The following is a 110,644-nucleotide window of genomic DNA, read 5'->3' as shown; positions in this document are numbered from 1 at the left end:
CGCGCCGTACACCGTCACCGGCGCGACGACGACCGTCGCGTCCTCCTTCAGGCCCGTGTTCGAGAGCACCACGTCGTCGAGCAGGATCGTGCCGGTCGGGGTGCCGGCGGGGGCGAGACCCGCCACGACCGCCGTGCGACGCGCTCCCACCAGCGCGATCGCGTCCCATTCCCGCAGGCCCAGCGCGGCCAGCGCCTCGGGGTGCAGACGCACGACACCGCGCCGCGAGTCGGCGGCGGAGGTATTGAGCCGGACGGTGAGTGAGAGTTGTGGGGTCGTCACCCCGCCGAGCCTAGAACGTGACTAGCGTCCTCGCGGGTCGTGCATGTCATCGCCCTCGCGGGTCGCATGTCATCGCCCTCGCGGGCGGCGCAGCCCGAGTCGCGCCTGAGATCTCGCCGACGTGGCGACACGCCGGGCCGCGACACGACGCGGACGCTGCGCGCGGTTGCGGGCACGCAGTGCGCGTCGCTCCGAGGGCTTGATGTCCCAGGTCTCGGGCCGGGCCGCGACCCAGCGCCGCGAACGCACCGCGAAGGGGATGTGCGCGAGGTAGACCGCGACCAGCACGAGCATGAGGATGAACGGATAGGTGACCAGCGCGGCCGCCGCCACCGCGACCAGCACGAGCAGCACCACGGCGAGTCGCGCGGGCACGGACGCCGACTTCATCGCGAAGGTCGGGATGCGGCTGATCGCGAGCCCGGCCGTCCCGAGGATCCACACCGCGACCAGCCCGTAGGCGGTCCACCAGCCGTCGCCCCACTGGATGTGGGCGGCGACGGGTGCGAGCGCGATGAGGGCGGCCGCCGGTGCGGGCACACCGACGAAGTACTCGCGTGCGTAGGCGGGGACGCTGTCGTCCTCGAGCAGGGTGTTGAAGCGCGCGAGCCGCAGCACGAGGCTCACTGCATAGAGCAGGGCGACGATCCAACCGAAGGGGCTGCCGTCGAGCAACGTCACATAGAGCACGAGCGCCGGGGCGACACCGAACGCGACGGCGTCCGACAGCGAGTCGAGTTCGGCGCCGATCTTGCTGGTCGCGTCGAGCATGCGGGCGATGCGGCCGTCGAGCGAGTCGAGGACGGCCGCGGCGCCGATCATGCCGAGCGCGGTGCCGAGTTGTCCGTCGAGCGCGAACTTCACCGCCGACAGTCCGGCGGAGAACGCCAGGATCGTGATGACGCTCGGCAGCAGACGGACGACGTTGGGCCGATTGCGGGACCGCCCGGTCGCGACCGCACGCGAACCCTGCGTGTGCGGACTCACGACACCGTGGGCAGCTGAGCGAGGACGGTCTCGGCACCGATGGTGCGCTGACCGCGTTCGACCAGCAGGGTGCTCCCGACCGGCAGGTAGGTGTCGACCCGGGATCCGAAGCGGATCAGGCCGTAGGTGTCGCCGATCGGCAGGGTGTCGCCGATCTGCGCGTCGTTGACGATGCGCCGTGCCAGCAGCCCGGCGATCTGGACGACGGCGACCTCGGCGCCGTCGCGCGTCTCGATGAGCATGCTGGTGCGTTCGTTGACCTCGCTCGCGTCGGCGAGATCGGCGGAGAGGAACTTGCCCGGGGTGTGGACCACCGAGCGGACGGTGCCGCCGACGGGGCTGCGTTGCACGTGCACGTCGAGGACGGACAGGAAGATGCTGACCCGGGGGCGCTCCTCGCTGCCGAGCCCGAGTTCGGCGGGCGGCACGGCATGGTCGACGAGAGCGATCTCACCGTCGGCGGGAGCGACGACCACCCCGGCGCGGTTCGGCGGCACGCGGTGCGGGTGCCGGAAGAAGGTGGCGCACGCCAGTGCCGATGCGAGACCGGCGCGGCGCAGCCAGGGCTTGCGGCGGCCGAGGGTCGCCACGGCCAGTGGAGCTGCGACGAAGGGGATGCCGCCCGGATGCATGGGCGGCACGACATGCCTGACCAGGTCGACCATGTGGGCTACCCCGCTGGTGGGGGGTGTTCCGGCGGGCGTCGGCTTACGTGCCACGGGCTCCTCTTATCGCTGGCGATCGGTGATCCGGGACCGCAGTGGACCCGCCCGTCGCGCGGGCGGGTCCTGTCGGTCCGCAGGCACTCCAGCGTACGTGAGCGGAGGAGGGAAGGTCAGACCCGCGCGCCCGCCTCGATCTCGTTCTTGAGACGGGCGAGAGTCGCGTTCATCCCCATCGTCAGTTCGTCGTCGAACGCCTCGGTGCCGCCGAGAACATACTTGACCAGGGTCTGCGAGACCTTGCTGGTCCCGGTGGGTGCCTCGCGCCGCTGGGTGACCCGCGTGCCGGTGGCGGTGGGTTCGAGGGTGAACGGCCAGATGGAGCGGTTCTCGTTGATCCGGAAGCTCAGGCGACGGCCGGGTTCGAAGTCGATCACCTTCGACGTCGTGGGCCACACCAGCAGGCCCTTCTTGTTGATGTTGATCGTGGTGGTGCCGGCCGACACCGGTCCGCCGCGCACGATCATCCGACGGCACTGCGGGCTCCACTCGCCCATCCGCTTCAGATCGGACACCACGCGCCACACCTCCTCGGGGGAGGCGGTGATCTCGATCGTGGCCTCGAGGGTCTTCGACACGCGTACTCCTGTGCTCGGGGGACCGGGTCTTCTCGGGCGACCGGGTCCCGTGTATCTGATACCTGAGGTAACAGGATCGTCGTCGATCCTAACGGACGCTGTGAGTGCGGTCACGTCCCGGTCGGGTCCGCTCCCGTCAGCCGCATGAACGCCCCGAGTTCGATCAGACCGTCCGGGGTCGACGGGAGGTGATCGGTCAGGGCGCCGGACCGCACGATCACCGCCGACCACTTGCCGCGTGAGAGGGCCACGTTCGACCGGTTGCGGGACAACAAGAACGACATGCCCCGCGGCACGTCCTCGACGGCGGAGGCGGTCATCGACACGAACACCATCGCCGCCTGGCGGCCCTGGAACTTGTCGACGGTGCCCACCTGGACCCGGTGCAGACCTGTGGCGGCGAGATCCTGTCGTAGGCGGGTGACCTGAGCGTTGTACGGCGCGACCACCAGGACGTCCTTCTCGCCGAGAGGGCGGGGCGGGGAGCCGGCGTCGTCCGTCCACGCCGAACCGAGCACGGCCGCGATGGCGCGCACGATCTCGGCGCTCTCCTCGGGCGAGCAGGTCGCGTTGCCCTCGTGTGCGACCTCCACGAGCCGGACGCCGGGCGGGACGCCGTCGAGCGCGCGGCGCGTGGTGATCTCGGACTTCGACCGCAGTCGTCCCTCGTAGGACAGCTCGGACACCCGCGCGCACAGATCCGGATGCATCCGCCAGGTCACCGGAAGGAAGTAGCCGCGATCGGCGGGCAACGCACCGTGTCCTTCGGCGAGCCACCCGAGGGCGGACTCGTCGACCGGCTCGGGGTGGGTGCCCTGCGAGACCTGCGGCAGTTGGCGGGGATCGCCGAGCAGCAGCAGATTCGACGCCGCCGTGGCCACGGCGATGGTGTTGGCGAGGCAGAACTGACCGGCCTCGTCGACCACCAACAGGTCGAGGCTGCCGGGCTTGATGCAGTTCGGATTCGTGAAGTCCCAGGCCGTTCCGCCCACCACATAGCCGGTGGTGGACGTACCGATATGGGCCGCAAGGGACTTCGCGTCCGGGAAGGCGGTCCACGTCGGTTCGCGGCTCTGGCATTTCGCCTTGGCGACCCGTTCCGGCGACACTCCCGCGGCGACGATGCCGGCCAGCATGTTCTCGACCACCGAATGCGACTGCGCGACCACGCCGACGCGCCGGCCGTGCTCGTTCACGAGCGCCGCCACCACCCGAGCCCCGGTGTACGTCTTCCCGGTGCCGGGTGGGCCCTGCACCGCCAGGTACGAATTCTCCAGGGCGAGAACGGCCGTGACGATCGTGCCGACCGCGTCGTCGCCGAGCGGTGGCAGCGCGGCGCCGGAGCGCAGGCGGGGAGGGATGCGGCGCAGCACGTCCACCGCCGCGGTCGACGGCAGAGCCGGCAGCTCGTCGCACATCGCCTCGGCGGCGGAGGCGATGGCCGCTTCGATGTTCTTCGACGAAATCGGCGCGCCGGGTGTGACGGCGATCGGCAGCACGGAGTACTCCTCGTCCGTCCGCAGCGGCTCGTCAACGACGAGCACGTCGGGATGGTCCGTCCCCGTGGTGCGTTCGACGACCACGCCGCGCGACCACGCGCGCGTCCCGGCGCCGCCGTCGGGCAGTCCGTCCGGTCCCGGCGCGTCGTACAACAGGAAGGCGTCCTGCCCGGCGCGCAATGTGCTGCCCGGCTCGAACTCGCCCGCGAGGTGCAGCCGGCGCCGGAGGAGTCGCTGGCGGGCCGTGGCCTTGTGCCAGTCGGTCTCGAGCGTGCACGTCGCCGCGACCAGCGTGTCGCGGGCGTCCGCCCACTCCTCCGGAACCGTGGACAGACGGTCGAAGTGCCCCCACCAGAATGGTTTCCGCTCGCGCCGGTGATAGCCCATGGCCGCGGCCACGAGTGCGGCCGCCTGCTGTTCCGGGGTGCGGTCGCCCGCCAGTGCGCCGCCGACGTATTCGAGGAGTTTCGTCTCCACGGGGTGCGCTTCTGCGTCGGGAGCGGCCTCGTCGTGGGTCGTCTCGGTGGGGGAGATGCCGTGGTCGCGGGCGTGGGTGAGCAGCCAGTCGCGCAGACGCAGGGTGGAGATGCAGTCGGCCTCGTTGTAGGAGGCGATCGATGCGAGTTCGCGTTCCGCCTCCTCGAGGTGCCCGGCGTCGCGCAGTGCGCAGTAGTCGGCGTACGCGACGATCGAGGCGCCCGCGTCGACGACATCGCCGTCGCGCGCCTCGTCGACGTCGGTGTAGAGCGGTTCGAGCTTCTTCAGTCCGTACGCCCGGGCGCCCACCCGGATCGAGTTGCGCACCACGGGATACAGGTCGACGAGCACACCTTCGCGCAGCAGGTCGTCGACGATCTCCTCGCCGACGCCGTAGCGGCCGGCCAACCGCAGCAACGCTGTCTTCTCGTACGGGGCGTAGTGGTAGATGTGCATCCTCGGGTGGCGACGTCGCCGGTCGGTGACGTAGTCGAGGAAGTCCAGCAGCGCCTGTCGCTCCTGCTCGCGGTCGTGTGCCCAGAAGGGACGGAAGACCGGTGCGTCGGCAGGTCCCTCCACCACGCCGAACAGGTACTCGAGTCCCCACTCGGAACTGCCGCCCTCGGACCACAGCGGGTCGCCTTCGAAGTCGAAGAAGATGTCGCTCTCGTCGGGCGCGGGCAGGATGCCTAGCGGGGTGGCGTCGTAGACCTCCGCGTAGGGACTGCCCCGCCTCTCCTCCTCGAGCTGCGCCCGTGCCTGCGCGCGCAGGGTCTCGAAGGTGCGGCGGGCCATCCCGTCGACAGGTGCCGCGCATGCGGCGAGGTCGTCGATGGTCGACACGCCCGCTTCGATCAGCCGCAACCGCTGAGTGCTGCGCATCCCCGCGACCAGCAGCAGGTCGCGGTGACGTTCGAGTTCCGGGGTGCAGTCGTCGCAGCGACCACAGGCGGTGTGCCCACCCGCTCCCCACCGCACCGGCTCGGGGGCAGCGCGGTGCGACGTGAGAAGGGTTTCGAGGCAGGCGCGTCGGTGCCGGTAGACCGGCATGATCTCCGCGAGCGGGTAGGACGCGATCGAGCCGTCGCCGAGGACGAGATGCGCTTGCGAGGACACCGTCGTCCCGGTGCGCGCGAGTGCGTCCGCGTAGGCGGCGAGCTGCAGCAGGGCCTCGACCTTCGCGTGCCGGGAGAGTTTGCTGTCGTAGACGGCGTAGCCGTCGTCCTCGAGGACGACGAAGTCGGAGAAGCCGATCATGCCGAGCGGATCGGGGGCGGTGTCGAAGAAAGCGCCCTGGTAGACGACGGGCGCGCCGGCCCGGACGGCGTCGAGGGTGGCCTGCGCCGCCTCGGCGAGTGCGTGCGCGGTGTACTCGGACCGGGCGATCTCGACGACCTTCTCCGCGCCCACCTGCGCGCGGAACCGGTCGAGGACACGCTGCTCGTGGCGGCCGCCGAGTGCGACGACGCGGTCGAGCATCGCGTCGGGTTCGGTGTCGGGACGCGGAAGGCGACCGAGCGCCGAGTCGAGGCTGCGGAGCAGTGCGAACTCGCACGAGGCGGCGCGGGTGAGATCTCCGGCGCCGAAGACCAGCCTGTCGTCGAGAAGAAACATCGGCAGCTCCGTCTCCGGCGTGCGGGATGCCCGGGATGGGCACGGCTGGTCCCGACTATCGCAGACCGGTCGGACCCATCGGACTGTTGTGTTCGCACTCGCCGGATGAGAACATCTTTCTCAGGAAAGAGAATAAAATTCTTGACGAGGATTCGTGCAGGTAGGAGGCCTGATGAGTGGAAACGGCACGTTGCGCACGCGCGGCGCCGGGATTTCGATGACGAAGGAGGAGATCGATCTCTTCCTCTCCGCCGAGCGGACGTGCCGCGTCGCCACGATCGGCGGTGACGGAAGCCCGCACGTCGCTCCGTTGTGGTTCGTCTGGGACGGCGCCTTCCTGTGGCTCAACTCCGTCGTCCGCAGCCGCCGGTGGACCGACCTGCAGAAGGATCCGCGCATCGCGGTCGTCGTCGACGGTGGGGAGCAGTTCACGGATCTGCGTGGCGTCGAGGTGCGCGGAACCGCGGTGAGTGTCGGCGACGTGCCGCGCGGTTCCCGCCCCGAGATCGTCACGCGCACCGTCGAGGACGAACTGCTGCGCGGCGTCGAACTGTCCTTCGCCCGCAAGTACGCCGGTCGCGACGAGTTCACGACGGACGGCCGTCACGCGTGGCTGCGGGTCACTCCGCACAGCGTGCGCAGCTGGGACTTCGGAAAGATCCGCCGGTCGCGCTGATCTCACCGGACCGCCGTCCTCACCGAACCAACGACCTCGACGAACGGAGCCTCCTCCATGAACATCGCCTCGGCGCGCCACGCGCTCGTCACCGGAGGTGCGAGCGGCATCGGCCGCGGTATCGCCGACGCCCTGGCCCACCGCGGAGTGGCCGTGACGATCGCGGACATCGACGATGCGGCAATAGAATCCACGCTCGCCGACCGGACGGGAGTCTTCCGCCTCCTCCGCGGGGCGGTCCTCGACGTGCGCGACCGGGAGGGCTGGCGCAGCGTGAAACAGGAGGCGGAGGACGCCTTCGGTCCGGTCGACATCCTCGTCAACAATGCCGGGATCGGGTTCAACGGAACCGATTTCGCCGACCTCGATCCTCAGGTCTTCGACACGGTCATCGACATCGACGTCACCGGGGTGTTCAACGGCGTCTCGACCTTCGCGGGTGACCTGCGGGCACGCGGACGCGGGCACATCGTCAACACCGCCTCGGTCATGGGACTGACCGCGGGTGTGCCGGGCCGCGGTGTGTACAGCGCAGCGAAGGCCGCCGTCGTCGCGATGTCCGAAGCGCTACGCGCCGAACTCGCCCCGCACGGTGTCGGGGTCTCGGTTCTGTGCCCGGGGCTCGTGCGTTCGGGACTCGACGACAGCACCGCCAGGCTCGGCGGCGAGGTCCGGCGCGTGGACCACATCAAGGGCGGGAACGCCGGTATGGCACCGGAGACGGCGGGGGAGATCGTCGTCCGCGGCATCGCGATCGACGCCCCCTACATCCTCACGCACCCCCATTATCTCGGGAACATCAGCACCAGGTACGACTCGATCGCCCGCAGTGCGGATTCAGTCCACGCCGGTGCATGACGGCACGCCGGTGGATGACGGCCGCGCGGCGCATGTGTTCGCGGTGCAGTCGCCGGGCGTTGCGGATGTGGTCGTCGGCCCTGCGGCGGTCCGGACCGCCCTCGAGTCCGAGTGCGGTGCGTCCCACCAGGACGAGACCCCAGGGAACGATGACCCAGATCGGCCAGAAGTAGATCAGCGAAGCTGTTCCGAGCGAGACCAGTGCCCACACCACCAGATTGATCGACCCGACGGCAGCCCACGCTCCCCACTCGATGCGCTGGTGGAGCGGCAGGCGCAGACGTGAGAGCGGGTTCTGGGCCGGCGGGGGCGGGGTGGGAGCGGGTGCCGACGGCAGGTCGGCGAGGACGGCGCCGGCGTCGTCCTGCGTCACGGCGCGGTAGACCCGGGCCACACGCTCGTCGAACTCGGCGATCGTCAACCGTCCGGCGGTGAGGTGGCGCCCCAGCTCGTCGACGATCGTTTCGCGCTCTGCATCGGAGATGCGCAGCGGGGGTGTCGCAGTGCTGGGGCCGGTAGTGGATGTGTGTTCCATGGTGCCCTCCGGGATCTTCCACAATGGAATGTCACCTGATTCCAGGGTGGATATGCCACAGTGGAATGTCAAGTCTTTTCCGTACCCGAATCGAGAAAGGAACCGGCAATGACCGGACGACCGCTCAACGCCACCGCCGCGTCACTGCTCGGATTTCTCCACGAAGGCCCCAAAACGGGCTGGGACCTGGTGTCCACCGCACAGACGCGCATCGGCAAGTTCTGGTCGCTGACGACGAGCCAGGTCTACCGGGAACTGGCGGCGATGGAACGGCAGGGACTGATCGAGGCAGGGGAGAAGGGCCCGCGCGACCGCAAGCCCTACCTGCTGACCGAGTCCGGACGCACGGCCTTCGCCGAATGGATCGACCGCGAACCGGGCGACGAGAACATCCGCCATCCGCTGCTGCTGACCGTCGCCTTCGGCGATCACCTCCCGCCCGAGCGCCTCGCCTCGATGCTCGCCGACCATCGCCGCAGACACGAGGAGCAGCTCGCCGCCTACGAACAGCAGGCGGCGGCCGACATCCTTCCGCCGCACGCCGCGGCGACCCTCGACTTCGGCATCCTCTACGAACGGGCCGTCCTCGAATGGTTCGACCGCGTGCGCGACCGTTTCGAATCCGGGTCGGTCAGCGCAGCGGATCGAACGACCTGAGCAACGGATCCGGCTCGCCGGTCATCGACCCGGCGAGCAGCCGTCCGGTGAGGGGACCGAGCGCCACACCCCACATCCCGTGCCCGCCGGCGACGTACACCCGCTCCGAACGGGTGCGGCCGATCAGCGGGAGCCCGTCCGCCGTGCACGGCCGCGAGCCCACCCACTCCTCGCTGCGCCCGTCCCAGTCGACCTCGCGCAACAGTGGACGGGTCGCGTCGACGATCGCCCGGATGCGTCGCGGGTCGAGCGGGGCGTCGGGGCTGCGGAACTCCATCATTCCCGCGACCCGGAAACGGTCCTGGAGTGGTGTGCACGCCACCCGCTGGGCCGGGAAGTAGACCGGGTTCTTCGGCAGGCTCGGCGGCCGCACGCTGAAGCTGTAGCCACGACCGGCCTGGACCTGCGTGCGCACACCGAACGGCCGGGCGAGCGACCCGAGCCACGCTCCGTTCGCAAGCACCACCGCATCCGCCGACCGCGAGTCCCCACCGGCCACGACGACATCCACCCCGCGACCGGTGTCGCGCACCTCCTCGACGTCGACGTCGGTGACGATCTCCGCACCCCGGGCGCGGACCGCGTGCGCCAGCGAGGCGACGAACCGCGGCGGATCGATGAACCGCTGCCCCCGGATCCGGAGACCCACCCGCACCGAGTCCCCGAGCAGCGGTTCGAGCGAATGCAGCGTGTCGGTGTCGAGCAGGTCGAAGTCGATCTCGCTGCCGGCGGCACGCGCGTGCTCGAACTCCTCGACCAGCAGCCGACGGTCGTCGTCCGAGGTGAACGCCGCGAGGAACGGATCGGCGACCCGCGTCGGCTCGGTGACGATCGTGTCGCCCGACCCGCGGGCGAGATCGTCGTAGGCATCGAGGGCGAGACGGTTGGCGCGCGCGAAGACCTCCATCGACGACGTCCACCGCCGCCTCGTGCAGTGCCGGGCGAAGTCGGCGAGGAAGCGCAGCAACCGCACATCCGTCGTGGGCGGCACGTACACCGGCGAGGACGGCCGGAACATCGAGCGCAAGCCGTAACGCAGCACCCCCGGCTCGGGTAGCGGTAGGGTCAGTGCCGGCGCGAGCCAACCGGCGTTGCCCCACGAGGCGTCGCCCGCCACGCCGACCCGATCGAGCACCGTGACCTCGATGCCTCGATCCTGCAGAAACCACGCGGTGGACAGACCCACGATGCCCGCACCGACGACCACCGTCCGACGAACCGTCATCGCAACCTCCTGTGAACGACGAAGCCTGCACCTCCATCATGGACCCGGAAGCGCGAACGGGCCGGACTCGCGGACGGCTTACTATTTCCGGGGAAGTTCTGCTTGTGGAAAGGGAACCCGGAATGAGTACGAACGTCGAACAGCGTGAATTCCAGGCCGAGACGCGGCAGTTGCTGGATCTGATGATCCACTCGATCTACTCGAACAAGGACACCTTCCTGCGCGAGTTGATCTCCAACGCGTCGGACGCCCTGGACAAACTCCGGCTGGAGTCGTTCCGAAACAAGGATCTCGACGTCGACACCTCCGACCTGCACGTCGAGCTCGAGGTGGACAAGGACGCGCGCACCCTGACCGTGCGCGACAACGGCATCGGCATGAACCGCGACGAGGTCGTCGACCTCATCGGCACCCTCGCGAAGTCCGGCACGGGCGAACTCCGCCAGAAGCTGCGCGAGGCCAAGGACGCCGCCGCTTCCGAGGAGTTGATCGGCCAGTTCGGTATCGGTTTCTACTCGTCGTTCATGGTCGCCGACAAGGTCACGCTGGTCACCCGCAAGGCCGGGGAGACGACCGGTACGCGCTGGGAGTCCAGCGGCGAATCCACCTACACGATCGCCGAGGTCGACGACGCGCCCCAGGGCACCTCGGTGATCCTGCATCTCAAGCCGGAGGACGCCGAGGACCACCTGTTCGACTACACCTCGCAGTGGAAGCTCGAGGAGATCGTCAAGAAGTACTCGGATTTCATCGCGTGGCCGATCCGCATGGAGGTCTCGCGCACCACGAAGTCGGAGGACGGCACCGACGAGGTGACCTTCGAGACCAAGACCCTCAACTCGCAGAAGGCATTGTGGGCGCGCTCGAAGGACGAGGTCTCCGAGGACGAGTACAAGGACTTCTACAAGCACATCGCCCATGCCTGGGACGAGCCGCTCGAGATCATCCCGCTCAAGGCCGAGGGCACCTTCGAATACCAGGCGCTGCTGTTCATCCCGGAGCACGCGCCCTTCGATCTGTTCGCCCGCGAACGGCGCACCGGCGTGCAGCTGTACGTCAAGCGCGTGTTCATCATGGACGACTGTGAGGATCTCGTCCCCGAGTACCTGCGTTTCGTCAAGGGCGTGGTCGACGCACAGGACCTGTCGCTCAACGTCTCTCGTGAGATCCTGCAGCAGGACCGGCAGATCCGGGCCATCCGCCGCCGCTTGACGAAGAAGGTCCTTGCGACCGTCAAGGACATGGCCGCGAAGGAACCCGAGAAGTACACGAAGTTCTGGCGCGAGTTCGGCCGGGTCGTCAAGGAGGGTCTGATCTCCGACACCGACAACCGCGACACGCTGCTGGCGATCTCGTCGTTCGACTCGACGGCGAGCGAGGAGGAGCAGACCACGCTCGCCGGCTACGTCGAGCGCATGAAGGACGGCCAGGACGCGATCTACTACCTCACCGGCGAGTCGCGGCAGCTGCTCGAGAGCTCCCCGCACATGGAGGCGTTCCGCGACAAGGGCATCGAGGTGCTGCTCCTGACCGATCCCGTTGACGAGATGTGGGTGACCTCCGTTCCGGAGTTCGAGGGCAAGCGCTTCCAGTCGATCGCCAAGGGCGACGTCGACCTCGGTACCGAGGACGAGAAGAAGGCTGCCGAAGCCGAACGCGAGGAGAAGGAGAAGGAGTTCGGCGACCTGCTGTCGTGGATGAAGGAGACCCTCGACGAGCAGGTCAAGGACGTGCGGCTCTCGTCGCGTCTGACGTCCTCCCCGGCGTGCATCGTCGGCGACACCTTCAGCATGTCGCCCGCACTCGAGCGGATGTACAAGGCGTCCGGTCAGCCGGTGCCGCGGGTCAAGCGGATCCTCGAACTCAACCCCGGTCACCCGCTCGTATCGGGTCTGCGCACGGCCCGGGAACAGCGTCCGGACGACGCCTCGCTCGCCGACGTCGCCGAGCTGCTCCACGGCATGGCGCTGATCGCCGAAGGCGGCGAGGTGGAGGATCCGGCGCGGTTCACCCGCCTGCTCGCCGAGCGTCTCGCCGGAAGCGTGTGAGCCGAGCCTGTCGCCGTAGGCACGCACGCGGATAGGCTCGATGCATGACGCGTGTGGACGGGGTGTTGTTCGATATCGAGGGCGTGCTCGTCACCGAGTGGCAGCCCGTCCCGGGCGCGGCGGACGTCCTGGCACGACTGCGTGCCGACGGCGTCCGCCGCGCCTTCCTCACCAACACCACCTCCCGGACGTGCGCCGAGATCGCGCAGCGGCTCACCGATCTCGGGATGGAGGTGTCGCCGGACGAGATCGTCACCGCGGTGTCCCTCACCGTCGACCACGTCCGGCAGACCTATCCGGGCCTGCGTTGCTGGGTCCTCAACGAGGGCGACATCGCAGCGGATCTCGACGGTCTCGTGCTGGACGAGGACAATCCGGAAGTGGTGCTCCTCGGCGGCGCGGGGGATGCCTTCACGCACCGGGCGATGAGTCGCGTCGCCGAGCTGATGCTCGAGGACGTCCCGGTGGTCGCGATGCACCGGGCGCTCGCCTGGCAGGCCGCCGACGGGTTGCGCATCGACACCGGCGTCTACCTGGCCGGACTCGAGGAGCTCACCGGTCGGTCTGTGGTGGCGGTGGGAAAGCCGTCGCTGCGCGGCTTCCTCGTCGCCTCGGAGCGGATGGGTGTCGAACCGGACCGGATGGTGGTCGTCGGCGACGACATCGCGGGCGAGGTCGTCCCGGGACAACGCCTCGGTATGACGGGAATCCTGGTGCGGACCGGCAAGTTTCGGCAATCCGTCCTGGACCTGGCGGTCGATCGTCCCGACCACGTCATCGACTCCGTCGCCGATCTCCCCGGGCTCCTCGACAGTCTGTGACACATGGTATCGCGTGAGACGCATGTGATCGGTACCCTACCGCCGGGGCGCTGGCCCCCCGTTCGCGCGGGGCGCTCGTTCCCCGGTTCGCGCAGACGCCGCCTTTCGCGAAGAGGCACTCCAGTGCAGAGGAGCCCGTTCTTGTCCATTCGTTCCTTCCGATCCGTTCTCACCGCGCGCCGTTCGTTCCGGGCCGGTGTACTCGTCGCCGTCGGTGTGGCCTCGGCCGCGCTGTTCGGTGGGGGTACCGCCGCAGCGGCGCCGGTTACCTGTGTGTCGCCTCCTTCTGCCAACGACATCCTGGTGTCCGATACCGCCAGCTGCGGCGCCACCGCCGAGGACGCCTTCGCTCGCGCGTATGCGGCCGACAGCGGCACCGCGGTGTCGGTCGCCGAGTCGGCCGGCGCCGCCGAAGCCCACGCGACGGGCTTCGGCACGGCGCTCAGTGCGGCCCGTGACGGCGGCCGTTCGTTCGCCTACGCGCTCGGCGGCGGACTGAGCCACTCGTGGGCGCAGGGCCCGGCGACGACCCTGTCGGTGGCCGGCTACGGGTCGGGCGCCACGGCCGACACCACCGGCGTCACGTGTGTCGGTGCCCAGTCGTTCGCGGTCAACACCGCGACGGGGCAGTGGTGCGCCGTGGGGGTCGGTTCGACGCCGCGCTGAGCGAGCGCCGCACCGATGATCCGGACGACCGTGTAGTCGGTCTTTCGCGGATTTCGTGACGGGGGTGGCGGGTGCCGGTAATCTTGCACTCGCCACCCCCGAGTGCTAAGAATGCACTTAGCACTCGCAACACGTGAGTGCCAGGTCGGTAGGGTGAGACCGGGTTTTCGACACCCCTGGTCGTCCGTCGCGGGCACTGCTTCCGGCCGAAGGCGTACATGGAGCGATCCGACGAGCGATCGCTCCGGTGTCACCCCCATACCCGGAGGATCACTTCGCAATGGCCAAGATCATCGCGTTCGACGAAGAGGCCCGTCGCGGCCTCGAGCGTGGCCTCAACAGCCTCGCCGACGCAGTCAAGGTGACGTTGGGCCCCAAGGGTCGCAACGTCGTTCTCGAGAAGAAGTGGGGCGCCCCCACGATCACCAACGATGGTGTGTCCATCGCCAAGGAGATCGAGCTCGAGGATCCGTACGAGAAGATCGGCGCCGAGCTGGTCAAGGAAGTTGCCAAGAAGACCGACGACGTCGCGGGTGACGGCACCACCACCGCTACCGTGCTCGCCCAGGCGCTCGTCCGCGAGGGTCTGCGCAACGTTGCTGCGGGCGCCAACCCCCTCGGCCTGAAGCGCGGCATCGAGAAGGCCGTCGAGGCCGTCACCGCCAAGCTGCTCGACACCGCCAAGGAGGTCGAGACCAAGGAGCAGATCGCCGCCACCGCAGGCATCTCTGCCGGCGACCCCGCAATCGGTGAGCTCATCGCCGAGGCCATCGACAAGGTGGGCAAGGAAGGCGTCATCACCGTCGAGGAGTCCAACACCTTCGGCCTCCAGCTCGAGCTGACCGAGGGCATGCGCTTCGACAAGGGCTACATCTCCCTCTACTTCGCCACCGACGCAGAGCGTCAGGAGGCCGTGCTCGAGGATCCCTACATCCTGCTCGTCAGCTCCAAGATCTCCACGGTCAAGGACCTGCTGCCGCTGCTCGAGAAGGTCATCCAGTCGGGCAAGCCGCTGCTGATCATCGCCGAGGACGTCGAGGGTGAGGCTCTGTCCACCCTGGTCCTCAACAAGATCCGCGGCACCTTCAAGTCGGTCGCCGTCAAGGCTCCGGGCTTCGGTGACCGCCGCAAAGCCCAGCTCGCCGACATCGCCATCCTCACCGGTGGCGAGGTCGTCAGCGAAGAGGTCGGCCTCTCCCTCGAGACCGCCGGCATCGAGCTGCTCGGCCAGGCCCGCAAGGTCGTCGTCACCAAGGACGAGACCACCATCGTCGAGGGCGCGGGCGATCCCGACGCCATCGCCGGTCGCGTCAACCAGATCCGCGCCGAGATCGAGGCGTCGGATTCGGACTACGACCGTGAGAAGCTGCAGGAGCGCCTCGCGAAGCTGGCCGGCGGCGTCGCCGTCATCAAGGCCGGTGCCGCGACCGAGGTCGAGCTCAAGGAGCGCAAGCACCGCATCGAGGACGCCGTCCGCAACGCGAAGGCTGCCGTCGAGGAGGGCATCGTCGCCGGTGGTGGCGTGGCCCTGCTGCAGGCCGCTCCGGTTCTCGACGACCTCAAGCTCGAGGGCGACGAGGCCACGGGTGCCAACATCGTCAAGGTTGCCCTCGAGGCGCCGCTGAAGCAGATCGCCTTCAACGCCGGTCTCGAGCCCGGCGTCGTCGCCGAGAAGGTCCGCAACCTCGAGGCCGGCCACGGCCTCAACGCTGCGACCGGCGACTACGAGGACCTGCTCGAAGCGGGCATCAACGACCCGGTCAAGGTCACCCGCTCGGCGCTGCAGAACGCTGCGTCCATCGCGGCCCTGTTCCTGACGACCGAGGCCGTCGTCGCCGACAAGCCGGAGAAGGCCGCCGCTCCTGTGGGCGACCCGACCGGCGGCATGGGCGGCATGGACTTCTGATCCACCGCCACGGGCGGAACGGACTTCCGATCCGCCCCTGAGCCACACGAGGCCCGATCCCACTCCGGTGGGGTCGGGCCTCGTGCTGTTCCCCGATGATTCCGACCTCCGGTACGGAACGATCACATATTCGTTACGAAACGGACCTTGCGGACGATGAATGTCACGAAAGTGTCACTTCATCCGGTTCCGGAGGTTCGTACCGATCCGCAACCGGTCCGAGGTGCGCAGACAGACGGATCGACGAGGGGATGGAAGAATATGCGGTCGTCCTGGTTACGGCGGGTACTGCTCACGGTGGCGGTGGGAATGTCGATGGTCCTCGCGGTTCCCGGAGGCGTTCTTGCGCAGCCGGCAGAGGCGGACGACCAGCGACCGGTGGGGCAGCTGACCTCCGTCGAGCGCGAGAGCGACCGCACCGTCATCGCGAACGTCTACTCGCCGTCGATGGACAAGGTGATCCCCCTCCGGGTCCGGACGCCCGCCGACACGAGCGAACCGCGCCCCGCCCTCTACCTGCTCAACGGCTCCGGCGGCGGGCAGGGAATCGCCACCTGGGAGAAGCAGACCGACGTCGAGAACTTCTTCTCGGACAAGAACATCAACGTCGTCACGCCGCTCCTCGGCGGCTACAGCTACTACACCGATTGGCGCAACGACGATCCCGCGCTCGGCCGCAACATGTGGACGACCTTCCTGACGCACGAACTCCCGCCGGTCATCGACGCGGAGTTCGGGACGTCGGGACGCAACGCGATTGCGGGTCTGTCGATGTCGGGTACGTCGGTGCTCGGCCTCGCCACGGCTGCGCCCGAGTTGTACGAGGCGGTCGGGGCGTACAGCGGATGCGCCGAGACGAGCACGCCGCTGGGGCAGTCCTACGTGCAGGCCGTCGTACGCGTCAAGGGTGGCGACCCCGAGAACATGTGGGGCCCGGTCGGTGATCCGGCCTGGATCGAGAACGATCCCTATCTCCAGGCCGAGAAGCTCCGCGGTATCGACCTGTACATCTCGTCGGGTTCGGGTCTGCCCGGGCAGTACGAGCGGCTCGGGTCGCGGTCGGTGAACAACGACCCGATCGGGCTCGTCGGTCAGGTGGTCGTGGGCGGCAGCATCGAGGCGGCGGTCCACCATTGCACGCAGCGGATGGCACAGCGGCTGGAGGAACTGGACATTCCCGCCCAGATCGATCTGCGGTCGGCCGGTACGCACTCCTGGGACTACTGGGAGGACGATCTGCGCAACTCGTGGCCGCTTCTGTCGCAGGCGGTCGGACTGTAGCGGTCCCGAACCCACCGGAAATGCCCGATTCGATTGCGGTCGAATCGGGCATCTTCTTTCGGTCGGCATTTCTTCGCCGGATCGGTCGATTCGCCGTAAACGGTCACCGAACAGGATGAATCGGGTCGAACGGAAATATCGAATTCAAACGAAAATAAATGGGTACGGACGTTCCGTTTTCTTTCCTTGACGCCGTGAACTGGTCATTTGTGAGCTCGTACAGCCTTCGCCGCGAGTGTGAATGTCATCACATCCGATTTGCGTATTCTCGGGTCGCGCGGGCGCGTCGAATGTGTTGAGAATTGATGCGAGCCCGACGGAATTCCGATCGGAATTCCGGGTAGGCGAAAAGCAATCGGACGAGACCCGTTCGGTATGTGATCGGACGAAGGAGATTCACATGGACGTCATCGAACTCATCGGCTCCGCCCTCGAACTGCTCGGCGGCACCGAACTGCTCGGCACCCTGCTCGAGACCGGCAGTGCCGTTCTCGGCCTCGGCCAGTAGTTCTTGCTGAGCTGAACATGCTGTGTCGCTGCCTCGCAGCGGAATACGACACCCCCGGCGGATCTCCGCCGGGGGTGTCGTCGTCTCGGCCGACCCCGTGACCCGGATCAGTTCTCGGGGATCAGCATCCACAGGGCGAGGTAGAGCAACACGGCGGTACCGCCCGTGACGAAGGCTGCGAGGACTGCGCCTGCACGCACGAGGTTGAGGTCGATGTTGAAGTACTCGGCCAGTCCGGCGCACACACCACCGAGCATGCGCTGGGACGAGGAGCGGGTGAAGGGACGGGGAGCCTGGTTCTCGAAGTTCATGCATTCATCCTGTCGCCGTGACGGTCCCGGCACATCCGGGAACGGCCCGGATCTTCACCCTGATCTTCGTCTCGGGGTCGGCCGGAGGAGCCGACCCGGATAACGCTGAAATCATGCTGAGGGCAATGCTCGGCGGCGGGGGCGCGAGGAGGCAGACTCGACCGTCGGTACTGCCGATCGGAAGGAGATCTCCCACCATGACCGACGTCGTCCTGGACGAACAGCTCGCCGCACTGCGCCGCAGGTACGGCACCCGGGCCGCCGAGCAGGTGGCCGGCCGCGGTGGTTCCGGCGCGTGGAACGACGTCATCGCTCTCCAGCTGGCGCATCGCTCCGTGCGGAAGTTCCTTACCGAGGCCGTCTCCGAGGACGATCTGCGCGCGATCGTGGCCGCGGCCTCCTCCGCCGCGAGCTCGAGCAACCTGCAGTTGTGGAGCGTCGTGGCCGTCACCGACCGAGACCGGCTCGCCCGGATCGCGACTCTCGCCGGCAACCAGCCGGCGGTGCGTGACGCTCCACTGCTGCTCGTGTGGGTGGCCGACCTCGCCCGCGCGGCGCGGGTTGCCGAGCAGCACGACAAGGACCTCGTCAATGTCGACTACGTGGAGTCCGCCCTGCTCGGGGTGGTCGACGCCGCGCTCGCCGCACAGAATGCGGTGCTCGCCGCGGAATCGCTCGGTCTCGGCATCGTCTACATCGGGGCCATCCGCAACCATCCGCGTGATCTGGCCGCAGAACTGGCTCTGCCCGACCACAGTTTCGCTGTGGTCGGGCTGGTGGTGGGCCGTCCCGATCCCGAGGTGGAGTCGGAGGTCAAGCCGCGGTTGGGTCAGGATGTGGTGCTGCATCGTGAGCAGTACTCGACCGAGGAGCGGGATGCCGGCCTCGCCGCGTACGAGGAGGAGATCTCCGGCTTCTACCGCGATCAGGGTCTGGCGGAGAGCTGGGTCGAACGTGTACTCGGGCGCTTCGCGTCGCCCGGCGCGCTCGGGAGCAGGAAACGGATGCGAGAAGCTCTGCGGGAGCGCGGTTTCGGTCTGGACTGACCACAGGGAGGCGTCAGCGGCACACGACCGTCAGGCCGACCCCACGCCACACCTGACGTTCGACACGATCGAACTCGTTGTCGTCGCTGTCGTATTCATAATCGACCTCGGTCCGGTATCCCCGGTCGCGCTGAGCGGTCACGGTGCAGTCGCCGCCGACGGAACCGGACCGGTTGACGATCGAGTACGGCACACCCTCCGCGGCGAGCACGGCGACCGCGGCCTGCTCGCTCATGCCCACCACACCGGGCGCGGGTTGTGCTGCGGCAGTGCCTGTTCCGAGAAGTACCGCGGCGGTGCCGAACGACAGGACGGCGGCGGTCGCGAGACGGGAGCGGGTGGCAAGAGTACGCATGGGTTCCTCCGAAAGGGTGCTGGACCGGACATTTCGATCGTCCGCCGCGACCCGGCCCGAGCACATCCGGGCACGACCCCCATCCCGACCCTGAATTCCGGACTCGGGGTGGCAGGGACACTGGGGAAACCGGCACCCGCCGCGTCCGGATCGGCCTAGTCTGGGCCGGTGGAGACCGTACCGATCCAGCTTCCCGGGGGCACTACGGCCCCGGTGCGCCTCTTCGCGGGACCCGACCACGAGCACGAGACACGCCGCGACGCCTCCCGCGCCGTCGTGGTGATCGTGCCGGGGCTCGGCATCCCGGCCGGTTACTACGAGCCGTTCGCGCAGGCGATCACCGAGCACGGATTCGACGCGGCGATCTGTGAACTGGCCGGCCAGGGCGACAGCCGTCCGAGGCCCGGACCCGACAACACCTACGGCTACCACGAGATCGTCGCGACGCATTTCCCCGCTGTCTTCGAGGTAGTGCGAGAGCGCTTCCCCGACTCGACGCCGTACCTGCTCGGCCACTCCATGGGCGGCCAACTCGGGGTGCTCTACGCCGCGCGCATCCGCGGCCGGCTCGGCGGACTGATCCTCGTCGCTTCGGGCACGCCCTATTACCGCCACCACGCGGGCATCCGCGGACCGGGACTGTGGCTCGGGTCGACGGCGATGTCGCTGACTGCCGCGGTGGCCGGTTTCTGGCCCGGCGACCGCATCGACGTCGCCGGTTTCGGCCGGCAGTCGCGCGTGCTGATCTCCGACTGGGCGCGACTGGCCCGCACCGGCCGATTCGAACCGGCCGGTGCGGACATCGACTACGAGGAGCGAGTCGGGCGTCTCACGCTGCCCCTCCTGTCGATCACGATCGAAGACGACGACCTCACCCCGGTCGCGTCGGCGCAGCACCTGCTCGAGAAGCTGCCCTCCGCCGACGTCGCCCGGTGGCACAACCCGCGGGCACTGGGCCACAACGGATGGATCCGCGACAACGACGACACCGTAGCGAAGATCGTGGCCTGGCTACGCGACCGCTGATCCCGCGCGGGCGGCCGCGGCGAGCCGGACGTGGGCGTTGGGGGAGCCGTATCCGGTGTAGCCGCCGCGCCGTTCGAGGAGTTCGACCTGGAAACCCCCCTGCACCGGGAGCGTGTAGGCATGCAGGAATTCGCCGCCGTCGTCGTTGCGGTCGTAGAGCAGCCCGTTGTCCAGCAGAACGGCGAGCAGGTCGGGGTCGAGCACGAACCGCGCATCGAGATCGGCGTAGTAGTTCGCGGGTGGTCGAAGGAACTCCACCCCACGCGCACGCGCGTGCTGTACCGAGTCGACGACGTCGGCCGTGGCGAAGGCCAGCTGGGTCACGCCGTGCGGCTGGGGCGCAGCACCGGTCTCGGAGACGTTCAGCGCGACCCGCAGGTCACCCTTCTCCGCGCGCAGTGCGCGGATGCGCAGGCGGCCCTGCGGCTGGATGTACTCCTCGGGGTCCTCCGGCCGCAGTCCGAACAGGGTGCGGAAGAACGACAGCTCCTGGTTCAGATCGTCCGCCGCGACCGTCACGTCGACGTGGTCGAGACCGAGCCATCCCTCGTCGGCCGGGGAAGTGGCTGCGGCGTCGTCGGACACGAAAGTGCCCGGGGCGTCGTCGGTGACGAAGTCGTTGTGCCAGTCGTCGGTCTGTCCAGGCTCGGCACTGACGAAGACGTGCAGTCCGGAGGGGGAGGTGATGCCCGGCAGACCTGCTTCGCCCTCCCCGCGGGTGCGGTCGACCGCGGGCCACAGCAGGCTCGCGGCACGTTCGGCCACCGCGGCGACGTCGGGGGCGACGAGACCCAGCGCGGTCGCGGCGGGGCCCGGCGCGGGCTCTTCGTTGAGAACGACGTTCGCGCCGCCGTTGCGCCACCACACGACGGGCTTGCTGCGGTGCCGGCCGGCGATGTGGAATCCGAGTCCGGTGAGCAGCGCCGGGTAGTCGGTGCGGTCGGGGTCGGCGAGTTCGACGAACGCTGCGTCGGTCCGCGCCGGAAGCGGCGGTGCGACCGTCACCTTCTCGCGTGCGGGGCCGGTGACCCGCGTACCGAGCCGGTCCTCGAGGAACAGCAGCGACCGCATCGCGTCGCGCGCGGTCACATGCGGATCCGCTTCGCGCACCACGTCGCTGAAGACCTCGAGCGAGAGTGGACCGTCGTAGCCGGCGTTGAGCACGGCGGCGACCACGCCGGAGACGTCGAGCATGCCCTGTCCCGGGAAGCACCGGAAGTGGCGGCTCCATTCGAGGACGTTCATGTCGAGCACCGGGGCGTCGGCGACCTGCAGGAAGCCGATGCGTTCACCGGGGACGCCGGCCAGGGCGCGTCCGTCGTCGCCGCGCGCGAGCATGTGGAAGGTGTCCACGGCCAGCGTCACGGCCGGGTGGCCGGCGCGTTCGACGAGGTTCCACGCCTGCCCGACCCGGTTGACGTGACGTCCCCAGGCGAGGGCCTCGTAGGCGAAGGTGACCCCGTGCGAGGCGGCGAGATCGCCGACGGCGCGCAGCTGTTCGGCGGACAGCTCCGGATCGTCGATCGCGGTCGGCAGCGCGTTCGAGCACGCCAGGAAAGTCGTCGCGCCGAGCTCGTTCATCACCTCGAGCTTGCGGCGGACGCGGTGCAGGACGTCGGGGAACCGCCGCGGGTCGACGCCCTCGATGTCGCGGATCGGCTGGAACAGGTCGATCGACAGACCGAGATCGGCGCAGCGCCGGGCCACCTCGGCCGGTGACAGCGGCGACGCGATGAGGTCGTTGTCGAAGATCTCGATCCCGTCGAATCCTGCAGCGGCGATCGCGTCGAGTTTGTCGGCGAGAACACCGGAGAGCGAGACGGTGGCGATTCCGCGGCGCATCAGCTGGTCAGCTCTTCGAAGTGTCGGACCATTCGTTCGGCGTCGGGTTCGACGCCCGTGAAGTACTCGAAGGCACCCACGGCCTGGAAGACGGCCATGCCCCCACCGGTCACCACGCGGCATCCGCGGGAGCGGGCGAGGTGGATCAGTTCGGTCTCGAGCGGGAAGTACACGACGTCGGAGACCCACAGGTCCTCGCGGACGAGCTCGGCGGGGACGGGGAGCCCGGGGTGGCCGGTCATGCCCGTGGGGGTCGCGTTGACCAGACCCTGTGCCGAGGCCAGAGCGCCGGCGAGATCGGTGGTCGCGCGGACCCGGTCGTCGCCGAACCGCTTGGCCAGGCGGGTCGCGCAGGCCTGCGCCTTCTCGACGTCGACGTCGACGATGGACACGTGCGCGGAGCCCTGTTCGAGCAGCGCGTATCCGACGGCCGAACCGGCACCGCCGGCCCCGAGCAGCACGGCGCGGTCGGAGACGGCCTCGGGCAATCGGCGGCGGAACGCGCGTCCCCAGCCGGACCAGTCGGTGTTGCGGCCGAGCGCGCGACCGTCTCGGAACACCACGGTGTTGACCGCGCCGAGATCGTGGGCGTCGTCGGACAACTCGTCGAGCAGGGGGATGACGACCTGCTTGAAGGGGTGCGTGATGTTGAGCCCGTCGAAACCGAAACGCTGTGCCCAGTCGAGCATCTCGGCCAGGTTCTCGGCGCCGTAACCGAGACGCTCGGCGTCGACGAGGCGGTAGGTCAGGTTCAGTCCCGAGGCGAAGCCCTCCCGTTCCTGCATGGCCGGGGTGAGCGAACCGCCGATCCCGGCGCCGAACAGGCCCAGCAGGAAGGACGTACGTGCGGGCGCTGCGGTGGTCATCGGGAACTTTCCTTCTTCTCGGTATCGAGTGCGAGTGCGGCCAGGTGACGGACGGCGAAGTCGTATCCGTCGGGGCCGCATCCGGCGATCACGGCCTTCGCGACGAGAGCGACGAACGAGCGGTGCCGGAACTCCTCGCGGGCGTGGACGTTGGTCAGGTGCACTTCCACGATCGGTGCCGCGACGGTCACCAGCGCGTCGTGCAGTGCGACCGAGGTGTGCGTGTAGGCCGCGGCGTTGACGACGAAACCGGCCGCCGATTCGCGGAGTTCGTGGACGGCGTCGATGAGTGCGCCCTCGTGGTTGCTCTGCCGGAAGTCGATGTCGAAGCCCAGATCGTCGGCGGTGCGACGGCACGACTTCTCGATGTCCGCCAGCGTCGCGGTGCCGTAGAGATGGGGTTCGCGCGCGCCGAGCATGTTGAGATTGGGCCCGTTGAGGACGGCGATCGTCGGACGAGCACTCACGATGCGGCTCCGGCGGGGACCGGCGCGGTGTTCCGGTCGTGGGGGCGCAGGCCGATCTCACGGGTGGGGACCTTGTGGGTTCCGGACGGTCCGGTGGCCACCGCGATCAGCGAGATGGCGACGGCGCCGACGCAGAACAGGGCCACGCGGTACCAGTTGTCGGCGTTGCCGTCCATGAGCGACCCGGCGATGGCCGGGGTGAAGCCGGCGAGCGCGAAGCCGAACTGGGTGCCGATCGCCATGCCCGACAGGCGGACGCTGGTGGGGAAGTACTCGGCGTAGGTGGCGGGCCACACCGCGTTCGGCATGCTGTAGACCACGCCGGCGAGCAGGATTCCGGTGACGAGCACGAGCGGCACGTCGCCCCGGGAGATCGACCACAGGAAGGCCGTCACCATGACGGCGCTGCCGATCAGGCCGGTGACGAAGACCGGCTTGCGGCCGATGCGGTCGGACAGCAGGGCCCACATGGGGATGGTGCCCACGGCGATGATGTTGGCGACGATCGCCAGCCACAGCATCGTGGTGTCGCTGATGCCGATGCCGTACTCGTCGGCGGTGGCGAAGTTGAGGGCGAACACCTGGAAGGCCGTGTTGACCATGGCGATGAAGGCCGCGAAGAAGACGCGCAGGACGCCGGTCCAGTGGTGGCGGAAGAGCACGGCCAGCGGTGCCTTGGGGGCCTCGTCGTGCGCCTTCTCGGCGTGGAACTCGGGGGTCTCGTCGAGGCTGCGGCGGATGAGGAAGCCGATCAGCACGATCACGGCGCTGATCCAGAACGGCACGCGCCAGCCCCACGACTGCAGCTGCTCCTCGGAGAGCAGGGCGATCACCGGCAGGAACATCAGCGGTGCGAGCACCTGCCCGCCCTGTGTGCCGCTCAGCGTCCAGCTGGTGAAGAAGCCGCGCTTGTCGTCGGGGGCGTGTTCGAACGACATCGAGTTCGCGCCGGCCTGTTCACCCGCGGCCGACAGGCCCTGGAGGAGTCTCAAGGTGACCAGCAGGATCGGCGCGAGCATGCCGACCTGTCCGTAGGTCGGCAGGCAGCCGATGAGGAAGGTCGAGACACCCATGAGCAGCAGCGTGCCCACAAGGATCAGCTTGCGGCCGAAACGGTCGCCGATGTGCCCCATCAGGATGGACCCGAAGGGGCGGGCGACGTAGGCGACGCCGAAGGTCGCGAGCGACGCGACGGTCGCGACCGCCTGGTTGCCCTCCGGGAAGAAGATCTTCGGGAAGACGAGCGCGGCGGCGGTGCCGTAGATCGCCAGGTCGTAGTACTCCAGTGCGCTGCCGCTCCACGCGGCGAAGGCCGCCTTGCGGGGCGTGCGCTGCACCGTGGTGTTTTCAGTCATCGGATGCCTCGGGGGGTGGGTCTTCAGTATCGGATACAGGGACGGTAGGGGTGTGGCGCAGCCCACGGCAATCGTTTGCCATTTTTTGCCATACTGTCCGTATGTCGGCCTCTCCGCGTTCACGGAAACGCGCCACCATCACCGATGTGGCCCGCGAGGCAGGGGTCGCGGCGTCGACGGTCTCGCGCACGTTCACCAACCCCGGTCGCGTCAACGCCGTCACCCGCGAGCACATCCTCGAGGTCGCCGACCGACTCGGCTACGCACCCAACCCGGCCGCCCGAGCCCTCGAATCGGGACGTACCAACACCCTGGCGCTGCTCGTCCCCGACATCACGAACCCCTTCTTCTCGGGCGTGATCAAAGGGGCCGAACGCGCCGCCGTCGCCTCCGGCCGGACCCTCGTCCTCGCCGACACCCAGGAGAGCGCCACCACCGAAGCACACATCATCCGGCGGCTGGGGCCGGCCGTCGACGGCTTCGTCCTGGCGGCCGCGCGCATGCCCGACGACGAACTGCGGCGCGTCGCCGAATTCGACGCCGTCGCCCTGGTGAACCGCGCGATCCGCGGGATCTCCTGCGTCGTCGCCGATTACGAGACGGGCACGCGGCAGATCGTCGACCACCTCGCGTCGCTCGGGCACCGCTCGTTGCTGTTCCTCGGCGGTCCGCCCGAGTCGTGGTCGGGAGCGCGGCGCTGGGCCGGTCTGCAGGCCGCGGCGCAGGCCCACGGCATCGTGGTGCGTCGCTTCGGCCCCTACTCACCGACGCTCGGTGGCGGTGCCGCCGCGGCCGACGCCGCCGTGGCGGCCGGTGCCACCGCGGTGGTGTGCCACAACGACATGCTCGCCATCGGGGTGCTGCGCCGGATGCGGGAACGCGGGGTGTCCGTCCCGGAGCACGTGAGCGTGGTCGGATTCGACAACATCTTCGGCTCCGACCTGTGCCAGCCGTCGCTCACCACGCTCGCCGAACGCACCGAGGACGCCGGGGCGCGCGCCATCGAGATGCTCGCCCGGCAGGCCTACGAGCGGGTCGCGGTGGCCGACGAACTCGTGCTCCCGACGCAGCTCGTCGTCCGCGAGTCCACCGGACCGGCGAGATGAGGGAGGTTGTGTGCGTCTTTCTCGACGAAAACGCACGCAGTCTCCCCGAAGTTCACCGGTTCGCGAGCTTGTCGGCCAGGAAGGTGAACGTCAGCGCGGACTTGAACGCCGCCTGGGCGTTGTCCGCCGCGCCGCCGTGGCCGCCCTCGATGTTCTCGTAGTACCGGACTTCGTGACCCTGCTCCTCGAGCCGCGCCACCATCTTCCGTGCATGGCCGGGATGCACCCGGTCGTCGCGCGTCGACGTGGTGACGAGGATCGGCGGATAGTCGGCATCCGGGTCGGTGTTCTGGTACGGCGAGTACTTCGACAGGAACTCCCACTCCGCGGGGTTGTCGGGGTCGCCGTACTCGGCCATCCACGACGCACCGGCGAGCAGCAGGTGGTAGCGCTTCATGTCGAGCAGCGGCACCTGGCACACGATCGCCCCGAACAGTTCGGGATAGCGAGTGAGCATCACGCCCATGAGCAGACCGCCGTTGCTGCCGCCCTGAGTGCCGAGCTGCTCGGCCGTCGTGATCCCACGCGCGACGAGATCCTTCGCGACCGCGGCGAAGTCCTCGAAGACCTTGTGCCGGTTCTCCTTCAACGCCTGCGTGTGCCAGGTGGGTCCGTACTCGCCGCCACCGCGGATGTTCGCGATGACGTAGGTGTAGCCCTTCTCGAGCCACGCCCGCCCGACGCCGCCGCTGTAGGCCGGCACCATCGAATTCTCGAACCCGCCGTACCCGTACAGCAGTGTGAGCGAAGGGGTTCCGGTGTTGCTGCCGACCACGAAATAGGGCACCTGCGTGCCGTCGTCGGACGTCGCGAAGAACTGCTCGACGGTGATGCCCTCGGCGTCGAAGAACGACGGAGCCTGCTTGATCGCCTCCACCGGGCCGCCGACCGTCCCCGACAGCAGCGTCGCGGGGATCGTGAAACCGCTGGAGTTGAGGAAGAAGTCGTCGCTGTTGAGCGGATCGACGTCGATGATCGAGGTCGACGTGGCATCGGGGATGCCGGGCAGCTCCTCGTCCGACCAGCCGTCCTCACCCGGCGTGAGTACCCGCACGCGGGTCTGCACGTCCTGCAACGTGACGACGAGCAGGTGGTTCTGCGTCCACGCGTACTGCTCGAGCGAGGTGTGCTCGTCGGGGCTGAAGAGCACCGTCACCTCACGCGAGCCGGCGAGGAAGGCCGGATAGTTCGCGGCGAGCAGCGTGCCGGCGGGATGGCCGAGCCATTCGGAGCGGGTGCGCACGAGCAGGTGGTCGCGGTACACGCTGACCCGCGCGTCGTCGGGAACATCCAGTTCGACGAGTTCGCCGTCCGCGGTGAGTTCGAAACGCTGCGCCCGGTAGAAGTCGATCGCGCGGTCGACGAAGCTGCGCTCGTAACCGGGAGTGTTGTCGTACCAGGCGGAGACGGCGACATCGGTGCGCTCACCTTCGAAGACCGTCTCGGCCTCCTCGATCGGGGTGCCGCGCCGCCACTTCTTCGCGAGTCGCGGGTAACCCGAGTCGGTGAGCGATCCGTCGCCGAAATCGCTTCCCACGTAGACGGTGTCGGCGTCGATCCACCCGATGTCCGTCTTCGCCTCGGGCAGTTCGAAACTGTCCGGGCCCGAGACGAATCGCCGCTCGACGAGATCGAACTCGCGGATCACACTCGCGTCGGCACCACCGCGCGACAGGCTGATGAGCGCGCGGGTCTGATCGGGCCGCAGCACCTGGGCACCCGACCACACCCAGTTCTCGCCCTCTTCCTCGGCGACGGCGTCGAGGTCGACGAGGACGTCCCATTCGGGTTCGTCGCGCAGGTACTGCTCCATCGTCGTGCGACGCCACAGGCCGCGTACGTGCTCGGCGTCCCGCCAGTAGTTGTAGAGGTACTCGCCCCGCCGACGCGCATAGGGGATGCGGGCGTCGGTGTCGAGGATCTCGCGGATGCGGGATTCGAGGTCGGTGAAGCTTTCGGTGCGGGTGTACTCCTCGACCGTTCGGTCGTTCCGGGCACGCACCCAGTCGAGTTGTTCCTCGCCGGTGACGTCCTCGAGCCACAGGTACGGATCGGTCGTGTCGTCGCTCATGATCCATTCATACCCGCCCCGCACGTACCGGGGGCGGCAGGCAGACTGTGACCTCGTGCAGATGCATCCGTCGGACGCGCGCCGGGAATGGCTCGGCGACCGCATCCCGGGCGACCTGTTCGCCCTCTACTGTTTCGACGCCCCCGTGGCTCCCGTCGCCGATGTGCTCGACGAGTTGCGGTCGCGGGCGGCGGGGATGGGGGAGCTGCAGGTGCGGATGATCGAGGTTCCCGCGGGTCTCGACTATCCCTACTGGGCCGCGCACACCCCGACCGAGGACCCGTTCGTCGTCCACGGATCCGGCAGCTACGAGCAAATGCTCGACACGCTGTCCGGGCTCGTCGCGGGCCGCGTCGACGTCACCGTCTCGCCGTGGCGACTGCACGTCTTCCCACAGGTCACGGGAGCTCCGCGCGGGGACGGTCCTGCGCTCGTCGTCGTTCTGCAGATGTCGCACGCCTTCGCCGACGGGGTGCGCACCTCCGTGCTCGCCCGCGACCTGCTGGCGGGCACCGCGACACCAACGACGCCGCCGCGTGCCCCCTCGCCGGCCGGGATGCTCACACGTGCCGCACTGCGACTGCCGTTCTCGATCCCGCGGGTCATCGCCGACGGGCGACGGGCGGTGGAGGCGCAGCGGCGACTCTCCGATTCGTCGGTGCCGCAGCCCACTCCGGGCCGACCTCTGGTCGCCGTGAACACCGCGCCCGGACCGCGCCGGACGGTCCGCACCCTCGTGTTCGACGCAGCGGACCTGCGTCGCGTCGGCACGGTCACGATCGGCGCGCTCACGGCGATCGGCGCTGCCCTGTCGGAGTTCCTCGGCGTCGACGAACTGTCGGCAGAGGTGCCGGTCGCGGTGGCGCCGGGCACGGCCCGCAACAGCTACCGCAATGTCGGCGCCGACCTGCACTGCGCGATCCGCGACCCGCACGAGCGTGCCGCGGCGATCGCCGCCGACCTGGCGTTGCAGCGGATCCGCGCGCGGCACCCCGCCATGGCGATCCGGGCCCGCACCGACGACCACGTCCCCGCGCCGCTGCTGCGGTTCGGCACCGACCACCTCGACCTGTCCGTCGTCCCACCCACCGTCACCGGCAACACCGTCGTGTCGAGCGTCGACCGCGGGCCGGCAGACCTGGAACTCGGTGGCGGACGGGTGCGGTTCACCTCCGGCTTTCCCGGCCTGTCGCCGGTGCAGGCGCTCACCCACGGTGTACACGGGATCGGCGACACCGTGACCCTGTCGGTGACGACCTCCCCGGACGTCCTCGACGCGGCAGGTCTCGCTCGGTACGTCGCCCTGCTGCACGCGGCGGTCGCCTCGCTGTAACGTGCCCCGAATCCAACGATGGAGGGGCACATGGCGGTATATGCGGTGACGGGTGCCGCGTCGGGAATGGGCCGGGCGAGCGCGGAGCGGTTGCGGGCCGCCGGGCACACGGTGATCGGCATCGACCTGAAGGACACCGAGGTCACGGCGGACCTGTCCACTCCGGAGGGCCGTTCCCACGCCGTCCGGGCGACGCTCGAGCTGGCAGGCAGCCGTCTCGACGGTGCCGTGCTCGCCGCGGGCCTGGGCCCTACCCCGGGCAAGGAGAAGATCATCGCGCAGGTCAACGTGTGCGGCGTGATCGACCTGCTCGTCGGTTGGAGACCGGCTCTGGCCGCGTCCGCGAACAGCAAGGTCGTGGTCTTCGGATCCAATTCGACGACCACGACTCCCGGCGTGCCGAACTCGGCGGTGAAGGCCTTCCTCGCCGGCGATATGGACAAGGGCGTCGCGCGCACCACGCGCATCCCGCAGGTGGGTCCGCCGTTCACCTACGCGGCGTCGAAGATCGCCGTGACCCGATGGGCGCGACGCGCCGCGGTCGGCCCCGAGTGGGCGGGTGCCGGCATCCGCCTCAACATCCTTGCGCCCGGAGCGATCTCCACCCCGCTGCTCGACGCGCAACTCGAGAGCCCCCTCAAGAAGGCGGTGGAGAGCTTTCCCGTTCCGCTCGGGGGCTTCGGGAAACCCGACGAGATCGCGCAGTGGGTCGAATTCATGCTGTCCCCGGCGGCGGACTTCATGACGGGCAGCGTCGTGGTGGTCGACGGTGGCACCGAGGCGTACTTCCGTCCCGACGACTGGCCGGTTCGGGTCCCGTTCCGGTCGATCCCGCACTACCTGCTCGGCATGCGGAGGTTCGGGCGCCGGAAGTGACGTGAGGGTCCGCGCGGCGCGGGCCCTCACCGGTCCGTCACATCAGGCGAAGTAGTCGCCGAATCCGTAGATCGCGTCGAACGCGCTGGTGGGCAACACGTCCACCGCGTTGACACGGTACGACGGGTACGAGTCCTGCATCAGGTCGCGCACGAACCGCAGGACGTGGATCGCGTCGACGGCATCGACGGTGATCGTGAGCTGGACGCGACCGTTGTCGCTGCGCCCCACCGCCCCGTGGTGCGGGACGATCGGTTCGATGAGGCCGACGGTCTCGTCGTCGGTCAGACGATCGAGGTCGGCGTCGATTTCGATCATTGCGTTGTATTCCATGTGGGTTCTCCCGTGTCGAACACCCGAGCGGCCTCGCGCCGCGCGGGTTGATCTCGACGGGGAACACGCACGGCGACATCATGCCCGAACCGGATGACACACGCCATCATTCGATCGGCGGACGGTCGGGCCGGTCGAACACGGCGCGCTCGCGACGTCGCTGCCGGCGGGAGAAGACCGCGACCATCAGTCGCACCGGAAGGGGCAGTTCGCGGCGGACCCGCTCGGTCTCCTCCTCGGTCATCACGGCGAAGAAGCGGGTGAGGTCGAAGTCGGCCCGGCCACCGCGCTGGGCGTCCTTCTCGAACCGCTGCCACGCGTCGGCGGAGACATGCCCGGTGATGAGCGGGAAGACCGACCGTTCCTCGTCCGCGATGTGCTCGTGGAGGTGCTCGCTCAGCGGACTTGGAACCCACTTGGTGCCGAGAGGACGCCGAGATCGTCGCGCACCGAGTGGTCACCGAGAATGTCTCCGCACGCCCGGTCCATGATCATCACTCCGACACGCGTGAGGGCTCTGCGGCCGCGGTCAACGGGTCGGCGCGATGCCGAACAGGAGCGCGTCGATGCCGGCGCGGAACGCGCGGTCGTTCGCATCGGTACCGTTGCCGCCGTCGGGGTCGGCGACGCCGCCCGCGGGCCCGCCGGCGGACGCGCCGGTCATCAGGGCGGTGAGATGCGGGTAGTCGCCGTGCTCGAGCATCCTGGCGATGTGCGCGGCTCCGCCGCCGGCCGTCCCCGCCGACATCCCGGCGGCCTCCTGCGCGGCGAAGTTGGTGATCCACCCCGACAGCAGGGCGACGCCGGTCATCGTCGCGGTCGGATCGAGTCCGGCAGGGGCGAGCGCGCCGACGAGGTGGTCGAGATACCGCATCGAGTTCGGGCCGAGCGTCGATGCCGTGACCTGGCTCAGCCAGGGATGCCGGCGGTGGATCGCGCGGGACTGTTCGGCGACGTCGAGTACGTCGGCGCGCACGTCACCGGTCAGCGGAGCGAAGCGGTATCCGGCGCCGGCCCGGTCGACCATGAGGTCCACGAGATCGGTCTTGCCCGAGACGTAGCGGTAGAGCGACGCGGGGGCGGTGCCGAGGGCGTCGGCGAGCCTGCGCATGGACAGGGCGCGGATGCCGTCCTCGTCGGCGATCCGCACGCACGCGTCCGCGAGCTGGTGGAGCGTGTAGGCCGGTCGCGGACCGGGACGTCCGGTGTCGGACCGCAGCCAGATCGAGTCGGAGACCGTCATGCAGGACAGCATGCCTCCTCGAACGGGTTGCGAACGATGTTCGCAGATGCGTACCCTCGAACTGCGAACGTTGTTCCCAGTCGAGAGGCGGATCGTGACCGAGATGGCACTCGAGGCGGAAGGCCTCACCCGGGCGTTCGGTGATCGCACCGTCGTCGACGACGTCCACCTGCGTGTCCCTCCGGGGCGCGTCCATGCGCTCCTCGGTCCGAACGGATCGGGGAAGACCACCACCGTGCGGATGCTCGCCACCCTGCTGCGGCCCACGGTCGGTCGAGCCCGCGTACGCGGCTTCGACGTGGTGCGCGATGCGGCTCGGGTGAAGCGCTGCATAGGCTTCGTCGGCCAGTACCACGCGGTGGATCTGCGACTGACCGGTGTCGAGAACCTGACGATCGTCGCTTGCCTGCACGGTCTGGGCGGCCGCGCCGCCCACACCCGCGCGGTCGAACTGCTCGACCGCTTCGGTCTGGCCGAGGCTGCGAACCGGCAGGCGAGCACCTACTCCGGCGGCATGCGCCGGCGATTGGATCTGCTCGCCGGGATGCTCGTGCGACCCGACGTGCTCTTCCTCGACGAACCGACCACCGGTCTCGACCCGAGCAGTCGTAACGAGATCTACGGGATGGTCGGCGAACTGGTCGCCGAGGGCACCGCGGTCCTGCTCACCACGCAGTATCTCGACGAGGCCGACCGGCTCGCCGACGACATCACGATCCTCGACGCCGGCCGGACGATCGCGACCGGCACTCCCGCCGAGATCAAGGAAGCGGTCGGCTCCGGACTCGACCTCGTCCTGCCCGGTGCCACCCACGTCGACGAGGCCGTCGCCGTCATCGGCGCATTCGGCCTGCGCCACACCGGCGTCCGGACGCCGGGGGAGAACGACTCGGTCCGGCTGTCGTTCACGACCGAGGTCCACTCGGTGCCGCTGCTGCCGGTGCTGCGCGCCCTCGACGAGGCAGGTGTCCCCGTCGACGACATCGGCCGACGCCGCGTGGGTCTCGACGAGGCGTTCCTGATCCTGACCGGACGTGAGCGAATCGAGGAGTCCGCATGACCACCATCCACGAGTCCGGCCACGGCAGTTCTGCCCTCACCGGCACCCGGACGTTGCTGCACCGCGTCCTGCTGACCTACCGGCACTCGCCGGCCCTGCTGTTCGTCACCCTCGCCGCACCGCTGGGGATGATGCTGCTCTTCGGATTCGTCTTCGCCGGCGCCCTGTCCGGCGGCGAGGGCGCCGCCTACCGTGCATACCTGATGCCGGGCGTGCTCGTCCTCGTGGCGGCCATGGGCCTCGCGACCACCGCCGCCACCGCCAACGCCGACATGCGCAGCGGACTGTCGGATCGCTTCCGGACCCTGCCCACCTCCCCGGTGGCCGCGCCCGCCGGCCTCGTCTTCGCCGAGACCCTGACGTGTGCGGTCACGCTGGCGCCGATGGTCGGCATCGGATATCTCGTCGGCTGGCGGATCGAAGCGAGCGCCGGGGAGATCGCCCTCGCCGCGCTGGTGCTGCTGTTGTTCCGATTCGCGCTCTCATGGGTAGGTGTGTGGCTCGGCGTCTCGATCCGTGACGAACAGGTCCTGCAGCAGTGCGCACCCATGATCTTCGGCACGATCATGTTCTCGAACATCTTCGTGCCCACCGACACGATGCCCGTGGTGGTCCGGCAGATCGCGGAGTGGAATCCCGTCAGTGCCGTCGTGGGTGCACTGCGCGAGCTGCTCTCGGCGTCCGCGCCGGTACCCGCGGATGCGGCGTGGCCGCTGCACCATCCGGTGTGGTCGGCGTTCGGTTGGTGCGTCGTGCTGCTCGCCGTGACGGTCCCGCTCGCGGTGCGCCGATACACGGCCGATCACCGGATCCGGTAGCTACCGGCCGGTAACCGGACCATCGGCAGACACCGGAACCGGGCGGGACTACCCTGTATATCCGTGACCTCACACTATGACGTCGTTGTCCTCGGAGCCGGTCCCGGTGGGTACGTCGCTGCTATCCGCGCGGCACAGCTGGGACTGAGCACCGCCATCATCGAGCAGAAGTACTGGGGTGGTGTCTGCCTGAACGTCGGCTGCATCCCCTCGAAGGCACTCCTCCGCAACGCCGAGCTGGCACATCTCTTCAACAAAGAGGCCAAGACCTTCGGCATCTCGGGAGACGTGTCCTTCGACTTCGGTGCCGCCTACGACCGCAGCCGCAAGGTCGCGGACGGGCGCACCAAGGGCGTGCACTTCCTCATGAAGAAGAACAAGATCACCGAATACGACGGTAAGGGCTCGTTCGTCGACGCCAAGACCATCGAGGTGGCCCTCACCAAGGGCGGCACCGAACAGGTGACCTTCGACAACGTCATCATCGCCACCGGCTCCGTCACCAAGCTGCTGCCGGGCACCGAGCTCAGCGACAACGTCGTCACCTACGAGGAGCAGATCCTCACCCGCGACCTTCCCGAGTCCATCGTCATCGTCGGTGCCGGTGCCATCGGCATGGAGTTCGGCTACGTCCTGAAGAACTACGGGGTCGACGTCACCATCGTCGAGTTCCTCGACCGCGCACTGCCCAACGAGGACGCCGACGTCTCCAAGGAGATCGCCAAGGCGTACAAGAAGCTCGGCATCACCATCAAGACCGGTGCCGCCGTGCAGAAGATCTCGGACGACGGTTCGAAGGTGACCGTCGAGATCAAGGACAACAAGTCCGGCAACGTCGAGACCGTCACGGTCGACAAGGTGCTGCAGTCGGTCGGCTTCGCGCCGCGCGTCGAGGGCTACGGTCTCGAGAACACCGGCGTCGAGCTCACCGACCGCGGTGCCATCGCGATCGACGAGCGCATGCGCACCAACGTCAAGGGCATCTACGCCATCGGCGACGTCACCGCGAAGCTTCAGCTCGCGCACGTCGCGGAGGCGCAGGCCGTGGTTGCGGCCGAGACCATCGGCGGTGCCGAGACCCTCGAGCTCGGCGACTACCGCATGATGCCGCGCGCGACCTTCTGCCAGCCGCAGGTCGCCTCCTTCGGTCTCACCGAGGAGCAGGCGAAGGCCGAGGGCTACGACGTGAAGGTCGCGACCTTCCCGTTCACCGCCAACGGCAAGGCGCACGGTCTGGGCGATCCCAACGGCTTCGTCAAGCTCATCGCCGACAAGACCCACGGTGAGCTCATCGGCGGTCACCTCATCGGCCCCGACGTCTCGGAGCTGCTGCCCGAGCTGACCCTGGCCCAGAAGTGGGACCTCACGGTCAACGAGCTCGCGCGCAACGTCCACACGCACCCGACGCTCAGCGAGGCGCTGCAGGAGGCCATCCACGGTCTCGCAGGACACATGATCAACTTCTGAGGATGCGGGGCCGACCCGAGGCCCCGCGTTCACCCTTCTTCCGTGTGGGCGGATCCCCGCTCGGATGTACCGGCTCAGCCCGTGACGACTCGACCGTCGTCGCGGGCTGACGTCGTTCCGCCCTTCTCCGGGCGCAGCACCAGCTGCACGAGACAGTTGCCGTCCTGCGGGTCGGGCCGGACGTCGACGGCGTAGCGGCTGCGCAGCAGGTCGGCGTGGTCGTCGAGGACGCGCTGGATCAATCCGCGTTGGATGCCGCGCACCACTTCGGGATTCGCGCGGGCGATCTCCGCGAGCGGGCACGTGCACAACGTGAGGCTGTGGGTGCCGAAGGCGTTCGTCGCACTCTGCGTCTCGAAACCCAACTGCTGCAGGGCGTCGATGACGAGCGTGCCGGCGTCGACGGTCGGCGCGGGTGCGAGGGTGAGCATGCTCGCCCAGTCCGAGCCCACCTCGAACGCCTTGTCCTCGCGCTCGCTCGGGGTACCCCCGATCCGCGCGGCGAGCAGCGCGACGAGATCGGTATAGGACGGTTCCTTCACCGCGACGTAACCGAGGCGCGGACGCCCGACCCGCTCGGCCGGAAGCTGCTGTGTACGGACGAGACCTTCCTCCTCGAGGCCCGCGAGATGGAAGCGGACGGTCGTGACGTGCAGGTCGAGCGTGGCGGCGAGATGATGGGCGTCGACCGGGCCCGAGGACTCCCGCAACAGTCCGAGAATCCGCTCGCGTTGCTTCACCCGCCGTGCCAAGTCTGCTCTCCTGTCGCGCCCGCGGTGACTCTCAGGTGAGGGTCACCTTATTAAAAGGAGGAAAATCCTCTATAGTCGGCGCCATGGAGGTGACAACCGACTCACCGTCCACGTTACGACCGGTCCGGAGAGCCTCGGAACCGTGGCCATCCTTGCCCTCGCAAGAAGGAGCGCAGAACATGGCGGACAAGCACGCATCGGAAGACGCTCTGCCCCTAGCGGGTAGGGACACCGCCCACCTGCCGGGACACTGGCTGCTCGCCCGCCTGGGCAAGCGTGTGCTGCGGCCCGGCGGCAAGGAACTGACGGCACGCGTGCTCGCCGACGCGCGGTTGCGCGGCGCGGACGTCGTCGAGTTCGCGCCCGGTCTCGGCCGGACGGCGCAGGAGATCCTCGCGTACTCGCCCGGTAGCTACACCGGCGTCGAATCCGACGAGACGGCAGTCGAACTGACGCGCAAGGCCATCGCCGGTGGCGGCAGGGTGGTCAGCGGCGAGGCCTCGAAGACCGGACTCGACGACGAGGTCGCCGATGTCGTGGTCGGCGAGGCGATGCTCACCATGCAGACCGACAGGCACAAGGCGGAGATCGTGCAGGAGGCACGGCGGGTGCTCCGGGCGGCCGGCCGGTACGCCATCCACGAACTCGCGATCGAACCCGACGAGGTCGACGACGAGGTCAAGACCGAGATCCGCAAGTCGCTCGCGCGCTCGATCAAGGTCAACGCCCGCCCGCTCACCGTGGCCGAATGGCGGAGCCTGTTCGAGGAGAACGGATTCGAGGTCGAGAAGATCGGTTTCGCCCCCATGGCCTTGCTCGAACCCAAGCGCATCCTCGCCGACGAGGGCGTGCCCGGCACGTTGAAGTTCGTCCGCAACGTCCTTCGCGACTCCGACGCCCGCGGCCGGGTGCTCCAGATGCGGTCGACGTTCACGAAGTACAAGGAGCATCTGGTCGCGATCGAGATCGTCGCCACGAAGAAGGAAGCGTGATGAGTACACAGCAGGTCGAGGGCAGGCTCACCCGTATCGAGGGGCTTGCGGAGCTCAACGCGGGCGAGGGGAGCGGGCCGCGCATCGAGAAGCTCGCGGCGGTCACCGGCGCCACCGTGGTGCGGCTTTCCTTCACGGCCGGGCAGACGATGGACGACCACAAGGCCGGCGCTCCGATCCTCGTGCAGGCCGTCACCGGCGACATCTCGTTCAGCACCGCCGACGAGACCGTGTCGCTCGTACCGGGTACCGCCGTCCACGTCGACGCCGGCATCGTGCACCGTCTCGTCGCGAACGCCGATTCCGTGGTGCAGCTGACGATCCTGCGCTGAGTTGTCACCGATCCCACATCGGCGACGAATGTGCACGTGAGGTGTGCGCGCCCGCGTAGTGTTGCGCCATGGCGGAACGCGGCGCTCGCCCACACGTGCACCCGGTTCGGAGATGGTTGCTGCGCACGGTGCGGCACCTGTTCACACCTCTGCGGCCCGACGACTATCTCGAGATGATCAACCCGCTCTGGACGACCCGCGAACTGCGCGGCCGTGTGGAGCGGGTCGTCCCCGAGGGCGGCGACGCCGCATCGGTGCTCATCCGCCCGGCCTACGAGTGGCGCGGGCACGAGCCGGGCCAGTACGTGCGGCTCGGGGTGATCATCGACGGGGTCTACCACTGGCGGGCGTACTCGCTCACCTCCGATCCCGATCCGGTCGACGGGCTCATCAGCGTCACACCCAAGCTCGTCGAGAACGGCGTGGTCTCGCCGTATCTGGTCCGCAAACTCGAGCCCGGCGACATCGTCCGGCTCGGCGAGGTCGAGGGCGTGTTCACCCTGCCCGACCCGCTGCCCCCGAAGATGCTGTTCATCAGCGCGGGCAGCGGGATCACGCCGATCATGAGCATGCTGCGCAGCCTCGACCACCGCGACCGCATCGACGACGTCGTCGTCGTGCATTCCGCCCACACCGAGGACGAGGTGATCTTCGGCTCGACCCTGCGCGACCTCGACGAGCGGCATCCCGGAATGTGTCTCGAGCTGTGGCTCAGCGGCGACCGCGGCCGCATCACCCCCGACGACCTCGACGATCTGTGCCCCGACTGGCGCGAACGCGACGCTTTCTGCTCGGGCCCGCGCGACCTGCTCGACGCCCTCGAAGAACACTGGGACGAACACGGTGATCCCGAAAGATTCCACCTCGAACGTTTCCAGCCGATCATCGGTGGGAATGCCGGGAGCGGCGAGGGCGGCACCATCCACTTCCTCGACAGCGAGAAAGAGGTGGAGTGCGACGGGGGAACACCCATCCTGGTCGCAGGCGAGAACGCCGGCCTGAAGTTGCCGTACGGCTGCCGTATCGGCATCTGCCACACGTGCGTCGGAACGCTGAAATCCGGGCAACTCCGGGACCTGCGGACCGACGAGGTGAGCGAGCCCACCGGGGCTACGGTGCGTACCTGCATCCACACCGCGGAGGGTGACATCGAAATAGAACTGTGAAGCAACCGGCTTCGAAGCAGGGGGCGTCGTGACGAGAAGCATCGACAGGACCGGCACCGGAACGCGGGAACCGCAGAGTCCGCTCGCGCATCTGAGCGACGACGATCTCGAGCAGATCGCCAAGGAATTCGACGCCATCCACGACGAGGTGTACTCGAGTCTCGGCGACAAGGACCGGCAGTACATCAAGAACGTCATCGCCGCGCAGCGGCAGCTGGTCGTGGCGGGGCGGGTACTGCTCTTCGCGTCGTCGTACAAGCCCGCATGGGTGGCCGGGACGGCCTGTCTCGGAGTGGCGAAGATCCTCGAGAACATGGAGATCGGCCACAACGTCATGCACGGCCAGTGGGACTGGATGAACGATCCGGACATCCACTCGTCGGTGTGGGACTGGGACACCGCCTCCACCGCGGAGGCGTGGAAGCACTCGCACAACTACATCCACCACACGTTCACGAACATCCGCGGTCTCGACAAGGATCTCGGCTACGAGATCATGCGGATCGACCCGCACCAGAAGTGGCACCCCGTCTATCTGGCGCAACCGCTCTACAACGCGCTGCTCACCGTGCTCTTCGAATGGGGTGTGGCGCTGCACGACCTCGACCTCGAGGCGTTGTGGGCCGGCGAGAAGTCGACCGGTCAGGTGATCGAGGAGCTGAAGGGCATCTTCGGCAAGGCCCGCGCGCAGTTCGTCAAGGACTACGTCGGCTGGCCGCTGGTGAGCGCCGCGCTGTTCGGTCTCGCGCAGGTCGCGCTGCAGGGCCGATTGCCCCAGCCGAAGACCTCGCGTCTGGGCCGGCGGCTGCGATCGATGAGCAAGGGGCCGATGGGTAGGGGCAGGTCCGGAAAGTTCCGCACCGCAGCCCATCTTGCCGACCGGTATCTGCCCGGCGTCGAGAAGACCTTCCTCGCGACGGTTCTCGCCGACATCACGGCAAACATCATCCGCAACGTGTGGGCGCACGCCATCATCTTCTGCGGGCACTTCCCCGACCAGACCTACACCTTCTCGAAGAAGGAGGTCGAGAACGAGTCGCGCGGAGGATGGTACGTGCGACAGCTCATCGGCGCCGCGAACATCGAAGGCACCCCGCTGTTCCACATCCTCAGCGGCAATCTCGGCTACCAAGTGGAGCACCACCTGTTCCCCGACATGCCGAGCACCCGTTACGCGGAGGTCGCGCCGAAGGTCAAGGACATCTGCGAGCGCTACGAACTGCCCTACAACTCGGGCAGACTGGGCAAGCAATGGTTCATGGTGCACCGCACCATCGCCCGGCTCGCGTTCCCGGGCGGCAAGCCCCGTCCGAAGCCCGGACCGTATCGTCGTTCGCAGGACCCCACCGGCGGTCCCGTTCCCAGCGAGGCCGCACGGTTCCGCGACCGTCTGCCCGCCGACCATCCCGACGCCGGACCGGAACACGAGGGCGGCGGTGTGAAGGTCGATCCGCCACCCCGCTGATCACGTCGTCCGGTGCGCAGTTCTCGTCGACGATGCGCGAGATCGCCGACGAGAACTGCACTCCGGAGCCGGGGGTCAGGACGCCCGGTAGGCCTTCCAACCGCCGAATTCGGTGATGTCCACCGCGTCGGCGGCTGCGTCCTGCGTGCACCCGAAACCGACGACCCACCGTCCGTCCGCCAGTTCGACGCTCGTCAACGTCATCGGGGCGGGCAGCGCGGCGAGGAAGCGCCCCAGACCGGCTTCGGAGAGCCGGAACAGTTCGCCCACGATCGCGGCACCCTCGCCCGGTGCGTGACGCACCAGGCCCGGCTTCGGCGGCGTCGTGTTCAGTGCGGCGAGACGGTACGCGTCGGAGGTGTGCACCTCCTCGACAAAGCGCGCCCCGAGTTCCTCGAGCTGGAAGTGCAGCGGCTGACCGCGCAGGTGTGCTCCGAAGACCGCGAGCTCGACGCCGGACTCGACGACGCGCGGTGCGTCCACACCGTTCAGCGCGGCCGCGACGTCCACGGCCACCTGGTCGCCGAAGGACGGGACCACGACCATGACCCCGAACGGCTCACCGGCCGGCGTCGGCACCCCGGGCACCGCCACCGCCGCCATGTCCAGCAGGTTGCAGAAGTTCGTGTAGGTGCCCATCCGCCGATTGATCGTGATCGGATCTGCCTGCACCGCGGCGATCGTCGGGTGTTCCGTCGTCGTCGGGAGCAGCAACCCGTCGAACCCGGCGAGCAGTTCACGCGCGAATGCCTTCACGTGGGTGAGCGTGTCGAGATCCTCGACGAGTTCGTAGGCGGCGGGCTTCTTCGCCCCGGCGACGATCGCGGCGACGGTGGGATCGGCGCCCTCCGGGGACGTCGACAGGAACTCGCCGACAGCCGCGTAGCGCTGGGCCACGACGGCACCGTCGTACAGGAGCAGGGCAGCGTCGAGCAGCGGTGAGACGTCCACCTCCGCGATCTCGATACCGGACTCACGCGCCGCGGCCACCGTGCGGGTGAAGGCGTCGCAGTACTCCTCGCACAGCGCCTCGAGGTCCTCGGGGCGCGGCACCGCGACGCGCAGAGTGTTCGGCGCGGCGAGTCGCACGTCCGCGGGCCAGGTCCTGCTGCGCGGGTCGCGGGGTTCGGGTCCGGCCATGATCCGGACCGCGGTCGCCGCCAGGTCGAGCGACGTCGCGAAGACCGTGAGACAGTCGTAGTCCACGCAGGCCGGGACCACACCGTGCGCCGGGATCACTCCGAGAGTGGCCTTGATGCCGACGATTCCGTGCAGCGCGGCGGGGACACGTCCCGAACCGGCCGTGTCGGTGCCCAGTCCGATGTCGGCGATGCCGAGCGCCACCGCGGCCGCCGAACCGGAACTCGAACCGCCCGAGACCTTCTCGGGATCCCATGCGCACCGCACCGCCCCGTAGGGGCTGCGGGTGCCGACGAGGCCGGTGGCGAACTGGTCGAGATTGGTCTTGCCCAGCACGACGGCGCCGGCGGCGACCAGACGCTCGACGCCCGAAGCTGTTTGCTCCGGGACGTACGCGAACTCGGGACACGCCGCGGTGGTGGGGATTCCCGCGACGTCCACGTTGTCCTTGACCGCCACGACCAGACCGGCGAGCGGAAGCGACTCACCGGCGGCGACCCGCGCGTCCACGGCGGCGGCGTCGGCGAGGAGATCGTCGGCGCTGCGCAGCGTGATCCACACCTCGGGTCGATCCACCTCGTCGATGCGGCCCAGTGCGGCACGAACGCGATCGGTGGCGGACACCCTCACCGAGGGGGCGGGCGCCGCGAATCCGACACCCGGGTTGTCGAGGGTACTGCCCATGCTCATCAGACTGCTCCGATCACGAGAAGGGGGGTCCCGGGTGCAACCTTCGTGCCCGGGCTCACGAGAACTTTCAGGACCGTGCCGGTGGTCTCCGACGGCACGGGCATCTCGAGCTTCATCGCCTCGAGGATCACCGCGGTGTCCCCGGCAGTGACGGTGTCGCCCTCGGCGAGCTCCACGCGCCAGACGTTGCCGACCATCGGTGCCTCGACGACGACGGCACCGGCCGGCATGCCGTCGAGGGGGTCACCGGCGGTGGACACCTCGATCGGCCCGCTGTCGATGCGGTCGAACTCCCCGGCCTCGAGCCAGGCCCGCTTCTCCGCGTCGAACGCGCGGGACTGCGCAGCGTGGAAGGCGTCGATGGAGTCGGCGTTGTCCTCGAGGAAACGCAGGTGGTCGGCGAGAGCGAATGTGCCGTCGGAGATGTCGGCGTCGAAGCGGCCCGCCTTCGCCGCGGCCCGGTGCTCGAGCAACTGCTCGGGCGTCACCGGTTCCCAGAGGATGCGGTCGAAGAACCGGAACAGCCACGGCTTGTCCTCCTCGAACGGCCCCGTCTGCCGGTAGCCCGACCAGATGGGGATCGTCCGTCCGACCAGCTGGTATCCGCCGGGCGATTCCATGCCGTAGACGCACAGGTACTTGCCGCCGATGCCCACTGCATCGGACGGCGTCCACGTGCGGGCCGGGTTGTATTTCGTCGTGACCAGCCGGTGCCGCGGGTCGAGCGGAACTGCCAGGGGCGCACCGAGATAGACGTCACCGAGGCCGAGGACGAGATATTCGGCGTCGAAGACGGTGTCGCGGACCTGCTCGACCGAGTCGAGACCGTTGATGCGTCGGATGAACTCGGTGTTCGACGGCAGCCAGGGCGCCTCGTCGCGCACCCCGCTGCGGTAGCGCGAGATGGCCTCGGCGATGGACGGGTCGTCGAACGACAGTGGCAGGCGGACGGTGCGGCTCGGCACCACCAGATCGCGTGTCGCGGGCAGTTCCGTCTCGAGATCCTGCAGCACCCCGAGCAGGCGGTACTGCGGCAGCACGTCGGGATCGAAGTGGATGTGCAGCGAGCGCACACCCGGCGTGACGTCGACGATGCCGGGCAGACGCGTGGCGGCCAACGCCTCCGACAGTGCGTGCACCCGCATGCGCAGACCGAGATCGAGCACCATCTCGCCGTATTCGACGAGGATGTTGTCGTCACCGCCGCGCAGATACACGACCTCGGGGTGGTCCAGGAACGGCTCGATGCGACCGAGGCGCCCACCGTCGGGTGTGCTCTGCCGGGCGACCGGCGGGAGGTCGGCGCCGCGGACCGCACTGCTGCGCAACTCGACGGCACCCTCGTCGGTGACCGGCACGAACCGCAGCGAGTCGCCGGGGCGGATCTGGCCGAGCTTCCAGCGATGACCGGAGACCACCGTGAGCGGGCACGCGAAACCACCGAGACTCGGACCGTCCGGGCCGAGAAGGATCGGGGTGTCGCCGGAGACGTTGAGCGCGCCGACGCTGTACGGATTGTCGTGCAGGTTGGACGGGTGCAGACCGGCATCGCCGCCGTCGGTGCGTGACCAGGTGGGTTTCGGGCCGTCGAGCCGAATGCCGGTGCGGTTGGCGTGCGTCTGCACGGTCCACGTCGCGTCGTAGAACTGCTGCAGGTCGTCGGCGGTGAAGTAGGCGGGGGCCGGTTGCGGGCCCTCGGTTACCGCGAGATGCCAGGTGTGCCCGAGGATGGGGCGGATCGCGGTGGGGACCGGCGCCGGATCGGTGAGCGCCTCTCCGGACGCGAGGCCGAGCACGTCGCCGGTCACGAGCGCCCTGCCGGTCGGGCCACCGAAGCCGCCGAGCGTGAACGTCGATGCGCTGCCCTGGTAGAGCGGCACGTCGAGTCCGCCGCGGACCGCGACATAGGTGCGCAGGCCGGCGTCGACGGGGGCACCGACCTCGAGAACGGAACCGGCCGGGACCTCGACGGGCTCCCACATCGGCGCAGGCGTCCCGTCCACGGTGACCTCGGCGGGGGCGCCCGTGACACACACGATCGTCGGATCGGAGAACCCGAGGCGCGGGCCGAGCAGGGTGCATTCGAGGCCGGGTGCGCCCTCGGGGTTGCCGACGGCGACGTTCGCGGCGCGGAAGGAGAGATCGTCCATCGGGCCGGACGGCGGAATCCCGACCTCCCACAGTCCGATCCGCCCCGGGAAGTCCTGGACGGTGGTCATCGTGCCGGCGCGCAGCACGTCGATGCGACGTCCGGTGGGGTGGATGTCCGCCAGCGTCGTGGTGACATGCTCCGCATCGAGAACCGTTTCCTCGGAGCAGATCCTGCGCAACTGCGACAGGTTCGTCTGCACGCCGTGGACCCGGGTGTCGTCGAGTGCCTCCGCCAACCCGGCGAATGCCGTACGCCGCGACTCGCCGCGCACGATCACCTTCGCGAGCATCGGGTCGTAGAAGGTGCCGACCTCGGTGCCCGTGTCCACCCACGTCTCGGTGCGGGTGTGGGCGGGGAACTCGACGTGGGTGAGCAGACCCGCGCTCGGCCGGTGGTCGCGACCCGGATCTTCCGCGTACACACGGGCTTCCACAGCGTGCCCGGTGATCTCGGGTCCGGAATCGGGCAGGCCGTCGAGGATGCTCTCGTCGCCGCGTGCGAGGCGCAGCATCCACTCGACGAGGTCGACGCCCGTGACCTCCTCGGTCACCGGATGCTCGACCTGCAATCGGGTGTTCATCTCGAGGAAGGACACCTCGTCGCGGTCCACGTCGTAGACGAACTCGACGGTACCGGCCGATCGGTACTGCACCGACGACGCGAGAGCACGTGAGCACGAGAGCATCTGCTCGACGATGCGATCGGGGAGGTTCGGTGCGGGTGCCTCCTCGACGACCTTCTGGTTCCGGCGCTGCAACGAGCAGTCGCGGGTGCCGAGGCTGATCGTCCGGCCGTGTCCGTCACCGAAGACCTGCACCTCCACGTGCCGAGCGCGGGGGACGAACCGCTCGAGGAAGACGCCGGAGGACGAGAAGTTCACGGTGGCGAGCCGGATGACGCGTTCGTACGCCTCACGCAGGTCGCCGGCGCTGTGGCAGGCCTGCATCCCGATACCGCCACCTCCGCCGACGGCCTTGAGCATCACGGGATATCCGACGTCCTCGGCCGCGGCGAGCGCGTCGTCGAGAGACTCGAGCAGGCCGCTGCCGGGGACGAGAGGCGCGCCGACCGCGCGGGCAGCCTCCCGGGCGGTGTGCTTGTCGCCGAAGACGCGCAGCTGGTCGGGGGTCGGCCCGACGAAGGCTATTCCTGCCGCTTCGCAGGTAGCGGCGAATTCGGCGTTCTCCGAAAGGAACCCGTAGCCGGGGTGGATCGCTCCCGCACCGGTGGCCAGCGCCGCCTCGATGACGAGATCGGCCCGCAGGTAGGACTCGGCTGCGGGAGCGGGACCGAGCCGGACCGCGATGTCGGCGAGTTCGACGTGTGCGGCCGCTGCGTCGGCGTCCGAGTAGACCGCCACAGTCTTCAGGCCCAGCTTGTGCGCGGACCGCATGATGCGACACGCGATCTCGCCACGGTTGGCGATCAGCAGGGTGTCGAAGGCGAAGGCCGAGGGGACCGACGCTTCTGTATACGTCTTTGTGGACATGGCTGTATACGCTATGGACCAGCAATGACGCTGCTGTGACGTTGTGTAACAGCCTTGTTAGGGATCGCGCCGTCGACCGGATGTCGGCCGGTGCGGACTGATCAGAAGTCGCGTTCGATCCGCAGCACACCGATGGTCGTCGCGAGGGCGTCGTACTGCGTGACCAACAGGCAGAATTCGATGAGCCTGCGGTCGTCGTAGAACTGCGCGAGCGACGCCCACGTCTCGTCGGACAGATTCTTCGTCGCCATGAGTTCGTCGACGGCGGCGAGAAGGGCACGATGCCTCGCCTGCCAGCCGGGAGCGTCGGGTCCGGCGACGATACGCTCGCGCACCTCGTCGGTGATGCCGGCACGGCGACCCAGGCGGGTGTGGTGGTCGAATTCGTAACCGCACTCGCGCAGATGCGCGACGCGCAGGATGACCATTTCCGATTCGAACCGGCCGAGACGGCCGAACGGCATGAGCATGCCGGCGTAGTGCAACCACCCGCGGAACAGTCGTCCGGTGCGGCCGAGGGTGCTGAACAGGTGGGCGTCCGAGGTGCCGCCGGCGGCGGACAGGGCCTTCCATGTCACCCAGTTGATCGGGCCGAGTTCCTTGAAACGTCCGGGCGGGATGCGGGGTGTCATGAGCGCCAGTGTGCCGCACCGCACCCGTCCGGTCACGTGACACGACCGGAAGTGTCAGTCTCGGACGGCCCGGGCCATCCGCGCGAAGGCGCGTGCCTCCTCGGCCCGGCGCACGACCACCGATCGCGAGGTGTCGATGTGGGCGAGCAGCAGGTCGTGGGCGTCGTCGAGCTTGTCGGCGAGAACCAGCTCGGCGACCTCGATGTGCTCGTCGACGGTCGCGACGATGCGGTCGGGGGTCAGATAGTCGAACATCCGCACCGGGCGCACCTTCGCGTTCACCGAGGCCAGCGCGTCGCACAGGGCACGGTTGCCGGAGGCGGCGAGCAACGTCATGTGGAAGCGCTCGTCGAGCGTGACGAACCCGGCGTCGGGTTCGGGCGGCTCCTCGCGGATCTCGTACCAGCGGTCGAGTTCGGGACCGAGGACGTCGGGATCGTGCCGCACCGACTCGCCGTCGAGCGCGCGGCGGATCCCGCGCAGCTCCAGGGTGGTCCGCAGCTCGTACAGGTCGGCGAGGTCGTCGAAGCGCGGACGGTAGGGGTACAGCCCCTGGTCGCGGCGCTCGACGAGCCCGTCGGAGACCAGTCGGGCGAGAGCCTCGCGCACCGGCGTGCGCGACACCCCGTACTGCTCGGCGAGGCGTTCTTCACTGAGTCGTTCGTCGGGGGAGGGTGTCCCGGACATCAGACGATCGCGCAGGGCCTTGTAGACCCTCTCGCGCCGTGTGTCGGCGGCCATCAGATCGCCATCGCCGCACGGACGGTGGAGGCGGCGTCGACACCACCGTCACCCGTCGAGGTGATGCGCCCGGATTCGAGGACGTAGTAGTGCAGGGCGTTGTCGAGGGCGAAACCGATGTGCTGTTCGACGAGCAGCACCCCGAGGTGGCCGCTGCGGCCGAGTTCGACGATGGTGTTCTCGATCTCGGCGACCACCGACGGCTGGATGCCCTCGGTGGGCTCGTCGAGGATGAGCATGCGCGGCTCGGTGATCAGCGCGCGGGCGATGGCGAGTTGCTGGCGCTGACCGCCGGAGAGCAGACCCGCGCGCCGATCGAGGAGCGGGACGAGCGCGGGGAACAGATCGAGCATGTCGGCGACCAACTGTCGGCCGTCGCGGCGCGTGTCGGCGACGACCTGCAGGTTCTCACGGCAGGTGAGCTGACCGAAGGACTGCTGCCCCTGTGGGACGTAGGCCAGGCCGCGGGCGACCCGCGCGGACGGTCGCAGCGACGTGATGTCCTCACCGTCGAAGAGGATCTTCCCCTTCGTGACGGGCAGCAGGCCGACGGCGGCGCGCAGCAGCGTGGTCTTGCCGGCGCCGTTGTGGCCCATGACCGCGACGGTCTTCCCGGTCGGGACGGTGAGGGAGATGCCGTGCAGGATCTCGGTGCGACCGTAACCGGCGCGAACGTCGACGAGTTCGAGCATCATGCCTCCTGGGGAGCGGTGGCGGTCCCGAGGTAGACCTCCTGGACCTGCGGGTCGTTCTGGACCTGGTCGACGGTGCCGTCGGCGATGACCTTGCCGCGGGCGAGGACGGTGACAGAGGTGGCGAAGGCGCGCATGAAGTCCATGTCGTGCTCGACGACGACCACCGTGCGCTGGGCGCCGATGCGGCGCAGCAGCTGCCCGGTCTCCTCGCGTTCGTCGTGGCTCATGCCGGCGACGGGTTCGTCGAGGAGCAGCACGTCGGCGTTCTGCACGAGCAGCATGCCGATCTCGAGCCACTGCTTCTGACCGTGGGCGAGGATGCCCGCGGGAGTGTCGCGGTGGGCGGTCAGGCCGATCGTCTCGAGCGCTTCCTCGATCTCGGGCAGCACGTCCTTGCGGCGACGCAGCAACTGCCACGGGGGGCGGCCCGCGCCGGCGGCGATGTCGAGGTTCTGCAGGACCGACAGCTCCTCGAAGACCGAGGCGGTCTGGAAGGTGCGGCCCACGCCGAGGCGCGCGATCTTGTGGGTCTTCTTGCCGAGCAGTTCGACGCCCGACTTGGTGATCGAGCCGGTCGCCGGGACCAGGCCGGTGACGGCGTCGACGAGGGTCGTCTTGCCGGCGCCGTTGGGGCCGATGAGGAACCGCAGGTCGCCCTGGAGGAGGGTGAGGTCGACGCCGTCGACGGCGGTGAAGCCGTCGAAGGTGACACGCAGGTCGCGGATCTCGAGGTAGTCGCTGCTCATTCCGGCGTTGCCGCCGTAGACGGGTTTGCTCATCGCACGGGCTCCATCTCGGGAAGGTCGGCGGGCTCGGGTTCGGTCGGCGGTGTGGGTTCCGTCGGGGTGGTGCGGCGGCGTCGGCGGAGCAAGGTGATGACTCCGGCGAGGCCGGCGGGGAAGAAGCCGACGACGATGATGAACAGCAGGCCCTGCGCGTAGGTCCAGGCGGAGGGGAAGTTCTCCGACAGGGTGGTCTGCGCCCACGCCACACCCACCGCGCCGAGAACCGGGCCGAGCAGGGTGGTGCGTCCGCCGATGGCTACACCGATGAGAAACGCGATGGACGGGACGATGCCGACGTCGGCGGGGGAGATGATGCCGACGATGGGCACGAACATCGCACCGGCGATGCCGGCGAAGAAGGCCGCGACGGTGTAGGCGGCCACCTTGATCAGGGCGGGGTCGTAACCCAGGAAGCGGACCCGCTCCTCCTGGTCGCGGACCGCGACGAGCAGTTCGCCGTAGCGGGACTGCATGAGCTGGCGGGTCGCGGCGACGACGAGCAGCAGGATCGCGGCGACGATGAAGAACAGCATCCGCTTGTTGACCGGATCGGACAGGTCGTAGCCGAAGAAGGTGCGGAAGCGGTTGAGGCCGTTGGACCCTCCGGTGGACTGCTGGCCGACGAGCAGGATCGCGAAGGCCGCGGCCAGCGCTTGGGAGAGGATGGCGAAGTAGGCGCCCTTGACGCGGCGGGCGAACACACCGAAGCCGAGCAGTGCGGCGATGAGCGCCGGCACGATCAGGATCGCCAGCAGCGTGACGGCGGGAGAGGCGAACGGCACCCAGTAGGCGGGTAGTTCCCGGATGCCCGCGATCTGCATGAAGTCGGGGACCGTGTCGCCGCGGAGTTCGGCGTCGGAGATCTTCAGGTGCATCGCCATGATGTAGGCGCCGAGGCCGAAGAAGACACCCTGGCCGAGGGTGAGCATGCCACCGCGACCCCAGGCCAGACCGATGCCGACGGCGACGATCGCGAAGCACAGGAACTTGCCGAGCAGGCCGAGACGGAAATCGGAGAGGACGGCGGGGGCGAGACCGAACAGGACGATCGCGGCGATCGCGAATCCTGTTGCGGTGCGTACGGGTCCGGGTCGGGTGAAGGTGCGGGTCGAGAGTGTCAAGGGCATCAGACCAGGCTCCTCGTCTTGACGGCGAACAGGCCCTGCGGACGGACCTGCAGGAAGATCACGATGAGCACGAACACGATGACCTTCGCGATCGACGCGGTCGTGGAGTACTCGATGAACGAATTGAGCAGGCCCAGTGCGACGGCCGCGAGCACTGCGCCCTCGATGCGGCCGAGACCGCCGATGACGACCACGAGGAAGGCGTCGATGAGATACGACTGGCCGATCGTCGGGCTGGTCGAGCCGATGAGCGTCAGGGCCACACCGGCGAGGCCGGCGAGACCGGAGCCGAGGAAGAAGGTCGTGATGTCGGTGCGGCGCGACGAGATGCCCACCGTCTCGGCGAGGTCGCGGTTCTGCACCACGGCCCGGATCCGTCGTCCCATCGGCGTGTACTTCATCGACGCGATCAGGGCGACCACGCAGACCACGGCGAGGGCGAGGATGAACAGTCGGGTCTTCGGGACGACGGCCCCGAAGATCTCCACGCCGCCGGAGAGCCAGGACGGTGCGACGACGTTGACGGCGGGGGCGCCGAAGATGTCGCGGGCGGCCTGCTGCAGCAGCAGGCCCACACCGAAGGTCACCAGCAGGGTGTCGAGCGGGCGGTGGTACATGCGGCGGATGAGGGTGACCTCGAGGATCACGCCCATCACGCCGCCCACCAGGAAGCCGACGAGGAGGGAGACGAACAGGGACACCCCGGCCGACGAGATCACCTGCTGCACGACGAACGCCGTGTAGCTGCCGGCCATGATGAATTCGCCGTGGGCCATGTTGATCACGCCCATCTGGCCGAACGTCAGCGACAGCCCCAGTGCTGCCAGCAACAGGATCGATCCGATACTCAATCCTGTGAAGAGCTGTCCTACAAGGACATCCATGTCGTCTCCCTCTTCGGCTTCCGCTCAGTTACCGGACAGGCCCGACGCCCAGTCGTAGGACTCGAGGTACGGGTCGGGCTCGATGGCGCCGTCGGACTCCCAGACGGTGTAGATCAGGCCGTCGCCACGGATCTCACCGATGCGGGCGGTCTTGGTGATGTGGTGGTTGTCGCCGTCGATGGTCACGGTGCCCTCGGGGGCGTCGAAGGTGACGCCGTCGGCGGCATCGACGACGTCGTCGACCTCGAAGGACTCGGCCTTCTCGACGGTGTTCTTCCACAGGTAGACCGAGGTGTAGGCGGCCTCCATGGGATCGGAGGTCGGCTTGTTCGCGCCGTACTTCGCCTTGTACGCCTCGACGAAGGAGGTGTTTTCGGGGGAGTCGACGGTCTGGTAGTAGTTCCACGCGGTGAGCTGGCCCTCGATGTTCTGCGCACCGATGCCGCCCACCTCCTCCTCGGCGATGGACACCGACACGACCGGCATGTCCTTCGCGTTGAGTCCGGCGTTGGTGTACTCGCGGAAGAACGCGACGTTGGAGTCGCCGTTGAGTGTGTTGAACACCGCGTCGGCGTCGGCGGTGCGCACTTTGTTGACGATGGTGGAGAAGTCGGTGGAGCCGAGCGGGGTGTAGTCCTCGCCCTTGATCTCGATGCCGTTGGCCTCGGCGTACGCCTTGATGATGCGGTTGGCGGTCTGCGGGAAGACGTAGTCGCTACCGACGAGGTAGAGCGACTTCACGCCCTGTTCCTTCAGGTAGTCCAGGGCGGGCACGATCTGCTGGTTGGTGGTCGCGCCGGTGTAGAAGATGTTCGACGACGACTCGAGGCCCTCGTACTGGACGGGGTAGTACAGCAGCGCGTTGCGGTCCTCGAAGACCGGCAGCATCGCCTTGCGGCTCGACGACGTCCAGCCGCCGAACACCGCTGCGACGCAGTCGGATCCGATGAGCTTCTCGGCCTTCTCCGCGAACACCGTCGGCTCGGATGCACCGTCCTCGGAGACGATCTCGATCTGCTTGCCGAGCACACCGCCGTCGGCGTTGATCTCCTCGACGGCCAGCGCGATCGAATCGCGGACGGTGACCTCGGAGATGGCCATCGTGCCCGACAGGGAGTTGAGCGAGCCGACCTTGATGGTGTCGCCCGAGGTGTCGACGCACGACGCAGCACCGGAGGCCGTCGTGCTGCCCTCGTCACCCGCGCGGCTTCCGCAGGCGGACAGCACGAGTCCGACTGCAACGAGTGCTGCGGGGGCCGCGATGGCGCGGGTGGCGAGCCTGGACCTGACAACAGACATGTAGAGCCCTTCCTTCGAAGGTGTGGCCGGAGAGGACCCCGGTGTATCCGGGAGGCGTATACAGCGCTGTATCCGTGAGGCCACACAGTAGAAGGGAGTTGTTGCGCGGGAATATCTTCCGGTCACGGTCTCGTGACACAGATTTCGCGGGTGTTACAAAGTGCGCACAAGCATCAGCTACGGACTTCGCCATCCGCTACGGCAACTCGGTAGTTGTCAACCTGTCTGAGACAGGTGGTGGATGTTGATCCCTGTAGACCCGGGCAGTTCCGGCGCACGAGGCGCACGCCGGAACCGCTCGGGAAACTCCGCTGCATACTCATCGAGCATCTGCTGACGCAACCGCCGAACCGCAACAGCAGAACCGTCGAACACCGACGCCGGAGTATGCCGACCGAGCCCACTGTGCCGATGCTCGGTGGCATACCGATGCAGAAAACCCGCGGTCCACTCCCTGGCATGATCGATCGAATCGAACACCGGCGGGCAGGTCAGGTCGTACTTGACGGTCTTGAACAACGACTCCGAAAACGGATTGTCGTCACTGACCCGAGGACGGGAAAACGACGCGATCACCCCCCGCTCCTCGAGCAGATCGAGCAACACCGTCGACCGCATCGACGCCCCGTTGTCCGCATGCAACACTGACGGGCACCCGTGCTCGGCGATCGCCTCGGTGAACAACTTCACCGCACGCTCGCCGCTCTCATGGAACTCGATGCACCACGCGACCGGATACCGCGAGAACACATCGATCACCAGATACAACAGGTACCGGTCCTTCTTCCCGGGCCCCTTCAACTCGGTGATGTCCCACGACCACAGATCCCCGACCGCCCCGGCCCCGACCACCGGCCGGGCCCGGACAGGGCCGCCGCCCCCGCCGCCGCGGCGGCCACGCCGGTCCCCGACCAAGCTCGCCGCGCCGGCGACCCGATAGAACGTCCGCTCACTGCACGCCAGAACCCCTGCATCGAATGCACGCCAATAAACCTGAGCCACAGACAAATCCGCGTACTCGCCGGAGCACAGCACATCGCAGATCGTGTCACGTTCGCTCTCGCTGAGCGCGGCCGGCTGCCGACGCTTCGCCTGCGGCAGCGGGTCCCCGGCCGGCCGGTAATGCGTGTAGCCGCGACTGTGCCGGTAGTAACTGGCCCGAGGCAGTCCGAGCAGGGTGCAGGCCCGGGTCACCGGCATCGCCGCGTCCTGGTGCAATGTGGTGACCGTGGCGGTCAGGACAGCCTGTACCCCTCGAGCCATTGTTCGTACTCGGCCACGCTCATCAGCGCCGGTGGGATCGCAGGTGTCTCCGGCGCCGAGCTCTTGGTCACGTGCTCCAAGAGCTCGAATGCTTTTCCCAGGATCTGCTGGGCAGCTTCGGCCTGCTCGACCTTCTGACGCAGTTGCTGGTTTTCCTTGCGCAGCTGTGCCAGCTCCGCGCGCTCACGACTGTCCATGCGTCTACCCGGTTTCTCTGCGGCTGCCCTCATCGATGCGGTCCATTCTCCGCGGTCCCGGGCGGCGATCCAACGGTGGACCGTTCCGTAGGCGAGGTTGTTTTCACGCAGCAGTTTGGCACGGCTGCCGCGTTCGATGGCCGCGTCCCATTGCCGGAGGAACTCCGAGCGGTAGGCCATCGAGAACGAACGCATGCCTGTCGGTGTTCGGCCGACTTCGACGTCGATCATGATGCTTCCGTTTCCCCGCGTCCGTCCCTGAATGTGTCTCACGACCATCCTGGCAACCAACGAATAGCTGCAGCAGATGACGAAAGATGTAGCGAACGCGTTGTCCACAGGGTGACGACTCATCCACAGATCGACCGGAATCCGTGTCGTCCGCGGCTTTTCGGCGGCGGACGTGGGGCAGGGTGGTCGCCATGCAGCCCATCCTGCGCGCCGACGCCCTGACGACCGGCCTCAGCGACACCGAGATCCGCCGAGCCCTGCGCAACGGTGAACTCGAACGACTCGAACCCGGCGTGTACATCGCCGACGCCTCCCTCGACGACCTCGACCGCTACCGCATGCGCGTCCGGTCCGTCGGTGCACGTCTGTCCGCCGACACCGTGATCAGCCACGAGTCCGCCGCCGTCCTGCACGGACTTGCCCTGTGGAAGCCGGACCTCACGCGGGTGCACGTCAGCCGCGACAGGTCTGGTGGTGGACGCAGGACCGCAAGTCGCCACCTGCACGTCGCGCCACTCCCCACCTACGACCGCTCGGAGGTGGACGGAGTTCCCTGCACGTCGATGGCCCGGACGGTCGTCGACCTCGCCTGCACGCTCGACTTCGACGAATCGGTGATCGCGGGTGACTCCGCCGCAGCCCGTCAGCCTGGGCTCGCGGAAGCTCTCGCTCGTTCCCTGGCCGAGTCGGGCCCTCGTACGGGCATCGCCGCGGCACGGCGGGTGGCAGCATTCGTCGACGGTCGCAGTGAAAGCCCCGGCGAGTCGCTCAGCCGGGTGCGCATGCAGGAGGTCGGCATGCCGTCGCCGATCCTGCAGCAGGAGATCAGAACTCCCGGTGGGCTCTTCGTCGGGCGAGCCGACTTCTACTGGGAGGACGAAGGCGTCGTCGGTGAATTCGACGGCATGGGCAAGTACGACGACGGCGGGATCGAAGCCGTCCGACGGGAGAAGCGACGTGAGGACGCGCTGCGCGATCTCGGCTTCGAGGTGGTGCGGTGGACGTGGCCCGAACTGTTCCGATTCGACGTGGTCCGCGCCCGTTTCGATCGGGCCGTCGCCCGTGCCCGGAGGTAATCGCTACACCTTCAGCTATCCGCTACAGCAGTTCGTTGGTTGCCAGGATGGTCGTGAGACACATTCAGGGACGGACGCGGGGAAACGGAAGCATCATGATCGACGTCGAAGTCGGCCGAACACCGACAGGCATGCGTTCGTTCTCGATGGCCTACCGCTCGGAGTTCCTCCGGCAATGGGACGCGGCCATCGAACGCGGCAGCCGTGCCAAACTGCTGCGTGAAAACAACCTCGCCTACGGAACGGTCCACCGTTGGATCGCCGCCCGGGACCGCGGAGAATGGACCGCATCGATGAGGGCAGCCGCAGAGAAACCGGGTAGACGCATGGACAGTCGTGAGCGCGCGGAGCTGGCACAGCTGCGCAAGGAAAACCAGCAACTGCGTCAGAAGGTCGAGCAGGCCGAAGCTGCCCAGCAGATCCTGGGAAAAGCATTCGAGCTCTTGGAGCACGTGACCAAGAGCTCGGCGCCGGAGACACCTGCGATCCCACCGGCGCTGATGAGCGTGGCCGAGTACGAACAATGGCTCGAGGGGTACAGGCTGTCCTGACCGCCACGGTCACCACATTGCACCAGGACGCGGCGATGCCGGTGACCCGGGCCTGCACCCTGCTCGGACTGCCTCGGGCCAGTTACTACCGGCACAGTCGCGGCTACACGCATTACCGGCCGGCCGGGGACCCGCTGCCGCAGGCGAAGCGTCGGCAGCCGGCCGCGCTCAGCGAGAGCGAACGTGACACGATCTGCGATGTGCTGTGCTCCGGCGAGTACGCGGATTTGTCTGTGGCTCAGGTTTATTGGCGTGCATTCGATGCAGGGGTTCTGGCGTGCAGTGAGCGGACGTTCTATCGGGTCGCCGGCGCGGCGAGCTTGGTCGGGGACCGGCGTGGCCGCCGCGGCGGCGGGGGCGGCGGCCCTGTCCGGGCCCGGCCGGTGGTCGGGGCCGGGGCGGTCGGGGATCTGTGGTCGTGGGACATCACCGAGTTGAAGGGGCCCGGGAAGAAGGACCGGTACCTGTTGTATCTGGTGATCGATGTGTTCTCGCGGTATCCGGTCGCGTGGTGCATCGAGTTCCATGAGAGCGGCGAGCGTGCGGTGAAGTTGTTCACCGAGGCGATCGCCGAGCACGGGTGCCCGTCAGTGTTGCATGCGGACAACGGGGCGTCGATGCGGTCGACGGTGTTGCTCGATCTGCTCGAGGAGCGGGGGGTGATCGCGTCGTTTTCCCGTCCTCGGGTCAGTGACGACAATCCGTTTTCGGAGTCGTTGTTCAAGACCGTCAAGTACGACCTGACCTGCCCGCCGGTGTTCGATTCGATCGATCATGCCAGGGAGTGGACCGCGGGTTTTCTGCATCGGTATGCCACCGAGCATCGGCACAGTGGGCTCGGTCGGCATACTCCGGCGTCGGTGTTCGACGGTTCTGCTGTTGCGGTTCGGCGGTTGCGTCAGCAGATGCTCGATGAGTATGCAGCGGAGTTTCCCGAGCGGTTCCGGCGTGCGCCTCGTGCGCCGGAACTGCCCGGGTCTACAGGGATCAACATCCACCACCTGTCTCAGACAGGTTGACAACTACCGTATTTCCGTAGCGAATGGCGAATTCCGTAGCGGATGCGTCAGGTGGGGTCGAGGACCGAGCCCATCACGCGCTCGACGGCGATCTCGATGACGACGCGGCGGGGGTTGGGGCGGGGTTCGCGGTAGCGGGCGGCGTAGCGACGCTCGCCCTCGCGGACGTCGGCCTGCTCGCGCGTCACGCGGGCCGGGCCCTCGAGGGTGAGCCAGCGACCGCCGTCGACCTGGCTGACGACGGCGTAACCCCCGCGTTCGACGTTGAGGGTCTTCTGGGAGCCCTCGAAGGTGATGACACGGGCGAGGCCGGCCTCGCCGTCCCACGTGAACCCGACGGCGACGACGTGCGGCGAGCCGTCCTTGCGGAGGGTCGTGAGCGTCGCGAGGTGGTACTCGGACAGGAACTCGAGTGCCTTCGCGCCTATCGCGTCGGGGGTGCGTGCCATGCGACGAGCCTACCGACGCTCAACGCACCAGATACGGCGAGACCGACGAGCGGTGCTCGTTGATGTCGATCTCCTTGCCCAGGGGTGGGAAGGCGCGCTGCGGGCAGTTCATGCGCTCGCACACGCGGCAACCCGAGCCGATCGGCGTGCCGGGGTTGGACTCGTCGAGGTCGAGACCGTCGGCGTAGACGAGGCGATGCGCGTGCCGCAGTTCGCAGCCGAGACCGATCGCGAACGTCTTCGACGGCTGGCCGTAACGCGCGGCGCGACGCTCGACGGTGCGCGCAACCCACAGATAGCGACGACCGTCGGGCATCTGCGCGATCTGCGTCATGATCTTGCCGGGATAGGCGAAGGTCTCGTAGACGTTCCACAGCGGGCACGTGCCGCCGCTCGTGGAGAAGTGGAAACCGGTGGCGGACTGTCGCTTCGACATGTTCCCCGCGCGGTCGACGCGCACGAACGAGAACGGGACACCCCGCAGCTTCGGACGTTGCAGGGTCGACAAACGGTGCGCGATCGTCTCGTAGCTGACGCCGTAGAAGGCCGACAGACGCTCGACGTCGTAGCGGAAGTCCTCGGCGATCTCGTGGAACTGCGTGTACGGCAGGATCAGTGCGGCCGCCCAGTAGTTGGCGAGCCCGAGCCGGGCCAATGCGCGCGAGGCGTCGCTCGTGAACGAACCCTCCGCGACGAGGCGGTCGATGAGCTCCCCGCACTCCAGGTACGCGAGTTCGATGGCCAGCTTGAAGACCTGCTGCCCACCGGACAGCTGCGGCGCGACCTCGAGGACACGGGTCTCGGGGTCGTAGCGGTGCAGGATGTTCTCGCCGAGATCGATGCGCTTGACGATCTGCACGTCGTGGACGGTCGCCATGCGGCGGGCGATCTCGCCGCCGACGTCGCCGCGGTGGAACCGGATGCGATTGGCCAGTTCCTCTGCCGCGGTGTCGAGATCGTGCAGGTAGTTCTGCCGCTGGTAGAAGTAGTCGCGCACCTCTTCGTGCGGCATGGTGATCGCACCGCTGCCGCTGCCGTCGCTGTACCTCTCCTCGGTCGCGACGGCGAGCTGCGCGGTGGTGTTGCGGAAGCGCCGGTGGAGGTTGACCATCGCGCGCGCCAGAGTGGGGTGGGCGGCGACCATCTCGGCGATCTCCTGGGCGTCGGCCTCGATGCCCATCTCCCGGTCGAGCGCGACCTCCCGCATCTCCGCGATCAGACGGGTGTCGTCCTGCGAGGAGAAGAAGGTGGCATCCACCCCGAAGACCTCGCTGATACGGAGCAGGACGGGCACGGTCAGGGGCCTGACGTCGTGCTCGATCTGGTTGAGATAGCTCGCCGAGATCTCGAGGGTCTTGGCGAGCGCAGCTTGGCTGAGTCCTCGCTCGGTGCGTAGCTGCCGCAACCGGGCGCCTACATAGGTCTTGGCCATTCGCCCAGGGTAGAACTGCCTCACAGCCTTCGCAAGGTGGCGTTCGCAGCGTGTTAATCGACGGGCGCCGGTGGAGCCTCGAGACCGAACCACGAGCCTGGCGCGAACGCCTCGAAGTGGATCGACCCGGGGGACAGACCCGAGGCGACGAGATCGGAGCGGATGGCACGCATGAACGGGATCGGACCGCACACGTAGGTGCGGGCGTCACCCGGAATCGTCAGCCCGGACAGGGGAGTTCGCCCGTCGCTGCGGATCTCGTCGTACTCGGTGTAGCGCACGTGCAGCCGCGCGTCGGGCAACGAGTCGACCAGGATGCCGATCTCGGTCCGGTGCGGTTGCTCGTAGGGGGTGCGGTCGATGTGGACGACGTCGACGCTCCGGCCGTCGCCTCGGGACTGCATGTCGCGCAGTGCCGCGACGGTCATCGTCACTCCCACTCCCGCCGAGACGAGCAGCAACGGTTCGCTGCCCCGCTCGACCACGACGCTGCCGAAGGGCGGCGAGACGAGGATGTGATCACCGACGCGCAGGCCGTCGCACAGCACGGGGGAGACGAGTCCGCCCGGCACGCGCTTGACGGTGACGGCCCACTCGCCGCTCACTCTGCCCGGGAACACGGTGTACTGGCGGATCTGCTCGGAGCCGTCGGGCAACGCGACCCGCACCGAGATGTACTGGCCGGGAAGGAAGGCCGGCAGCGGCTCGCCGTCGACGGAGCGGAAGTGGAGGGTGGCCGCGTGCGCGCCGTCGTACTCGTGCTCGGTGACGCACACCCGGCGCCAGATGTCGCCGGGGGCCACACCGGCTCGCCGGTACAGCTCCGTCTCCTGCTCGACGAGCGAGTTCGCCATCAGCGTGTACACCTCGTGCCAGGCCACGGCGACCTGCGGTGTGACGGCGTCACCGAGCACCTCGGCGATCGCGGCGAACAGGTGCGTCCGCACGATCCCGTAGTGCGCTGCCTGCACACCGAGGGACGCGTGCTTGGCGGAGATCCGCTCCATGATGGGGTCGATGTCGGTCGGTGCATGGGTGATCAGCAGTGATGCGAAGGCGGCGACCGAGTCGGCGAGTGCCCGTTGCTGGGTCCCGTTCGCCTGGTTGGTGCGGTTGAAGGTGTCCCGCAGGGACGGGACGGCCCGGAAGAGCCGGTTGTAGAAGACACGTGAGATCGTGCCGATCTCGGCTCCGACCACCGGCAGGGTCGCTTCGACGATCGACCGCGACGTACTCGAGAGAATGTCGACTCCTCGTGTTCGGGGGGCTGTTCGGCCGGGGCCGACACACGAAGGCACTACGACGCGCCGGCCCCGATCCGGCCCGAGACATGTTACGGGTGGGATTCGAGGGGTCAATGGGAGATCACAGCGGGCGGTGGACTCCTGTGAAGGCAGTCACAGACAGGTGTCCGATCCGTCCCGCGGTGGGTGATTCGGCGGGACGGGGCCTTCCGGCGCGGGGGACCGGACGGCGGCAGCAAAAGCCGAGGTAGTTACTACTCGCGGGTAATAAACCTGTGCCCGATTCGGGTAGTTGGACCGACCATCGATTAGCAATCTTCGCAATGCCTGCAACGAAAATAGCCGAGATTGGCATTAGCAACAGGTAGACGGGTTTTTTGGACTGTGTCATTGTCGTTCCTGTACATCCGAACGGCACGCAAAGGATGTGAAGTCGTACACGCGTACTGCTTCATCCCGAGCGGGGCAGATCTAGAGAGTGGAGATTTGATGTCGACCACCGGCACCCCGAGGACTGCAGAAGAGATCCAGAAGGATTGGGACACCAATCCGCGCTGGAAGGGGATCACCCGCAACTACACCGCCGAGCAGGTCGCCAAGCTGCAGGGCAGCGTCGTCGAGGAGGCCACCCTCGCCCGCCGCGGTTCCGAGATCCTGTGGGACCTCGTCAACAACGAGGACTACATCAACTCGCTCGGCGCCCTCACCGGTAACCAGGCGGTCCAGCAGGTCCGCGCCGGCCTGAAGGCCATCTACCTCTCCGGTTGGCAGGTCGCCGGCGACGCCAACCTGTCCGGCCACACCTACCCGGACCAGTCGCTGTACCCGGCGAACTCGGTTCCGCAGGTCGTCCGCCGCATCAACAACGCGCTGCTGCGCGCCGACGAGATCGCCAAGGTCGAGGGCGACACCTCCGTCGACAACTGGCTCGCTCCGATCGTCGCCGACGGTGAGGCCGGCTTCGGTGGCGCCCTCAATGTCTACGAGCTGCAGAAGGCCATGATCGCGGCCGGCGTCGCCGGTTCGCACTGGGAGGACCAGCTCGCGTCGGAGAAGAAGTGCGGCCACCTCGGTGGCAAGGTGCTCATCCCCACGCAGCAGCACATCCGCACCCTGACCTCGGCTCGCCTCGCGGCCGACGTCGCGGACGTCCCGACCGTGGTCATCGCCCGCACCGACGCCGAGGCCGCGACCCTCATCACCTCCGATGTCGACGAGCGCGACCGCCCGTTCATCACCGGTGAGCGCACCGCCGAGGGCTTCTACCACGTCAAGAACGGCATCGAGCCCTGCATCGCCCGTGCGAAGGCCTACGCTCCGTACTCCGACCTCATCTGGATGGAGACCGGTGTTCCGGACCTCGAGGTCGCCAAGAAGTTCGCCGAGGGCGTGCGCAGCGAGTTCCCGGACCAGCTGCTGGCCTACAACTGCTCGCCGTCCTTCAACTGGAAGGCTCACCTGGACGACGCGACCATCGCGAAGTTCCAGAAGGAGCTCGGCGCGATGGGCTTCAAGTTCCAGTTCATCACCCTCGCCGGCTTCCACTCGCTCAACTACGGCATGTTCGACCTGGCCCACGGCTACGCCCGCGAGGGCATGACGGCCTTCGTCGACCTGCAGGAGCGCGAGTTCAAGGCGGCCAAGGAGCGCGGCTTCACCGCTATCAAGCACCAGCGTGAGGTCGGTGCCGGCTACTTCGACACCATCGCCACCACCGTCGATCCCAATACCTCCACGGCTGCCCTGAAGGGCTCCACCGAGGAAGGCCAGTTCCACTAGGAACCAGCGCCACCGAAGAGGCCACCACCCCGCGGCGGGATCCACAGGTCCCCATGTCCTGCCGCGGGGTGCGTGCGTATCAGGGGCGGTTCTGCACCCGCGCACCCGATGGGTCCGCACCTGTACTTCCGGCCTCGGCCACGACCCCCACAACGAGAAGGAGCTGACGTGACCAGCGAAAAGATTCAGCGCGTCGGCGTGATCGGCGCCGGCATCATGGGCGCAGGTATCGCCGAGGTGTGCGCACGCGCTCATGTCGACGTACTGGTGTTCGAGCAGACCCGCGAACTCGCGGCTGCCGGACGCGCCCGCATCCTCCGGTCGCTGGACCGGGGTGTGAGCAGCGGGAAGATCACCGAACGGGAGCGTGAGCAGGCCGCATGGCGTCTGCGTTTCACTTCCGATCTCGGTGACTTCGCCGATCGGCAGCTCGTCGTGGAGGCCGTCGTCGAGGACGAGAAGATCAAGAGCGAGATCTTCGCCGAACTCGACAAGATCGTCACCGATCCCAACGCGGTGCTCGCCTCGAATACATCGTCGATCCCGATCATGAAGCTCGGTATCGCGACCGGTGCCCCCGAGCGTGTCATCGGCATGCACTTCTTCAACCCTGTGCCGGTGCTCCCGCTCGTCGAGCTCGTCACCACCCTGAAGACCAGCCCTACCGTCTCCAAGCGCGCCGAGGCCTTCGCCGCCGACGTACTGGGCAAGCAGGTCGTGCGGTCCTCCGATCGCGCAGGTTTCATCGCCAACGCACTGCTGGTGCCGTACCTGCTCTCGGCGATCCGGATGGTCGAGTCCGGCTTCGCCACCAAGGAGGACATCGACAAGACGATGGTCCTGGGCTGCGCCCACCCGATGGGTCCGCTCGCCCTGACCGACCTCGTCGGTCTGGACACCGTCAAGTCGATCGCCGACTCCATGTACGAGGAGTTCAAGGAGCCCCTGTACTCGGCCCCGCCGCTGCTGCAGCGCATGGTCGAGGCGGGACTCGTCGGCAAGAAGTCGGGCGCCGGCTTCTACGAGTACGCCGACAACGGCCGCACGGTCAAGAAGGCCGGCTAGCCAGGTAGCACCACCGCACACGGCGCCCGTGCCCGGCGACAGTGTTCCAGCACTCGTCACCGGTGCACGGGCGCGGTGTGCATGAGGGAAAGGTCGACGCCGACATGGCAACTCTCGCCGACGGATACGGATCAAGCATCCTCGGGTACCCGCGCATCGGACCCCGCCGCGAGCTCAAGTTCGCCCTCGAGGCCTACTGGCACGGTGAGGGCACACGCGACGAACTCGTCGCGGTCGCTCGCGAGCTCCAGGAGAACACCTGGCGCGAGCTCGCAGCCACTGGTCTGACCCAGGTACCCGGCAACACGTTCTCCTACTACGACCACGTCCTGGACAACGCCCTGTTGTTCGGAGCGCTGCCCGACCGGTTCCGTCCGCTGGTCGACGAGCTCGACCCGCTCGATCTGTACTTCACATTGTGCCGTGGACGCGAGGACTTCCCGCCGCTCGAGCTGGTGCGCTGGTTCGGCAGCAACTACCACTACCGCCAGCCCGAACTCGACGAGAACACCGTCTTCGAGCTGAACTCGGCGGCCGTGCTCGACGAGTTCGAGCGTGCGAAGGCCGAGGGCGTCGAGCTGCGTCCGGTGGTGCTCGGCCCGGTCTCGCTGCTGCTGCTGTCGAAGGTCGCGCCGACGTCGACGAAGGAGGGTTTCCGCACCCTCGACCTGCTCGACGCGCTGCTCCCCGAGTACGAGAAGCTTTTCGAGCAGCTCGCCCGCGCCGGCGCGACCTGTGTGCAGCTCGACGAGCCGTCCTGCACCGAGGACCGCAGCGAGGAGGAGCTCGCAGCCCTCGCGCGTGCCTACGACGTGCTCTCCCACGCTCCGCTGCGGCCGCGTCTGCTCGTGACCGGTCCGTACGGGCATCTCGGTGAGGCGCTGCCGATCCTGGCCGCGTCGAAGATCGAGGCGATCGGTCTGGACCTGGTCGACGGCCGCATCAGCGCGGACGAACTGGCCGCCGTGCCCGGACTGAAGCGCAAGCGCATCTACGCCGGTGTCGTCGACGGCCGCAACGTGTGGAAGGTCGACCGCCACCGCACGCTCGAGTACCTGAAGTCCATCGCCGCGGTCGCACCGGATCTCGTCGTGTCGACCTCGTCCTCGCTGTTGCACGTGCCCTACGACGTGCTCGTCGAGTACGACATCCCCGGCGACGTCGCCGATCGTCTCGCGTTCGCGAAGCAGAAGGTGGGGGAGGTGGTCTCCCTCGCCAAGGCGCTCACCACCGGAGCCGAGGAGCGGTGGCGCAAGCCGCCCGTGTCGGTGCACTTCAAGCAGAAGCACACCGTCCGTGCACGTCTGAACGCGGTCACGCCCGCCCATCGGATGCGCGCGCCGTACGAGGAGCGCCGCGTCGCGCAGCAGAAGCGCCTGGATCTGCCGCCGGTGCCGACGGCGACCCTGGGGTCGTTCCCGCAGACCGCGGAGATCCGCAGGGCACGAGCGGAACTCGGTCGTGGCCGGATGTCGTACGACGAGTACGTCAAGCGCATCCAGGAGGAGATCGAGTGCACCATCCGTCTGCAGGAGGACATCGGTCTCGACGTCCTCGTCCACGGCGAGCACGAACGCAACGACATGGTGCAGTACTTCGCCGAGTTGATGGAGGGCTTCGCCACCACGCACTTCGGTTGGGTGCAGGCCTACGGTTCACGTTGCACGCGTCCGCCGATCCTCTACGGCGACATCGTGCGCCCGAAGCCGATGACGGTCGAGTGGATCTCGTTCGCACAGTCGCTGACCGACAAGCCGGTCAAGGGCATGCTCACCGGTCCGGTGACGATGCTGGCGCGTTCCTACGTGCGTCAGGATCAACCGCTCCACGAGACGGCCGACCAACTCGCGCTGGCCATCCGCGACGAGATCACCGATCTCGAGCGGGCGGGCATCGCGATCATCCAGGTCGACGAACCGGCCATCCGTGAACTGCTGCCGCTGCGGCAGGACGGGCGTGCCGAATACCTCGACTGGGCCGTCGACGCCTTCCGTCTCGCCACCGGTGGTGCGAAGCCGGAGACGCAGATCCACACGCACCTGACCTATTCGGGTCAGGCGTCGGTGGTCGACGCGATCGAGCGACTCGACGCCGACGTCACGGCGATCGTGGCGACGCGCTCGATCCGCTGGGTGCTCGAGGCGATCAAGGATCGCGCGCTCTCCCACGGTGTCGGTCCCGGTGTCTACGAGTCGCGCTCGGCCCGGATACCGGACATCGACGAGCTCGACGAGTTGCTCACCGAAGCGGCGGAATCGGTGGAACTGGACCGCTTGTGGGCCAATCCGGACGGCGGTCTCAAGACCCGTCACCACTGGCAGCTCGAGCCGTCGCTGCGCAACCTCGTCGCTGCGGCGCGACGACTGCGCCGCCGGACGGCCCAGCAGTCCGACCAGGCCGGATGACCGAACCGTCTCGACGACGTGCACCCGTGGGAGTCCCCCACGGGTGCACGTCGTCGTGAGGCGGAGTAGTTGTGGAGGAATGACGTCCACAACCGGTACGACCACTGTCGCCGCCTACGCCACCGCCGCGCCCGATGCGCCCCTGTCGAAGACCACCGTCGAACGACGTGCCCTCGGTCCGCTCGACGTACTCATCGCCATCGAGTTCGCCGGCATCTGCCATTCCGATATCCACACCGCCCGGAACGAATGGGGCGGAACCAAATACCCGATCGTGCCGGGTCACGAGATCGTCGGCACCGTCGCCGCCGTCGGTTCCGATGTCACGGAACACGCCGTCGGAGACCGCGTCGGCGTGGGCTGCTTCGTGAACTCCTGTGGCGAATGTGATCCCTGCCGAACAGGATTCGAACAGCACTGCACCAATCGGGTGACGGGGACCTACAACTCCGTCGACCGCGACGGCACCGTCACCCAGGGCGGCTACTCCACGCACATCGTCGTCACCGAACACTTCGTCCTGAGGATTCCCGACGGACTCGACCCGGCCGCCACGGCACCTCTGCTGTGCGCGGGAATCACCCTGTACTCGCCGCTGAAGCGGTGGAATGCGGGACCGGGCAGCAAGGTCGCGATCATCGGCATGGGCGGCCTCGGGCACGTCGGTGTGAAGATCGCTGCAGCGATGGGCGCGGAGGTGACCGTGCTCGGCCACTCGCTGTCGAAGCGGGACGACGGCCTGCGATTCGGGGCGGTCGACTACCGATCCACCGAGGACGAGTCGACCTTCAAGGAGTTGCGCGGGAAGTTCGACCTGATCCTCAACACCGTCTCGGTCAACCTCGACCTCGACCGCTACCTGTCGTTGCTGCGGCTGCACGGCACCCTCGTCGGCCTCGGCCTGCCCGAGAAGCCGCTGTCGGTGCGGGCGTTCTCGCTCGCGATGAACGATCGTGCGATGGCCGGATCGAACGTCGGCGGCATCCCCGACACGCAGGCGATGCTCGACTTCTGCGCAGAGCACGGCATCGGGGCGGAGATCGAGCTGATCTCCGCGGACCGTATCGACGAGGCATACGACCGTGTGGTTGCCAGTGACGTGCGCTATCGGTTCGTGATCGACGCTTCGACGTTCTGAGCGTGTCGACGTCCCGGGTGCGAGCACCCGGGACGTCGACTACGTCAGAAGTTGTCGCCGAGCTGCTCGCGGAGCTGCGCGAGGGTCTTCGTGAGCAGACGCGACACGTGCATCTGCGAGACACCCACGCGCTCGGCGATCTGCGTCTGCGTCATGTTGCCGAAGAAGCGCAGCAGGACGACCGTGCGTTCGCGCGCCGGAAGGGCCTCGAGCAGCGGCCGCAGCGCCTCGTGGTTCTCGACCTCGTCGAGCGCGGCGTCGTAGTCGCCGAGGGTGTCGGCGAGGGTGAGCCCGTCGTCGCCGGACGGAGACGACCGGTCCACCGACACCGTCTGGTAGGCGTTGCCGGCCACGAGACCCTGCAGCACCTCCTCCTGATCGATGCCGAGTTCCTCGGCGAGCTCGGAGGCGGTGGGCGCGCGTCCGAGTCGCTGGGAGAGCTCGGAGGTGGCCTTGCTCAGGGACAGATGCAGTTCCTTCATGCGCCTCGGCACACGAACGGCCCAGCCGGCGTCACGGAAGTGCCGGCGCACCTCACCCATGATCGTGGGGACCGCGAAGGAGACGAAATCCGAGCCGCGTTCGGGGTCGAACCGGTCGACCGCGTTGACCAGGCCCAGTCGCGCGACCTGCAGCAGATCCTCGAAGGCCTCACCGCGTCCGTCGAAACGACGGGCGATGTGCTCGGCGAGCGGAAGGCACCGCTCGACCACTTCGTCGCGGATGCGGATGCGACCGGGGTCGCCCTCCTCGAGTGCGAGGAGTGTTCTCAGCGTTTCGGTGACGTCGGCGTACTCGTCGCTCGACCTACCCGTGTTGCGCGTCACCGATCGGCGCTGCCTTCGGCGATGGACATGTCGATCGTGGCACGCGAGTCGTCGCTCGTCACCGAGATGGACTCGGTCAGCGAGTTGAGCACGTGCCATCCGAAGGAGCGCGGCTGCCCGATCGCGGAGGCGTCGTTCGTCGGTGCCGAGAGGCTGATGTGCAGCAGCGGAAGGGCGGCCCGGAAGGAGCACGCCAGAACCGCGTCCTCGGGAGCGCCCATGATCAGCCGCGTGGCCGCTTCGTCGACGGCGAGCTTCACGTCCGCCACGGTGTCGAGGTCGAAGTCGTGCTGCAGCGCGATCGCGGCGGCTACCGCTCGGAGCACTGCGAGCTGATCGGGATGGGCCTCTACTCGAAGTTCGACTACCGGGGGATTGTGGTCGCGTGCCGATTCGATCGACGCGGATTTTGCCATGAGCCTGATGTCTCCAGTACGGGGAGTGGGGGTACGAGCGGGTCGTGTCTGTCTGGTCGTCGGAGAGATTACCCAGATACCGCGAATTCAATCCATCCGCCGTGACCTGGGCAGGGGTCCGCAACATGCCCGAAATGCACGATCGACGTGTTGAGTGCCCGTGGTTCGTGGACTACTGTTGCGGCAGAAGGTTGAGCACACAGCCGAGAACACGGAAGCACCCCCGTTTCGGGAGGGTTCCGATCGGTCACCGGTTGTGCCTGTCTCGTAGGTCGTGCTTCCTGCAATTTTCGATGTTGGGAAGTGCTATGACAGTTCCTCAGCGAATTGCCGCACAGGTAGATTCCGTCCCATCCGGGTGGTCGGCTCGGCCGATCAGGTCCGACATTCCCGCAGAACGGGCCGTCGGCGCGGAATTCAGTGCGCAGAAGATCGAACCGGACCTCGTCTGGATCGACGTGCGAGGCGAGATCGACATCCGCAACGCACACGCTCTCCACGCGTTCACCCATCGGCAGCTCGAAGAATCGATCCGTATGGTCGTCGATCTCGGAGCAGTCGAATTCTTCGGTGCGGCCGGGTTGTCGGTCTTCGACGATCTCGACGAACGTGCGCGTGCCCTGAACGTCCGCTGGGCTCTTCTGAGTGGGCGGCCCGTGGAACGGTTGCTCCGCGTCGCCGATGAGGCCATCGCCGCCAAGGCCTGCAAGACACGTGAAGCGGCGCTCGCTGCGGTCGCTCCTGTGACCTAGAAGGATCGGGAGAGTCGACCACACGGCGTGGTACGCAATCCGCCACGCCCCTCCATACCGTTGCCGTTCGGGACACCCGGGCGGCAACGGTCCGTTCGGGGGCGCCTCCGATCCACCGTCCGGCCCTACCTGCCCGTTTCGTCACTTCGCCCCGGGGGAACCCGCTGGTGAACCCGAGGAGGTCGAGATGAGCACGAACGACTGGATTCTGCTGGTGATAGCGGTGGTCGTCGCGTTGTTGGTAGTGGCGGTGCTGGTGTGGACGCTTCGCAACCGGCGTGCCGAGCGACGGCGCGCCGAAGCCGAACGTCTGCGTCGCAGCGTCGAGGAGAACAGGCCCGGAGTCGAACAACGGGCCGCGTCGGCCGAACGCACCGAAGCGGAGGCCCGTCGCGCCGCGGCCGAAGCCGAAGCCAAGGCGGCCGAGGCGGAACGGCTGCGTGCCCGCTCCGAGGACGAACGTCGTACCGCCGAAGCGGCGCGCATCGAACTCGACGAGCGTCGTCGCCGTGCGGAGGAACTGGATCCCCGTTCGGCGGAGCGTGCCGAACGCGGTGACCACCGCGGGGAATCGGCTCCGGGAACGGCAGGTTCGCCGACCTCGAACCCGGTGCCCGGTGGCGAGGGCCGGATCGGCGATGCCGGCGGGGCGGGTGCGCACCGGAACGATCAGGACTTCCGTCGCTGATCGTTCCGGCGCCTGTACGGCTTCGATGGGCGCTACTGCACACCGGTCCGTGCGGTCCGGTGTGCAGTACGCCGGACCGGCACGCACCGCTCGTAGGCGCGAAGGGTGTCCTCCGCCACGCGATCCCAGGTGTACCGGGCGAGCACGCGGTCGCGTCCGGCGATACCGAAGGTGGCGCGTGTCGTCGTATCTGAGAGAAGCCGGCGCGCGGCGGCCGCGACGGCCTCGGGGGAGCGGGTGGGCACGAGAAGGCCGGTCGCCTCGTCGAGCACGGTGTCGAGCATTCCACCGGAAGCGGTTGCGATGACCGGGCGACCGCACGACATAGCCTGCAGGGCGAGCATCCCCGACGGATCGTGCCAGGGAGTGGAGACCACGGCGCCGGCGGACAGGAGCAGACCGGGCATCTCGTCCCGCCCGATATCGCGGCGGATCCGTACGCGTCCCTGCACACCGCGTACGCGTGCGAGTTTCACGAGACGGGACTTCTCCTGCTCGTCAGATCGGCGCGACAGGTACGCGGGAGCGGGATGCGCGGCGATGACGAGTTCGGTATCGGGAATGCCCGCCAGCGCTTCGATGGCGATGTCGAATCCGGAGCCCGGTTCGAGAGGACCGGCTGCGAGCAGACGATGCCTGCGGGTCCTCGTGGTGTCGGGAGCGGCGGCGGTGCTGTAGTGCACGGCGTCCACGCCGCTCGGCACCACCGTGGTCCGCGTGCGGGGAAGTCCCATGCGCGCCAGCTCGAACACCTCGTCGGAACTCGTCGCGATCATGCGCGTCGCACCCCGGGCGATGAGTCGCTCCAAGCGGATTCGGTCACGCGCGGACGCGTCCATCGCAGTCTTCTCCCGGATGCGGTGCTCGACCGTGCCGAGGGAGTGGAGGGTCTGGACCGTGGGGATGCCCAGCGAACGGGTGGCGAGCTGGGTGGCCAGTCCGGACAGCCAGTAGTGGGCGTGGGTGATGTCCGGTGGCCGCTGACGCCACTCCCGATCCAGGAAGCTCCCGAATTCGCCCATCGCAGAGGCAGTTTCGTCGGGGCGCAGCGGGGACGGCGGACCTGCCGGCACCTGCACCACTTCGTATCCACCAGGGGTGGAGATCCGGTCGGGGCCGTCGCGGTCCTCGCGGCGTGTGTAGACCACCACCTCGTGACCGGCCCCGGCGAGGGCGGAGGACAGTTCGGCCAGGTGGACGTGCAGTCCTTGCGGCGCTGCACCTGCGTGCGCGCCGTGACCGAGCAGGGGATTCACTTGTCCGGCAACCATCGCGATCTTCACCACAGCGGTATTCCCGTGTGTGATGAGGGATAAACCGGTCACGGCGCGTCGGTACGAACCGAAATACGCTGCTGTCCCGCCTGTTCGTTCGTGTGGGGTCGGCGGGCTCGATCGCCCCGGGCCGGGACGCCGGGCGCCCGTCAGATGATGGCGCGGGCGGAGATGGTGGCGTAGGCGACCATCAGCACCAGCAATGCCCATCCTGCGCCCTGCCAGATCGGCCAGCGACCGCCGCGCTTCCACGTGCGATAGGCCGTCAGCAGCGCACCGAGTCCGCCGAGCAGGAGCACGAGTGTGGGTCCGAAGACGAGGATCTGGCGGGCGGGATCGGCGCACACCGCGAATGTGGCGTCGCTGCAGTCCTGTCCGGAGTTCGTGCCCCAGAGGATGGCGACACCCATCACCACGAGTGCAGCGATGATCACGCCCCCTACGTACATCGTGGCCTTACGGGCTGTGCGGGGGTCGTTCCAACGTTTCTCCACATCCTGGGTCATGGCTCTCCTCACGTCGAAGGGCGCGCAGGCGCAGCGACCGGTGCGGCGCCGGACGCGACTCCACCTTCGAGTACCCCGGAGCGGGTCGCTCAATCGAGGAGGGGAGCGGGTCGCTCAATCGAGGAGGGGAGCGGGTCGCTCAATCGAGGAGGGGAGCGGGTCGCTCGATCGGGGAGGGGGCGGGTCGCTCGATCGGATTCGCTCGTGCACGGTGAGGAACAGGTGATCGAAACGGCCGCGGAACTCTGCGAGGATTCCGGGCGTGGTCGAGATCTCGTGTACGAGCCGTTCGGCGAGTGCACGCAGCTTGACGTTCGTCTCCTGGGAACGCCACACCAGGATCTCGAACGCGCGCTCGGCCGGGATCGTGTACGCCAGCATGAGAGCGCCCTTGGCCTGTTCGATGACGGCGCGGGCGTCCGCCAGTGAGGCCATCGCGGCGTCGGCCGCTGCCCGCAGGTCCTCCTCGAGGGCATCGGTCAGGTCGAGATAGAACCCCGACGTGCCGAGAACCGTGCCGTCCTCGTCCACGATGCGATCGCCGATCACGACGACATGTCTGATCGTGCCTCGGGTGTCGACGATCCGGTGCCGGCTGCTGAACGGTTCACCGGTGGTGCGGACGGAGGTGAGGAGCGTCGTGATGTCCTCCCTGTCGTCGGGGTGTTTGTGCCGGAGGACGAGTTCGGTCGTGGGTACGACGGTGCCCGGTTCGTAGCCGTGTATCCGGGCGACGGAAGCCGACCATTCCCACGAGTCGTCGGTCGACAGGTACCGGAAACTGCCGACGTGTCGGGAGACGTCGTCGGCGAGGATCCGGCTCAACGCTTCATCGGTGGGCGAATCGCTCATAAGAATGATTTTGCCGCTACTCCCACACGATGTTTCACGCCCCGGGGACGTATGAGAGATGTTGCGTCCGTTACGACCGGATCATGTTCCTCGGTGTGTTTGTTCGGTTTCCGTCTCGGGTACTGCTACCCGGCCGGACGGTCCGGCGTGTGGGACGGATCGAGGTGAGATCGTGCGATTGTTGAGTCTCGTGGTCCTGGTCTGGTTGATCATCGGTGCGGTGGCGGCCGGTCAGCGCGGCTACTTCAGCGACTCGGACCAGAACTGCAGCAGTCTCGCGACGGTGGCGGTCACGGTGGTGGCCGGGCCGCTCAACTATGCGGGCGTCAATCCCGAGGTCGAGTGCGAGGTGCCGCAGCCGAGTCAGTAGGTCTGCATTCCTTCGGGTCTGCAACTCGTCGAGGTTCAGGGCACGCGGGTCCCTTCCCGGTACACGCCGGAGAGGGGCCCGCGGCCCGGCTTCCGGTGGCCTGACTTTCGGTGGCCTGACTTTCGGTGGCCTGACTTTCGGAGGCCTAACTTTCGGAGGCCGCGACGTGCGCACCCGAGATGGCCCGCAGGTCCTCGAGGAAGGTGCGCGACCAGCGGGCGACGTCGTGCTCCATGACGTGCGCGTGCATGGTCTTCATGCGCCTCTTCCGTTCGGCGGGGTCCTCCTCGATCGCCTCCACGATCGCGCGCTTGACGCCTTCGAGATCGTGCGGGTTGACGAGGAGGGCACGACGGAGTTCCGCTGCCGCCCCGGCGAATTCGCTGAGCACCAGCGAACCGCTGCCGTCGCCGTGGCACGCGACGTACTCCTTGGCGACGAGGTTCATGCCGTCGCGCAGGGGAGTGACCAGCATGACGTCGGCGCCGGCGTACATCGCGAGGAGTTCGTCGCGGTCGACCGAGGCGTGGAGGTAGTGGACGACGGGCGAACCGAGCCGGGCGAACTCACCGTTGATCCGACCGACTTCGCGCTCCACCTGGTCGCGGAGTTGTGCGTACGCCGTCAACCGCTCGCGACTCGGCGTGGCCAGTTGCACCATCACGACCTTCTCGGGATCGAGGGTGCCTTCGGCGAACAGCTCGTACAGAGCCTCGAGGCGTACGTCGATTCCCTTGGTGTAGTCGAGACGGTCGACGCCGAGCAGCATGACCTCTGGATCGCCCAGATCCCTGCGGATCTCGGCAGCGCGTTCTCGAATGTCCTTGTCCCCGGAACGTTGCTGGAGCTGCGCGGAGTCGATGGAGATCGGGTAGGCGTCGACGCGGACCTGCCGGTCGCCGAGATCGATGGTGCCGCCGGACGATGTCCCGCGCGGTGCCGGGAGTCCGAAGAGCCGGTTGGCGAGGTAGACGAAGTTCTGTGCCCCACCGGGGAGATGGAAACCGACGAGGTCGGCGCCGAGCAGACCGTCGACGATCGCCTTCCGCCACGGCAATTGCAGGAACAGTTCGGTGGGCGGGAAGGGGATGTGGAGGAAGAAGCCGATGGTGACGTCGGGCCGGAGCTCGCGCAGCATCCGGGGAACGATCTGGAGCTGGTAGTCGTGCACCCACACCGTCGCCCCCGGGGCGGCGGCGCGCGCCGCGGCCTCGGCGAATCGCTTGTTGACCGCGCGGTAGGTACGCCACCAGCGGCGATCGAAGGTGGGTGGGATGAGCGCGTCGTGGTAGAGCGGCCACAGGGTGTCGTTCGAGAAACCCTCGTAGTACTCCTCGACCTCCTGGGCGGACAGCTCCACCGGATACAGCGAGAGTCCGTCCTCCTCGAAGGGATCGACCGTCACGTCGGGAGTGCCGGGCCAGCCGACCCAGGCGCCGCCGCTGGACCTCAGGACGGTCTCCATCGCGGTCACCAGACCGCCGGGGCTGCGTCGCCAGACCGGCGGACCGCCGTCGGTCGGCGTCTCCAGATCCACCGGCAAACGGTTGGCGACCACGACGAAATCGTCGGAGTTCGGTTCGTTCATTATCCCGCCTTCGTGCGACTGCCTCACGGCGAACCAATCCCAAATGTTCGAAATCGACTACTTCTTGTTATCAAGGCGGGTAGGGGGCCGCAAACCGCAAGCGCTGCTGCGGGCCTTCGACCAGCGGTTCTTCGGAGATCAGCTCTCGCTCGGCACGGGAGCGGCCGGGTTGTCGAACATCTCGTCGATGCGCTTCTTGATTTCCGCGGTGCTGAATCGCACGCCCTGGTGGAGGGCCGCGGAGGGAGAGACGGTGGCGCCGGAAACGGGGCTCTGCTCGAGCATCGTCGAGGTCCTTTCGAAAAGCAGGTGGGGACGGACCGAGACCTCTGCGGTCGCGGTCGGTGAGGGAAAGAGGATCGGCCTGCGTGGTGCGCGGCCCGAGGAACTCAGCTCGCGGGGTTCGCGGCGAAGAGGTCGATGAGTGCCTTGCAGAATGCCGGCAGGTCGCCGGGATTGCGGCTCGAGACGAGGTTGCGATCGACGACCACCTCCTGATCGACGACGTTTCCGCCGGCGTTGCGGATGTCGGTACGAACGCTCGGGTACGACGTGAGGGTGCGGTCGCGCACCACGTCGGCCTCGACGAGCGTCCACGGTCCGTGACAGATCACGCCGACCGGACGCCCGGAGGTGACGAACTCCCGCACGAACGACACGGCCTTGTCGTCCTGGCGCAGCTGATCGGGATTCGTGGTTCCGCCGGGAAGCACCAGGCCGTCGAAGTCGCCGGGGGAGACCTCCGAGACGAGGTGATCAACGGTGTACTTCCCTGCGGCGTTGACGTCCTTCTCCATGGCCTGGATCTCGCCCTGCTCGATCGAGACGAGTCGGACGGTGGCGCCCTCGTCCTCGAGAGCCTTACGCGGCTCGACGAGCTCGACCTCCTCGACTCCGTTCGTCGCGAGAATTGCGACGGTCAGTCCGGACAGTCGTGCCCCATCGGCGGAATTCATGTTCGTGTGTCCTTTCTCGGCTGCTGTCAGAACTACCCGGCTCGGGTGGGTGTGAAACGCGGGCTCTCACGCCTTTTCCACCTCGGCGTCACCTGGGGGAGAGGTTGCCGGTCGCGGGCCCCTCCAGCAGAGTGCCGTCGGCAGTGAATCGGGAGCCGTGCAGCGGGCAGTCCCACGACGACTCCGCGTCGTTCCACCGCAGGATTCCGCCGAGGTGCGGGCAGACCGCGCTCACGCGGTGCGTTCGGCCGTCGACCGTGGACACGCCGACGGGACGTCCGCAACTGCGTACCACCCGTCCCTGTCCTTCTTCCGGCTCCGGTCCGGAGGACGTCGCAGCCTGCAACCAGCCCTTGGCCATGTGCAATGCGACGGTGGCATTGAGTTTGGCTGCGGTGGGAGTGCCGCTCACCAGTTCGGTGCGCCAGGCCGCCATGGCGGGCGCCCACGCCTCGACCTCGGGATCCGGCGACTCCGAGAACCGGGACGCGATGATGTGGGCCGCCGCGACCCCGCCGGTCATGCCCCACTTGCCGAAGCCGGTCGCCACCCAGATCCGGTCGGCGCCGGGCAGGACGGGCCCGACCTCGGGGAGGCTGTCCATGTTCGTGTAGTCCTGCGCCGACCACCGGTACAGCTCGTGGGCGCCGGGGAACGTCCGCTGACTCCACCGCAGCAGGTCGTCGTACGCGGAGCGGGTCGAATCGTGCCGGCCGACGACGTGCCCGTTGCCGCCGACGAGGAGCAGTCGGTCCGCCGACGAGGACGTTCCCGCCGCGGAGGCGGTGCGAAGCGATCGGGTGGGACTGTCGGCGGACAGGAACATCCCCTCCGGAGGCCCACCGGGCACCTCGACGGCGATGGAGTACGAGCGATCGGGTTCCACACGGGCGAAGAACGCGCCACGGTCGAGGATGGGGATGCCGGTCGCGAGGACCACGCGATCTGCACGGATGTCGCCGTCGTCGGTGCGGACGATGCATCCTGCGTCCTCGGTGTCCACGGTCTTCACGCGACGCCCGACGAACACCTCGGCGCCGACCGTGCGTGCCCGGTCGACCGCCATGAACAGGATGGGCATGGGATCGACCTGCACCTGGTCGGGGATCGTGACCGCCGCGGCCACGCCGAAGGGCAGCGGGATCTCGCCGACCCGTTCGGCCGGCAGTCCGGCGGCGCGGCAGTGGTGGTACTCCGCGTCGATCATGCTCACGTTCGACGGGTCCTGCGCATAGGTATAGGCGTCCGCACGATCGAAGTCGAGTCCGTACCGCGTGCAGAAGTCGACCACCCACCGTTGCGCTGCGAGGGTGCCGTCGACATATCCCTGACGGATCGCCCCGGAATGTCTGCGGCCGATCTGCGACAGGCGCGTGCCTTGCAGGACGCTGACCTTGCCGGTGGTGTTTCCGGTGGTCACGGCCCCGATATTCCGGGCTTCGACCACCGCGACGCGCAATCCCCGCTCGGCGAGGAGCAGGGCGGTCACGGTGCCCGTGATCCCGGCGCCGACGACCACGACGTCGTAGCGCTCCCGGCGGGCCGTCCAGTCGTCGTACGTCGCGGTCCGTGGGGCACGATCCCGCCAGAGGGACACCGTGGTCTCGGTAGGCATACGCGCTGGTTACCTCCCTGATCGGCTCGGTAAACGGGTCCTGGGGGAGAGCGCAGTGGCCGACTTTTCCGGTTCGTTACCCGAAACCGGGTGTTTCGATCCCGGACAAGCGTGGGTAAACCGCAGTACCACGCCTCGTAAGGCGAAAGAAATCAACCGGTTTCGTGGGGTGCTCCACGGGAGGTTCCAGTGCTGTCTTCGGAGATCGACGATTTCGGTGGATGTGAGGGCGTCAGCCGCACCCACCGAGGCGGTAGCGTGCGCTCCCGAGTCGTTCGGGGCGCTGTGCGCGCACTCGCGAAGCCGGTCGTCGGGGCATGGATGGTCCGGCCGGACCTCGCGTGGCCACTGTCGGTCGTCGACGGCGCTGCGTCCCTGCTCCCCAAGCCCTCCGGAGCCCAGTATGTGGACGTCGACCTGGGCACGTGCAGCGCCGAGTGGATCCGCGCGGAGGGACGATCGACCAAGCGCGCCGTGCTGTATCTCCACGGCGGCGCTTTCCTGATGTGCGGACTGAACACTCACCGTTCGCTCACCGTGAGCCTGTCGGATCGCGCCGACGGCGCGGTTCTCAGCGTCGACTACCGGATGCTGCCGAACGCTCCGATCGCGCACGCGGTGGACGACGCGGTACGCGGCTACGAGTGGTTGTGCGAGAAGGGCTATCGCGGAGAGGACATCGTCATCGCAGGCGACTCCGCCGGTGGATACCTGTCGTTCATGACGGCCTTGGCCATCGCGGAATCCGACCTGCCCCGCCCGGCCGGAATCGTCGCGCTGTCGCCGCTCGTCGACCTCGATTCGGACCGTCGCGCCGAACACGACATGCAGGCGGCCTGCCCCATGTTCCCCGGATCGGCCGTGCGGTCGCTCGTGCGCTACATCGAGGGCACCCATACCCGCCTGACCGTCGACGGAGAGCCCGGCCCGCTGATGTGCCCGCTGGACAACGACCTCAGTGTGCTGCCCCCGGTGATGATCCACGCCGGTCACGACGAATTGCTGCGCAGCGACGCCGAATCCATGGCCCGGGCCGTGCGGGAGGCCGGCGTGAGCTGCGACCTCCACTTGTGGCGACACCAGGTGCATGCCTTCCCGATCTTCGCCGACAGTCTTCCCGAGAGTCGGCGCGCGCTTGCCGAGGCCGGCAGGTTCGTGCAGTCCGTGACGGACGCGGCCGATCGCACGGAACGGTCCGTCGTGACGCCGATCTCCCGCTGCGTCTCGGATTCCGCAGTGGCCTGAGAACCGTAGTGGCCTGAGAACCGTAGTGGCCTGAGAACCGCAGGGCCCGAGTCTCTTTCACGTTCGAGACCGCTCGGTCACGACATCCGTGACCGAGCGGGATCCGAGCCTACTGCTGCGAACTGTCCGAGTGGGCGAACTCCAGAGTGCCGAGATCGGCCTCCGCCACCTCGAAAGGCATCGTCAGCACGGTCGCGGTCGCCCATCCCTGGCACACGAGAACGGCGTCGCTGTCGTTGGATTCGTCGAGTTCGACAGCCCGGAAGGTAATCGGCAGGGCGCGGGAGATGTCGCCGTCGTCCTCGACCTCCCCGATCTCCGCCTGGACGGCACCGAACTCCGCCAGCGGAGCGCTGCGTAACCCGCGCAGTTCGTGAACGGGTATGTCGGGGATGTTGACGTTGAGAACCGCACCCGGACGGCTGTGTTCGATCGCCCAATCGAGAGCGCGACGTGCCACCAGTTCGGCGGTCTCCCATTGCGACGGAGCGGTGCCGTTGAGCGAGAACGCAACTGCGCGAGCGCCGTGGCTGGCAGCGGTCAGCGCCGCACCGACCGTGCCCGAGTGCAGGATCGCGTGACCGGTGTTGGGACCCAGGTTGATTCCGGACAACACGATGTCCGGTGCCGTCCCGAACGCGCCGTACGAGGCGAGGAAGGTGATCAACGCCGGAGAGGCCTCCACCGCATAGGATTCCACCTCGGGCAGGTCGTCGAGCGGGCGACGGCTCAGCAGGAGCTTTCCTTCGTCCTGGAGAGCGGTCAGCGATGCACTCGCACCGCTGCGCTCGACATGGGGCGCCGCGACCTGCACGTCGAGACCTGTTTCGACGGCGATCCGGGCGAGCAGCGCGAGACCGGGGCTGTCGATGCCGTCGTCGTTGACGATCAGTGCTCTCATGAACGCTTCCCCTTCAACTTCCGGACCTCCACCTTCTCGGCCATCTTCTCGACCGCGACTCGATGTCCCGTCGCCAGCCCGCGACGCGTCACGTTGACCGCGCCTGCTGCGGCACCGAGACGCAGCGCGTCCTCGAACTTCGCGCCCGCGGCATAGGCCGACGCGATCCCCGCTGTCATCGAATCACCGGCACCGTGATGGTCCACCGTCTGCACCGAGGGCGCCTCCACCTCCCAGATGGTCCCGTTGTCCAGTGCGATCGCCGGATCGCCGGCGCGAGAGATCACCACCGAGGCGGCACCTTCGTCGTGGAGACGGTGCAAGGCCTCGATGAGATCGTCGAGATCCTCGGACTTCGCGCGACCGTCCTCGATGAGATCCTCGTGGCTCACCTTCAGCACGGTCACCCCGCCTTCGAGGGCCGCACCGAGGGTGGGGCCGGACAGATCGGCGACGACCGGGATGCCGAGGGCTCCCAAATCGGCGCACAGGCGCGTGTACACCTCGCTCGGTACAGCGTCGTCGCAGTGCGGTCCGCCCAGCATCGCGACCTTCGCGCACATCGCGGACGCCAGCGACGCGCTGAACAGATCGTCGGTCTCGTGACGGGTGAGTGCCGGCGGGTCGATCTCCACGATCTCCTTCCGATGGCCCTCGCGCCGGTCGTGGATGTAGGAACCGTTGGGTGATGCGGTCTCCACGGCATGCACCGTCACGCCTTCGCGGTTGATCATGTCGACGAGGATCGTGCCGGACTCGCCGCCGAACGGTCCGCACAGGTGCACGTCCATTCCCAGGGTCGCCGCCATGCGGCCGATCCAGAATCCCTGCCCGCCGGGATGGACGTGCAGCTCGGTGCTTCCGTCGGGTGCCTTTTCGAGGGTTACCGTGAGGAGCGGGGACGGCGCGAAGACGAAGGCGTACGGGTTGGAGGAGGGGGTGTTCTCGGCTTCCATGCCCGCCCGGATACCCCCTCCGAACAGCGATGACACCCGGCGTCGTGTGACACCTGCGGAAGCGGGGTATGCGTCTGCCGCAAGCGAGCTGTTGTCCAGAGGATGAGGAGCGGGCATGGCCAGGATCGCGACGATCGAGACCTCGGTGGCACCGGCGCGCGTATGGGAGATCCTCGCCGACGGCTGGCGGTACGCGGCATGGGTGGTGGGTGCGTCCCGCATCCGGGCCGTCGACCCCGCCTGGCCGCAACGGGACACCCGGATCCATCATTCGGTGGGTCTGTGGCCTCTCCTGCTCGACGACCACACCGAGGTCAGCGAGGTGGTGCCCGAACGGCAACTGGTGCTGCGCGCACGTGCCTGGCTGTTCGGCAAGGCCGAGATCGCGATCTCGCTCGAACCCACCCACGACGGCGGCACCCGCATCACGATGGCCGAACACGTCGTCGAAGGACCGTACGCCTTCGTCCCCGATCGCGTACAGGAGGAAATGGTGATGCCACGGAACCAGGAATGCCTGAGACGGTTGGTGCTGCTCGCCGAAGGCGCCACCGAATGAGCGACACGACGGTCGATGCGGTCGTCATCGGCGCCGGACCCAACGGTCTGACCGCCGCCGCGGTGCTCGCCGACGCCGGATGGGACGTCCTCGTACTGGAGGAACAACCCGAACCCGGTGGAGCGGTGCGCAGCGCAGAACTTCACCCGGGATACTGCGCCGATCTGTTCAGCGCGTTCTATCCGCTCGGTGTGGCCTCACCGGCCTTCCAAGCCCTCGATCTCGCGTCGCACGGCCTCCGCTGGGCGCGTTCCCCGAAGGCCTTCGGTCACCCGCTGGGCCCCGACGACGAGGACGCAATCGTCGTCTCTCCGGATCCGACCGACACGGCGGCCGACCTCGAGCGTCGCTGCGTCGGTGACGGGGAAGCGTGGCTGGCGCTGTTCGACCAGTGGAAGCAGGTGCGCGGCGCGCTGCTCGAACTGCTCCTCGGCCCGTTCCCGCCCGTCCGGGGCTCCGTGGACCTGCTGCGCACCATGAAGACGGGAGATCTGCTGCGCTACGCGCGCATGCTCGCGCTGCCCGTCACCCGGATGTCGTCCGAACTGTTCGGTGGTTCGGCGGCGCGGCTGCTGCTCCTGGGCAACGCCATGCATGCCGACACACCGCCCGAGGCGCCCGGCAGCGGCGTGATGGGCTACATGCTCACGATGCTCGCGCAGGACGTAGGGTTCCCCGCGCCGGTCGGCGGGGCGGGAGCGCTCACCGACGCGCTGGTTCGGCGCGGCGCCTCGGCGGGCGCCCAGCTGCGGTGCGATTCGCCGGTCGTCGGCGTGGAGGTGCAGGGCGGGAAGGTCTCCGCAGTCCGGACCGCCGGCGGCGAGCGGGTGAAGGTGCGACGCGCCGTCCTCGCCGATACCTCGGCCCCGGCCCTGTACACGCGGCTCCTCCCGGCCGACGCCGTCGGGTCGCGGGTACTCGACGACCTGCGCAAGTTCGAATGGGACACCCCGGTCGTGAAGGTGAACTACGCGCTCGACGGCCGCGTGCCGTGGCGTTCGCCCTCGTTGAACGGGGCCGGCACGGTGCACGTCGGTGCCGATACGGACGCGATGATCCGGTGGTCGGCCGATCTGTCCACCGGGGTCGTCCCCGAGTCGCCCTTCCTGCTCTTCGGACAGATGACGACGACCGACGCGACGCGGTCGCCCGAGGGAACCGAAAGTTGCTGGGCCTACACACATCTGCCGCGGGGCATCACCGACGACGCGTCCGCCGACCACCTCGCCGAACGCGTCGACGCGCAACTCGAGGCCTACGCACCGGGTTTCGGTGCGCGCGTTGTCGGCCGGCACGTCCAGCGACCCGGCGACCTCGAAGCGGCCGACGCGAATCTCGTCGGCGGAGCCGTCAACGGTGGAACCGCGCAGGTACACCAGCAGTTGTTCCTGCGGCCCACTCCCGGTTTCGGCGGACCGCAAACCCCGGTCGAAGGGGTGTATCTCGCCAGCTCGGGTGCGCATCCGGGCGGGGGAGTCCACGGCATGGGCGGCTGGAACGCCGCTCACGCCGCACTCGCGGACGGCAAACGCACCGCTCCGGTGACCCGACGCGTACGAAATGCCGCTCGCCGGGTGCTGTTCTCGTGACCGCTGGGCCTCCCTCGCGGAACGGTGGCGTGTTTCACACGGAAGTCGCGCGGGTATCCGCCCGCGAACGGACGGATCCGGGTCTTCGGCCCGGGGTGGTGGAGATGCCGTCGAACTCGAGATACCGAGGTGGTGTGACGTGACAGCTTCCCTGGCGCTGGACGGATCGGATTCGCCGCGGGTATGGCGTCTTCCGGGGGTGTACCGCCCCCAGGAGGATTCGTATCTGCTCGCAGGCGCGCTTGCGGACGCAGGCGGTACGAAGGGTGTGAAGGTTCTCGACTTCTGCACCGGGACAGGATTTCTGGCGGTGAACGCCGCCATGCTCGGTGCTTCGTCGGTGACGGCCTTCGACATCAACCCGCGAGCCGTGTTCAGCGCCCGCGTCAACGCGTGGTCGCGCCGGCTGCCGATCCGTGCCCGGCAGGGAGGCCTGGACGAGGCGTTGCGCCACGGTCCGTTCGACATCGTGTTGTCGAATCCGCCGTACGTTCCGTGCGACGGGGAGAACCGCGACCCGCGCTGGGATGCCGGCGCCGACGGCCGCTGCGTGCTCGATCCGTTGTGCGACAGCCTGCCCACCCTGCTCACGCCCGGCGGATTCGCGCTGATCGTGCACTCCGAGTTCACCGGTGTGGAGGCGACACTGTCCCGGCTGCGCGAGGCCGACCTCAAGGCATCCGTCGTCGCCCGCAGTCGTATCCCCTTCGGACCGGTCCTTCGCAGCCGCACGGACTATCTGTACTCGTCGCAGCTGGCGGAGCCGGGGGCACTGACTGAGGAAGTGGTCGTCGTCCGCGCCGACCGCCCCCGCACGAGGAGTTGAGAATGTGAGCAGGACACCGAAGATCACGCAGCTCACCGCCGACGGAGAGTGCGAAGCACGGGTCGTGCGGCAGGTGAGGGGCGGTCCCACCCTCGTCGAGGGCCCGGTGCGGATCATCGAGGACGACGGCGCCGAGACGGTCTCGGACCGTTTCGTGGTGGCCGTGTGCCGGTGTCACCGCAGCGCCCTGTACCCCCTCTGCGACACCAGCCATCGCGCCCTCCGTACGCCGAAGGCGGCGGCGCGCACCGACACCTAGTCACCGAACGAACCTGCCGGTCCGGGCCGGTCCCTGCACAGGGGCCGGCCCGGACGTCGTTCCGGGACCCGGTCCGCCGGTCGGCCTGTCGTATCGGGGCGGGATCGTAGGGGTCCGGAAACGACGAATCCCGGGTGCCGTGAGCACCCGGGATTCGCAGTTCTGCCTCGTGCCGGACGTCTCCTTCCGGCACGGACGATCGACAATGGGTCAGTACCAGTGCGCGCGTCCGCCGATCGCCCGGCCCGTCGCGCCCAGGATCGCAAGGATCACGCCGATCACCAGGAGTATCACTCCGAGTGTGGTGAGGATCGAGATACCCGTGAAGAACCCCACCACCAACAGAATCAGACCCAGAATGATCATTGTCGCCACCTCAGATGTCATGACCGAAACCTGGAAGCCTCGGTGCCCGGCGATCGAATAACCGGGTTGGTCCGTTTCCAAACGTTTGTGACTCGCCTGATCCGGACAAATTCTTCGACGCAGGTCACGGGACGTCCGGTGCGCCCGGATGTTTGGATTCCACCGTGCCTCGGGTATTCGCCTTCCGACACACCCGAGATCATTCTGGAGGAAGAAATATGTCGAACTCGAGCTATACGGTTCCCGGTCTGAGCGATGCCGACGGCTCGCGCACCGCGCAGATTCTCCAGGAGCGCCTGAGTGCCTACAACGACCTGCACCTCACGCTGAAGCACATCCACTGGAACGTCGTCGGCCCGAACTTCATCGGCGTCCACGAGATGATCGACCCGCAGGTCGAGCTCGTGCGCGGATACGCGGACGAGGTCGCCGAGCGGATCGCCGCGCTCGGTGCGTCGCCCAAGGGCACCCCGGGCGCCATCGAGAAGAACCGCACGTGGGACGACTACTCGGTCGGCCGCGACACCGCGCAGGCGCACCTCGCTGCGCTGGACCTCGTCTACGACGGCATCATCACCGACAACCGCAAGGCGATCGACGAGGTCGGCAAGCTCGACCCGATCACCGAGGACATCCTGATCGGCCAGACCGGCCAGCTGGAGAAGTTCCAGTGGTTCGTCCGCGCCCACCTCGAGAACGCTGCCGGTGCTCTCCCGAACGCCGATGCGCAGACGGAGAAGGACGCAGCGGAATCGGCCCGCTGACCGGGACACTCGGACGATACCGACGATGCCGATGGCTTCCACATCCCGAACCGGTCTGCCACGACGCATCGTCGTCACCGGAGCGAGCGGAAATGTCGGCACGGCGCTCCTGCGCCGGCTGGCCGCTCATCCCGCACAACTCGATATCGTCGCGATCGCGCGCCGGATTCCCCCGGCGCGCGATCCGTATGCGGCGGCGAAGTGGTGCGCCGTGGACCTCGCGGCTCCCGACGCCGCCCGGGTCCTGACTCCGATCTTCGCGGAGGCCGACGCCGTCGTGCATCTGGCCTGGGGATTCCAGCCCTCGCACCGTCGCGACTATCTCCGGCGGGTGGCGGTGGACGGCACCCACGCCGTCATGACGGCCGCTGCCGACGCCGGTGTCGCGCACGTGATCCACATGTCCTCCGCCGCCGTGTACTCCGACGGCGCCTATGGTCGGGAGGTCGACGAGTCGTGGGCCCGCGAAGGCGTGCCCACCTGTGTCTACAGCGTCGACAAGGTTGCGGCGGAGACATTCCTCGACGACTTCGAGTCCGGCACCAACGTGCCCGTCCTGACCCGCTTCCGCCCGGGATTCATCGGGCAGCTCGTCTCCGGCTCCGGCCTCGAACGCTACGTGCTGCCCGAGTTCGTGCCCGCCGGCATCACGAACCATCTGCCGCTGATCCCGATCGATCACGGGCTCGCGATCCCCGCCGTGCACTCGGACGATGTGGCGGACGCGCTGGTCGCAGCGCTCGAGCGACGGGCGCCCGGTCCGTTCAACCTGGGAGCACCGACCCCGGTGGGAGCGCGGGACTTCGCCGCTCCGTTCGACTGCCCGACGATTCCGATGCCGCGATGGGGTCTGTCGGCGCTCGCCGAAGCGACCTGGCGCCTACGGTTGCAACCGGTGCAGGGCGGATGGATCGACCTCGCCTACACCTGCCCGATGCTCGACTGCAGCAGGGCCCGCGAGGAACTCGGATGGTCGCCGAAGTACGACGGTCCCGAGGTGTGGTCCGAGACGGTGCGCGGCATGCGCAGCGCGACGGGCACCGACAGCCCCGTCCTCTCTCCGCGCAGCGCGCGCGAACGACTCGCCGCGCTCGTCGAACGTGGGCCCATCGGCCGGCGGATCCCGCCGTGACACTCTCGGCCGTAACGCTCTCCTGCGCAGAACCGTCCGTCCGCCCGCCGTCGTCCCCTGCTGGGTCGTGAAGGCTGGTTCGTGGAGAACTGGTTTCGTGGAGGGCCGGATGCGGTATCCACCACCATGACGAAACCATCGAATCGAGCTCACGCTCCCACCACTGCGTCCCGAGCTTCGGGCTGGGTCGGATACGCCTGCATCCTCGCGGGGATCGCTGTCGTCGCTCTCGTCCTCTACGCGGCGGGCGACGGATTCGAGGGATGGGTGATCGTCGGAGCCATCGCTGCGGCCGTGCTCATCGTCGTCGGCGTGGTGATGTCCGCGCTCAACCTCCGTCGACGCCGCCTCCGCGGGTCCGGTGGTACCCCCACACACGAACCCGGCCTCATCGACTGAGCCGGGACCCCCGGCACCGACGAGTGGAGCCCCGGGACGCACTGTCCCGGGGCTCCACTCGCTGTCTAGTACCCGAGCGTCAGGCCGGTGCCTCCGCCGACGTGAGGAGCGAGCTGCGACCGGCGGCCCAGCTGCCCAGCAGATGACTTCCGAGCCGGCCCTCGAGGAACTCGATGGCCTGCGCACCGAACGAGATGTCCTGCGCCCGAGCCGGATCCTGTTCGATCATGTAACCCACCACGTCGTGCCGCAGGACGAGCTCGTGGACGGCGTCGGCCTCGATGTGCTCGGAGTAGAAGAGGACGCACGCGTCGTCGGCGCCCAGACGTTCGAGAGCCTCGACCATGCGGCGGGCGCTGGGGGCGGTGGTGATCTCGGCCGCGGCGAACATCCCGACCAGCATCGGCGTATACGCGCGGTGCAGACCGCACAACGACATGAAGTTCACCGTTGCGAGGGTGACGGCGGGAACGACGTCGAGATAGCCCAGATAGTCGTCCTTCAGGCCGGCGGCGAGCAACAGGTCGGCGAACAACCGCGAGTGCATACGCTCGGCCCGACCTCCGCCGTACTCGTCGAACTCGACAGCGACCAGTGCGGCCTTGGCGCGACCGGACAGTCGAGGGATCGCGAGGGCGTGCGGGTCCGCTTCCTTGAGGTGGTAGATCGAGCGATGGACGAAGAACTCGCGCATCATCTCCCACGTGCCGTTCGCGGCGAGCTCGTGGGAGACACCCCACGAGTCGTCCGGCTCGCGGCACAGGTCCTCGAGGACACCCTGCGGATCGTCGGAAGCCGGGACGTCGGCGCGCAGCCGATCGAGAAAGATGCGCTCGAGGCGCGCCCGGACCCCGAGCGGGCCCGGTGCCCATTCCCAGGCCGGGTCGACGCCCGCGAACCCGCGGTAGTGGAGCTCGTAGAGAACGGCCAGAGCGAGTTGGACGTCCTCGCCGTAGGCATCCGCGCCGTCGGTCGCGACGTCCCACACGGCATTCTCCACCGGGCGGCCGAGTCGCTCGACGATCTCGGCGGAGATGGGGCCGCGGGGCGTGGGAAGCGGAGCGTCGTGCACGTCGCACATCCGGGTCTCATGAGCCATATGCCGGGGTTACCCCCTCGAAGCAGTGCAGAAACGACCCGTCGGTCGGTGCAGAAACGACCTTCCGGTCCGTGCGGACCGGGGAAACGGGCGTGAATATCGGTGCAGCCTGTGGGTATCCGGCGGCCATGAGCGAGGACCGCGAACGAGAACCACACACCATCGACTATCCGGGTGAGACCGACGAGATGGCCGAGCGCCCCGCCGACGAGATGCGCGATTACGTCGGCCGCGGGTTGCTGTCCGGCCGAAAGGCCCTCGTCACAGGCGGTGACTCCGGCATCGGACGGGCGGTCGCCGTCGCCTTCGCGAAGGAGGGTGCCGACGTCGCGATCGCGTACCTCGAGGAACACCGCGACGCCGAACACACCGCCGACCTCGTGCGACGCGAGGGCCGCACATGCCACGTGATCGCGGGCGACCTCGGCGACGCGCAGCACTGCCGGGCGGTGGTGGCCGAGACGGTCGAGCAACTCGGTGGCCTCGACATCCTCGTCAACAATGCCGGCACCCAGCAGCCCGTCGACGATTTCGCCGAGTTGAGCGAGGAGCAGTGGCGCCACACCTTCGCCGTGAACATCGACAGCTTCTTCCACGTGACGAAGGCGGCCCTGCCGCACCTGACGCCGGGCGGTTCCGTCATCAACACCGCATCGGTCAACGGTCTGCGCGGCAACAAGACGCTCATCGACTACTCGGCGACAAAGGGCGCGGTGATCGCCCTGACCTACTCACTCGCGCAGGCGCTGCAGGACAGGCAGATCCGCGTGAACTGCGTGGCGCCCGGACCGGTGTGGACCCCGTTGATCCCGGCGACCATGGACGCAGAGAAGGTCTCCGAGTTCGGACAGCAGGCGCCCTTCGGCCGCGCCGCGCAACCCGACGAGATCGCCCCGTCGTACGTCTTCTTCGCATCGGAGACGATGTCCTCGTACTACAGCGGTGAAGTGCTCGCCCCGCTCGGTGGCGAGACCATGCCCGGCTGACCGGGTGAGCCAGGAGAGCAAGAACGGTCGGGCGGCGGCCGGGGTCTGCGCGCGACACTGAATGCATGACCTTCGGCCGTGACCGACTCCGGGAACTGCTCGACGCCGTTCTCGACGAGAACAACGCGACCCTCGAACGGATGGCGCAGCACGCCTACGCGTCGCAGTGGCACTTCAGCCGCACCTTCGCGGTGGGCACCGGCGAATCGCCGGTCGCGTTACGGCGCCGGGTCATGCTCGAACGCGCCGCCTGGCAACTGCGTCACGGCAGTTCGGTCACCGATGCCGCGTTCGCCGCCGGTTACGACAGCGTCGAAGGCTTCGGACGTGCCTTCGCCCGCGCCTACGGATATCCACCCAGCGCGGCCGCCCGGGTGCTCGGCACCGGCGGCCGTGGCAACGGGATGCCTGCATCTGTCGACCACCGGGCGCCTGCGCCCGTCGACCGCTGGGCGCCCGCGCCCGTCGACCACTGGTTGCCCGCCCCCAACGGCGTTCACTTCCATCCGCCCACCAATCTCTGGGTCGAGGAGGACGGGCGACGGCCCACCGCGCCCGCCTACCCGGCAGCCGAGGTCCTCGCGCAGATGGTGCAGCACGATCTCGCGGACACCCGCTATCTCCTCGAGCGCGCCACCGAACTCGACGACGACGAGCGCGACCGGATCCGGTTCCCCGGCCTGGTGGTCCTCGAATGGGACGGTCCCGAGGAATCCGTCTCACGTGTGCTCGGCAACCTGGTACGTGCCAAGGAGGTGTGGTTGGCCTCGATGGCCGGCGCCGACCATCCCGAGGATGCGGGCGGCGGGATCGAGTCTCTGACAGCGCGTTTCGAGGACGTCGCTCCGCGCTGGGTGGAGACGATCCGCGACATCCATCGCCGTGGCGCCTGGGGTGACGTGCTCATCGACGCCCTGTGCGACCCTCCCGAGAGCTTCGTCCTCGGAGGAGTGGTCGCCCACGTCCTCACCTTCGCCGCACACCGCCGTCAACTCGCGCGGCACATGATGCGGGCGGCCGGCCTCGACGTCGATCACGGAGATCCACTCGACTGGAACAGGAGCAGCTCATGACCCGGATGATCTACTACACCGCAAGTACACTGGACGGCTTCCTCGCCACCGAGGATCATTCGCTCGACTGGCTGCTCACCCGGGACTCCGGCGACGGCGGGCCGTTCGACTACGAGAAGTTCATCGCCGGTATCGGCGCCATCGCCATGGGATCGTCCACCTACCGCTGGGTGCTCGACCATGCAGGCAAGGACAAGTGGGAGTACGACCTGCCCTGCTGGGTGTTCACGCATCGCGACGACCTGCCCGTCGCCCGGGCGGGCGACGAACCCGGCGACATCCGCTTCACGCAGAAGGACGTCCGTCAGGTCTACGACGAGATGGCCGAGGCCGCGAACGGCCGCGATCTGTGGATGGTGGGCGGCGGTGATCTCGCCGGACAGTTCGCCGAGCGCGGTCTGCTCGACGAGCTCGTCGTCTCGTTCGCACCGGTGACCATCGGTTCCGGCCGTCCGCTGCTCCCGCGGCACGTGGAGATGCGCCTCACCGAGCTCGGGCAGAGCGGGGAGTTCGCCGTCGTCCGCTACGAGGTACTGAAGGACGTCACCGGCCGGTTGTGATGTGCATCACCTGCAGGTACCGTCGGCATCGAGAGGGACACACCTCGTCCGAGGAGGCCGGTCGTGAAACTCAATCTGTTCGTAGCCTGGAGCGCCTATGCGCTCGCACTCACCTCGGTCCTGATGATCGCGCTGACGATCGTCGCCGTAGGGTACGGATTCACGGGCTGGGCGATGGTCGCGGCAATCGCGGCAGTCGTCGCGCTCGGAGCGGCGTTCGGCATGGTCGCCGGAACCGTGCGTCGAGACCACAGACGGCACTACGACACCCCGCACCTGTTCTGAGGGTGGTACCCGACGCGAGTCGGTGACTCACGACTCTGCGAGTCGGTGACATCACGACTCTGCGAGTCGGTGACATCACGACTCTGCGAGTCGGCGCTTCTCCGTTTCGATGTCGAAAGTCGGCTCCGGCCAGTCGAGGTCGAGGCGTTCGAACGCGTCGATGAGCAGTTCCGTCACCGCGAGGCGGCCGTACCACTTGCGGTCGCACGGTACGACGTACCAGGGCGCCTCGTCGGTGCTGGTCCGATCCAGCATGTCCTGATAGGCCTGCTGGTACTGCGGCCACAGAGCGCGCTCCGAGACATCGCTCGGGTCGTACTTCCAGTGCTTGTCGCGGCGCTCGAGGCGCTCGGCGAGGCGCTTCTTCTGCTCGTCCAGCGAGACGAACATCGCGACCTTCACGATGGTCGTGCCCTCGCGGACGACTTCGCTCTCGAACCTGTTGATCTCGTCGTAGCGTCCGCGCCAGACACTCTCGGGCACCAGTGATCTCACCCGGGCGACCAGCACATCCTCGTAGTGCGATCGGTCGAAGACACCGAGCTGGCCGTTGCGGGGGAGGGCCTTCGCGATCCGCCACAGGAAGTGGTGCCGCTTCTCCTCCTCCGTGGGCACCCCGAAGGCCCTGTGATCGACGCCCTGCGGGTCGACGTGGCCGACGACGTGACGCACCATGCCGCCCTTCCCGGCGGTGTCCATGCCCTGCAGGATCAGCAACACCGAGCGGGTGCCGCCGGTCCGCCCCTCGGCGAACAGCATCTCCTGCAGGTCGGAGAGGACGGCACCACGTTCGGCGAGCAGGCGTTCGCCGAGCGCTTTGTCGCCGTCGAATCCCGGAGTGCCGTTCGTGTCGATGTCGGCGACGCGGGTCTCGGGCGTCGCCCGGAGGGCTTCGACGATCGATGCGGGCCGGAAGACGTCGTCCTTCGTCATCCCGCCAGCGTGTCACACGCAGTCGTGATCGGGCGTGTGCCACACGCAGTGGCGATCGAGCGTGTGCCACACGCAGCGGTGATCAGACGGGATCGACACCGTCGGTCTCGGACTCGGTCGGCAGAGGGTAGGGCGGACGCGAGACGCCGTCGACCATGTGGCTGCCCCACAGGTCGACCTCCGAGATGCGGGCGGTCGCGGCCTCGGGGGCGTCGGGCACCGTGATCGTCACGGTGGTGCCGGGGGCGGGCGAGGCGTCTGCTCCGAGGGTCTCGGCGAGCCTGCGGAGCCGGCCGCGCCACACGTGCCGGCCGAGCAGGGGGTCGAACCGTCCGGAGATCTCGACGTCGACGGCGACCGTGCGGTTGCCTACGGTGACCTCGGCGGGACCGCGGTAGCCGGGGTCGTCCTCGTCGTGCAGGTCGTCGGCGGGGTCGCTCATGCCCGCACTATACGTGCAACTTCGAGTAACAGTAAAGGTGTCGATCAAGAGGTGGCCGACGACTCCGGCAGGAGTGGATGCGGCTGCGACTTGAAGCGCACCGGGGATCCGGCGACTCCGGCGATGCCGGTCATGCCCCCCCAGATCATCATCGTCAGGTAGTCGATGAGGTCCTCGGTGGTCATCGACTTGTTCGAGATCCACCAGTGCGTCGCGAGCTGGATGCCGCCGACGATTCCGTACGCCCACGGCACGGCGCCGCCCGAATCCATCTCGAGCAGCCGCAGCCGTTCCCCGAGGACGGTAGCGACGAGCTCGGCGATCATCCGCTCCGAATCGGCTACCACGTCGCGTCCCGCCGACGCGCTGTTGCTCATCACGTACAGATAGACCTCGGGATCGTCGGCGACGGTCTCGACGTAGGCGGTGATCGCCTCCCGGGTGAGCTCGTACTCGTCGAGATCCTCCGCGACCGCCGCGTAGATCCGGGGAGCGAGGACCGTCTCGACGTACCGCAGCATCGTCGCGGTCGTCAGGTCGCTCTTGTCGGTGAAGTAGCGGTAGAGCACCGTCTTCGACACGCCGATCTCGGCGGCGATCTCGTCCATGCCGATCTCGTGGCCGCGGGAGCGGATCGCGTTGAGGGTGCCGTCCACGAGCTCTTCCCGGCGGGCGATCTTGTGCTCGTGCCAGCGCCGTTTGCGGCCGTCCTGCTTCACGGGCGGGGCGGCCTCGCTCGAGGTCGGGGTCGAAGTCGTCTGCGGTCTGCTGGACACTGTGTGGCACATCCGTTCGGTTTCGATCGTCGGCTCAGTCTACGATCCGGCCCCCCGTCCTTCAGAACTCGAGGGCGATCCGTCCGTCGAGTGCCGACTTTCGGCACAATCGATCGGGTGCAGCTCCTGACGACCGACGACGAGATCAAACGCCGAGAACTCCGCCGTATGAAGGCGGTCGCGACCGGCTTCCTCGTCGCCGCCGCGATCATCTATCTCTTCTGCCGCTGGCAGGAAACCCGCGGCGCCGGCGCATGGGTGGGTTACGTGCGCGCGGCCTCCGAGGCCGGCATGGTCGGCGCGCTCGCCGACTGGTTCGCCGTGACCGCCCTGTTCCGGCACCCACTACGGATACCCATCCCGCACACGGCGATCATCAAGCGGAAGAAGGACCAGCTCGGCGCCAACCTGAGCTCGTTCGTCGGCAACAACTTCCTCGCACCCGAGGTGGTGTCGGCCAAGGTCGAGTCGGCGCAGATCCCGCTGCGGGTCGGTACCTGGCTCGCCGAACCCGAGAACGCCCAGCGTGTGGCCAAGGAGACGTCGACGGTCCTGCGCGGCGTGGTCGGAATCCTGCGCGAGGACGACATCCAGCAGATCATCGACCACACCATCGTCAAGCGGATCGCCGAACCGGAATGGGGACCGCCCATCGGGCGTGTCCTCACCGAACTCCTCGCCGAGAACCGCCACCTGCCGCTCGTCGACATGCTCGCCGAACGCGCGCACCAGTGGGCGCTCGGGAGCCAGGAGACCATCGACCGCGTGATCAGCCGCGACTCGCCGTCGTGGTCACCGAAGTTCGTCGACCTGCTGCTCGGTGAGAAGATCCACCGCGAACTCGTGGAGTTCACATGGAAGGTGCGGTCGAATCCCGACCACGAGGTACGCCTCGCGGTCAACAAGTTCCTCGCCGACTATGCCCGCGACCTGCAGAACGATCCCGTGACCATTGCCAAGGCGGAGAAGGTCAAGGCCGAGATCATGGGCCGCGACGAGATCACCGGCCTTGCCGCGGCGACCTGGCGGACGGCCAAGCGGATGATCCTCGACTCGGTGGACGACCCGAACAGCACCCTGCGCACGAAGATCGCGGAGAACGTCATGGCGTTCGGCATCCGGGTGCGTGAGGACGCCGAGCTGCGCACCAAGATCGACGGCTGGCTGCTCGACGCGGTGCGCTTCGTCGCGTCCAACTACGCCGACGAGATCACCTCCGTCATCCGCGAGACCGTCGAGCGCTGGGACGCCGAGGAGGCCAGCCGCAAGATCGAACTCGCCGTGGGTCGCGACCTGCAGTTCATTCGCATCAACGGCACGGTGGTCGGCTCACTCGCCGGGTTGACGATCTACACGGTCTCGGAGTTGCTGTTCGCGTGACGACGGTCACGTGCTAGCAAGGTGCTTGCTGTAGCTAGCACTTGTCCGTAGAGTGGTCGGTGTGTCCACGGAACCAGATCCGATCGAGGGCTCGGACACGCCGGGCGACAGCGCCGGACCGGGGGATATCGCCGCTCGGGTGGTCAACAACGCCGCCCAGGACATCGGTGCCTTCATCCGGTCGCAGCGCGAGGCTGCACAGGTCTCGCTCCGGCAGTTGTCGCAACTGGCCGGTGTCAGCAACCCGTACCTGAGCCAGATCGAACGGGGCCTGCGCAAGCCGTCCGCGGAAGTGCTCGCCCAGATCGCCAAGGGGTTGCGGCTCTCGGCCGAGGTTCTCTACGTGCGAGCGGGGATCCTCGAGCACCGAGCGGAGAGCGCCGTGCGCGACGCGGTGCTCGTCGACACCGTTCTCACCGAGCGGCAGAAGCAGGTCCTGCTCGACATCTACGACTCGTTCTGCCGGGAGAACCAGCAGAACACCGGCGATGCCCGGCCCGACCATCCGACAGACTTCGACGAGGAGAAATCTTCATGACCGATCCCACCAGCATCCGTACCTCCCTCTACGCCGCGGTCGGTGCCGGCGACGCCGTCGTCCAGGCCGTCGCCGACCTCGTGGCCCAGGCGCGCCGACGTGCGGAGACCAACCGCAACGAGGTGGCCGAGCGGGTCGAGACCGCCCGCGACCGCTTCGCGACCCTGCCCGCCGATCTCACCGAGACCGTCGAGTCCCTCCGCGAGCGTCTCGCCGAACTCCCGGCCGAGCTGCCCGAGGAGATCGCGGAGCTGCGCGAGCGCTTCAGCGCCGAGGAGCTGCGCAAGGTCGCCGAGGCGTACCTGAAGGTCGCCTCCGACCTTTACACCGCACTTGCCGAGCGCGGTGAGGAGACCATCGAGCGTCTGCGCTCCCAGCCGGCCCTCGAGGACGGCCTCGGTCGCGCCGAAGCCGTGCTCGGCGACGCTGCCGACCTCACCGAGGAAGCCCTCGGGACGGTGGCCCGCCGGACCCGCGAGGTCGGTGAGCAGGCCGCGAAGCTCGCGGGTCGCGCAGCCGGCCGCATCTCCGAGACGAGCGACGAGGTGAGCGAGGCCGTGTCCGACGCCGGCGACAAGGCCGCCGAGCGCGTCGTCGAGCTCGGTGAGCGTGCCGAGGAGACGGGCTCCGAGACCGCCGGACGGGTCGAGTCGGCCCGCGGCGAGGTCCGCGAGGCGGCCGACAAGGCTGCGGAGAAGGTCGAGTCGGTGGCCACCCCGGTCGAGCCGGTCGAGGTCACCCCGGCCGAGGCTCCGGCCAAGAAGGCTCCCGCCAAGACCCCCGCGAAGATGCCGGCCAAGACGGTTGCCAAGACGCCCGCCGCGAAGGCTCCGGCCAAGACCGCCGCCAAGACTCCGGCGAAGGCTCCGGCCAAGAAGGCCCCTGCCAAGAAGGCGGCGCCGCGCAAGACCAGCGGCTCCTGACCTGCAGTGATCGATCGGCCCTCGTGCGAACTCGTACGGGGGCCGATTCTCGTAGACTGGTGTGGTGACGAATGTCGATTCACTTGCCGGTCTGATCATCCTCGCGCTGCAGATCATCGCCATCGCCGGGGCGGGATTCGCGTTGTTCCACGTCGTGCGTCAGCCCGCCGAGGCGTTTCCGGCCGTCGACAAGCTGACCAAGCCCGTCTGGCTCGGCATCCTCGTGGCCGCGCTGCTCGTCCTCGTCGTCTTCGGCGCGGTGGGTCTGCTCGGGATCATCGCGGTTGTCGCGGTGTGCGTGTACCTCGTGGACGTCCGTCCGCGGGTCGAGGAGGTCCAGCGCCCTCGGTGGTGACCGCTTCGCGGTGATGACTGCGGAGTCCGAGCTCCGCGGTGATGACTGCGGAGTCCGAGCTCCGCGGTGATGACTGCGGGGTCCGAGCTCCGCGGTGATGACTGCGGGGTCCGAGCTCCGCGGTGGTGATCAGGGAGGTCCGTCGTCCTCGGTGGTAGGGCGGGGGGCCTCCCTTTCGCTTGACAAGTGTGATCCAGATAATGACACTTCGGGTAACGGATAATTTCCGAGACGAGGTGGTCGGCGATGACGCTCCTGCGAAAGCACGACAGCCTGCCGGGTGAACATTCCACGGATCACCGGCAGGAAACCGCGCAACGCCTGCTCGATTCGTCGGCACGGCTCTCCTACGATCCCGGGCTCGAGATCGACTGGGACGCGCCGCTCGTGGACGGCAAGTACGGCATGACCCCGGAATGGTGCAGTCTCTACGGGACCGACCTGTGGGAACGCATGTCGGAGGACCAACGCATCACCCTCACCAAGCACGAGGCCGCGAGCATCGCCGGCACCGGGATCTGGTTCGAGATGATCCTCATGCAGATGCTCGTCCGCGATCTCTACCGGCACGATCCGGCGACCCCCTACGTGCAGTTCGGGCTCACCGAGATCGCCGACGAATGCCGGCACTCGATCATGTTCGCGCGGTCGGCGCAGCGATACGGCATCCCCTCCTACCGGCCCAAGCGTTGGATCCGCGAGACCGGCCGGTTGTTCAAGGCCGTCGCGCGCGGCGCCCTCGCCTACGGCGGCACCCTGTTCGCCGAGGAGATCCTCGACATGATGCAGCGCGACTTCATGCGCGACGAGCGGGTGCAGCCCATCACCCGGACGGTGAGCCACGTCCACGTCGTGGAGGAGTCGCGGCACATCCGCTACGCCCGTGAGGAGACACGCAGGCGCTCGGCCCGACTCGGTCGTCTCGAGCGGGCATGGATCCGGATCCACCTCGGGGTGAGCGCGTACTTCGTCGTCACCAGCCTCGTGAACGACCAGGTCTACGCCGCGGCCGGACTCGACATCGCCGAAGCGAAGAAGGCCGCGCGGGAGAACAGGCACTACCACGACAAGCTCCGCCAGGGCACTCGCCGCACGGTCGAGTTCCTCGACGAGGTGGGACTGATCGGTGGTCCGTCCACTCTGCTTCTGCGTCGCGCGCACGTTCTGTGACGTCGCGCTGCTCCACCGAACCGACAGGAGAATCCCACCCGTGAGAAAGCCGTCCCCGACCGCGTCGATCGTCGCGGGTTCGATCGTCCTCGCTGCCGCGGCCACCACTGCCGTGCTCGTCCGGCGGCGTCGTCGGACGGTTGTCCGTACCGAGGACGTCGCGCCGCACGAGCTGCTGCGCGAACCGGAACTCGAACCCGAGATCCTCGACGTCCGCGCAGAGGACGGTGCCCGGCTGAACGTGCTCGCCTACGGCGACGCGGACGCTCCCGTGCTGGTGTTCTGCCACGGCTGGACGTGCAACGCCGCGTACTGGACCCCGCAGATCAACGCGTTCGCGGAGAACTACCGGGTGGTGGTCTACGACCAGCGCGGGCACGGCGACAGCGAGGCCGGGGCGCGGCCGCTGGGAGCCGACGTGCTTGCCGACGATCTCCAGACGGTCCTCGACGTCGTGGTCCGGCCCGGTTCGAAGGCCGTGCTCACCGGTCACAGCATGGGCGGGATGAGCATCATCGCGTGGGCCGAGAAGTACCCGGAGAACGTCGACCGCACGGTCGCGGGCGTGCTGCTCGCGAGCACCGGCACCGACCGGCTGGTCGCGGACTCGGCGATCGTGCCACTGCCGCAACGCTTCCCGCGTGTGCCGGTGCCCGTCGCGAGCCGGCTCATGGGTGCGACGGTTCCGCTGGCTGCGTCCCCGGTGACGACGTGGGCCCTGCGCTACGTGGCCCTGTCGCCCGGCGCGAGCGCCGCGGAGGTGCAGTTCTGCGAGAAGATCGTGCTCGGCTGCCCGCCGCGCACGCGGGGCGGCTGGGGCAGGGCCCTGAGTGCCCTCGACATCCGTGAGGGCCTGCGCAATCTCACCGTGCCGACGACAGTGCTGGTCGGCACCGCCGACCGTCTCACCCCGCCCGTCCACGCCCGGCGTCTCGCCGAGGAACTCGACCGTGCGGGCAACCTCGAACGTCTCGTGGTGCTCGACGGCATCGGCCACATGAGCTCGGTCGAAGCAATCGACCGGTTCGACGAGGAGCTCGCGCACCTTGTCGAACGAGCCGGTGTGCCCGTCGGCTGAGCCGATCACTCGCACGCACGTCGGCTGAGCCGATCACTCACGCACGAAAGACCGGTCCATCCGCTCGCGGGTGGACCGGTTTCGGCTCCGAGGATCTACCGCTGGGGATCTACCGGAAGACGACGGTCTTGCTGTCGTGCACCAGCACCCGATCCTCGAGATGCCAGCGCAGACCGCGCGAGAGGACCAGCTTCTCGACGTCACGGCCCTGACGGACCATGTCGCTGACGCTGTCGCTGTGACTGACGCGGATGACGTCCTGTTCGATGATCGGGCCCGCGTCGAGTTCGGCCGTGACGTAGTGGCAGGTCGCGCCGATGAGCTTCACGCCGCGCGTGAAGGCCTGGTGGTACGGCCGTGCGCCGATGAACGACGGCAGGAAGCTGTGGTGGATGTTGATCGCGCGGCCGGCCCAGTGCTCGCACAGCTCCTCCGGGAGCACCTGCATGAACCGGGCGAGGACCACCGCGTGCGGGTCGTGGGCGTCGACGAGCTTGCGGACCTGCTCGAAGGCCGGTCCGCGCTCGGCGGGATCCTTCGGGAACGACACGTAATGGAAGGTGATGCCGTGTCGCTGCGCGACCGGTTCGAGATCGCGATGGTTGCCGATGACCGCGCAGATCTCGGCGTCGAGTTCCCCTGCGGCGACGCGTCCGAGGATGTCGTGCAGGCAGTGCCCTTCCTTGCTGACGAGCAGCACGACGCGCTTGCGCTTGCCGGTGTCGGAGAGCGTCCATTCGGTCTGCGGGCCGATGTCGGCGGCGACGCTCGCGAACTTCTCGCGCAGCTCGTCGAGGCCGAACGGGATCGACGACGCCCGAACGGCCTGCCGGGTGAAGAACCAACCGGTGTCCTGATCGGCGTGGTAGGCCGCTTCGACGATCGAACCACCGACCTCCGCGAGGAAGGTCGCGATGCGGGCGACGATCCCGGTGGTGTCCGGGCAGCCCAGGGTCAGAACGTAACGTCGATCGTCGGCGGATGAGGCGAGCGTCATGCCCCGATTGTCTCAGGTGACACACGGCGTCCTACTTCCGGTCGGCCCTGCTCCCGGTAGACCCTGCCTCCGGTCGTCAGCCCGAGGCCGGAGGACGTCGAACCGTACCCGTGGCGACGAGAGTGGTCGCGTCGATCGTGTGCAGTCCGCGTGCGGTGACCTCCTCGGCGATCTGCTGCCGCACCGACGCCACCTGCCCGGAGTCGAGCCCGGTCAGCACCGCGCGCAGACCGGTGCCCGTCACCAGCGACCAGCACAACTCGTCCGTCGCCGGAAGGAGATTCGACAGGGTGCGGACCTCCACGGAATCGGTTCCGGCGTCCGCGAGCCACGCCTCGAGTGTGTCCGGCGTGTCGATCCGGTGCAGTGGTGTGCGGTCGCGCAGGGCGCCGCGCTCGCGCAGTTCGGGGGAGTAGCGGGACGCGACGTCGAACACGATCGACGAGAACTCCTCCATCGCCCCGCGTCGCCAGACCGTCACTCCGGCGCGTCCGCCCTGCCGCACGAGTGAGACCAGACGCCAGAAGGTGCGGTCCATGTCCGGGAGGAAGAACACCCCGTAGGAGATCGACAGCACGTCGTAGCCGGCGTCGGGTACGTCCGACGGCGCCTCCCACTGCGAGGCGTCCGCACAGACGAATTCGATGTTCTTCAGGCCGCGGCGTTCCGCGGTCAGGCGGCCGTGTTCGAGCATCTCGTCGGCGACGTCGACGCCGTGGACGAGACCTTCGGGTCCGACGGCTGCGGCGGCGGGAAGCGCGGACGATCCCGTTCCGCAACACGCGTCGAGCACCGCCTCGCCGGGGGCGACGCCGAGCTGGAAGACCAGCGCCTGCCCGGCCGGTCCCCACACCGTCGGGGTCAGCTCGTCGAAATCCCCGCTCGCCGCGTCGAAGGTGCGTGCGGTCTCGGCGGAATCGGCCCAGGGGTTCTCGGGATCGTCGTTCATGCCTGCTCCTCGAGGACGTAGAACGGCTCGGCGTACCGGAAGGTGCCCCGCAGCTCGGGGTCGTGTGCCGTGAGCGCCCGTGCCTGGAAGTGGGACGCCCACTCCTCGACGTCGGGGGAGATCCCGAGTTCGGCGGCGGGCACGAAACCGAAGCGGGGGTAGTAGTCGGGATGTCCGAGCAGGAGCACGATCGACTCGTCCAGGGCATCCGCCGCACCGAGCACGGCGTGCATGAGAGCGGAGCCCACGCCGGAGCGCTGGGAATCGGGACGGACACCGAGTGGACCGAGGCCCAGGGCAGGGGTGGCGCCGACGTGACCCCGGGTGGCGACGACATGGCCGACGATCGCGCCCGAGGCGTCCTCGGCCACGAGCGACAACGACGGCAGCCATGCGTCGCTCGCCCGCAACGACGCGACCAGGCCGGGTTCGACCGGCTCGCGACCTTCCTGGGCGAACGGCGCGAAGGCGGCGCGATGCACGTCGGCGGTCGCACGGACGTCGGCGGGGAGTTCTCGACGGATCAGCACGCGATCATTGTCGTGGCCGAAGCGGTGCGGCGGTATCGAATTATTGCCGTCTGCTGTTCCTCCGGACCACCACGACGGCCACGACTGCAACGAGAAGCGCGATCACCAGGATTTCCATGGGGATCGGCTACCCGGCACGGGGCGAAGCATGCCGAGCACGGCCGTCGGATCTCGCCGTGTGGAAAGCTGCAGTCATGTCCGGAACCACGTTGACCCGCGCGCAGGTCGCGTCGATGATCGACCACACCCTCCTCAAACCCGAAGCGTCCTCGCAGGACGTGCGGGCCCTCGTCGACGAAGCCGTCGAACTCGGCGTGTACGCGGTGTGCGTGTCGCCGTCGATGCTGCCCCTGCGGGCCGAGGGGGTCACGGTCGCGACGGTCGTCGGTTTCCCTTCCGGCAAGCATCATTCGCTCATCAAGGGCGCCGAGGCGCGACTCGCCGTCGACGAGGGCGCACGCGAGATCGACATGGTGATCGACGTGGGCGCAGCGGTGGCCGGCGACTACAACGCCGTCCTCGCCGACATCCTCACCGTGCGCGAAGCGATCGGTTTCGACCCGGTCCTCAAGGTCATCATCGAATCCGCCGTGCTCTCCGACGAGGCGATCGTCGAGGTGTGCCGCGCCGCGGAGAAGGCCGGCGCGAACTTCGTGAAGACCTCCACCGGTTTCCATCCCGCGGGTGGCGCCACTACCCACGCGGTCACGCTCATGGCGGAGACGGTGGGCGGCAAGCTCGGCATCAAGGCGAGCGGCGGCATCCGCACCGCCGAGGACGCGGTCGCAATGATCGAGGCCGGAGCGACGCGACTCGGACTGTCCGGCAGCCGCGCGGTGCTGGACGGTCTGCAGAGCTGACGACAGCTCACGACGGTCTCTCCTCGGTTACGACAGGAGGCCGCAGCTGCCCTCCTGCTGTTGCTGCTGTCCCTGCGGGGCTTCCGGCAGCACGAAACGGCCACCCTCGAGGCGGAGATCGATGCCGCTGTCGGTGACGTTCACCTCGGTGGCCTGCATACCCAGCGGGTACTGCTGCAGACCCGAGGTCAAGATCTCCACGACGCCGTCGACGAGGGCCGTCGGGAGCCCGATGCCGAGGATCGTCGCGTCGGTCGTCTCGACCGTCACCACACCGCCGTTCACCACAGGTCGCGCGGTGAACTCCGCGAGACCCTGGCCGCCGACCGTGAACGTCAGGGTGCCCGCGTTCTCGTCGGCCGTGACATCGGTGACGAGGCCGCCGACCGACTGGCTCTGCACGGTCGCGAGGATCCCGGAGGTGGGCCACGAGACGTCGGCACTCGAGCTGCCGATGGTGCCGGCACCCTCGGCGGAGTCGCGAAGGTCGACGTCGTTGACCTCGGCGTGCACCTGCATCTGCTGGGCCGGACCGAAGGCGGTGTCGTCGCTGTCGAGGGCGACCGAGGGAACCTGCCGGTCGAGCAGCTGCAGCAGCACCGGCTTCCAGCTCAGGTCGACGTCGACCCCCGTGCCGAGCTCGCTCTCGAAGGACTGGGCGAGGCAGGTCGTCGCGCGGTTGCGGACGTAGACCTCCGCACCTACCAGGACTGCGACCAGCGCCGCGACGAGAACGACGGCGATCGTGACGGTGCGGTTGCGCTTCCGTTGCGTCATGGTCGCCGATTCTTCCGGACGACGCTGAGGATCGACTGAGCACACGGCCACAGGATGAGGAAAATATGTGAGGTGTACCACATTCGTCGGCTACGCTGGGCGCCATGACAGGGTGGACGGATTCAGGTTACGACGCAACCGGGCGGGCCGATGCCGACGACTCGCTGCGGCGCCTCGCCGCCACGCAAGCCGGGTTCTTCACCGCACGCCAGGCCGTCGGTCACGGAATAGCAGCTCACGACTTCGCGGAACGCATCGAGGCGGGACTGTGGATCCGCGTCGAGACCGAACTGTTCCGCCTCAGCGACAGCCCACGGACGAAGTTCGACGAATTCGCCCAGTGGTGCACCTGGTACGAGGGGGAAGCGGTCGTCTCGCACCAGAGCGCCGCCGACCTGCACGGCATGGGTCACCTGCAGCCCCGCTTCCTGCACCTGTCCACCCCCGACCAGCGCACCGTGCCGAGCAACCGGCTCGCGCTGCATCACCGGACGCTGGCGGAGGAGGACTGCGAGGTCGTCGGGGCCTTCCGAATCACCACACCCGCCCGCACCGCGGTCGACCTCGCGGCCGGTGGCGTGTCCCAGGAAGTGCTCGACGAGCTCGTCGGCGACGCGATCGCGCTCGGCCGGGTCGACTCCGACCGGTTGCACGCCGCGGTGGCGAACCAGCCGGCCGCGGTGGCCGACCGGATCGAGCTGGCACTCCTCGCCGCGGGCTGAACGACCGGGACGAGCTCGGGTGGACGGTCTCAGACCGCCAGGAGCTCGGACACGACAGGTGCATCGGCGGGTGCGACCGCGTCCCACGGCACCGTCAGCACGCAGTCGCGCAGACGACGGCGGGGCGGGGACACCGGGAAGCCCTGGTCCCGCAGCAACTCGAGTGCCGCCTTCCATCGGATCCGCGGCCCGAACGCCGCGTGCGGAGCACTCGTCGCCCACGCCCGGTCGGCCGCGCGGAGCAGCGTGTGGATCGGCTCGCCCGGGACGTTCCGGTGGATCAGTGCCTTCGGCAGCCGTTCGGCGACGTCGGACGGTCTCTCCACGTGGAACGGGCTCCACGCCAGGGTCAGTGAACGGGGACCGTGCTCGTCGAGGAGCACCCAGGCGCAGCGCCGGCCCAGCTCGTCACACGTGCCGTCGATGAGCAGGCCGCCGGGAGCGAGACCGGAACGCAGGTGCGCCCACGCCGGTTCGACCGCCTCCTCCGGATACTGCCGGAGCACGTTGAAGGCCCGGACCAGGGTCGGGCGCAGGCCCGCGAGCTCGAAACCGCCCCGGGCGAACTCGACACCGTCGCGGCCCGGGACCACACGGTCCGGATCGATCTCGAGACCGACCACACGCAGATCGCTGCGGATCCGACGCAGCCGCGCGGCGAGTTCGAGGGTCGTCACCGGCATGGCGCCGTAACCCAGATCGACCACCAGCGGCTCGGTGGCGTGCGTCAACGCCCTCGTGATGTGGGGGTCGTGCATCGCCCAGCGGTCGCTGCGGCGCAGCCTGTTGATGCCGGTGGTGCCGCGCGTGACGACACCGACGGGTCCTCGATTCCGCACGCGCTACCGACCGGCGAGCCAGTCGGCGGTGATGGCCGCTTCGGTGCGGAACACGTCGACGAGATTGGTGAGGATGAGTTCTTCGAGCTTGCCGCCGACGAACGGGATGTGCACCTTGGCCTCGGAGGTGGTGCGGAGCGTAGCGCCGTGGTCGTCGGCGAAGAGCTCCATCGTGCCCGTGAGGCTGCCCGGACCGCCGGGGATCGACGCCTGGTAGGTGCCGGTCGCGCGGTCGGAGAACGGCCCGTAGGTCTCCTTGCGCGTGATGACCATGTCCTTCTTGATCACCGTGCGGGCGATCTCCGGCAGGTCGGAACGCGGCAGGACGTGGTGCAACACCAGCGCGATGCCCGATTGGGAGACCGTGAACTCGCGGACGTGGTTCTCCGAGTACTTGCGCATCTCGATCATCCGCGCTTCCCAGTGGGCGGGGTCGGCGAGAGCCTCGTACACCCGCTCCGGTGGATGAGGGAAGCGGGCCGAGTAGTCGATACGCCGTGCCACGACCGGCCAGGTTACCGCGCCGGACCGCCTGCCCGGAAATCGCGACCGTCCACGAAGGAACGACGCGGGGGTGCGATCAGGACGAGTGATCCCCGTTCAACCACTGCTCGGTGAAGGTGCGCTCCGCGTCGAACAGCTCGACGAGCTGCTCGACGATCATCCCCTCGATCTTGGAACCGAGGAACGGGATCTTCACCTCGACGGTGCCCTCGATGACGACGGACGAGCCCGCTCCGTCGGCGATGAGTGTCATCCCGCCGGTGACCTCGCCGGGCATGCCGTCGACGTGGGCCGAGAACCTGCCCTCGGCGCGACCGTCGGCGAACGTGCCCCACGATTCGTGACGCCGGATGACGAGATCGCCCGGGCGGAGGCTCGTGACCATGCTCGGCAGGTGCTCGGCCGGGATAGCCTGATGGAGGTCGAGCTCGATCGTGCCGTCGCCGGTGTCGGCGCGTTCGACCGCCGCACCTGGGCCACCGACCTCACGCAGCCGGGTCTGCCAGTACTGCGGATCGACGAACGCCGCGTGGACCGCAGCAGGCGGGGACGAGTAGTTCGCAGTGTGGTCGATAGGGCTGCCCATACGGGGCACGCTACCGTTTGCTGGTGCTTGATCCACGTACCAGGGCCCGGCTCGTCGAAACGGGAGCCACGGTGTCCGAGCAGGTGTCGCTGTCGGAATTCACGACCCTCCGGCTCGGTGGCCCTGCCCGGTATCTCGTCGAATGCACGTCCACCGCGTCGTTGATCGAGGTCGTGCGCCTGCTCGACGAGCAGGAAGTGCCGCTGCTGCTCCTCGCGGGCGGCTCCAACCTCGTCATCGGCGACGAGGGTTTCGACGGCGTCGTGGTGCGTGTCGCGACCACCGGTGTCGACCTTCGCGACGATCACGTCCGGGTGGACGCGGGAGCCGGATGGGACGCCGTCGTCGCGACCACCGTGGACGCCGGCCTCGGCGGACTCGAATGCCTGTCGGGCATCCCGGGCTCCGCGGGAGCGACGCCGGTGCAGAACGTCGGGGCGTACGGCGTCGAGGTGGGCTCGATCCTGCGCCGCGTCCGCCTGCTCGACCGCGCCACCGGACAGGACTCGTGGGTCGGCCCCGAGGCACTCGGTCTCGGCTACCGGACCAGCATCCTCAAGCACACCGACGCGGCGGTCGTCCTCGAGGTGGAACTGGACGTGCGAAGCGACGGTTCGTCCGCACCCCTCGCATACCGGGAGCTCGCGGTCGCGCTGGGCGCAGAGGAGGGCGCACGCCGACCGGCGGCGCAGGTCCGCGAGCACGTCCTCGCGTTGCGCCGCAGCAAGGGGATGGTGCTCGACGCCGACGACCCTGACACCTGGAGCGCCGGATCGTTCTTCACGAACCCCGTCGTCCCCGACGACCGATTGCCGCAGGTGCTCGCGGCCATCGCCGCGAAGGTGGGGGAGGACGTGCGCATTCCGCAGTTCCCTGCGGACGGCGGCACCAAGCTGTCGGCCGGATGGCTCATCGAGCGGGCCGGTTTCGCGAAGGGTTTCCCCGCGGCCGACGCACCGGCACGGTTGTCGACGAAGCACACGCTGGCGCTCACCAACAGGGGAGCGGCATCGGCCGCGGATCTCGTGGCGCTGGCGCGGACGGTGCGCGACGGCGTCGAGGACGCCTTCGGGGTGCGTCTGCATCCCGAACCCGTCACCGTGAACTGCGTGATCTGACGGACGGGCCGGCCGTCACCAGCGGTTGCGGACCTCCTCCGCGAAGCCGAGGAGGTTCTCGATCTCGAGCCGGGTGCCGTCGTCGAGCACGACGCTGCCGGTGAACCGTCCGAAGACCTGGTGCTGCGTGGACCGCACGAGCAGGGCGTTCACGTCGGCCGCGCGGTCGAGGATCGGTTCGAACTCCATCTCGAACCGCTCGTCGTTGCTGGTGAACCGCCACGGCGCCCCGTCGTAGGTGTCGCGGGGCAGATGGAAGTGCACGCGGTCGAGCTTGTGTGCCACACCGTCGTGGAAGAGCATGTTCTCGCTCGCCGCGGTGGTGTCGCCGAAACCGTGGCCGATGTTGAACCCGAATCGCACGCCCTCGTGGATCCCCGAGGCCGAGCCCCAGTACCAGGTGTTGTCGTAGGTCCACACCCCGCGACCCCAGTCGAACACCCCGAACGCGGTGGCGGGATCGAAGACCAGCTCCCGCCCACCCACGGTGACCGTGCCCTGCGCGGGCAGGCAGTTGATCTTCTGGTTGTAGTAGAAGGCCTTCGGTGCGCGGGGGAAGGGTGTCGCGATCACCATCCGGTCGTCCGCCGGCTGCGTGAGCACGAGTTCGCCGGACAGTCCACGCCCGCCGCCGAAACGGGGATGGTCGACGACCAGCCGCCGGGCCGTTCCTTCGTGGTGGTACTCGATGCGGAGTCCGCCGTGATGGACGACGACATCTCCGCCGTCGGCGGTGCGCGGCAGGCGCATCCGGCCGAGCGGGAAGGGGACGAGGGCGTTCTCGGTGGTCTCGGAGCGACCCGCGAGGTCGAGCACGCTGACTCCGAGGAGTCCGACGTAACCGTTGTCCGCGACGGTCAGCGCGATCCCGAACGGTCCGTCCGCCGCCCCGTCGGAAAGAACACAGTAGTAGTCCCACTCCTTGATGCGGAGCCGCGACGCCGCGACCCGCTGCCGGTCGTAGGTGCGGACCTCGGAGGTGCTCCAGCCGGCTTCGGCGAGCTTCCCGTCGTCGTCGAGCAGCGGTCCGGGCGCGAGGCGTCGTTGGCGCATATCCCGTGACAGTACCGACGGTGGTGGGTGCGACAGCCTCGCCGCGCCCACCACCGCGGCGGGGTCAGTCGGTGACGCGGTGGAACCGGCCGGCATTGGCCTGATCGCGCGGCTTGACGATGATCTGGTCGAGGTTGACATGCGACGGCCGCGACGCGACGAAGCCGATGATGTCGGCGATGTCCTGGGCGACGAGCGGGGTGATGCCCTCGTACACCTTGTCGGCCCGATCCTTGTCGCCCTCGAAGCGCACCAGCGAGAACTCGGTCTCGACCGCGCCCGGCGCGACTTCGGTGAGGCGGACGGGCTGTCCGAGCAGTTCGCCGCGCAGCGTGCGGTGCAGCACGGCCTGCGCGTGCTTCGCCGAGGTGTAGCCGGCACCGTTGTCGTAGGCCTCGAAGGCCGCGACCGAGGTAATGGTGACGATCAGGCCGTCGCCCGAGGCGATGAGCTTGGGGATCAGCGCCTTGGTGATGCGCATGGTGCCGATGACGTTGGTCTCCCACATCCAGCGCCAGTCGTCCTCGACGGCCTCGGCCACGGGCGCGAGGCCCTTGGCGCCACCGGCGTTGTTGACCAGCACGTCGACCCGCGGCAGCACCGTGGTGAAGGCCTCGACCGAATCCTCGTCGGTGACGTCGAGCTCGAGCGCGGTACCGCCGATCTCATCGGCAAGCTTCTGCAGGCGGTCGAGTCGGCGTGCGCCCACCACGACGTGGAAGCCCTGTGCGGCGAGCGTGCGGGCGGTCGACTCGCCGATTCCGGAGGAGGCTCCGGTGACGACGGCGACGCGGGAATCGGGAGAGATGCTCATGGGGGCAATCGTAGTGTCGGGCACCGGATGCCGCCGCACGTCCCGGCCTGCGAAGTCCTCTCCGTGCGGCTACCCTGCGGCGTATGACCACCATCCGCGGTCGATACAGTTCGGGCGAACAGACCCGGATCCGGCTCGTCGAAGCTGCCGAGCGGCTCTTCGCCCGCCGTGGATACGACGGGGTCACCCTCGCCGACATCCGCAAGGCCGCCGGACAGCACAACTCGTCGGTGGTCAGTTATTACTTCGGCACCAAGGAGGGGCTGCTCGAGGCGGTCTTCTCCCACCGGTTGCCCGCCCTGAACTCCCAGCGGGAAGCGCTCCTCGCCGAGATGCTGCGGACGCGGGAGACCCTCTCGGTCCGCGACCTGCTGTGGGTGATCATCCGCCCCCTGGCCGGCACACTCGGCCGCAACAACCACTACGTCGCCTTCCTCGACCGGCTGTCGAACCACGACCGGTTCGCCGAGTGCTTCCGCGTCACCGGACCGACGGGAACCGAGAGCGGCCGCCGGTCCGACACCGCGCTACGGACCCTGCTCGGGCCGTTGCCCGACGACATCGCCGGGCAGCGTCTGCGGTTGGTCTACTCCGGCACCGTCGGTGCGCTGGCGCGGTGTCACCGTGCAGGCGAATCACCCACCACGGCAGAACTCGCCGCGCTCGTCGACGCGTGGGAGGCGTTGCTGCTCGCCCCGGTGTCGGCGGAGACCGCGCACGCACGCGGGGACGTGCAGGAAGGTTTCCCACCGGGTCGGTGAGGATTGGACACGACGCGGTTCGGGCGATAGTTTGATCGACATGTCAGTCGGCCACACCTCCGCACCGCGGGTCACCTATGTGACCGCCGCGCTGGGATCACGGCTGCCTCTGGCGCGCGAACTCTGTTGTCGCTGCTGCGGAAAGTAACTCCGCACCGATCCCGCCCCTCGTCGTGCGGGTACGTCTCCGATCGTATTCTCCACGTCGGGGTCTCGGTGCGTCGATCGTCTCCCGCCCGTTCTCCGGTCACCACGTCCGGATCAGCAGCCAAGGATCAGCGCCGTGTCGGTTCCCACTCTCTCGCCGTCCGTTTCCCTTCCCTCGCGGTCGTCCGCGCCTCGTCGCGCCGCCGGTTCCGCCGTCCGTGGATCCACGCGTGCGACGCTCGTCCGTCCCCGCACCTCCCGTGTGTCGAGCCCGGTCAGGATCGTTCCGCCGGACCTGCGTATCGCCGACGGCACCGGGGCGTCGGTCTTCCGTGTCGCCGCCAACCGCGGCCCCGTCTCGCGCGACGTGATCGCCAAGGTCACCGGTGCGAGCATCGCCACCGTCAATCGTCAGGTGTCGGCCCTGCTCTCGGCAGGTCTGCTGCGTGAGCGCGCCGACCTGACCGAACCCGGCGCCGTCGGCCGGCCGCGCGTTCCCGTCGAGGTCGACCACGAGCGGTACCTGACGGTCGGCATCCACATCGGTGCCGTCACCACCGGCATCGTCGCCGGCGACCTGCGCGGTCGCATCATCGGCGCCGTCGAGGTTCCCACGCCGACCGGCGACCAGGACGCCGCGCTCGCGTCGATCACCGCGAGCGCCAAGGCCTTCGCCGGGCGGTGGCACCGCCGCACCCCGTTGTGGGTCGGCGTCGCACTCGGCGGGCGGGTGGACTCGAACACCGCCGTCGTGACGCACCCGCGACTCGGCTGGGTCGACGCCCGGGTCGGCGCGATCGTCGGTGGCGGTATGGGGCTTCCGGTCTCGGTGGCCGCGCACGTCGAGGCGATGGCCGCCTCCGAGCTGCTCCTCACCCCCGATCGCGACGCCCCCGAGGCCAAGGGCACCGGCCTGTACTTCTACGTTCGCGAGACGGCCGGTGTGGCAATCACTTTCGACGGCAAGGTGCACACCCCTGCCGGCGGCCCGGGTTCGGTGACGCATTTCCCCACCGGTTCGTCGGCCCGGTGCTCGTGCGGCGGCACGGGTTGCCTCGAAGCGACGGTGAGCGATCGGGCGGTCGTGCAGCGCGCGGTGGCCGAGGGCATCCTCGCCGACTGCGACGACACCATTCAGTCGCTCTACCGCCTCGCGCGGGACGGTTCCGAGGCCGCCCACGGTCTGCTCGTCGAGCGGGCCACCGTGCTCGGCCGCACCGTCGGAATGCTGCGCGACCTGTTCAATCCCGACCGCGTGATCCTCGGCGGACAGGCCTTCACCGAGTACCCGGCCGCGGTCCCGCACGTCGCCCGCGCGTTCGCCGCGTCGACCGCCCTGCCGCGCAAGGACATCCGCATCACCGGCTTCGGCAACCGGGTGCAGGCCCACGCCGCGGGTGTCGTCTCGCTCAGCTCGTTGTACTCGGATCCGATCGCAGCGATGAAGCGCACCGAACTCTGAGCGATCCCGTCGGATTCACACGCTCGGTGGGGCGTCCGTCGCGTCCGCAGCGGCGCCCCGCCGGTCGAGTTCCGCCCGGGCCCGGTCCAGCCCGCCGTGTTCGAGTGCGGCCGAGCGCGATTCGTCGGCCCACACCAGTTTCCCGCGTTCGTGGACCGTCACGGTCATGCGACCGCCGAGATGTTCGATCGAACCGGCGACGTTCCGTCGTTCCGCGGGCAGGGGGACCGGAAGGACGTGCGCCGCTCCGAGGGGTGAGCTTCCCGAGATCTCCACGCTCCAGCGGGCATTGCGGCCGCGCAGGTGCCAGCTCTCGTCGGTGACCGTCGCCCGGACCGGGGATGTGACGGGATTGCCCAGTCGCACGATGCGCCCGTCGGGTAGTGCGACGACGACCGCCGTGACCTCCGTGCGCAGCGGACCCGAATGCACCTGCCCGCCGGCGAACGCCACACACGCCTGCGGGTCGGCGAATCCCTGCGCCTGCCCCCACCACCACGACTCGGGGAAACCGCCCTTGCCCCAGTTCTTCTCGCCGTAGACCTGGGCTCCGGTCAGATCCCACTTCTCGTCGCCGAGGATCGCGTGCCCTTCCACCCGGCCGCCGAGCAGCCAGGAATGCCAGTACTGGTTGAGACCGGGGACGGAATGGAACACACTCGACGCGCCGAAGCGGCGTCGCGGCCAGGGCCGCAGATCCGACAACCGGATGTCGAGACGGGCGTCGTCACCGAGATCCATCCACACGCGTTCGCTGTCGCCGCAGAAGACGTCGCCGGCCGACGCGCCGAGCCGATCGGGATCGGCAGCGGCCACCGGATGCGCGGCGGTGCGCAGGAAACCCCCGGGATGGGCGGCCAGGCCGAGGGTCGCCCAGTGCGAGCCGGGCCCTCCCGAGTCGTCCGCACGGTTGACCCCGCACAGGGCGATGACGACGCGGCCGGTTCCGGGCTGGGTGAAGCGCCAGAAGTAACCCTCCATCGCGACGCCGTGCGCGGCGAGAGGATTCCCGAAGGGCAGATCCGCTCCCGACGCGCGGTAGCGGGTCCACAGATTCCTCGGTGAGAGTTCCTTCGGTGAGAGCCGCCCGTGTCGTTCGTGCACCGCCATGCCTGCTCCGTTCCGTAGATCCGTCCTGTCCGTTCCCCGGATGTACCCAGCATGGCCGTTCCCGTCACGGAACGTGCGGAATCGGGCGGCGACGTCCGGAGGTCGGGAGGTACCTGCACCTCGCGTGGTCGGTCGGCCATAACGTTGACCGGACCGGATCGGACCGAAGAGAACGCGAGAAGTACGTGACAGGAGAGAAGGGCGGCTCGTACCGCGAGTTGTTCGCAGCGCCGGGGGCAGTCGCGTTCTGCCTGGCGGGATTTGTGGCGCGCCTGCCGATCGCGATGGTCGGGATCGGCATCGTCACGATGTTCTCCCAGCTCGAGGGGAACTACGCGGTCGGCGGCGCACTGTCCGCGGTGTTCGCGCTGTCGTACGCCGTGCTCACCCCGCTCGTCTCCCGCGCGGTCGACCGGTACGGCCAGCGACGGGTCCTGCCCACGGCCGCGGCCGTCAGTGCGGTCGCCACCCTCGCGATGCTCGCCGGCGTCCGGTTCGAGGTGCCCACGGTGTGGCTGTTCGTCTGCGGGATCCCGGCCGGACTCATGCCCACGATCGGCGCGATGGTGCGGGCGCGGTGGACACAGCTCTACGGCGGCACCCCGCGACTGCGCACCGCCTTCGCGCTCGAAGCGGTGGTCGACGAGGTGTGCTTCATCGTCGGCCCCGTCCTGTCGGTGGGCCTGAGCGTGGCAGTCTTCCCCGAGGCCGGCCCGCTGCTCGGCGCGGTCCTGCTGCTCGTCGGCACCCTCGCCCTCGCGGCGCTGCGCAGCACGGAGCCTCCCGTGCAACCGAACACCGACGGCCGTGCGCGGACGAACATCCTGCGCATGCCCGTCCTCCTGTCCATCGTCGTGGTGATGGTCGCGATGGGTGTGGTCTTCGGGGTGATCGACGTCGCGGCCGTCGCGTTCACGGCCGAACAGGACTCCCCGGGATCGGCCACCTTCGCGCTCGCACTGTTCGCGACGGGTTCGGCGTTGAGCGGCCTGGTCTTCGGGAGCCGGGTGGGCTCGAATGCCCCGACCCGCCAGTTGTTCGTCGCCACCGGCACTCTCGCCGTCCTGCTGTGCCCGTTGCTGCTCGCCGGTTCGGTGCCGATGCTCACGGTGCTGTACTTCGTTGCCGGATGTGCGATCTCGCCCATCATGATCGTGGCGACGTCGCTGACGCAGCAGATCGTGCCGCCCGACCGGCTCACCGAGAGCATCACATGGACGGTCGCGGGTCTCGGCGTCGGTGTCGCCGCGGGTTCTGCGCTGGTGGGACAGGTCATCGACCGGACCGATGCCGGCACCGGCTATCTCGTGGCGGTCGCCGCGGGCATCCTCGCGGTCACCTGTGCCGGCGGGATCCATGTGCGGGCACGGTTAGAGTGACGCGCATGGCAGTTCGTGAAGTGGCCGGTATCGACGGCACCTCCCTCGTGTATCGCGTATTCGGCTCCGAGTCGGCACCGGTTCTGGTGCTGCTCCACGGGTGGGCGCAGTCGTCGCGGTGCTGGGGCGACGGGGTTCTCGACGCACTCGCCCGCGACTTCCGTGTGGTCGCCGTCGACCTGCGCGGACACGGTTATTCGCAGGCCCCCGAGACCGGATACGCCGATCGCAACCTGTGGGCCGGCGACCTCGCCGCGGTGCTCGCCGCCGAGAACGTCTCCGAGACGAACCCGGCGGTGCTGCTCGGCTGGTCCTACGGCGGCCTGGTGATCTGCGACTATCTCGCCGAACACGGCGCGGGGGCCGTCGCCGGCCTCGTCCTCGTGGGTGCCATCACGAGCATCGGCCGCGGTGAGAAGGGCGGACGCGTCGGTGCCTCGATGCGTGCCGCGATCCCCGCCGCGATGTCGGAGGACCCGAAGGAAGCGGTGCG

113 protein-coding genes (2 of these 113 running past the window's edge) are annotated in these 110,644 nt (G+C 68.3%); 55 read left to right on the top strand and 58 right to left on the bottom strand.

The features are described 5' to 3' along the window. The 5 genes from LPH33_RS19215 to LPH33_RS19195 form a co-directional block, all read right to left on the bottom strand. Positions 1–282, bottom strand: the beginning of a protein-coding gene (locus LPH33_RS19215) for an AAA family ATPase (protein WP_229565464.1). 1,935 nt of this gene lie to the left of the window's left edge; the window shows 282 of its 2,217 coding nt (coding positions 1–282); the start codon lies at positions 280–282; its stop codon lies off the left edge, out of view. 69 nt (positions 283–351) lie between these two features. After that, a complete protein-coding gene (locus LPH33_RS19210; protein ID WP_060650589.1) occupies positions 352–1,269 on the bottom strand; it encodes a CDP-alcohol phosphatidyltransferase family protein in 918 nt (305 codons plus the stop codon). Continuing rightward, entirely contained in the window at positions 1,266–1,988 is a 723-nt protein-coding gene (locus LPH33_RS19205) for a phosphatidylserine decarboxylase (protein ID WP_024101805.1), read from the bottom strand. The genes LPH33_RS19210 and LPH33_RS19205 overlap by 4 nt, the downstream gene beginning before the upstream one ends. A gap of 116 nt (positions 1,989–2,104) precedes the next feature. Continuing rightward, entirely contained in the window at positions 2,105–2,569 is a 465-nt protein-coding gene (locus tag LPH33_RS19200; protein WP_229565462.1) for an SRPBCC family protein, read from the bottom strand. A 110-nt stretch (positions 2,570–2,679) separates the two neighbouring features. After that, entirely contained in the window at positions 2,680–6,159 is a 3,480-nt protein-coding gene (locus LPH33_RS19195; protein WP_229565461.1) for a TM0106 family RecB-like putative nuclease, read from the bottom strand. Between the two features lie 172 nt (positions 6,160–6,331). On the opposite strand from LPH33_RS19195, the gene LPH33_RS19190 reads away from it, so the two are divergent. Both LPH33_RS19190 and LPH33_RS19185 read left to right on the top strand, forming a co-directional pair. After that, the gene (locus tag LPH33_RS19190) at positions 6,332–6,835 is read left to right on the top strand and encodes a pyridoxamine 5'-phosphate oxidase family protein (protein WP_229565459.1); all 504 of its coding nucleotides are present in this window, start codon (positions 6,332–6,334) and stop codon (positions 6,833–6,835) included. A 57-nt stretch (positions 6,836–6,892) separates the two neighbouring features. Next, positions 6,893–7,693: an SDR family oxidoreductase gene (locus LPH33_RS19185; RefSeq protein ID WP_229565457.1), complete on the top strand. Its 801-nt coding sequence runs from the start codon at positions 6,893–6,895 to the stop codon at positions 7,691–7,693. Here LPH33_RS19185 and LPH33_RS19180 read toward each other — a convergent pair. After that, the gene (locus tag LPH33_RS19180; protein ID WP_081314351.1) at positions 7,635–8,228 is read right to left on the bottom strand and encodes a DUF1707 SHOCT-like domain-containing protein; all 594 of its coding nucleotides are present in this window, start codon (positions 8,226–8,228) and stop codon (positions 7,635–7,637) included. The genes LPH33_RS19185 and LPH33_RS19180 overlap by 59 nt on opposite strands. Before the next feature lie 108 nt (positions 8,229–8,336). Here LPH33_RS19180 and LPH33_RS19175 point away from each other — a divergent pair, with 108 nt between their 5' ends. Next, positions 8,337–8,885: a PadR family transcriptional regulator gene (locus LPH33_RS19175; protein WP_060650594.1), complete on the top strand. Its 549-nt coding sequence runs from the start codon at positions 8,337–8,339 to the stop codon at positions 8,883–8,885. On the opposite strand, the gene LPH33_RS19170 is transcribed toward LPH33_RS19175, so the two are convergent. Then, entirely contained in the window at positions 8,860–10,110 is a 1,251-nt protein-coding gene (locus tag LPH33_RS19170; RefSeq protein WP_060650595.1) for an NAD(P)/FAD-dependent oxidoreductase, read from the bottom strand. The two genes, LPH33_RS19175 and LPH33_RS19170, sit on opposite strands and share 26 nt — an antisense overlap. 122 nt (positions 10,111–10,232) lie before the next feature. Here LPH33_RS19170 and htpG point away from each other — a divergent pair, with 122 nt between their 5' ends. The 5 genes from htpG (at position 10,233) to LPH33_RS19145 (ending at position 16,832) form a co-directional block, all read left to right on the top strand. Continuing rightward, positions 10,233–12,158: a molecular chaperone HtpG gene (gene htpG / locus LPH33_RS19165; protein WP_060650596.1), complete on the top strand. Its 1,926-nt coding sequence runs from the start codon at positions 10,233–10,235 to the stop codon at positions 12,156–12,158. 44 nt (positions 12,159–12,202) lie between these two features. Continuing rightward, positions 12,203–12,979 (top strand): HAD-IIA family hydrolase, encoded by a 777-nt coding sequence (locus LPH33_RS19160; protein WP_229565455.1) that lies wholly within the window; start codon positions 12,203–12,205, stop codon positions 12,977–12,979. A gap of 141 nt (positions 12,980–13,120) precedes the next feature. After that, positions 13,121–13,645 (top strand): DUF6764 family protein, encoded by a 525-nt coding sequence (locus tag LPH33_RS19155; protein ID WP_016691625.1) that lies wholly within the window; start codon positions 13,121–13,123, stop codon positions 13,643–13,645. Between the two features lie 280 nt (positions 13,646–13,925). Continuing rightward, a complete protein-coding gene (gene groL / locus LPH33_RS19150; protein ID WP_024101799.1) occupies positions 13,926–15,551 on the top strand; it encodes a chaperonin GroEL in 1,626 nt (541 codons plus the stop codon). Between the two features lie 261 nt (positions 15,552–15,812). Next, positions 15,813–16,832, top strand: coding sequence for an alpha/beta hydrolase (locus LPH33_RS19145; protein WP_229565453.1), 1,020 nt, complete (start codon positions 15,813–15,815; stop codon positions 16,830–16,832). A gap of 615 nt (positions 16,833–17,447) precedes the next feature. Here LPH33_RS19145 and LPH33_RS19140 read toward each other — a convergent pair. Beyond that, a complete protein-coding gene (locus tag LPH33_RS19140; protein WP_229565451.1) occupies positions 17,448–17,651 on the bottom strand; it encodes a PspC domain-containing protein in 204 nt (67 codons plus the stop codon). A 197-nt stretch (positions 17,652–17,848) separates the two neighbouring features. Between LPH33_RS19140 and LPH33_RS19135 the strand changes: the two genes are divergently transcribed. Further along, the gene (locus LPH33_RS19135) at positions 17,849–18,697 is read left to right on the top strand and encodes an NADPH-dependent oxidoreductase (protein ID WP_229565449.1); all 849 of its coding nucleotides are present in this window, start codon (positions 17,849–17,851) and stop codon (positions 18,695–18,697) included. Positions 18,698–18,710: 13 nt separating this feature from the next. Here the strand turns inward: LPH33_RS19135 and LPH33_RS19130 are convergent, their stop codons facing one another. Beyond that, entirely contained in the window at positions 18,711–19,052 is a 342-nt protein-coding gene (locus LPH33_RS19130; RefSeq protein ID WP_060650601.1) for a hypothetical protein, read from the bottom strand. Positions 19,053–19,220: 168 nt separating this feature from the next. Between LPH33_RS19130 and LPH33_RS19125 the strand changes: the two genes are divergently transcribed. Further along, entirely contained in the window at positions 19,221–20,078 is an 858-nt protein-coding gene (locus LPH33_RS19125) for an alpha/beta fold hydrolase (protein ID WP_229565447.1), read from the top strand. On the opposite strand, the gene LPH33_RS19120 is transcribed toward LPH33_RS19125, so the two are convergent. The 4 genes from LPH33_RS19120 to LPH33_RS19105 are packed head-to-tail and all read right to left on the bottom strand — an operon-like array spanning position 20,064 to position 24,608. Beyond that, positions 20,064–21,920, bottom strand: coding sequence for a sugar phosphate isomerase/epimerase and 4-hydroxyphenylpyruvate domain-containing protein (locus tag LPH33_RS19120; RefSeq protein ID WP_229565445.1), 1,857 nt, complete (start codon positions 21,918–21,920; stop codon positions 20,064–20,066). The genes LPH33_RS19125 and LPH33_RS19120 overlap by 15 nt on opposite strands. Then, positions 21,920–22,786 carry a shikimate dehydrogenase gene (locus tag LPH33_RS19115; protein ID WP_229565443.1) on the bottom strand — a complete coding sequence of 289 codons (867 nt, stop codon included), beginning with the start codon at positions 22,784–22,786 and terminating at the stop codon, positions 21,920–21,922. Before LPH33_RS19115 ends, LPH33_RS19120 begins: the two co-directional genes overlap by 1 nt. Beyond that, positions 22,783–23,253, bottom strand: coding sequence for a type II 3-dehydroquinate dehydratase (gene aroQ, locus LPH33_RS19110; protein WP_229565441.1), 471 nt, complete (start codon positions 23,251–23,253; stop codon positions 22,783–22,785). The genes LPH33_RS19115 and aroQ overlap by 4 nt, the downstream gene beginning before the upstream one ends. Beyond that, the gene (locus tag LPH33_RS19105; RefSeq protein WP_229565440.1) at positions 23,250–24,608 is read right to left on the bottom strand and encodes an MFS transporter; all 1,359 of its coding nucleotides are present in this window, start codon (positions 24,606–24,608) and stop codon (positions 23,250–23,252) included. Before LPH33_RS19105 ends, aroQ begins: the two co-directional genes overlap by 4 nt. A 101-nt stretch (positions 24,609–24,709) precedes the next feature. On the opposite strand from LPH33_RS19105, the gene LPH33_RS19100 reads away from it, so the two are divergent. Next, on the top strand, positions 24,710–25,714 hold the full coding sequence (locus LPH33_RS19100) for a LacI family DNA-binding transcriptional regulator (RefSeq protein WP_060650607.1): 1,005 nt from the start codon (positions 24,710–24,712) through the stop codon (positions 25,712–25,714). A 52-nt stretch (positions 25,715–25,766) separates the two neighbouring features. Here LPH33_RS19100 and LPH33_RS19095 read toward each other — a convergent pair whose 3' ends face one another. Then, positions 25,767–27,785: a prolyl oligopeptidase family serine peptidase gene (locus LPH33_RS19095; protein ID WP_229565438.1), complete on the bottom strand. Its 2,019-nt coding sequence runs from the start codon at positions 27,783–27,785 to the stop codon at positions 25,767–25,769. Here LPH33_RS19095 and LPH33_RS19090 point away from each other — a divergent pair. Together LPH33_RS19090 and LPH33_RS19085 are read left to right on the top strand one after the other, a co-directional pair. Next, positions 27,784–29,118: a wax ester/triacylglycerol synthase domain-containing protein gene (locus LPH33_RS19090; RefSeq protein WP_229565436.1), complete on the top strand. Its 1,335-nt coding sequence runs from the start codon at positions 27,784–27,786 to the stop codon at positions 29,116–29,118. The two genes, LPH33_RS19095 and LPH33_RS19090, sit on opposite strands and share 2 nt — an antisense overlap. 30 nt (positions 29,119–29,148) lie before the next feature. Continuing rightward, on the top strand, positions 29,149–29,994 hold the full coding sequence (locus tag LPH33_RS19085; RefSeq protein WP_060650609.1) for an SDR family oxidoreductase: 846 nt from the start codon (positions 29,149–29,151) through the stop codon (positions 29,992–29,994). 42 nt (positions 29,995–30,036) lie between these two features. Here LPH33_RS19085 and LPH33_RS19080 read toward each other — a convergent pair whose 3' ends face one another. The 3 genes from LPH33_RS19080 to LPH33_RS19070 form a co-directional block, all read right to left on the bottom strand. After that, positions 30,037–30,327, bottom strand: a complete 291-nt coding sequence (locus LPH33_RS19080) for a hypothetical protein (RefSeq protein ID WP_060650610.1) — start codon at positions 30,325–30,327, stop codon at positions 30,037–30,039. Between the two features lie 106 nt (positions 30,328–30,433). Then, on the bottom strand, positions 30,434–30,571 hold the full coding sequence (locus LPH33_RS19075; protein ID WP_229565434.1) for a hypothetical protein: 138 nt from the start codon (positions 30,569–30,571) through the stop codon (positions 30,434–30,436). 285 nt (positions 30,572–30,856) lie between these two features. Next, positions 30,857–31,570: a TetR/AcrR family transcriptional regulator gene (locus LPH33_RS19070; protein ID WP_229565432.1), complete on the bottom strand. Its 714-nt coding sequence runs from the start codon at positions 31,568–31,570 to the stop codon at positions 30,857–30,859. Positions 31,571–31,673: 103 nt separating this feature from the next. Between LPH33_RS19070 and LPH33_RS19065 the strand changes: the two genes are divergently transcribed. From LPH33_RS19065 to lpdA, 3 genes are all read left to right on the top strand, one after another. Continuing rightward, positions 31,674–32,630, top strand: coding sequence for an ABC transporter ATP-binding protein (locus LPH33_RS19065; protein ID WP_229568399.1), 957 nt, complete (start codon positions 31,674–31,676; stop codon positions 32,628–32,630). Continuing rightward, the gene (locus LPH33_RS19060) at positions 32,627–33,448 is read left to right on the top strand and encodes an ABC transporter permease (RefSeq protein ID WP_229565431.1); all 822 of its coding nucleotides are present in this window, start codon (positions 32,627–32,629) and stop codon (positions 33,446–33,448) included. The genes LPH33_RS19065 and LPH33_RS19060 overlap by 4 nt, the downstream gene beginning before the upstream one ends. Positions 33,449–33,511: 63 nt before the next feature. Next, positions 33,512–34,915, top strand: a complete 1,404-nt coding sequence (gene lpdA / locus LPH33_RS19055) for a dihydrolipoyl dehydrogenase (protein WP_059384716.1) — start codon at positions 33,512–33,514, stop codon at positions 34,913–34,915. A 74-nt stretch (positions 34,916–34,989) separates the two neighbouring features. Here lpdA and LPH33_RS19050 read toward each other — a convergent pair whose 3' ends face one another. Then, positions 34,990–35,667, bottom strand: a complete 678-nt coding sequence (locus LPH33_RS19050; RefSeq protein ID WP_229565429.1) for a helix-turn-helix transcriptional regulator — start codon at positions 35,665–35,667, stop codon at positions 34,990–34,992. Positions 35,668–35,846: 179 nt separating this feature from the next. Between LPH33_RS19050 and LPH33_RS19045 the strand changes: the two genes are divergently transcribed. The 4 genes from LPH33_RS19045 to LPH33_RS19030 all read left to right on the top strand — a co-directional run bounded on the left by LPH33_RS19045 (position 35,847) and on the right by LPH33_RS19030 (position 39,622). After that, a complete protein-coding gene (locus LPH33_RS19045; RefSeq protein ID WP_229565427.1) occupies positions 35,847–36,659 on the top strand; it encodes a class I SAM-dependent methyltransferase in 813 nt (270 codons plus the stop codon). Then, entirely contained in the window at positions 36,659–36,991 is a 333-nt protein-coding gene (locus tag LPH33_RS19040; protein ID WP_229565425.1) for a cupin, read from the top strand. The genes LPH33_RS19045 and LPH33_RS19040 overlap by 1 nt, the downstream gene beginning before the upstream one ends. 68 nt (positions 36,992–37,059) lie before the next feature. Beyond that, on the top strand, positions 37,060–38,157 hold the full coding sequence (locus tag LPH33_RS19035) for a ferredoxin reductase (RefSeq protein ID WP_229565423.1): 1,098 nt from the start codon (positions 37,060–37,062) through the stop codon (positions 38,155–38,157). A gap of 28 nt (positions 38,158–38,185) precedes the next feature. After that, complete coding sequence (locus LPH33_RS19030) at positions 38,186–39,622, top strand: fatty acid desaturase family protein (RefSeq protein WP_229565421.1); 1,437 nt, start codon at positions 38,186–38,188, stop codon at positions 39,620–39,622. Between the two features lie 75 nt (positions 39,623–39,697). On the opposite strand, the gene atzF is transcribed toward LPH33_RS19030, so the two are convergent. The 11 genes from atzF to LPH33_RS18975 form a co-directional block, all read right to left on the bottom strand. Continuing rightward, positions 39,698–41,446, bottom strand: a complete 1,749-nt coding sequence (gene atzF, locus LPH33_RS19025) for an allophanate hydrolase (protein WP_194293728.1) — start codon at positions 41,444–41,446, stop codon at positions 39,698–39,700. 5 nt (positions 41,447–41,451) lie between these two features. After that, positions 41,452–45,093, bottom strand: a complete 3,642-nt coding sequence (gene uca, locus LPH33_RS19020) for an urea carboxylase (RefSeq protein ID WP_229565420.1) — start codon at positions 45,091–45,093, stop codon at positions 41,452–41,454. Between the two features lie 101 nt (positions 45,094–45,194). Further along, positions 45,195–45,725: a carboxymuconolactone decarboxylase family protein gene (locus tag LPH33_RS19015; protein WP_060650859.1), complete on the bottom strand. Its 531-nt coding sequence runs from the start codon at positions 45,723–45,725 to the stop codon at positions 45,195–45,197. A gap of 54 nt (positions 45,726–45,779) precedes the next feature. Next, the gene (locus LPH33_RS19010; RefSeq protein WP_039585441.1) at positions 45,780–46,466 is read right to left on the bottom strand and encodes a GntR family transcriptional regulator; all 687 of its coding nucleotides are present in this window, start codon (positions 46,464–46,466) and stop codon (positions 45,780–45,782) included. After that, entirely contained in the window at positions 46,466–47,158 is a 693-nt protein-coding gene (gene urtE / locus LPH33_RS19005) for an urea ABC transporter ATP-binding subunit UrtE (RefSeq protein WP_229568397.1), read from the bottom strand. Before urtE ends, LPH33_RS19010 begins: the two co-directional genes overlap by 1 nt. Then, a complete protein-coding gene (gene urtD / locus LPH33_RS19000) occupies positions 47,158–47,940 on the bottom strand; it encodes an urea ABC transporter ATP-binding protein UrtD (RefSeq protein WP_060650619.1) in 783 nt (260 codons plus the stop codon). The genes urtE and urtD overlap by 1 nt, the downstream gene beginning before the upstream one ends. Next, the gene (gene urtC / locus LPH33_RS18995) at positions 47,937–49,073 is read right to left on the bottom strand and encodes an urea ABC transporter permease subunit UrtC (protein ID WP_229565418.1); all 1,137 of its coding nucleotides are present in this window, start codon (positions 49,071–49,073) and stop codon (positions 47,937–47,939) included. The genes urtD and urtC overlap by 4 nt, the downstream gene beginning before the upstream one ends. After that, positions 49,073–49,957 carry an urea ABC transporter permease subunit UrtB gene (urtB, locus tag LPH33_RS18990; RefSeq protein ID WP_016693074.1) on the bottom strand — a complete coding sequence of 295 codons (885 nt, stop codon included), beginning with the start codon at positions 49,955–49,957 and terminating at the stop codon, positions 49,073–49,075. Before urtB ends, urtC begins: the two co-directional genes overlap by 1 nt. 24 nt (positions 49,958–49,981) lie before the next feature. Further along, positions 49,982–51,256, bottom strand: a complete 1,275-nt coding sequence (urtA, locus tag LPH33_RS18985) for an urea ABC transporter substrate-binding protein (RefSeq protein WP_229565416.1) — start codon at positions 51,254–51,256, stop codon at positions 49,982–49,984. Positions 51,257–51,472: 216 nt separating this feature from the next. Continuing rightward, positions 51,473–52,519, bottom strand: a complete 1,047-nt coding sequence (locus tag LPH33_RS18980; RefSeq protein WP_071936289.1) for a DDE-type integrase/transposase/recombinase — start codon at positions 52,517–52,519, stop codon at positions 51,473–51,475. Beyond that, the gene (locus LPH33_RS18975; protein ID WP_071936290.1) at positions 52,492–52,947 is read right to left on the bottom strand and encodes a hypothetical protein; all 456 of its coding nucleotides are present in this window, start codon (positions 52,945–52,947) and stop codon (positions 52,492–52,494) included. Before LPH33_RS18975 ends, LPH33_RS18980 begins: the two co-directional genes overlap by 28 nt. A gap of 191 nt (positions 52,948–53,138) precedes the next feature. On the opposite strand from LPH33_RS18975, the gene LPH33_RS18970 reads away from it, so the two are divergent. The 3 genes from LPH33_RS18970 (at position 53,139) to LPH33_RS18960 (ending at position 55,593) form a co-directional block, all read left to right on the top strand. Next, entirely contained in the window at positions 53,139–54,023 is an 885-nt protein-coding gene (locus LPH33_RS18970; RefSeq protein ID WP_229565414.1) for a type IV toxin-antitoxin system AbiEi family antitoxin domain-containing protein, read from the top strand. 95 nt (positions 54,024–54,118) lie between these two features. Beyond that, positions 54,119–54,574 (top strand): hypothetical protein, encoded by a 456-nt coding sequence (locus LPH33_RS18965; protein ID WP_071936290.1) that lies wholly within the window; start codon positions 54,119–54,121, stop codon positions 54,572–54,574. Then, positions 54,547–55,593: a DDE-type integrase/transposase/recombinase gene (locus LPH33_RS18960; RefSeq protein WP_071936289.1), complete on the top strand. Its 1,047-nt coding sequence runs from the start codon at positions 54,547–54,549 to the stop codon at positions 55,591–55,593. Before LPH33_RS18965 ends, LPH33_RS18960 begins: the two co-directional genes overlap by 28 nt. A 47-nt stretch (positions 55,594–55,640) precedes the next feature. On the opposite strand, the gene LPH33_RS18955 is transcribed toward LPH33_RS18960, so the two are convergent. From LPH33_RS18955 to LPH33_RS18945, 3 genes are read right to left on the bottom strand one after another with little or no spacing between them, the layout of a single operon-like run. Then, positions 55,641–56,042 (bottom strand): PPOX class F420-dependent oxidoreductase, encoded by a 402-nt coding sequence (locus LPH33_RS18955; RefSeq protein ID WP_060650623.1) that lies wholly within the window; start codon positions 56,040–56,042, stop codon positions 55,641–55,643. A gap of 19 nt (positions 56,043–56,061) precedes the next feature. Further along, the gene (ramB, locus tag LPH33_RS18950) at positions 56,062–57,474 is read right to left on the bottom strand and encodes an acetate metabolism transcriptional regulator RamB (protein WP_060650624.1); all 1,413 of its coding nucleotides are present in this window, start codon (positions 57,472–57,474) and stop codon (positions 56,062–56,064) included. A 53-nt stretch (positions 57,475–57,527) separates the two neighbouring features. After that, positions 57,528–58,673: a globin domain-containing protein gene (locus tag LPH33_RS18945; RefSeq protein ID WP_060650625.1), complete on the bottom strand. Its 1,146-nt coding sequence runs from the start codon at positions 58,671–58,673 to the stop codon at positions 57,528–57,530. Between the two features lie 534 nt (positions 58,674–59,207). Between LPH33_RS18945 and aceA the strand changes: the two genes are divergently transcribed. The 4 genes from aceA (at position 59,208) to LPH33_RS18925 (ending at position 65,105) form a co-directional block, all read left to right on the top strand. Next, positions 59,208–60,497 (top strand): isocitrate lyase, encoded by a 1,290-nt coding sequence (gene aceA / locus LPH33_RS18940; protein WP_060650626.1) that lies wholly within the window; start codon positions 59,208–59,210, stop codon positions 60,495–60,497. 168 nt (positions 60,498–60,665) lie between these two features. After that, the gene (locus tag LPH33_RS18935; RefSeq protein WP_060650627.1) at positions 60,666–61,562 is read left to right on the top strand and encodes a 3-hydroxybutyryl-CoA dehydrogenase; all 897 of its coding nucleotides are present in this window, start codon (positions 60,666–60,668) and stop codon (positions 61,560–61,562) included. 104 nt (positions 61,563–61,666) lie between these two features. Further along, a complete protein-coding gene (metE, locus tag LPH33_RS18930) occupies positions 61,667–63,967 on the top strand; it encodes a 5-methyltetrahydropteroyltriglutamate--homocysteine S-methyltransferase (RefSeq protein ID WP_229565413.1) in 2,301 nt (766 codons plus the stop codon). Positions 63,968–64,046: 79 nt separating this feature from the next. After that, complete coding sequence (locus LPH33_RS18925; RefSeq protein ID WP_229565411.1) at positions 64,047–65,105, top strand: NAD(P)-dependent alcohol dehydrogenase; 1,059 nt, start codon at positions 64,047–64,049, stop codon at positions 65,103–65,105. A 44-nt stretch (positions 65,106–65,149) separates the two neighbouring features. Here the strand turns inward: LPH33_RS18925 and LPH33_RS18920 are convergent, their stop codons facing one another. Together LPH33_RS18920 and LPH33_RS18915 are read right to left on the bottom strand one after the other, a co-directional pair. Beyond that, positions 65,150–65,932: a SigB/SigF/SigG family RNA polymerase sigma factor gene (locus LPH33_RS18920; RefSeq protein ID WP_060650629.1), complete on the bottom strand. Its 783-nt coding sequence runs from the start codon at positions 65,930–65,932 to the stop codon at positions 65,150–65,152. Beyond that, entirely contained in the window at positions 65,929–66,348 is a 420-nt protein-coding gene (locus LPH33_RS18915; protein WP_026061321.1) for an ATP-binding protein, read from the bottom strand. Before LPH33_RS18915 ends, LPH33_RS18920 begins: the two co-directional genes overlap by 4 nt. A 125-nt stretch (positions 66,349–66,473) precedes the next feature. On the opposite strand from LPH33_RS18915, the gene LPH33_RS18910 reads away from it, so the two are divergent. Together LPH33_RS18910 and LPH33_RS18905 are read left to right on the top strand one after the other, a co-directional pair. Then, on the top strand, positions 66,474–67,100 hold the full coding sequence (locus LPH33_RS18910; RefSeq protein ID WP_324256219.1) for an STAS domain-containing protein: 627 nt from the start codon (positions 66,474–66,476) through the stop codon (positions 67,098–67,100). 187 nt (positions 67,101–67,287) lie between these two features. After that, positions 67,288–67,788 (top strand): hypothetical protein, encoded by a 501-nt coding sequence (locus tag LPH33_RS18905; protein ID WP_229565408.1) that lies wholly within the window; start codon positions 67,288–67,290, stop codon positions 67,786–67,788. 32 nt (positions 67,789–67,820) lie between these two features. Here LPH33_RS18905 and LPH33_RS18900 read toward each other — a convergent pair whose 3' ends face one another. The 3 genes from LPH33_RS18900 to LPH33_RS18890 form a co-directional block, all read right to left on the bottom strand. Then, on the bottom strand, positions 67,821–69,113 hold the full coding sequence (locus LPH33_RS18900; RefSeq protein ID WP_229565406.1) for a glycosyltransferase: 1,293 nt from the start codon (positions 69,111–69,113) through the stop codon (positions 67,821–67,823). A 98-nt stretch (positions 69,114–69,211) separates the two neighbouring features. After that, entirely contained in the window at positions 69,212–69,568 is a 357-nt protein-coding gene (locus LPH33_RS18895) for a hypothetical protein (RefSeq protein ID WP_060650633.1), read from the bottom strand. A gap of 114 nt (positions 69,569–69,682) precedes the next feature. Then, positions 69,683–70,420 (bottom strand): PAS and ANTAR domain-containing protein, encoded by a 738-nt coding sequence (locus tag LPH33_RS18890; protein WP_229565404.1) that lies wholly within the window; start codon positions 70,418–70,420, stop codon positions 69,683–69,685. Positions 70,421–70,589: 169 nt separating this feature from the next. Here LPH33_RS18890 and LPH33_RS18885 point away from each other — a divergent pair, with 169 nt between their 5' ends. Beyond that, entirely contained in the window at positions 70,590–70,790 is a 201-nt protein-coding gene (locus LPH33_RS18885; protein ID WP_060650863.1) for a hypothetical protein, read from the top strand. 145 nt (positions 70,791–70,935) lie between these two features. On the opposite strand, the gene LPH33_RS18880 is transcribed toward LPH33_RS18885, so the two are convergent. The 4 genes from LPH33_RS18880 to LPH33_RS18865 form a co-directional block, all read right to left on the bottom strand. Beyond that, complete coding sequence (locus LPH33_RS18880) at positions 70,936–72,378, bottom strand: alpha,alpha-trehalose-phosphate synthase (UDP-forming) (RefSeq protein ID WP_229565403.1); 1,443 nt, start codon at positions 72,376–72,378, stop codon at positions 70,936–70,938. Between the two features lie 138 nt (positions 72,379–72,516). Continuing rightward, positions 72,517–72,663, bottom strand: coding sequence for a hypothetical protein (locus tag LPH33_RS18875; RefSeq protein ID WP_194293716.1), 147 nt, complete (start codon positions 72,661–72,663; stop codon positions 72,517–72,519). 104 nt (positions 72,664–72,767) lie between these two features. Continuing rightward, complete coding sequence (locus tag LPH33_RS18870; protein ID WP_060650635.1) at positions 72,768–73,334, bottom strand: type 1 glutamine amidotransferase domain-containing protein; 567 nt, start codon at positions 73,332–73,334, stop codon at positions 72,768–72,770. 88 nt (positions 73,335–73,422) lie between these two features. Then, on the bottom strand, positions 73,423–74,949 hold the full coding sequence (locus LPH33_RS18865; protein WP_229565401.1) for an FAD-dependent oxidoreductase: 1,527 nt from the start codon (positions 74,947–74,949) through the stop codon (positions 73,423–73,425). 258 nt (positions 74,950–75,207) lie between these two features. Between LPH33_RS18865 and LPH33_RS18860 the strand changes: the two genes are divergently transcribed. After that, positions 75,208–76,194 carry an alpha/beta hydrolase gene (locus LPH33_RS18860; RefSeq protein ID WP_229565399.1) on the top strand — a complete coding sequence of 329 codons (987 nt, stop codon included), beginning with the start codon at positions 75,208–75,210 and terminating at the stop codon, positions 76,192–76,194. A gap of 109 nt (positions 76,195–76,303) precedes the next feature. Here the strand turns inward: LPH33_RS18860 and surE are convergent, their stop codons facing one another. Then, a complete protein-coding gene (gene surE / locus LPH33_RS18855) occupies positions 76,304–77,095 on the bottom strand; it encodes a 5'/3'-nucleotidase SurE (protein ID WP_060650638.1) in 792 nt (263 codons plus the stop codon). Next, positions 77,092–78,051 (bottom strand): 1-phosphofructokinase family hexose kinase, encoded by a 960-nt coding sequence (locus tag LPH33_RS18850; RefSeq protein WP_229565398.1) that lies wholly within the window; start codon positions 78,049–78,051, stop codon positions 77,092–77,094. Before LPH33_RS18850 ends, surE begins: the two co-directional genes overlap by 4 nt. A 115-nt stretch (positions 78,052–78,166) precedes the next feature. Here LPH33_RS18850 and LPH33_RS18845 point away from each other — a divergent pair, with 115 nt between their 5' ends. The 4 genes from LPH33_RS18845 to LPH33_RS18830 all read left to right on the top strand — a co-directional run bounded on the left by LPH33_RS18845 (position 78,167) and on the right by LPH33_RS18830 (position 81,284). Further along, positions 78,167–78,610: an SRPBCC family protein gene (locus LPH33_RS18845; RefSeq protein WP_229565396.1), complete on the top strand. Its 444-nt coding sequence runs from the start codon at positions 78,167–78,169 to the stop codon at positions 78,608–78,610. Further along, positions 78,607–80,199 carry a phytoene desaturase family protein gene (locus LPH33_RS18840; RefSeq protein WP_229565394.1) on the top strand — a complete coding sequence of 531 codons (1,593 nt, stop codon included), beginning with the start codon at positions 78,607–78,609 and terminating at the stop codon, positions 80,197–80,199. The genes LPH33_RS18845 and LPH33_RS18840 overlap by 4 nt, the downstream gene beginning before the upstream one ends. Before the next feature lie 199 nt (positions 80,200–80,398). Beyond that, on the top strand, positions 80,399–81,025 hold the full coding sequence (locus tag LPH33_RS18835) for a HemK2/MTQ2 family protein methyltransferase (protein WP_229568396.1): 627 nt from the start codon (positions 80,399–80,401) through the stop codon (positions 81,023–81,025). 4 nt (positions 81,026–81,029) lie between these two features. Then, positions 81,030–81,284, top strand: a complete 255-nt coding sequence (locus tag LPH33_RS18830) for a CDGSH iron-sulfur domain-containing protein (RefSeq protein WP_229565393.1) — start codon at positions 81,030–81,032, stop codon at positions 81,282–81,284. Between the two features lie 210 nt (positions 81,285–81,494). Here LPH33_RS18830 and LPH33_RS18825 read toward each other — a convergent pair whose 3' ends face one another. Next, positions 81,495–81,650 (bottom strand): DUF6131 family protein, encoded by a 156-nt coding sequence (locus LPH33_RS18825; protein WP_006552398.1) that lies wholly within the window; start codon positions 81,648–81,650, stop codon positions 81,495–81,497. A gap of 218 nt (positions 81,651–81,868) precedes the next feature. Here LPH33_RS18825 and LPH33_RS18820 point away from each other — a divergent pair, with 218 nt between their 5' ends. The 3 genes from LPH33_RS18820 (at position 81,869) to LPH33_RS18810 (ending at position 83,945) form a co-directional block, all read left to right on the top strand. Then, on the top strand, positions 81,869–82,414 hold the full coding sequence (locus LPH33_RS18820; RefSeq protein WP_060650644.1) for a Dps family protein: 546 nt from the start codon (positions 81,869–81,871) through the stop codon (positions 82,412–82,414). Positions 82,415–82,439: 25 nt separating this feature from the next. Next, positions 82,440–83,546, top strand: coding sequence for an NAD-dependent epimerase/dehydratase family protein (locus tag LPH33_RS18815; RefSeq protein WP_229565391.1), 1,107 nt, complete (start codon positions 82,440–82,442; stop codon positions 83,544–83,546). Positions 83,547–83,672: 126 nt separating this feature from the next. Next, on the top strand, positions 83,673–83,945 hold the full coding sequence (locus LPH33_RS18810) for a hypothetical protein (protein WP_006552395.1): 273 nt from the start codon (positions 83,673–83,675) through the stop codon (positions 83,943–83,945). Positions 83,946–84,024: 79 nt separating this feature from the next. Here the strand turns inward: LPH33_RS18810 and LPH33_RS18805 are convergent, their stop codons facing one another. Further along, a complete protein-coding gene (locus tag LPH33_RS18805) occupies positions 84,025–85,044 on the bottom strand; it encodes an iron-containing redox enzyme family protein (RefSeq protein WP_229565389.1) in 1,020 nt (339 codons plus the stop codon). A 128-nt stretch (positions 85,045–85,172) separates the two neighbouring features. Here LPH33_RS18805 and LPH33_RS18800 point away from each other — a divergent pair, with 128 nt between their 5' ends. From LPH33_RS18800 to LPH33_RS18785, 4 genes are all read left to right on the top strand, one after another. Further along, positions 85,173–86,030 carry an SDR family oxidoreductase gene (locus LPH33_RS18800; protein ID WP_024101755.1) on the top strand — a complete coding sequence of 286 codons (858 nt, stop codon included), beginning with the start codon at positions 85,173–85,175 and terminating at the stop codon, positions 86,028–86,030. A gap of 65 nt (positions 86,031–86,095) precedes the next feature. Then, positions 86,096–87,103, top strand: coding sequence for a helix-turn-helix transcriptional regulator (locus LPH33_RS18795; RefSeq protein WP_229565387.1), 1,008 nt, complete (start codon positions 86,096–86,098; stop codon positions 87,101–87,103). Continuing rightward, positions 87,100–87,663: a dihydrofolate reductase family protein gene (locus LPH33_RS18790; protein ID WP_229565385.1), complete on the top strand. Its 564-nt coding sequence runs from the start codon at positions 87,100–87,102 to the stop codon at positions 87,661–87,663. The genes LPH33_RS18795 and LPH33_RS18790 overlap by 4 nt, the downstream gene beginning before the upstream one ends. 63 nt (positions 87,664–87,726) lie before the next feature. Beyond that, positions 87,727–87,948: a hypothetical protein gene (locus LPH33_RS18785; protein ID WP_060650649.1), complete on the top strand. Its 222-nt coding sequence runs from the start codon at positions 87,727–87,729 to the stop codon at positions 87,946–87,948. Positions 87,949–88,023: 75 nt separating this feature from the next. Here the strand turns inward: LPH33_RS18785 and LPH33_RS18780 are convergent, their stop codons facing one another. The 3 genes from LPH33_RS18780 to LPH33_RS18770 form a co-directional block, all read right to left on the bottom strand. Then, a complete protein-coding gene (locus tag LPH33_RS18780) occupies positions 88,024–88,881 on the bottom strand; it encodes a polyphosphate kinase 2 family protein (protein WP_060650650.1) in 858 nt (285 codons plus the stop codon). An 82-nt stretch (positions 88,882–88,963) separates the two neighbouring features. Beyond that, the gene (locus LPH33_RS18775) at positions 88,964–89,323 is read right to left on the bottom strand and encodes a DUF4873 domain-containing protein (RefSeq protein ID WP_229565383.1); all 360 of its coding nucleotides are present in this window, start codon (positions 89,321–89,323) and stop codon (positions 88,964–88,966) included. A gap of 44 nt (positions 89,324–89,367) precedes the next feature. After that, the gene (locus LPH33_RS18770; protein WP_229565382.1) at positions 89,368–90,111 is read right to left on the bottom strand and encodes a TetR/AcrR family transcriptional regulator; all 744 of its coding nucleotides are present in this window, start codon (positions 90,109–90,111) and stop codon (positions 89,368–89,370) included. 156 nt (positions 90,112–90,267) lie between these two features. Here LPH33_RS18770 and LPH33_RS18765 point away from each other — a divergent pair, with 156 nt between their 5' ends. From LPH33_RS18765 to LPH33_RS18740, 6 genes are all read left to right on the top strand, one after another. Then, positions 90,268–91,479 carry a DUF445 domain-containing protein gene (locus LPH33_RS18765; RefSeq protein ID WP_404817805.1) on the top strand — a complete coding sequence of 404 codons (1,212 nt, stop codon included), beginning with the start codon at positions 90,268–90,270 and terminating at the stop codon, positions 91,477–91,479. Between the two features lie 61 nt (positions 91,480–91,540). Further along, entirely contained in the window at positions 91,541–92,017 is a 477-nt protein-coding gene (locus LPH33_RS18760) for a helix-turn-helix domain-containing protein (protein ID WP_420714450.1), read from the top strand. Continuing rightward, complete coding sequence (locus LPH33_RS18755; protein ID WP_060650654.1) at positions 92,014–92,940, top strand: hypothetical protein; 927 nt, start codon at positions 92,014–92,016, stop codon at positions 92,938–92,940. Before LPH33_RS18760 ends, LPH33_RS18755 begins: the two co-directional genes overlap by 4 nt. Positions 92,941–93,004: 64 nt before the next feature. Further along, positions 93,005–93,295: a DUF2516 family protein gene (locus LPH33_RS18750; protein ID WP_024101750.1), complete on the top strand. Its 291-nt coding sequence runs from the start codon at positions 93,005–93,007 to the stop codon at positions 93,293–93,295. A gap of 246 nt (positions 93,296–93,541) precedes the next feature. Beyond that, a complete protein-coding gene (locus LPH33_RS18745; protein ID WP_060650655.1) occupies positions 93,542–94,465 on the top strand; it encodes an AurF N-oxygenase family protein in 924 nt (307 codons plus the stop codon). A 40-nt stretch (positions 94,466–94,505) separates the two neighbouring features. Next, positions 94,506–95,543 (top strand): alpha/beta fold hydrolase, encoded by a 1,038-nt coding sequence (locus LPH33_RS18740; protein ID WP_229565380.1) that lies wholly within the window; start codon positions 94,506–94,508, stop codon positions 95,541–95,543. 109 nt (positions 95,544–95,652) lie between these two features. Here LPH33_RS18740 and purU read toward each other — a convergent pair whose 3' ends face one another. From purU to LPH33_RS18725, 3 genes are all read right to left on the bottom strand, one after another. Next, positions 95,653–96,540, bottom strand: coding sequence for a formyltetrahydrofolate deformylase (gene purU, locus LPH33_RS18735; RefSeq protein ID WP_006552379.1), 888 nt, complete (start codon positions 96,538–96,540; stop codon positions 95,653–95,655). A 76-nt stretch (positions 96,541–96,616) separates the two neighbouring features. Continuing rightward, a complete protein-coding gene (locus tag LPH33_RS18730) occupies positions 96,617–97,489 on the bottom strand; it encodes a class I SAM-dependent methyltransferase (protein WP_229565378.1) in 873 nt (290 codons plus the stop codon). Beyond that, positions 97,486–98,019 carry a GNAT family N-acetyltransferase gene (locus LPH33_RS18725; RefSeq protein ID WP_193902489.1) on the bottom strand — a complete coding sequence of 178 codons (534 nt, stop codon included), beginning with the start codon at positions 98,017–98,019 and terminating at the stop codon, positions 97,486–97,488. Before LPH33_RS18725 ends, LPH33_RS18730 begins: the two co-directional genes overlap by 4 nt. Before the next feature lie 194 nt (positions 98,020–98,213). Here LPH33_RS18725 and deoC point away from each other — a divergent pair, with 194 nt between their 5' ends. Continuing rightward, positions 98,214–98,879: a deoxyribose-phosphate aldolase gene (gene deoC / locus LPH33_RS18720; protein WP_229565376.1), complete on the top strand. Its 666-nt coding sequence runs from the start codon at positions 98,214–98,216 to the stop codon at positions 98,877–98,879. A 27-nt stretch (positions 98,880–98,906) separates the two neighbouring features. Here deoC and LPH33_RS18715 read toward each other — a convergent pair whose 3' ends face one another. Further along, positions 98,907–99,656, bottom strand: coding sequence for a DUF2993 domain-containing protein (locus LPH33_RS18715; RefSeq protein ID WP_229565374.1), 750 nt, complete (start codon positions 99,654–99,656; stop codon positions 98,907–98,909). A 104-nt stretch (positions 99,657–99,760) separates the two neighbouring features. On the opposite strand from LPH33_RS18715, the gene LPH33_RS18710 reads away from it, so the two are divergent. Then, on the top strand, positions 99,761–100,378 hold the full coding sequence (locus LPH33_RS18710; protein WP_060650660.1) for a type IV toxin-antitoxin system AbiEi family antitoxin domain-containing protein: 618 nt from the start codon (positions 99,761–99,763) through the stop codon (positions 100,376–100,378). Positions 100,379–100,407: 29 nt separating this feature from the next. On the opposite strand, the gene LPH33_RS18705 is transcribed toward LPH33_RS18710, so the two are convergent. From LPH33_RS18705 to LPH33_RS18695, 3 genes are all read right to left on the bottom strand, one after another. Beyond that, positions 100,408–101,217, bottom strand: coding sequence for a class I SAM-dependent methyltransferase (locus LPH33_RS18705; RefSeq protein ID WP_229565372.1), 810 nt, complete (start codon positions 101,215–101,217; stop codon positions 100,408–100,410). A 3-nt stretch (positions 101,218–101,220) separates the two neighbouring features. Next, positions 101,221–101,721: a DUF2505 domain-containing protein gene (locus LPH33_RS18700; protein WP_060650662.1), complete on the bottom strand. Its 501-nt coding sequence runs from the start codon at positions 101,719–101,721 to the stop codon at positions 101,221–101,223. Positions 101,722–101,797: 76 nt separating this feature from the next. Further along, entirely contained in the window at positions 101,798–102,307 is a 510-nt protein-coding gene (locus LPH33_RS18695) for a DUF2505 domain-containing protein (protein ID WP_229565370.1), read from the bottom strand. Between the two features lie 23 nt (positions 102,308–102,330). Between LPH33_RS18695 and LPH33_RS18690 the strand changes: the two genes are divergently transcribed. Beyond that, complete coding sequence (locus tag LPH33_RS18690; RefSeq protein WP_081314374.1) at positions 102,331–103,425, top strand: UDP-N-acetylmuramate dehydrogenase; 1,095 nt, start codon at positions 102,331–102,333, stop codon at positions 103,423–103,425. A 15-nt stretch (positions 103,426–103,440) separates the two neighbouring features. Here the strand turns inward: LPH33_RS18690 and LPH33_RS18685 are convergent, their stop codons facing one another. Both LPH33_RS18685 and LPH33_RS18680 read right to left on the bottom strand, forming a co-directional pair. Beyond that, complete coding sequence (locus LPH33_RS18685; RefSeq protein ID WP_229565369.1) at positions 103,441–104,478, bottom strand: DUF2804 domain-containing protein; 1,038 nt, start codon at positions 104,476–104,478, stop codon at positions 103,441–103,443. A 64-nt stretch (positions 104,479–104,542) separates the two neighbouring features. Further along, a complete protein-coding gene (locus LPH33_RS18680; protein WP_229565367.1) occupies positions 104,543–105,292 on the bottom strand; it encodes an SDR family NAD(P)-dependent oxidoreductase in 750 nt (249 codons plus the stop codon). A gap of 83 nt (positions 105,293–105,375) precedes the next feature. Between LPH33_RS18680 and LPH33_RS18675 the strand changes: the two genes are divergently transcribed. Beyond that, positions 105,376–106,053, top strand: a complete 678-nt coding sequence (locus LPH33_RS18675; protein ID WP_229565365.1) for a TetR/AcrR family transcriptional regulator — start codon at positions 105,376–105,378, stop codon at positions 106,051–106,053. Between the two features lie 283 nt (positions 106,054–106,336). Then, positions 106,337–107,662, top strand: a complete 1,326-nt coding sequence (locus LPH33_RS18670; protein ID WP_420714449.1) for an ROK family protein — start codon at positions 106,337–106,339, stop codon at positions 107,660–107,662. 15 nt (positions 107,663–107,677) lie between these two features. On the opposite strand, the gene LPH33_RS18665 is transcribed toward LPH33_RS18670, so the two are convergent. Then, entirely contained in the window at positions 107,678–108,772 is a 1,095-nt protein-coding gene (locus tag LPH33_RS18665; protein ID WP_229565364.1) for a tocopherol cyclase family protein, read from the bottom strand. 185 nt (positions 108,773–108,957) lie between these two features. Here LPH33_RS18665 and LPH33_RS18660 point away from each other — a divergent pair, with 185 nt between their 5' ends. Both LPH33_RS18660 and LPH33_RS18655 read left to right on the top strand, forming a co-directional pair. Next, positions 108,958–110,151: an MFS transporter gene (locus LPH33_RS18660; RefSeq protein ID WP_229565362.1), complete on the top strand. Its 1,194-nt coding sequence runs from the start codon at positions 108,958–108,960 to the stop codon at positions 110,149–110,151. A gap of 5 nt (positions 110,152–110,156) precedes the next feature. Beyond that, positions 110,157–110,644: the 5' portion of an alpha/beta fold hydrolase gene (locus LPH33_RS18655; protein WP_229565360.1), read on the top strand. The gene runs 415 nt beyond the window's last position; the window shows 488 of its 903 coding nt (coding positions 1–488); the start codon lies at positions 110,157–110,159; the stop codon falls past the right edge of the window.

Source organism: Rhodococcus sp. RDE2 (genome assembly GCF_020885655.1).
GTDB lineage: Bacteria > Actinomycetota > Actinomycetes > Mycobacteriales > Mycobacteriaceae > Rhodococcus > Rhodococcus pyridinivorans.
Note: the sequence above shows the minus strand (reverse complement) of the source record. Positions and strands in the feature narration are given on the sequence as shown.

What these genes read in the sequence shown, in the direction of transcription:
- LPH33_RS19195 (WP_229565461.1), bottom strand. Translation starts at nt 6,159, where the DNA reads ATGTTTCTTCTCGACGACAGGCTGGTCTTCGGCGCCGGAGATCTCACC.
- LPH33_RS19190 (WP_229565459.1), top strand. Translation starts at nt 6,332, where the DNA reads ATGAGTGGAAACGGCACGTTGCGCACGCGCGGCGCCGGGATTTCGATG.
- LPH33_RS19185 (WP_229565457.1), top strand. Translation starts at nt 6,893, where the DNA reads ATGAACATCGCCTCGGCGCGCCACGCGCTCGTCACCGGAGGTGCGAGC.
- LPH33_RS19180 (WP_081314351.1), bottom strand. Translation starts at nt 8,228, where the DNA reads ATGGAACACACATCCACTACCGGCCCCAGCACTGCGACACCCCCGCTG.
- LPH33_RS19175 (WP_060650594.1), top strand. Translation starts at nt 8,337, where the DNA reads ATGACCGGACGACCGCTCAACGCCACCGCCGCGTCACTGCTCGGATTT.
- LPH33_RS19170 (WP_060650595.1), bottom strand. Translation starts at nt 10,110, where the DNA reads ATGACGGTTCGTCGGACGGTGGTCGTCGGTGCGGGCATCGTGGGTCTG.
- htpG (WP_060650596.1), top strand. Translation starts at nt 10,233, where the DNA reads ATGAGTACGAACGTCGAACAGCGTGAATTCCAGGCCGAGACGCGGCAG.
- LPH33_RS19160 (WP_229565455.1), top strand. Translation starts at nt 12,203, where the DNA reads ATGACGCGTGTGGACGGGGTGTTGTTCGATATCGAGGGCGTGCTCGTC.
- groL (WP_024101799.1), top strand. Translation starts at nt 13,926, where the DNA reads ATGGCCAAGATCATCGCGTTCGACGAAGAGGCCCGTCGCGGCCTCGAG.
- LPH33_RS19145 (WP_229565453.1), top strand. Translation starts at nt 15,813, where the DNA reads ATGCGGTCGTCCTGGTTACGGCGGGTACTGCTCACGGTGGCGGTGGGA.
- LPH33_RS19140 (WP_229565451.1), bottom strand. Translation starts at nt 17,651, where the DNA reads ATGAACTTCGAGAACCAGGCTCCCCGTCCCTTCACCCGCTCCTCGTCC.
- LPH33_RS19135 (WP_229565449.1), top strand. Translation starts at nt 17,849, where the DNA reads ATGACCGACGTCGTCCTGGACGAACAGCTCGCCGCACTGCGCCGCAGG.
- LPH33_RS19130 (WP_060650601.1), bottom strand. Translation starts at nt 19,052, where the DNA reads ATGCGTACTCTTGCCACCCGCTCCCGTCTCGCGACCGCCGCCGTCCTG.
- LPH33_RS19120 (WP_229565445.1), bottom strand. Translation starts at nt 21,920, where the DNA reads ATGCGCCGCGGAATCGCCACCGTCTCGCTCTCCGGTGTTCTCGCCGAC.
- LPH33_RS19115 (WP_229565443.1), bottom strand. Translation starts at nt 22,786, where the DNA reads ATGACCACCGCAGCGCCCGCACGTACGTCCTTCCTGCTGGGCCTGTTC.
- LPH33_RS19105 (WP_229565440.1), bottom strand. Translation starts at nt 24,608, where the DNA reads ATGACTGAAAACACCACGGTGCAGCGCACGCCCCGCAAGGCGGCCTTC.
- LPH33_RS19100 (WP_060650607.1), top strand. Translation starts at nt 24,710, where the DNA reads ATGTCGGCCTCTCCGCGTTCACGGAAACGCGCCACCATCACCGATGTG.
- LPH33_RS19090 (WP_229565436.1), top strand. Translation starts at nt 27,784, where the DNA reads ATGATCCATTCATACCCGCCCCGCACGTACCGGGGGCGGCAGGCAGAC.
- LPH33_RS19095 (WP_229565438.1), bottom strand. Translation starts at nt 27,785, where the DNA reads ATGAGCGACGACACGACCGATCCGTACCTGTGGCTCGAGGACGTCACC.
- LPH33_RS19085 (WP_060650609.1), top strand. Translation starts at nt 29,149, where the DNA reads ATGGCGGTATATGCGGTGACGGGTGCCGCGTCGGGAATGGGCCGGGCG.
- LPH33_RS19080 (WP_060650610.1), bottom strand. Translation starts at nt 30,327, where the DNA reads ATGGAATACAACGCAATGATCGAAATCGACGCCGACCTCGATCGTCTG.
- LPH33_RS19075 (WP_229565434.1), bottom strand. Translation starts at nt 30,571, where the DNA reads ATGACCGAGGAGGAGACCGAGCGGGTCCGCCGCGAACTGCCCCTTCCG.
- LPH33_RS19070 (WP_229565432.1), bottom strand. Translation starts at nt 31,570, where the DNA reads ATGACGGTCTCCGACTCGATCTGGCTGCGGTCCGACACCGGACGTCCC.
- LPH33_RS19065 (WP_229568399.1), top strand. Translation starts at nt 31,674, where the DNA reads ATGGCACTCGAGGCGGAAGGCCTCACCCGGGCGTTCGGTGATCGCACC.
- LPH33_RS19060 (WP_229565431.1), top strand. Translation starts at nt 32,627, where the DNA reads ATGACCACCATCCACGAGTCCGGCCACGGCAGTTCTGCCCTCACCGGC.
- LPH33_RS19045 (WP_229565427.1), top strand. Translation starts at nt 35,847, where the DNA reads ATGGCGGACAAGCACGCATCGGAAGACGCTCTGCCCCTAGCGGGTAGG.
- LPH33_RS19040 (WP_229565425.1), top strand. Translation starts at nt 36,659, where the DNA reads ATGAGTACACAGCAGGTCGAGGGCAGGCTCACCCGTATCGAGGGGCTT.
- LPH33_RS19035 (WP_229565423.1), top strand. Translation starts at nt 37,060, where the DNA reads ATGGCGGAACGCGGCGCTCGCCCACACGTGCACCCGGTTCGGAGATGG.
- atzF (WP_194293728.1), bottom strand. Translation starts at nt 41,446, where the DNA reads ATGGGCAGTACCCTCGACAACCCGGGTGTCGGATTCGCGGCGCCCGCC.
- uca (WP_229565420.1), bottom strand. Translation starts at nt 45,093, where the DNA reads ATGTCCACAAAGACGTATACAGAAGCGTCGGTCCCCTCGGCCTTCGCC.
- LPH33_RS19015 (WP_060650859.1), bottom strand. Translation starts at nt 45,725, where the DNA reads ATGACACCCCGCATCCCGCCCGGACGTTTCAAGGAACTCGGCCCGATC.
- LPH33_RS19010 (WP_039585441.1), bottom strand. Translation starts at nt 46,466, where the DNA reads ATGGCCGCCGACACACGGCGCGAGAGGGTCTACAAGGCCCTGCGCGAT.
- urtE (WP_229568397.1), bottom strand. Translation starts at nt 47,158, where the DNA reads ATGCTCGAACTCGTCGACGTTCGCGCCGGTTACGGTCGCACCGAGATC.
- urtD (WP_060650619.1), bottom strand. Translation starts at nt 47,940, where the DNA reads ATGAGCAAACCCGTCTACGGCGGCAACGCCGGAATGAGCAGCGACTAC.
- urtC (WP_229565418.1), bottom strand. Translation starts at nt 49,073, where the DNA reads ATGCCCTTGACACTCTCGACCCGCACCTTCACCCGACCCGGACCCGTA.
- urtB (WP_016693074.1), bottom strand. Translation starts at nt 49,957, where the DNA reads ATGGATGTCCTTGTAGGACAGCTCTTCACAGGATTGAGTATCGGATCG.
- urtA (WP_229565416.1), bottom strand. Translation starts at nt 51,256, where the DNA reads ATGTCTGTTGTCAGGTCCAGGCTCGCCACCCGCGCCATCGCGGCCCCC.
- LPH33_RS18980 (WP_071936289.1), bottom strand. Translation starts at nt 52,519, where the DNA reads ATGGCTCGAGGGGTACAGGCTGTCCTGACCGCCACGGTCACCACATTG.
- LPH33_RS18975 (WP_071936290.1), bottom strand. Translation starts at nt 52,947, where the DNA reads ATGATCGACGTCGAAGTCGGCCGAACACCGACAGGCATGCGTTCGTTC.
- LPH33_RS18970 (WP_229565414.1), top strand. Translation starts at nt 53,139, where the DNA reads ATGCAGCCCATCCTGCGCGCCGACGCCCTGACGACCGGCCTCAGCGAC.
- LPH33_RS18965 (WP_071936290.1), top strand. Translation starts at nt 54,119, where the DNA reads ATGATCGACGTCGAAGTCGGCCGAACACCGACAGGCATGCGTTCGTTC.
- LPH33_RS18960 (WP_071936289.1), top strand. Translation starts at nt 54,547, where the DNA reads ATGGCTCGAGGGGTACAGGCTGTCCTGACCGCCACGGTCACCACATTG.
- LPH33_RS18955 (WP_060650623.1), bottom strand. Translation starts at nt 56,042, where the DNA reads ATGGCACGCACCCCCGACGCGATAGGCGCGAAGGCACTCGAGTTCCTG.
- ramB (WP_060650624.1), bottom strand. Translation starts at nt 57,474, where the DNA reads ATGGCCAAGACCTATGTAGGCGCCCGGTTGCGGCAGCTACGCACCGAG.
- aceA (WP_060650626.1), top strand. Translation starts at nt 59,208, where the DNA reads ATGTCGACCACCGGCACCCCGAGGACTGCAGAAGAGATCCAGAAGGAT.
- metE (WP_229565413.1), top strand. Translation starts at nt 61,667, where the DNA reads ATGGCAACTCTCGCCGACGGATACGGATCAAGCATCCTCGGGTACCCG.
- LPH33_RS18925 (WP_229565411.1), top strand. Translation starts at nt 64,047, where the DNA reads ATGACGTCCACAACCGGTACGACCACTGTCGCCGCCTACGCCACCGCC.
- LPH33_RS18915 (WP_026061321.1), bottom strand. Translation starts at nt 66,348, where the DNA reads ATGGCAAAATCCGCGTCGATCGAATCGGCACGCGACCACAATCCCCCG.
- LPH33_RS18910 (WP_324256219.1), top strand. Translation starts at nt 66,474, where the DNA reads ATGCCCGAAATGCACGATCGACGTGTTGAGTGCCCGTGGTTCGTGGAC.
- LPH33_RS18905 (WP_229565408.1), top strand. Translation starts at nt 67,288, where the DNA reads ATGAGCACGAACGACTGGATTCTGCTGGTGATAGCGGTGGTCGTCGCG.
- LPH33_RS18895 (WP_060650633.1), bottom strand. Translation starts at nt 69,568, where the DNA reads ATGACCCAGGATGTGGAGAAACGTTGGAACGACCCCCGCACAGCCCGT.
- LPH33_RS18890 (WP_229565404.1), bottom strand. Translation starts at nt 70,420, where the DNA reads ATGAGCGATTCGCCCACCGATGAAGCGTTGAGCCGGATCCTCGCCGAC.
- LPH33_RS18880 (WP_229565403.1), bottom strand. Translation starts at nt 72,378, where the DNA reads ATGAACGAACCGAACTCCGACGATTTCGTCGTGGTCGCCAACCGTTTG.
- LPH33_RS18875 (WP_194293716.1), bottom strand. Translation starts at nt 72,663, where the DNA reads ATGCTCGAGCAGAGCCCCGTTTCCGGCGCCACCGTCTCTCCCTCCGCG.
- LPH33_RS18870 (WP_060650635.1), bottom strand. Translation starts at nt 73,334, where the DNA reads ATGAATTCCGCCGATGGGGCACGACTGTCCGGACTGACCGTCGCAATT.
- LPH33_RS18865 (WP_229565401.1), bottom strand. Translation starts at nt 74,949, where the DNA reads ATGCCTACCGAGACCACGGTGTCCCTCTGGCGGGATCGTGCCCCACGG.
- surE (WP_060650638.1), bottom strand. Translation starts at nt 77,095, where the DNA reads ATGAGAGCACTGATCGTCAACGACGACGGCATCGACAGCCCCGGTCTC.
- LPH33_RS18850 (WP_229565398.1), bottom strand. Translation starts at nt 78,051, where the DNA reads ATGGAAGCCGAGAACACCCCCTCCTCCAACCCGTACGCCTTCGTCTTC.
- LPH33_RS18845 (WP_229565396.1), top strand. Translation starts at nt 78,167, where the DNA reads ATGGCCAGGATCGCGACGATCGAGACCTCGGTGGCACCGGCGCGCGTA.
- LPH33_RS18840 (WP_229565394.1), top strand. Translation starts at nt 78,607, where the DNA reads ATGAGCGACACGACGGTCGATGCGGTCGTCATCGGCGCCGGACCCAAC.
- LPH33_RS18825 (WP_006552398.1), bottom strand. Translation starts at nt 81,650, where the DNA reads ATGATCATTCTGGGTCTGATTCTGTTGGTGGTGGGGTTCTTCACGGGT.
- LPH33_RS18820 (WP_060650644.1), top strand. Translation starts at nt 81,869, where the DNA reads ATGTCGAACTCGAGCTATACGGTTCCCGGTCTGAGCGATGCCGACGGC.
- LPH33_RS18815 (WP_229565391.1), top strand. Translation starts at nt 82,440, where the DNA reads ATGCCGATGGCTTCCACATCCCGAACCGGTCTGCCACGACGCATCGTC.
- LPH33_RS18810 (WP_006552395.1), top strand. Translation starts at nt 83,673, where the DNA reads ATGACGAAACCATCGAATCGAGCTCACGCTCCCACCACTGCGTCCCGA.
- LPH33_RS18805 (WP_229565389.1), bottom strand. Translation starts at nt 85,044, where the DNA reads ATGGCTCATGAGACCCGGATGTGCGACGTGCACGACGCTCCGCTTCCC.
- LPH33_RS18800 (WP_024101755.1), top strand. Translation starts at nt 85,173, where the DNA reads ATGAGCGAGGACCGCGAACGAGAACCACACACCATCGACTATCCGGGT.
- LPH33_RS18795 (WP_229565387.1), top strand. Translation starts at nt 86,096, where the DNA reads ATGACCTTCGGCCGTGACCGACTCCGGGAACTGCTCGACGCCGTTCTC.
- LPH33_RS18790 (WP_229565385.1), top strand. Translation starts at nt 87,100, where the DNA reads ATGACCCGGATGATCTACTACACCGCAAGTACACTGGACGGCTTCCTC.
- LPH33_RS18780 (WP_060650650.1), bottom strand. Translation starts at nt 88,881, where the DNA reads ATGACGAAGGACGACGTCTTCCGGCCCGCATCGATCGTCGAAGCCCTC.
- LPH33_RS18775 (WP_229565383.1), bottom strand. Translation starts at nt 89,323, where the DNA reads ATGAGCGACCCCGCCGACGACCTGCACGACGAGGACGACCCCGGCTAC.
- LPH33_RS18770 (WP_229565382.1), bottom strand. Translation starts at nt 90,111, where the DNA reads ATGTGCCACACAGTGTCCAGCAGACCGCAGACGACTTCGACCCCGACC.
- LPH33_RS18765 (WP_404817805.1), top strand. Translation starts at nt 90,268, where the DNA reads ATGAAGGCGGTCGCGACCGGCTTCCTCGTCGCCGCCGCGATCATCTAT.
- LPH33_RS18755 (WP_060650654.1), top strand. Translation starts at nt 92,014, where the DNA reads ATGACCGATCCCACCAGCATCCGTACCTCCCTCTACGCCGCGGTCGGT.
- LPH33_RS18745 (WP_060650655.1), top strand. Translation starts at nt 93,542, where the DNA reads ATGACGCTCCTGCGAAAGCACGACAGCCTGCCGGGTGAACATTCCACG.
- purU (WP_006552379.1), bottom strand. Translation starts at nt 96,540, where the DNA reads ATGACGCTCGCCTCATCCGCCGACGATCGACGTTACGTTCTGACCCTG.
- LPH33_RS18730 (WP_229565378.1), bottom strand. Translation starts at nt 97,489, where the DNA reads ATGAACGACGATCCCGAGAACCCCTGGGCCGATTCCGCCGAGACCGCA.
- deoC (WP_229565376.1), top strand. Translation starts at nt 98,214, where the DNA reads ATGTCCGGAACCACGTTGACCCGCGCGCAGGTCGCGTCGATGATCGAC.
- LPH33_RS18715 (WP_229565374.1), bottom strand. Translation starts at nt 99,656, where the DNA reads ATGACGCAACGGAAGCGCAACCGCACCGTCACGATCGCCGTCGTTCTC.
- LPH33_RS18710 (WP_060650660.1), top strand. Translation starts at nt 99,761, where the DNA reads ATGACAGGGTGGACGGATTCAGGTTACGACGCAACCGGGCGGGCCGAT.
- LPH33_RS18695 (WP_229565370.1), bottom strand. Translation starts at nt 102,307, where the DNA reads ATGGGCAGCCCTATCGACCACACTGCGAACTACTCGTCCCCGCCTGCT.
- LPH33_RS18685 (WP_229565369.1), bottom strand. Translation starts at nt 104,478, where the DNA reads ATGCGCCAACGACGCCTCGCGCCCGGACCGCTGCTCGACGACGACGGG.
- LPH33_RS18680 (WP_229565367.1), bottom strand. Translation starts at nt 105,292, where the DNA reads ATGAGCATCTCTCCCGATTCCCGCGTCGCCGTCGTCACCGGAGCCTCC.
- LPH33_RS18675 (WP_229565365.1), top strand. Translation starts at nt 105,376, where the DNA reads ATGACCACCATCCGCGGTCGATACAGTTCGGGCGAACAGACCCGGATC.
- LPH33_RS18665 (WP_229565364.1), bottom strand. Translation starts at nt 108,772, where the DNA reads ATGGCGGTGCACGAACGACACGGGCGGCTCTCACCGAAGGAACTCTCA.